The sequence below is a fragment of the Pontibacter sp. Tf4 genome (genome assembly GCF_014212495.1).
Classification (GTDB): domain Bacteria; phylum Bacteroidota; class Bacteroidia; order Cytophagales; family Hymenobacteraceae; genus Pontibacter.
This window is the reverse complement of the sequence record NZ_JACKZC010000004.1, coordinates 285,804-401,146: the sequence shown is the minus strand read 5'-3', so window position 1 is coordinate 401,146 and position 115,343 is coordinate 285,804. Positions and strand designations below refer to the sequence as shown.

At 48.3% G+C, this 115,343-nt stretch carries 106 protein-coding genes; 49 read left to right on the top strand and 57 right to left on the bottom strand.

Going from position 1 to position 115,343, the window contains the following annotated elements:
• Nucleotides 1–778: 778 nt before the first annotated feature.
• Complete coding sequence (dnaB, locus tag H7F15_RS09125) at nt 779–2,359, bottom strand: replicative DNA helicase (RefSeq protein WP_185196657.1); 1,581 nt, start codon at nt 2,357–2,359, stop codon at nt 779–781.
• Between the two features lie 216 nt (nt 2,360–2,575).
• On the opposite strand from dnaB, the gene murC reads away from it, so the two are divergent.
• Together murC and H7F15_RS09115 are read left to right on the top strand one after the other, a co-directional pair.
• A complete protein-coding gene (murC, locus tag H7F15_RS09120) occupies nt 2,576–3,961 on the top strand; it encodes a UDP-N-acetylmuramate--L-alanine ligase (RefSeq protein ID WP_185196656.1) in 1,386 nt (461 codons plus the stop codon).
• Nucleotides 3,962–3,965: 4 nt separating this feature from the next.
• Nucleotides 3,966–4,778, top strand: coding sequence for a 3'-5' exonuclease (locus H7F15_RS09115; RefSeq protein ID WP_185196655.1), 813 nt, complete (start codon nt 3,966–3,968; stop codon nt 4,776–4,778).
• Nucleotides 4,779–5,562: 784 nt separating this feature from the next.
• Here the strand turns inward: H7F15_RS09115 and H7F15_RS09110 are convergent.
• Nucleotides 5,563–6,216: a hypothetical protein gene (locus H7F15_RS09110; protein WP_185196654.1), complete on the bottom strand. Its 654-nt coding sequence runs from the start codon at nt 6,214–6,216 to the stop codon at nt 5,563–5,565.
• A 26-nt stretch (nt 6,217–6,242) separates the two neighbouring features.
• On the bottom strand, nt 6,243–7,037 hold the full coding sequence (locus H7F15_RS09105; RefSeq protein ID WP_185196653.1) for a M48 family metallopeptidase: 795 nt from the start codon (nt 7,035–7,037) through the stop codon (nt 6,243–6,245).
• 367 nt (nt 7,038–7,404) lie between these two features.
• On the opposite strand from H7F15_RS09105, the gene H7F15_RS09100 reads away from it, so the two are divergent.
• From H7F15_RS09100 to H7F15_RS09050, 11 genes are all read left to right on the top strand, one after another.
• Nucleotides 7,405–8,016 (top strand): fumarylacetoacetate hydrolase family protein, encoded by a 612-nt coding sequence (locus H7F15_RS09100; RefSeq protein WP_185196652.1) that lies wholly within the window; start codon nt 7,405–7,407, stop codon nt 8,014–8,016.
• On the top strand, nt 8,003–9,907 hold the full coding sequence (locus H7F15_RS09095) for a M23 family metallopeptidase (RefSeq protein ID WP_255481158.1): 1,905 nt from the start codon (nt 8,003–8,005) through the stop codon (nt 9,905–9,907). The genes H7F15_RS09100 and H7F15_RS09095 overlap by 14 nt, the downstream gene beginning before the upstream one ends.
• 80 nt (nt 9,908–9,987) lie before the next feature.
• Nucleotides 9,988–10,437, top strand: a complete 450-nt coding sequence (gene bcp, locus H7F15_RS09090) for a thioredoxin-dependent thiol peroxidase (RefSeq protein WP_185196651.1) — start codon at nt 9,988–9,990, stop codon at nt 10,435–10,437.
• A gap of 100 nt (nt 10,438–10,537) precedes the next feature.
• Nucleotides 10,538–11,395, top strand: a complete 858-nt coding sequence (locus tag H7F15_RS09085) for a transketolase (RefSeq protein ID WP_185196650.1) — start codon at nt 10,538–10,540, stop codon at nt 11,393–11,395.
• A gap of 33 nt (nt 11,396–11,428) precedes the next feature.
• Nucleotides 11,429–12,823, top strand: a complete 1,395-nt coding sequence (locus H7F15_RS09080; RefSeq protein WP_185196649.1) for a VWA domain-containing protein — start codon at nt 11,429–11,431, stop codon at nt 12,821–12,823.
• 53 nt (nt 12,824–12,876) lie between these two features.
• A complete protein-coding gene (locus H7F15_RS09075; protein ID WP_185196648.1) occupies nt 12,877–13,836 on the top strand; it encodes a transketolase family protein in 960 nt (319 codons plus the stop codon).
• 547 nt (nt 13,837–14,383) lie between these two features.
• Nucleotides 14,384–14,923: an RNA polymerase sigma factor gene (locus H7F15_RS09070; protein WP_185196647.1), complete on the top strand. Its 540-nt coding sequence runs from the start codon at nt 14,384–14,386 to the stop codon at nt 14,921–14,923.
• A gap of 36 nt (nt 14,924–14,959) precedes the next feature.
• Nucleotides 14,960–15,400 carry a hypothetical protein gene (locus H7F15_RS09065; RefSeq protein ID WP_185196646.1) on the top strand — a complete coding sequence of 147 codons (441 nt, stop codon included), beginning with the start codon at nt 14,960–14,962 and terminating at the stop codon, nt 15,398–15,400.
• An 11-nt stretch (nt 15,401–15,411) separates the two neighbouring features.
• On the top strand, nt 15,412–15,852 hold the full coding sequence (locus H7F15_RS09060) for a hypothetical protein (RefSeq protein ID WP_185196645.1): 441 nt from the start codon (nt 15,412–15,414) through the stop codon (nt 15,850–15,852).
• A 1,005-nt stretch (nt 15,853–16,857) separates the two neighbouring features.
• A complete protein-coding gene (locus H7F15_RS09055; RefSeq protein WP_185196644.1) occupies nt 16,858–17,466 on the top strand; it encodes a GNAT family N-acetyltransferase in 609 nt (202 codons plus the stop codon).
• A gap of 13 nt (nt 17,467–17,479) precedes the next feature.
• On the top strand, nt 17,480–18,151 hold the full coding sequence (locus tag H7F15_RS09050) for a pseudouridine synthase (protein WP_185196643.1): 672 nt from the start codon (nt 17,480–17,482) through the stop codon (nt 18,149–18,151).
• 537 nt (nt 18,152–18,688) lie between these two features.
• Here the strand turns inward: H7F15_RS09050 and H7F15_RS09045 are convergent.
• Nucleotides 18,689–19,657 (bottom strand): YpdA family putative bacillithiol disulfide reductase, encoded by a 969-nt coding sequence (locus H7F15_RS09045; protein ID WP_185196642.1) that lies wholly within the window; start codon nt 19,655–19,657, stop codon nt 18,689–18,691.
• A 221-nt stretch (nt 19,658–19,878) separates the two neighbouring features.
• Between H7F15_RS09045 and H7F15_RS09040 the strand changes: the two genes are divergently transcribed.
• Nucleotides 19,879–20,349, top strand: coding sequence for a hypothetical protein (locus H7F15_RS09040; protein WP_185196641.1), 471 nt, complete (start codon nt 19,879–19,881; stop codon nt 20,347–20,349).
• A complete protein-coding gene (locus tag H7F15_RS09035; RefSeq protein ID WP_185196640.1) occupies nt 20,346–20,546 on the top strand; it encodes a helix-turn-helix transcriptional regulator in 201 nt (66 codons plus the stop codon). The genes H7F15_RS09040 and H7F15_RS09035 overlap by 4 nt, the downstream gene beginning before the upstream one ends.
• Before the next feature lie 16 nt (nt 20,547–20,562).
• Here H7F15_RS09035 and H7F15_RS09030 read toward each other — a convergent pair whose 3' ends face one another.
• Complete coding sequence (locus tag H7F15_RS09030; RefSeq protein WP_185196639.1) at nt 20,563–21,171, bottom strand: porin family protein; 609 nt, start codon at nt 21,169–21,171, stop codon at nt 20,563–20,565.
• 132 nt (nt 21,172–21,303) lie between these two features.
• Here H7F15_RS09030 and H7F15_RS09025 point away from each other — a divergent pair, with 132 nt between their 5' ends.
• Complete coding sequence (locus H7F15_RS09025; protein ID WP_221627021.1) at nt 21,304–21,864, top strand: GNAT family N-acetyltransferase; 561 nt, start codon at nt 21,304–21,306, stop codon at nt 21,862–21,864.
• Here the strand turns inward: H7F15_RS09025 and H7F15_RS09020 are convergent.
• On the bottom strand, nt 21,861–22,916 hold the full coding sequence (locus tag H7F15_RS09020; protein WP_185196638.1) for an AI-2E family transporter: 1,056 nt from the start codon (nt 22,914–22,916) through the stop codon (nt 21,861–21,863). The genes H7F15_RS09025 and H7F15_RS09020 overlap by 4 nt on opposite strands.
• 92 nt (nt 22,917–23,008) lie before the next feature.
• On the opposite strand from H7F15_RS09020, the gene H7F15_RS09015 reads away from it, so the two are divergent.
• The 3 genes from H7F15_RS09015 (at nt 23,009) to H7F15_RS09005 (ending at nt 29,422) form a co-directional block, all read left to right on the top strand.
• Nucleotides 23,009–24,310 (top strand): M20/M25/M40 family metallo-hydrolase, encoded by a 1,302-nt coding sequence (locus tag H7F15_RS09015; protein WP_185196637.1) that lies wholly within the window; start codon nt 23,009–23,011, stop codon nt 24,308–24,310.
• A 214-nt stretch (nt 24,311–24,524) separates the two neighbouring features.
• On the top strand, nt 24,525–25,958 hold the full coding sequence (locus tag H7F15_RS09010; RefSeq protein WP_185196636.1) for a hypothetical protein: 1,434 nt from the start codon (nt 24,525–24,527) through the stop codon (nt 25,956–25,958).
• A 164-nt stretch (nt 25,959–26,122) separates the two neighbouring features.
• Entirely contained in the window at nt 26,123–29,422 is a 3,300-nt protein-coding gene (locus tag H7F15_RS09005) for an amidohydrolase family protein (protein ID WP_255481156.1), read from the top strand.
• A 172-nt stretch (nt 29,423–29,594) separates the two neighbouring features.
• Here the strand turns inward: H7F15_RS09005 and H7F15_RS09000 are convergent, their stop codons facing one another.
• A complete protein-coding gene (locus H7F15_RS09000; protein ID WP_185196635.1) occupies nt 29,595–29,972 on the bottom strand; it encodes an endonuclease domain-containing protein in 378 nt (125 codons plus the stop codon).
• A 299-nt stretch (nt 29,973–30,271) separates the two neighbouring features.
• On the opposite strand from H7F15_RS09000, the gene H7F15_RS08995 reads away from it, so the two are divergent.
• A complete protein-coding gene (locus tag H7F15_RS08995) occupies nt 30,272–31,129 on the top strand; it encodes a DUF4846 domain-containing protein (protein WP_185196634.1) in 858 nt (285 codons plus the stop codon).
• 54 nt (nt 31,130–31,183) lie between these two features.
• Here the strand turns inward: H7F15_RS08995 and H7F15_RS08990 are convergent, their stop codons facing one another.
• From H7F15_RS08990 to H7F15_RS08970, 5 genes are all read right to left on the bottom strand, one after another.
• The gene (locus H7F15_RS08990; protein WP_185196633.1) at nt 31,184–31,924 is read right to left on the bottom strand and encodes a metallophosphoesterase; all 741 of its coding nucleotides are present in this window, start codon (nt 31,922–31,924) and stop codon (nt 31,184–31,186) included.
• 3 nt (nt 31,925–31,927) lie between these two features.
• A complete protein-coding gene (locus tag H7F15_RS08985; RefSeq protein ID WP_185196632.1) occupies nt 31,928–32,722 on the bottom strand; it encodes a nucleotidyltransferase in 795 nt (264 codons plus the stop codon).
• 916 nt (nt 32,723–33,638) lie between these two features.
• Nucleotides 33,639–34,430: a TerB family tellurite resistance protein gene (locus H7F15_RS08980; RefSeq protein ID WP_185196631.1), complete on the bottom strand. Its 792-nt coding sequence runs from the start codon at nt 34,428–34,430 to the stop codon at nt 33,639–33,641.
• A gap of 183 nt (nt 34,431–34,613) precedes the next feature.
• Nucleotides 34,614–35,177, bottom strand: a complete 564-nt coding sequence (locus H7F15_RS08975; RefSeq protein ID WP_185196630.1) for an NUDIX hydrolase — start codon at nt 35,175–35,177, stop codon at nt 34,614–34,616.
• A gap of 238 nt (nt 35,178–35,415) precedes the next feature.
• Nucleotides 35,416–36,516: a glycosyltransferase gene (locus tag H7F15_RS08970; RefSeq protein ID WP_255481155.1), complete on the bottom strand. Its 1,101-nt coding sequence runs from the start codon at nt 36,514–36,516 to the stop codon at nt 35,416–35,418.
• A gap of 403 nt (nt 36,517–36,919) precedes the next feature.
• On the opposite strand from H7F15_RS08970, the gene H7F15_RS08965 reads away from it, so the two are divergent.
• The 7 genes from H7F15_RS08965 (at nt 36,920) to H7F15_RS08935 (ending at nt 43,109) form a co-directional block, all read left to right on the top strand.
• Nucleotides 36,920–37,516 (top strand): GNAT family N-acetyltransferase, encoded by a 597-nt coding sequence (locus tag H7F15_RS08965; RefSeq protein WP_185196629.1) that lies wholly within the window; start codon nt 36,920–36,922, stop codon nt 37,514–37,516.
• 39 nt (nt 37,517–37,555) lie between these two features.
• Complete coding sequence (locus tag H7F15_RS08960) at nt 37,556–38,134, top strand: histidine phosphatase family protein (protein WP_185196628.1); 579 nt, start codon at nt 37,556–37,558, stop codon at nt 38,132–38,134.
• An 82-nt stretch (nt 38,135–38,216) separates the two neighbouring features.
• The gene (locus tag H7F15_RS08955) at nt 38,217–38,924 is read left to right on the top strand and encodes an energy transducer TonB (RefSeq protein WP_185196627.1); all 708 of its coding nucleotides are present in this window, start codon (nt 38,217–38,219) and stop codon (nt 38,922–38,924) included.
• A gap of 335 nt (nt 38,925–39,259) precedes the next feature.
• Entirely contained in the window at nt 39,260–39,637 is a 378-nt protein-coding gene (locus H7F15_RS08950) for a BlaI/MecI/CopY family transcriptional regulator (protein ID WP_185196626.1), read from the top strand.
• Nucleotide 39,638: 1 nt separating this feature from the next.
• Nucleotides 39,639–41,072 carry a M56 family metallopeptidase gene (locus tag H7F15_RS08945; RefSeq protein WP_185196625.1) on the top strand — a complete coding sequence of 478 codons (1,434 nt, stop codon included), beginning with the start codon at nt 39,639–39,641 and terminating at the stop codon, nt 41,070–41,072.
• Between the two features lie 99 nt (nt 41,073–41,171).
• Nucleotides 41,172–42,458 (top strand): TonB family protein, encoded by a 1,287-nt coding sequence (locus H7F15_RS08940; protein ID WP_185196624.1) that lies wholly within the window; start codon nt 41,172–41,174, stop codon nt 42,456–42,458.
• Nucleotides 42,459–42,620: 162 nt separating this feature from the next.
• Complete coding sequence (locus H7F15_RS08935) at nt 42,621–43,109, top strand: energy transducer TonB (RefSeq protein WP_185196623.1); 489 nt, start codon at nt 42,621–42,623, stop codon at nt 43,107–43,109.
• Nucleotides 43,110–43,183: 74 nt separating this feature from the next.
• Here the strand turns inward: H7F15_RS08935 and surE are convergent, their stop codons facing one another.
• Nucleotides 43,184–43,960: a 5'/3'-nucleotidase SurE gene (gene surE / locus H7F15_RS08930; RefSeq protein ID WP_185196622.1), complete on the bottom strand. Its 777-nt coding sequence runs from the start codon at nt 43,958–43,960 to the stop codon at nt 43,184–43,186.
• Between the two features lie 123 nt (nt 43,961–44,083).
• Here surE and H7F15_RS08925 point away from each other — a divergent pair, with 123 nt between their 5' ends.
• From H7F15_RS08925 to H7F15_RS08900, 6 genes are all read left to right on the top strand, one after another.
• Nucleotides 44,084–44,701: a mechanosensitive ion channel protein MscS gene (locus tag H7F15_RS08925; RefSeq protein ID WP_185196621.1), complete on the top strand. Its 618-nt coding sequence runs from the start codon at nt 44,084–44,086 to the stop codon at nt 44,699–44,701.
• Nucleotides 44,702–44,740: 39 nt separating this feature from the next.
• Complete coding sequence (locus tag H7F15_RS08920; protein ID WP_185196620.1) at nt 44,741–45,181, top strand: DoxX family protein; 441 nt, start codon at nt 44,741–44,743, stop codon at nt 45,179–45,181.
• A gap of 157 nt (nt 45,182–45,338) precedes the next feature.
• Nucleotides 45,339–47,093: a M14 family metallopeptidase gene (locus tag H7F15_RS08915; protein ID WP_185196619.1), complete on the top strand. Its 1,755-nt coding sequence runs from the start codon at nt 45,339–45,341 to the stop codon at nt 47,091–47,093.
• 220 nt (nt 47,094–47,313) lie between these two features.
• Entirely contained in the window at nt 47,314–47,946 is a 633-nt protein-coding gene (locus tag H7F15_RS08910) for a nitroreductase family protein (RefSeq protein WP_185196618.1), read from the top strand.
• Between the two features lie 158 nt (nt 47,947–48,104).
• Nucleotides 48,105–48,608 (top strand): hypothetical protein, encoded by a 504-nt coding sequence (locus H7F15_RS08905; protein ID WP_185196617.1) that lies wholly within the window; start codon nt 48,105–48,107, stop codon nt 48,606–48,608.
• A 16-nt stretch (nt 48,609–48,624) separates the two neighbouring features.
• The gene (locus H7F15_RS08900) at nt 48,625–49,077 is read left to right on the top strand and encodes a DUF421 domain-containing protein (protein ID WP_185196616.1); all 453 of its coding nucleotides are present in this window, start codon (nt 48,625–48,627) and stop codon (nt 49,075–49,077) included.
• Between the two features lie 70 nt (nt 49,078–49,147).
• Here the strand turns inward: H7F15_RS08900 and H7F15_RS08895 are convergent, their stop codons facing one another.
• The 4 genes from H7F15_RS08895 to H7F15_RS08880 form a co-directional block, all read right to left on the bottom strand.
• Nucleotides 49,148–50,464, bottom strand: coding sequence for a hypothetical protein (locus tag H7F15_RS08895; RefSeq protein ID WP_255481154.1), 1,317 nt, complete (start codon nt 50,462–50,464; stop codon nt 49,148–49,150).
• A gap of 155 nt (nt 50,465–50,619) precedes the next feature.
• Nucleotides 50,620–51,408, bottom strand: coding sequence for a PhzF family phenazine biosynthesis protein (locus tag H7F15_RS08890; protein WP_185196615.1), 789 nt, complete (start codon nt 51,406–51,408; stop codon nt 50,620–50,622).
• A gap of 98 nt (nt 51,409–51,506) precedes the next feature.
• The gene (locus H7F15_RS08885) at nt 51,507–52,988 is read right to left on the bottom strand and encodes a S10 family peptidase (RefSeq protein ID WP_185196614.1); all 1,482 of its coding nucleotides are present in this window, start codon (nt 52,986–52,988) and stop codon (nt 51,507–51,509) included.
• A 111-nt stretch (nt 52,989–53,099) separates the two neighbouring features.
• On the bottom strand, nt 53,100–53,690 hold the full coding sequence (locus tag H7F15_RS08880) for a DUF3267 domain-containing protein (RefSeq protein ID WP_185196613.1): 591 nt from the start codon (nt 53,688–53,690) through the stop codon (nt 53,100–53,102).
• Between the two features lie 119 nt (nt 53,691–53,809).
• Between H7F15_RS08880 and H7F15_RS08875 the strand changes: the two genes are divergently transcribed.
• Complete coding sequence (locus H7F15_RS08875; protein WP_185196612.1) at nt 53,810–54,700, top strand: ATP-binding cassette domain-containing protein; 891 nt, start codon at nt 53,810–53,812, stop codon at nt 54,698–54,700.
• 5 nt (nt 54,701–54,705) lie between these two features.
• Nucleotides 54,706–55,476 (top strand): ABC transporter permease subunit, encoded by a 771-nt coding sequence (locus H7F15_RS08870; protein WP_185196611.1) that lies wholly within the window; start codon nt 54,706–54,708, stop codon nt 55,474–55,476.
• On the opposite strand, the gene H7F15_RS08865 is transcribed toward H7F15_RS08870, so the two are convergent.
• From H7F15_RS08865 to H7F15_RS08845, 5 genes are all read right to left on the bottom strand, one after another.
• Complete coding sequence (locus tag H7F15_RS08865) at nt 55,471–56,151, bottom strand: hypothetical protein (protein ID WP_185196610.1); 681 nt, start codon at nt 56,149–56,151, stop codon at nt 55,471–55,473. The two genes, H7F15_RS08870 and H7F15_RS08865, sit on opposite strands and share 6 nt — an antisense overlap.
• Before the next feature lie 213 nt (nt 56,152–56,364).
• Nucleotides 56,365–57,609, bottom strand: a complete 1,245-nt coding sequence (locus H7F15_RS08860) for a bifunctional 3,4-dihydroxy-2-butanone-4-phosphate synthase/GTP cyclohydrolase II (RefSeq protein ID WP_185196609.1) — start codon at nt 57,607–57,609, stop codon at nt 56,365–56,367.
• A gap of 251 nt (nt 57,610–57,860) precedes the next feature.
• Entirely contained in the window at nt 57,861–59,774 is a 1,914-nt protein-coding gene (dnaG, locus tag H7F15_RS08855) for a DNA primase (protein WP_185196608.1), read from the bottom strand.
• A 223-nt stretch (nt 59,775–59,997) separates the two neighbouring features.
• Complete coding sequence (locus H7F15_RS08850) at nt 59,998–60,528, bottom strand: O-acetyl-ADP-ribose deacetylase (protein WP_185196607.1); 531 nt, start codon at nt 60,526–60,528, stop codon at nt 59,998–60,000.
• 37 nt (nt 60,529–60,565) lie between these two features.
• On the bottom strand, nt 60,566–61,063 hold the full coding sequence (locus H7F15_RS08845) for a hypothetical protein (RefSeq protein ID WP_185196606.1): 498 nt from the start codon (nt 61,061–61,063) through the stop codon (nt 60,566–60,568).
• A 196-nt stretch (nt 61,064–61,259) separates the two neighbouring features.
• On the opposite strand from H7F15_RS08845, the gene H7F15_RS08840 reads away from it, so the two are divergent.
• The 4 genes from H7F15_RS08840 (at nt 61,260) to H7F15_RS08825 (ending at nt 66,211) form a co-directional block, all read left to right on the top strand.
• Nucleotides 61,260–62,363, top strand: coding sequence for an Mrp/NBP35 family ATP-binding protein (locus tag H7F15_RS08840; protein ID WP_185196605.1), 1,104 nt, complete (start codon nt 61,260–61,262; stop codon nt 62,361–62,363).
• Between the two features lie 6 nt (nt 62,364–62,369).
• Entirely contained in the window at nt 62,370–62,639 is a 270-nt protein-coding gene (locus H7F15_RS08835) for a NifU family protein (protein ID WP_185196604.1), read from the top strand.
• A 1,079-nt stretch (nt 62,640–63,718) separates the two neighbouring features.
• On the top strand, nt 63,719–64,990 hold the full coding sequence (gene fahA / locus H7F15_RS08830; RefSeq protein ID WP_185196603.1) for a fumarylacetoacetase: 1,272 nt from the start codon (nt 63,719–63,721) through the stop codon (nt 64,988–64,990).
• A gap of 318 nt (nt 64,991–65,308) precedes the next feature.
• Nucleotides 65,309–66,211, top strand: a complete 903-nt coding sequence (locus tag H7F15_RS08825; RefSeq protein WP_185196602.1) for a flavin reductase family protein — start codon at nt 65,309–65,311, stop codon at nt 66,209–66,211.
• Nucleotides 66,212–66,794: 583 nt separating this feature from the next.
• Here the strand turns inward: H7F15_RS08825 and H7F15_RS08820 are convergent.
• The 3 genes from H7F15_RS08820 to H7F15_RS08810 are packed head-to-tail and all read right to left on the bottom strand — an operon-like array spanning nt 66,795 to nt 70,027.
• Nucleotides 66,795–68,024, bottom strand: a complete 1,230-nt coding sequence (locus tag H7F15_RS08820; RefSeq protein WP_185196601.1) for an alanine dehydrogenase — start codon at nt 68,022–68,024, stop codon at nt 66,795–66,797.
• Between the two features lies 1 nt (nt 68,025).
• Nucleotides 68,026–68,472, bottom strand: a complete 447-nt coding sequence (gene tsaE / locus H7F15_RS08815; RefSeq protein ID WP_255481153.1) for a tRNA (adenosine(37)-N6)-threonylcarbamoyltransferase complex ATPase subunit type 1 TsaE — start codon at nt 68,470–68,472, stop codon at nt 68,026–68,028.
• Nucleotides 68,465–70,027, bottom strand: coding sequence for a response regulator (locus H7F15_RS08810; RefSeq protein ID WP_185196600.1), 1,563 nt, complete (start codon nt 70,025–70,027; stop codon nt 68,465–68,467). The genes tsaE and H7F15_RS08810 overlap by 8 nt, the downstream gene beginning before the upstream one ends.
• 271 nt (nt 70,028–70,298) lie before the next feature.
• Between H7F15_RS08810 and H7F15_RS08805 the strand changes: the two genes are divergently transcribed.
• On the top strand, nt 70,299–71,528 hold the full coding sequence (locus H7F15_RS08805) for an HD domain-containing protein (protein ID WP_185196599.1): 1,230 nt from the start codon (nt 70,299–70,301) through the stop codon (nt 71,526–71,528).
• Nucleotides 71,529–72,229: 701 nt separating this feature from the next.
• Here H7F15_RS08805 and H7F15_RS08800 read toward each other — a convergent pair.
• From H7F15_RS08800 to H7F15_RS08780, 5 genes are all read right to left on the bottom strand, one after another.
• Nucleotides 72,230–72,823: a hypothetical protein gene (locus H7F15_RS08800; protein WP_185196598.1), complete on the bottom strand. Its 594-nt coding sequence runs from the start codon at nt 72,821–72,823 to the stop codon at nt 72,230–72,232.
• Between the two features lie 46 nt (nt 72,824–72,869).
• Nucleotides 72,870–73,574 (bottom strand): SIMPL domain-containing protein, encoded by a 705-nt coding sequence (locus H7F15_RS08795; protein WP_185196597.1) that lies wholly within the window; start codon nt 73,572–73,574, stop codon nt 72,870–72,872.
• Between the two features lie 29 nt (nt 73,575–73,603).
• On the bottom strand, nt 73,604–74,119 hold the full coding sequence (locus H7F15_RS08790) for a hypothetical protein (protein WP_185196596.1): 516 nt from the start codon (nt 74,117–74,119) through the stop codon (nt 73,604–73,606).
• Nucleotides 74,120–74,487: 368 nt separating this feature from the next.
• Nucleotides 74,488–75,843 (bottom strand): dihydrolipoamide acetyltransferase family protein, encoded by a 1,356-nt coding sequence (locus tag H7F15_RS08785; RefSeq protein ID WP_185196595.1) that lies wholly within the window; start codon nt 75,841–75,843, stop codon nt 74,488–74,490.
• Between the two features lie 151 nt (nt 75,844–75,994).
• Nucleotides 75,995–77,254: a competence/damage-inducible protein A gene (locus tag H7F15_RS08780; protein ID WP_185196594.1), complete on the bottom strand. Its 1,260-nt coding sequence runs from the start codon at nt 77,252–77,254 to the stop codon at nt 75,995–75,997.
• Between the two features lie 194 nt (nt 77,255–77,448).
• Between H7F15_RS08780 and H7F15_RS08775 the strand changes: the two genes are divergently transcribed.
• Both H7F15_RS08775 and H7F15_RS08770 read left to right on the top strand, forming a co-directional pair.
• Nucleotides 77,449–78,180, top strand: a complete 732-nt coding sequence (locus tag H7F15_RS08775) for a DUF4197 domain-containing protein (protein ID WP_185196593.1) — start codon at nt 77,449–77,451, stop codon at nt 78,178–78,180.
• A gap of 142 nt (nt 78,181–78,322) precedes the next feature.
• Nucleotides 78,323–79,606: an erythromycin esterase family protein gene (locus H7F15_RS08770; RefSeq protein WP_185196592.1), complete on the top strand. Its 1,284-nt coding sequence runs from the start codon at nt 78,323–78,325 to the stop codon at nt 79,604–79,606.
• Nucleotides 79,607–80,188: 582 nt separating this feature from the next.
• On the opposite strand, the gene H7F15_RS08765 is transcribed toward H7F15_RS08770, so the two are convergent.
• The 5 genes from H7F15_RS08765 to lpxD all read right to left on the bottom strand — a co-directional run bounded on the left by H7F15_RS08765 (nt 80,189) and on the right by lpxD (nt 84,973).
• The gene (locus tag H7F15_RS08765) at nt 80,189–80,896 is read right to left on the bottom strand and encodes a YebC/PmpR family DNA-binding transcriptional regulator (RefSeq protein ID WP_185196591.1); all 708 of its coding nucleotides are present in this window, start codon (nt 80,894–80,896) and stop codon (nt 80,189–80,191) included.
• Between the two features lie 75 nt (nt 80,897–80,971).
• A complete protein-coding gene (locus tag H7F15_RS08760; protein ID WP_185196590.1) occupies nt 80,972–81,616 on the bottom strand; it encodes an ATP-binding cassette domain-containing protein in 645 nt (214 codons plus the stop codon).
• On the bottom strand, nt 81,606–82,397 hold the full coding sequence (gene lpxA / locus H7F15_RS08755) for an acyl-ACP--UDP-N-acetylglucosamine O-acyltransferase (protein ID WP_185196589.1): 792 nt from the start codon (nt 82,395–82,397) through the stop codon (nt 81,606–81,608). Before lpxA ends, H7F15_RS08760 begins: the two co-directional genes overlap by 11 nt.
• The gene (locus H7F15_RS08750) at nt 82,394–83,788 is read right to left on the bottom strand and encodes a bifunctional UDP-3-O-[3-hydroxymyristoyl] N-acetylglucosamine deacetylase/3-hydroxyacyl-ACP dehydratase (protein WP_185196588.1); all 1,395 of its coding nucleotides are present in this window, start codon (nt 83,786–83,788) and stop codon (nt 82,394–82,396) included. The genes lpxA and H7F15_RS08750 overlap by 4 nt, the downstream gene beginning before the upstream one ends.
• A 162-nt stretch (nt 83,789–83,950) precedes the next feature.
• Nucleotides 83,951–84,973 carry a UDP-3-O-(3-hydroxymyristoyl)glucosamine N-acyltransferase gene (lpxD, locus tag H7F15_RS08745; protein WP_185196587.1) on the bottom strand — a complete coding sequence of 341 codons (1,023 nt, stop codon included), beginning with the start codon at nt 84,971–84,973 and terminating at the stop codon, nt 83,951–83,953.
• A gap of 795 nt (nt 84,974–85,768) precedes the next feature.
• On the opposite strand from lpxD, the gene H7F15_RS08740 reads away from it, so the two are divergent.
• A complete protein-coding gene (locus H7F15_RS08740) occupies nt 85,769–85,906 on the top strand; it encodes a hypothetical protein (RefSeq protein WP_185196586.1) in 138 nt (45 codons plus the stop codon).
• A 218-nt stretch (nt 85,907–86,124) separates the two neighbouring features.
• Here H7F15_RS08740 and H7F15_RS08735 read toward each other — a convergent pair whose 3' ends face one another.
• From H7F15_RS08735 to H7F15_RS08725, 3 genes are all read right to left on the bottom strand, one after another.
• The gene (locus tag H7F15_RS08735; RefSeq protein ID WP_185196585.1) at nt 86,125–88,755 is read right to left on the bottom strand and encodes a valine--tRNA ligase; all 2,631 of its coding nucleotides are present in this window, start codon (nt 88,753–88,755) and stop codon (nt 86,125–86,127) included.
• Nucleotides 88,756–88,859: 104 nt separating this feature from the next.
• Nucleotides 88,860–89,432, bottom strand: a complete 573-nt coding sequence (locus H7F15_RS08730; RefSeq protein ID WP_185196584.1) for a pentapeptide repeat-containing protein — start codon at nt 89,430–89,432, stop codon at nt 88,860–88,862.
• Between the two features lie 83 nt (nt 89,433–89,515).
• A complete protein-coding gene (locus H7F15_RS08725; protein WP_185196583.1) occupies nt 89,516–89,866 on the bottom strand; it encodes a 4Fe-4S dicluster domain-containing protein in 351 nt (116 codons plus the stop codon).
• Nucleotides 89,867–89,979: 113 nt separating this feature from the next.
• On the opposite strand from H7F15_RS08725, the gene H7F15_RS08720 reads away from it, so the two are divergent.
• On the top strand, nt 89,980–90,990 hold the full coding sequence (locus H7F15_RS08720) for an acyl-CoA reductase (protein ID WP_185196582.1): 1,011 nt from the start codon (nt 89,980–89,982) through the stop codon (nt 90,988–90,990).
• A gap of 83 nt (nt 90,991–91,073) precedes the next feature.
• On the opposite strand, the gene H7F15_RS08715 is transcribed toward H7F15_RS08720, so the two are convergent.
• Nucleotides 91,074–91,931, bottom strand: a complete 858-nt coding sequence (locus H7F15_RS08715) for a nucleoside phosphorylase (RefSeq protein WP_185196581.1) — start codon at nt 91,929–91,931, stop codon at nt 91,074–91,076.
• A 236-nt stretch (nt 91,932–92,167) separates the two neighbouring features.
• Between H7F15_RS08715 and H7F15_RS08710 the strand changes: the two genes are divergently transcribed.
• The gene (locus H7F15_RS08710; RefSeq protein ID WP_185196580.1) at nt 92,168–93,001 is read left to right on the top strand and encodes an aminotransferase class IV; all 834 of its coding nucleotides are present in this window, start codon (nt 92,168–92,170) and stop codon (nt 92,999–93,001) included.
• Between the two features lie 282 nt (nt 93,002–93,283).
• Here H7F15_RS08710 and H7F15_RS08705 read toward each other — a convergent pair whose 3' ends face one another.
• From H7F15_RS08705 to pyrF, 11 genes are all read right to left on the bottom strand, one after another.
• Nucleotides 93,284–94,252, bottom strand: a complete 969-nt coding sequence (locus tag H7F15_RS08705; RefSeq protein ID WP_185196579.1) for a rhodanese-related sulfurtransferase — start codon at nt 94,250–94,252, stop codon at nt 93,284–93,286.
• Between the two features lie 322 nt (nt 94,253–94,574).
• Nucleotides 94,575–95,210, bottom strand: coding sequence for a NeuD/PglB/VioB family sugar acetyltransferase (locus tag H7F15_RS08700; protein WP_185196578.1), 636 nt, complete (start codon nt 95,208–95,210; stop codon nt 94,575–94,577).
• A gap of 151 nt (nt 95,211–95,361) precedes the next feature.
• Nucleotides 95,362–96,648 carry a hypothetical protein gene (locus H7F15_RS08695; protein ID WP_185196577.1) on the bottom strand — a complete coding sequence of 429 codons (1,287 nt, stop codon included), beginning with the start codon at nt 96,646–96,648 and terminating at the stop codon, nt 95,362–95,364.
• The gene (locus H7F15_RS08690; protein ID WP_185196576.1) at nt 96,645–97,934 is read right to left on the bottom strand and encodes a DUF2851 family protein; all 1,290 of its coding nucleotides are present in this window, start codon (nt 97,932–97,934) and stop codon (nt 96,645–96,647) included. Before H7F15_RS08690 ends, H7F15_RS08695 begins: the two co-directional genes overlap by 4 nt.
• A 56-nt stretch (nt 97,935–97,990) precedes the next feature.
• Nucleotides 97,991–98,557 carry a carboxypeptidase-like regulatory domain-containing protein gene (locus H7F15_RS08685; protein ID WP_185196575.1) on the bottom strand — a complete coding sequence of 189 codons (567 nt, stop codon included), beginning with the start codon at nt 98,555–98,557 and terminating at the stop codon, nt 97,991–97,993.
• A 39-nt stretch (nt 98,558–98,596) separates the two neighbouring features.
• Complete coding sequence (locus H7F15_RS08680) at nt 98,597–99,421, bottom strand: carboxypeptidase-like regulatory domain-containing protein (RefSeq protein ID WP_185196574.1); 825 nt, start codon at nt 99,419–99,421, stop codon at nt 98,597–98,599.
• Between the two features lie 132 nt (nt 99,422–99,553).
• Complete coding sequence (locus H7F15_RS08675) at nt 99,554–100,456, bottom strand: DUF5996 family protein (protein WP_185196573.1); 903 nt, start codon at nt 100,454–100,456, stop codon at nt 99,554–99,556.
• 324 nt (nt 100,457–100,780) lie between these two features.
• Nucleotides 100,781–101,251: a DUF1456 family protein gene (locus H7F15_RS08670; protein ID WP_185196572.1), complete on the bottom strand. Its 471-nt coding sequence runs from the start codon at nt 101,249–101,251 to the stop codon at nt 100,781–100,783.
• 2 nt (nt 101,252–101,253) lie between these two features.
• Nucleotides 101,254–101,709: a GNAT family N-acetyltransferase gene (locus H7F15_RS08665; protein WP_185196571.1), complete on the bottom strand. Its 456-nt coding sequence runs from the start codon at nt 101,707–101,709 to the stop codon at nt 101,254–101,256.
• 24 nt (nt 101,710–101,733) lie between these two features.
• Nucleotides 101,734–102,399 carry an HNH endonuclease signature motif containing protein gene (locus H7F15_RS08660; protein WP_185196570.1) on the bottom strand — a complete coding sequence of 222 codons (666 nt, stop codon included), beginning with the start codon at nt 102,397–102,399 and terminating at the stop codon, nt 101,734–101,736.
• 32 nt (nt 102,400–102,431) lie between these two features.
• Nucleotides 102,432–103,262 carry an orotidine-5'-phosphate decarboxylase gene (gene pyrF / locus H7F15_RS08655; protein ID WP_185196569.1) on the bottom strand — a complete coding sequence of 277 codons (831 nt, stop codon included), beginning with the start codon at nt 103,260–103,262 and terminating at the stop codon, nt 102,432–102,434.
• 177 nt (nt 103,263–103,439) lie between these two features.
• On the opposite strand from pyrF, the gene H7F15_RS08650 reads away from it, so the two are divergent.
• Nucleotides 103,440–103,850: a hypothetical protein gene (locus tag H7F15_RS08650; protein ID WP_185196568.1), complete on the top strand. Its 411-nt coding sequence runs from the start codon at nt 103,440–103,442 to the stop codon at nt 103,848–103,850.
• A 469-nt stretch (nt 103,851–104,319) separates the two neighbouring features.
• Here H7F15_RS08650 and H7F15_RS08645 read toward each other — a convergent pair whose 3' ends face one another.
• From H7F15_RS08645 to xerD, 7 genes are all read right to left on the bottom strand, one after another.
• Nucleotides 104,320–104,967, bottom strand: a complete 648-nt coding sequence (locus H7F15_RS08645) for an outer membrane lipoprotein carrier protein LolA (RefSeq protein ID WP_185196567.1) — start codon at nt 104,965–104,967, stop codon at nt 104,320–104,322.
• A gap of 24 nt (nt 104,968–104,991) precedes the next feature.
• Nucleotides 104,992–107,616 (bottom strand): DNA translocase FtsK, encoded by a 2,625-nt coding sequence (locus tag H7F15_RS08640; RefSeq protein WP_185196566.1) that lies wholly within the window; start codon nt 107,614–107,616, stop codon nt 104,992–104,994.
• A gap of 79 nt (nt 107,617–107,695) precedes the next feature.
• The gene (locus H7F15_RS08635) at nt 107,696–108,727 is read right to left on the bottom strand and encodes a quinone-dependent dihydroorotate dehydrogenase (protein ID WP_185196565.1); all 1,032 of its coding nucleotides are present in this window, start codon (nt 108,725–108,727) and stop codon (nt 107,696–107,698) included.
• Between the two features lie 401 nt (nt 108,728–109,128).
• Complete coding sequence (locus H7F15_RS08630; protein ID WP_185196564.1) at nt 109,129–110,154, bottom strand: M48 family metallopeptidase; 1,026 nt, start codon at nt 110,152–110,154, stop codon at nt 109,129–109,131.
• Between the two features lie 46 nt (nt 110,155–110,200).
• Nucleotides 110,201–111,184: a YjgN family protein gene (locus tag H7F15_RS08625; RefSeq protein WP_185196563.1), complete on the bottom strand. Its 984-nt coding sequence runs from the start codon at nt 111,182–111,184 to the stop codon at nt 110,201–110,203.
• A 255-nt stretch (nt 111,185–111,439) separates the two neighbouring features.
• Nucleotides 111,440–111,880 (bottom strand): DUF3592 domain-containing protein, encoded by a 441-nt coding sequence (locus tag H7F15_RS08620; RefSeq protein ID WP_185196562.1) that lies wholly within the window; start codon nt 111,878–111,880, stop codon nt 111,440–111,442.
• A gap of 16 nt (nt 111,881–111,896) precedes the next feature.
• Nucleotides 111,897–112,796, bottom strand: a complete 900-nt coding sequence (xerD, locus tag H7F15_RS08615) for a site-specific tyrosine recombinase XerD (RefSeq protein ID WP_185196561.1) — start codon at nt 112,794–112,796, stop codon at nt 111,897–111,899.
• A gap of 216 nt (nt 112,797–113,012) precedes the next feature.
• Here xerD and aroQ point away from each other — a divergent pair, with 216 nt between their 5' ends.
• From aroQ to H7F15_RS08600, 3 genes are all read left to right on the top strand, one after another.
• On the top strand, nt 113,013–113,462 hold the full coding sequence (gene aroQ, locus H7F15_RS08610) for a type II 3-dehydroquinate dehydratase (protein WP_185196560.1): 450 nt from the start codon (nt 113,013–113,015) through the stop codon (nt 113,460–113,462).
• A gap of 84 nt (nt 113,463–113,546) precedes the next feature.
• Entirely contained in the window at nt 113,547–114,611 is a 1,065-nt protein-coding gene (locus tag H7F15_RS08605) for an aminotransferase class V-fold PLP-dependent enzyme (protein ID WP_370523523.1), read from the top strand.
• Between the two features lie 117 nt (nt 114,612–114,728).
• Nucleotides 114,729–115,295, top strand: coding sequence for a MarC family protein (locus H7F15_RS08600; protein WP_185196559.1), 567 nt, complete (start codon nt 114,729–114,731; stop codon nt 115,293–115,295).
• Nucleotides 115,296–115,343 lie beyond the last annotated feature (48 nt).

Below are 115,343 nucleotides of genomic sequence, written 5' to 3'. Positions count from 1 at the left end.
TCTCACAAAGCTACTTAATTACCTCTATATATTAAAACACATTACAAACAATGCAATAAAAGTCACATTTTGATTTTTAGAAAAGGATAATCAAAACAGCTAACAACATTCATCAGAACTACTTTTTTATAAAGATTATCCTAACTATAGTGTTTATATTAACCTCAGATGTTTATAGAAAATTTAATATTTTTCCCCACCTCAAAAAAAGAAGAAAAAAGAATGTAAATATTATTGAATTCCAAGTAGCAGGAAGTGGCGAATGCCGTTGATATAAAATAGTAAAATATAAATTAGGTGCCTGAAGCTCACGTTATATCCAAACATCTAATATTATAATCTCTATTTAGTTTTGCCCCTTATTTAATAGCATAGAACCCTTGAGATAATTAGCACCTAAATAGCCATAGCTTGATTACTATTATATTCATGATAACTTAAAGACGCTTGTAGGAGCTGTGCACGCTACGAGGACTGTAGCAACTATACCTAGCAACCAACAGGAACTGCACACTATTAGGTCTTTAGTAAACTATGGTCTGAGATAAATTTCTCCCGCTGTCTGAAATGACAAACTATAGTACAAATAAGATGTCTCACAACTATGCTTGCTCTTTTGGACTCACGTCTCAAGAATGCTCGACATGACATAAAGGACTAACTATAAAAACGAAAAGCCGCTGGCTTTCGGCACAGCGGCTAATCTACCTTTGGCTATATCTTCATACTTTAACCAATGCAGCTTAAACGCTAACATGGGTTGTATATTGTTCTTTACTTAAAACGGTGGCTCTTCGTCGAATTTAGAACCCGGGAAACCTCCCCCGCTACTGCTGCCATCATTCATGCGGCTACCTAAACGGATGGAGCCTGGCGCTTCGGCATCGAAGGTGCTGTTTGGTAAGGCGTTAAAACCTCCACCAAATCCATCTCCCCCGAAATCACCATCCAAGTTAGTAAATTTCGTGTACTTGCCAATAAACTTCAGCTGTACGTTTTCCAGTGAGCCGTTACGGTGCTTTGCTATAATTACTTCACCCACACCGGCTGTAGGGTTACCCATTTCGTCTTCGGTAATGCCGTAGTACTCGGGACGGTACAGGAAGCAAACCATATCAGCATCCTGCTCAATCGAACCAGATTCACGAAGGTCTGATAGCTGCGGACGCTTATCGCCACCACGTGTTTCTACGGCACGGCTGAGCTGCGACAACGCAATTACCGGAACACTAAGTTCCTTGGCCAGCATTTTAAGTGCCCGCGAGATCGACGCAATTTCCTGTTCACGGTTACCACCACCTTTGCCATCAGCGTTTCCGCTCATCAGCTGAAGGTAGTCAATAATGATCATCTGGATGTCGTACTGCGCTTTTAAGCGGCGGCATTTGGTACGAAGCTCACGTATCGAAAGACCAGGTGTATCGTCGATAAAGATCGGGGCTTCGGTCAGCTTTGAAATTTTATGGTTCAGCTGCGCCCACTCGTATTCTTCCAGGCTGCCTTTTTTGATCTTTTCAGAATCAAGCTCGGCTTCCGAAGAAATAAGACGGTTAACCAGCTGCAACGACGACATCTCGAGAGAGAAAATGGCAACCGGTTTTTTAAAATCGACTGCCGCATTTCGCATTACCGAAAGAACGAAAGCGGTTTTACCCATCGCCGGACGAGCCGCCAGGATGATAAGGTCGGATGGCTGCCAGCCGGAAGTTACACGATCCAGCGCTGTGAGGCCGGTTGGTACACCTGTTAAGCCGTCGGTTTGCTTGCGCTTTTCTTCCAGTTCTTTAATGGCCTGGTGCATCAACGAGCGCATGTCGTCGAAGTTCTTACGGATGTTGGATTCCGAAACTTCGTATAGTTTGGCTTCGGTCTTATCCAGCAGCTCAAACACGTCGGTGGTATCTTCAAACGCGCTCGACAGTACTTCCGAAGAAATAGAGATCAGGTCGCGCTTAATGGAGTTCTCGGTAATGATACGCGCGTGGTACTCGATGTTGGCTGCCGAGTTTACGCGGGTGGTAAGCTGCGTTACATAGTAGGCACCACCGGCCAGTTCCAGTTCGCCCTGCTCACGCAGCTGGTGCGTTACCGTCAGGATATCGATCGGCTCTGACTTATCAAATAAAGCAAGTATCGCTTTAAAGATGCGTTGGTGTGCTTCTTTGTAAAAACTCTGCGGGCGCAGAATATCGATTACCGTGGTAAGGGCATCTTTTTCTAACATCAGAGCGCCTAACACGGCCTCTTCCAGGTCCAGCGCCTGCGGTGGCTTTTTGCCAAGCTCCGAAACAGCAGTTGTTTTCTTCTGCCATCCGTTGCGTTGTCCCGCCGGGCGCACATTCATTTGCATTTCCTCCATAAGCACAAATATATAGCTTCTTATATAGCCTCCGAAGCTAAATAGTTGTTAAAAATTGCGCACGCACCTATCAACAGTTTTAACCGGGGCTGTCAACAAGATAAGGAGTTTTCCATATATATATCCACAAAATATCCACATATTAGTGTATAGCTATTTTTATTTAGTCAAGGTCTTCTAACTTTGTCTGCTTACAATAGTATTTGCCCGGCATTTATGGAGAAGAAGGAACTACATCGCATACACCTGATAGCAACGGGTGGCAGCATTATGCACAACCTGGCACTGGCCCTGCACGACAAAGGCCTGCAGGTAACAGGATCGGACGACGAGATTTTTGAGCCTGCTAAAAGCAGACTGGCAGCAGCCGGTTTATTACCCGAACAGGAAGGCTGGTTCCCCGAGAAACTGGATGCAACTATAGATGCTGTTATACTTGGAATGCATGCCCGCCCTGATAACCCAGAATTACTACGTGCCCAGGAATTGGGGTTACCGATCTACTCTTTCCCGGAGTTTATTTACGAGCAGAGCCGCAACAAGCAACGCATTGTAATTGGTGGCAGCCATGGCAAAACGTCCATCACGTCTATCATCATGCATGTGCTGAAGGAAAATAACCGCAAGTTTGATTATGCTGTAGGCGCGCAGCTGGAAGGTTTTGATCGTATGGTAAAACTGACCGAAGATGCCCCGATCATTATCATAGAAGGCGACGAATACCTGTCCGACCCGATCAAGCGTGTTCCGAAATTCCATTTATACCACCACCACATTGGCGTGATCAGCGGCATCAGCTGGGATCATATCAACGTGTTTCCGGACCCGGAGATGTATCGCGACCAGTTCCGCATTTTTGCTGAGATGACGCCAAAAGCCGGTACCCTAATCTATAACAAAGATGACGAACAGGTTCAGTTAGTAGCGGTGCCGCGCAATCCTGCTGATATTAACTATATCGGCTATGGCGTGCACGACCATACTATAAAAAACGGCAGAACGATACTGCATACCAAAAAGGACGGCGATATAGAGATACAGCTGTTCGGGGAGCACAACCTGCGCAATATTAACGCTGCCAAGGAAGTGTGTAAGCAGATCGGTATCAAAGCGCATGACTTTTATAATGCCCTGAAAACCTTTAAAGGCGCAGCCAAACGATTGGAGAAATTAGGTGAGACTGACACAACGGTTATTTACCGCGATTTTGCCCATGCGCCATCTAAAGTAAAAGCGACTACCGAAGCCGTTAAAGCACAGTACCCGCAGCGCAAATTGGTAGCCGCCCTGGAGCTTCATACCTTCAGCAGCCTGAACAAGAACTTTATTCCGCAATATGCCGGTGCGCTGGATAAAGCCGATGAAGCTATAGTTTACTTCAACCCGAAGACGATAGAGCACAAACGCATGGAAATGCTTTCGGAAGATGAACTGAAGGTAGCTTTTAAAAACCCGAACCTTAAAGTTTACACCGACTCTGAAGCCTTGCAGCAACACCTGCTTAACTATAGCTGGCAAAACGCCAACCTGCTACTGATGAGCTCAGGCAATTATAACAACATTAACATGGAGGCGCTAACGCAGGCGGTTCTAAAAGCATAACCATATGAAACTGAACCTGAAACGCCCCATCGTTTTCTTTGACCTTGAAACCACCGGCACCGACATCTGCAAAGACCGTATCGTAGAAATCAGTGTGCTGAAAGTAAAACCCGACGGTGAAGAAATCCTGAAAACCCGCAAGATCAATCCTACTATTCCGATACCACTGGAGTCGAGTTTGATACACAAGATATACGACGAAGATGTAAAGGACTGCCCTACGTTCGCCCAGATCGCCAAAGACCTGGACCAGTTCATGAAGGGTTGTGATTTAGGTGGCTATAACCTGATCAGGTTTGATATTCCATTGCTGGCAGAAGAGTTTCTGCGTGCCGGTATTGACTTTGACCTGGATAACCGTAATGTGGTGGATGCCTGCCGTATTTTCCATATGATGGAGCAACGCACCTTGTCTGCAGCCTACAAATACTACTGCAACAAAACCCTGGACAACGCGCACAGCGCCGAAGCCGACACCGTTGCTACGTACCATATTTTAATGGCCCAGCTCGACCGTTACCAGAACACACCGGTAGAGATTACAGAAGGGATTGAAGAATATCCGGTACAGAACGACATGGCGCAGCTGCACAAATTTACGTTCCAGAAAACAGCAGACCTTGCCGGCCGCATAGTATACAACAATTCCGGACAGGAAGTATTTAACTTTGGCAAACACAAGAACATAGCTGTGGAAGAAGTGCTGCAACGCGAGCCAACTTACTACGACTGGATGATGAAAGGTGATTTTCCGCTGTATACCAAAAAGATCTTAACCCGCATCCGCCTACGCAGCATGCAGAGCAGTGTGTCTTAGGATTTATAGCTTGATGCATTGCAAAGGCTTTCCTGATGAAGGAGAGCCTTTTTTGTTTTTTCTGAATCAGGTTTTACAGGATTAGAGGATTTTCAGGATTGGGCCTTGGCTATAGTTGGAACAGCTATAGTTTTATTGTTAAGGATAGTCCAACCACCCCTGCCCCCTCTCAAGAGGGGAATTTCTGCTGTTGCTATAGTTTGATTATAGTTCTATAGTTGCAGTGGTTCAAACCACCCCTGCCCCTCCTTATCCAAGGAGGGGAACTCTGATACTGCTATAGTTTGACCTATAGTGCTATAGTTCCAGACCACGAACAGGACAGGTTTACCTGTCCCTACGGAATTGTAACCACGAGTAAAACCGATTTGCCCAAGCTAAGAGCATAAACAGCAACTATAGTTTAAGCATTGGCTATCGAGCTTGTTATCAGTCTTTGGGTTGAGCGCCTCGAGAGGTTCCGGTGCCGTCAGGCATGGCGACGCAGGAGCCAAGGAAGCGAAAGCAGCGCGATGCCCGAAGACGGGGCCTCCTGGCCTGGGAGGGAGCCAACGAAACTATAAAACTATAGGTTCTTAGAGCTCCCAGGAATAAAGGAAGTTTGGAAGTATAGCTTGTTTCCAGCAGTAGGCAAAGCAAATTATAGAACTCTAAGACACATAAGATGTCTCGGCTGCGCTCGACATGACAAAGGAAAAACAATAAGAAACATAAATTCATTTACTTTCACTCCATGCAGCCAACTATAAACAAACAGGGCATCGAAATCGATGCCCTGTTTTAGTTACCTTGATACTCTCAAAGGTTGTAAATCTTTTGTATTCCTGGTTTCATCGTCACGGGTATTCCGTAGCCTGGCATTTTTCAGCAATTGGTTTGAGTCACTGAACTTCTGCTCACAGAAGCTGCCGGCAGCACGGCTCTCGCATTCGCAACCTGTAATCTGGTTGCCTGAGAAAGTGAAGAAACAGAAACTACAGCCCGCTGTGGCGCCGCAGATAAACTTCTTGCTCTTACTGCTCAGGTATAGGCTGTTATCCGAAGCTACATCCAGTTGCAGGGCCATGGCGCGGTAAGAACCGTTCCGGATGCCCATGCCAACCAGGTAATACCCGGCTTTGTCCTGCTTAGCTTCCTGCACCTTGTGTATCATTACCTTATCTACCACAGTGCCATCGCCAAACTCTGTTATAAAAGGCTGCATCAGGTCCAGTGGCGGCACAATGTAATCAATACTATCAAACACCACCTGCGCCAGTAACTGCCCGTCGTAAGCTACAGAATCTGCATCTGCTTCAGCAATTTCGTCGCTTTCTTCCGGAAACGCTTCGCGGCGGGTACAAGCTCCGGTCATCAGAAGTACAAATGCCAGAACAGTTAGCAGACGTGCACCGGAAGGCAACTCTTGCCAAAGGCGCATAAGGGTGTTGTTAGACATAGAGGGTTTAACTATTGGTTAAGGCTTTATTTTCTGTAATATTTTTTTGCCTCAGGTATAAATTTTTGCAGGTTGCTCAGGCGCGTACCGGCACTTGGGTGAGTTGATAAAAACTCAGGTGGCGCCTGCCCGCCAGATTTTGCTTCCATACGCTCCCAGAACGGTATAGCTGCAGCAGGATCATACCCAGCCATGGCCATAAAGATCAGTCCTAAACGGTCGGCTTCTGTTTCCTGGGTGCGGCCATACTTTAATAAACCAAGCTGTGAGCCAACACCATAAACCGTCATTACTAAGTTCTGAGCTGTACCTGGCTGCGAACCGGCCAGGGCCTGCAATGTTACGCCGCCAAACTGCTGTGCCAGTTGCTGGCTCATACGTTCGTTACCATGTTTGGCTATAGCGTGCGCAATCTCATGCCCCATTACGACAGCAAGACCGGTTTCGTTTTGCGCAACTGGTAAAATTCCTGTATAAACTACGGTTTTTCCGCCAGCCATTGCCCAGGCGTTTACCTGGTCGTCCTGAATCAAATTAAATTCCCATTGAAAACCATCCAGTTCCTGCGATAAACCGTTTTGTGCCATATACTGTTCTACAGCACGTTGTATACGTTGCCCGGCACGTTTAACCATGGCCGTGGCCTGTGCATCTCTGGATAATTTATTTTCTTTCAGGAATTGATCGTAGGCATCGTAGCTAAGCGACTGCATCTGCGCATCCGATACCAGGTTCAGCTGTCGGCGGCCGGTTATTGGCACCGTGGTACAGGCTACCATCATCACCACAGCTGCTGTAAAAGCAATAATTTTCTTGTACATACTTTTTAAATTTTTAGTGGCTAAACACTTTTGTTCAAAATCTGAACCAAAAATAAAAATAGCCCTCGGATTCAACGATAAATGAATAGGTAAATTGCTATATACACAGCTAAAGCTTTTACTTACACAGTATCAGACACTCCTGCTAAAAGACAATTACCTGCACAATTATACGTTTCGGGGTTATACTATAGTTGTAAAACTAAGCACGGCCAACTACAGCTGATTTTGTGGATTACGGGTATGGTTTAGCAGTTTAAGCTGAAACTACAGGTCCGTTCACAATAAATCTCTTACTTTTTTCTGTGCAATTCGTTAGAAACCTTATTTTTGGAATACAGAACCCTTTACAAACATTCCGCACTACATGAAAATTTTAGCCATCGGGCGTAATTACGCCGAACATATAGCTGAACTAAAAAACGAAGTACCCGACGAACCTGTGATCTTCTTTAAGCCTGACACGGCCTTACTTCGCAACAACGAGCCGTTTTACTACCCGGACTATAGCAACGACATCCACCACGAGGTAGAACTTATTCTGCGCATAAGCCGCGAAGGCAAAAACATTGAGAAGAAGTTTGCACATAAATATTATGATGCCATTGGCCTAGGCATAGACTTTACAGCCCGCGACCTGCAAAGCAAAGCCAAAGCAAAAGGACTGCCCTGGACGCTGGCTAAAGGCTTTAACGGCTCTGCCCCGGTGTCTGAGTTCCTGCCTTTAGATCAGTTCCCGGATCTGCAGAACATTAACTTCAGGTTGGATGTGAACGGCGAAACAAAGCAAAAAGGCAACTCCCAGATGATGCTGAACAACTTCGACGACATCATTGCATACATTTCGCGCTTTATCACATTAAAAAAAGGCGACATTATATTTACAGGAACACCCGAGGGCGTAGGCCCGGTTAAAATTGGCGACAGATTAGAAGGCTATGTTGAAGACAGAAAACTGCTTGATTTTGAAGTTAAATAAGATATTACCGCTTTTTATAGTTGCCGTACTTACCACCTTTAACCTGGCAGCTCAGTACAACCCGCCGTATGCTCCTACGCCGGGCTATTTCCTGTTCCCGATTAAACCCGGCGAACGCAATTACCTGTCGGGTACGATGGGCGAGATACGCTCCAACCACTTCCATGGCGGGCTGGATATTAAAACCGACCAGCGCGAAGGCCTGAATGTGTATGCTGCTGCCGATGGCTACATTTCGAGGGTAAAGCAGTCTACGTACGGGTATGGCAATATTATTTACATCACGCACCCTAATGGGCTAACCACGACCTATGCGCACCTGCAAGCATTCGGAGACCCGCTGGGTAGTTATATTTTGCAGAAACAGTACGAGAAGCAAACGTTTGAACTGGAGCTGTTTTTAGACAAAGACCAGTTTCCGGTAAAACGTGGGCAGGTAATCGGTTTATCTGGTAACACGGGTGGCTCCGGTGGCCCGCACCTGCACTTCGAGATCCGTGATGCCCAGGACAGGCTATACAACCCGCTGCGCTACGAGTTTAAAGAAGTGATTGACACTACACCGCCGGATATCTATAGTCTGGCAGTTGTTCCGCTCAACATCCGCTCCAGGGTAAAAAACCAGTTTGCACGCGCTGAGTATGGGCCTAAAAAAGTGGGCTCCAACTATAGTTTACAGGATACGGTGTATGCCAACGGTTTAATTGGCCTTGAACTGCAAACAAACGACCGCCTGGATGGTGCCACGAATAAAAACGGTACGCAGGAAGTTACGCTGTATGTAAACGATAAACCGATCTATAACCATTACATAGAGCAGGTTCCGTTTGAGATTTCGCGCCAGGTGTCGCAGCACATTAACTATTACATGTACCGCCGCCATGGCCGCACCTTCCAGAAAGCGTTTGTAGACCACGGCAACGACCTGCCACTTTACAAAGCCAATGGCAATAAAGGCCGCTTTACAGTGCACCCGGATTCTACTTACATTGTAAAACTGGTTGCCCGCGATTCTTACAACAATGCATCAACCCTTAGCTTTATAGTAAAGGGTCAGAAACCGGTATTTACTCAAACGCTGGCCAAAAATGTAAAACAGCCGGAAATGGACTACGAAATACTGGGCAATGTGCTGAAAGTGAGCGCCACCGATACCAGCAAAACACCACGTAACGTAGAGCTTTTTGTAGCCGGCAAGCGTTTCGACCTCGTGCCAAGCTATATGCAGAACTCCGCATCGGTAGCCCTTTACGACCTGCGTGGCGGCATTCCGGACTCAATTGGTTTCTGCAATGTGGGCAAGCCTTTCTCTTACAGAACCATGATACCGCCTGCCCAGGAAGTAAACTATAAAAACGACTACCTGAACGTAACGTTTGACAAGGAAACGCTTTACGATACCCTGTACCTGCACGCCAGCAAAACAGGCGATGTGTTTACTATAGGTGATTACTTTACGCCGCTGCACAAAGCCATGAAAGTCACCATGACCGTAGATACCACTGGTATTGACAAGAGCAAAGCTGCGGTTTATTTCTTAGGGCTTGGTCGCGGACGTGGTTACACTGGTGGCAAATGGGATGGTAACACCATTACGTTCAGTACCAAAAACATGGGCAAGTTTAAAGTGATGGAAGACACTAAAGCCCCAACTATAAAACTGCTCGGCAAAAGCCCAACCCAGATCCGGTTTAAGATTGGCGATGATCTGTCGGGAATACACTCTTTTAACGCATGGGTGAATGGCCAGTGGATACTGATGAAGTACGAGCACAAAGAAGCGCTGATTTACTCTGAAAAGCTGGATAAAAGTGTACCTTTGTCGGGCGAAGTGGTAGTGAAGGTAAAAGACATTGCCGGCAACGAAGCTACTTTCACAACGAAGATTTAAATTCGAATCACGGCACACGTATCACGTAGCAAGACAAAATCGTGATACTTGATACGAGATACTTGATACCAAAAACAACTATGAATCTCAACATCGGCGATAAGGCTCCGGAGTTTGAAGGTAAGGACCAGAACGGAAATACGGTTAAACTGAGCGACTACCGCGGCAAAAAAGTAATCCTGTACTTCTACCCGAAAGACGACACCAGCGGCTGCACTGCCCAGGCCTGTAACCTGCGCGACAACTATAGCCACCTGCAAAAAGAAGGCTACGAAGTAATTGGCGTGAGCATCGACAGCGAGAAATCGCACCAGAAGTTTATCGGCAAATACGAACTGCCCTTTACCCTGATCGCCGACACCGAGAAACAAATAGTAGAGCAGTACGGCGTGTGGCAGGAAAAATCGATGTATGGGCGGAAGTATATGGGCACCATGCGCTACACCTTTGTGATAGACGAGAACGGTGTGATACAGGACATCATCACGAAAGTAAAAACCGCCGACCACACGGCTCAGATACTGAAGTAAACACAACGCGGGCGCAGCTACTAAAAAAGTGGCTGCGCTTTTTTGTATCTTTGATTACCAATTCATAATTCATCATTCTTAATTCATAATTAAATAAACCGTGAATCCACACAACAAGAGCATTGAAGAGCTGAAGGACATTGCCGCACAGGTACGCCGCGACATCGTGCGTATGGTGCATGCCGTAAACTCCGGCCACCCAGGCGGATCGCTTGGCTGTACTGATTACTTTGTATCGCTGTATTTCAAGATCATGAACTATAGCACCGACTTTAATATGGATGGCAAAGGTGAAGACCTGTTCTTCCTGTCAAACGGCCACATTTCTCCGGTTTGGTACAGCACACTGGCCCGCGCCGGTTTCTTTGATGTTGCTGAGCTTGCCACATTCCGCAAACTGAACTCGAGATTACAGGGCCACCCTGCCACCGAAGAAGGTTTGCCGGGTATCCGTGTAGCGTCAGGTTCGTTGGGCCAGGGCTTATCGGTTGCAACAGGTGCTGCGCAGATCAAGAAGCTGAACGGCGACAATAACCTGGTGTATGTGCTGATGGGTGACGGTGAAGTGGAAGAAGGCCAGGTTTGGGAAGCTGCCATGTATGCCGCACACCATAAAGTAGACAACCTGATCGCAACTATAGACCTGAACGGCCAGCAGATTGACGGCTCTACAGACGAAGTAATGAGCCTGGGAAGCCTGCGTGCTAAATTCGAAGCCTTTGGCTGGACTGTATTGGAAGCTGACGGTAATAACTTTGAGACCCTGATACCAGGACTGGAGCAGGCCAAAGCCGAGACTGGCAAAGGCAAACCGGTAATGCTGCTGATGCACACCGAAATGGGCTATGGCGTAGACTTTATGATGGGGTCGCACAAATGGCACGGTGTTGCGCCAAACGACGAGCAGCTGGAAATTGCGCTTCAGCAGCTGATGGTAAAACACGCTTCAGATTACTAAACTATAGTTTCAGGTAGATTGCTCAGGTCAGGCATGGGTTCGTGGTTAAAAAAGACAGGTTTGCTCCTGCTGTTGCTGGTTTTATCAGCAACTATAACCGCTATTGCCCAGGATAAAAAGCCGAAGCCTAAAACGCGCATCCTGTTTTTGCTGGATGCTTCAGGAAGTATGATGGCCAAATGGGAAAACAGCGACCGCATGAGCATCGCCAAAAACCTGCTGGCAGAACTGGTAGACTCGCTGGACCGCTTCGAGAACGTGGAAGTAGCCTTACGCGCTTACGGACACCAGTACGGTCGCGAACGCAACGACTGCAAGGATACCAAACTGGAAGTACCGTTTGCTGCTGATAACGCTGCTACTGTGAAAAGTAAGCTTAGCCAGATAGTACCGCGTGGCAATACGCCCATTACCTACTCGCTGGAGCAAACGGCAAAGGATTTTCCGGACGACCCGAAAGCCCGTAACATTGTCATTCTGATCACGGATGGCATTGAGTCATGTAACGGAGACCCTTGTGCGGTGTCGCTGGCTTTGCAGAAGAAGCGTATTTTCCTGCGCCCTTTTGTGATAGGTATTGGTATAGATGCCGAGTACGAAAAGCAGCTTAACTGCATAGGCCAGTATTTTAATGCCGCCGATGTAAAAACGTTTGAGAACGTGCTGACTGAGATTGTGACGCAGACGCTGAGCGAAACTACGGTTAGCGTAGAGTTGCAGGACGAGAACGGAAAGTCCGTGGAAACTAACGTGAACATGACCTTCCTGAACTCGCTGACAGGTTTGCCGGAGTACAACTTTGTGCATTACCTGAAAGACAATGGCAAGCCTGACATGCTGGAAATTGATGCGCTGATGCCCTACGACCTGGTTGTAAATACGACGCCTATAATTGTAGAGCGCAGCGTAACGATAAAACCGGGGCGCCACAACGTTATCAAAGTTAAAGCGCCGCAGGGCATTTTGTATCTGCGCCAGGATGGGCCATCGCCGTATGGGCAGCTGCAAACTATAGTTCGGCAAAACGGCGAAACCCGGACGCTGAACGTGCAGCCTTTCGGCGAGCGGCACAAGTACCTGAGCGGCACCTACGACCTGGAAATACTGACCACACCCCGCATTTACCTGAATGATGTGGAAGTAAAGCAGGGCCAGACCAAAACGGTAACGATCCCGATTCCGGGGCAGTTGGCCATTTCGTCGCAGATGCAGGGCTATGGCAGCGTCTATAGTGTGGATGAAAACGGTTCGCAGCGCTGGCTCCTGAACATACCTGAAAATAACAGTAAAGTAACCATACCGTTGCAGCCCGGTAAGTATAAACTGGTGTACCGCATGAAGACCGCACAATCGAGCAAGTTTACCGATGTGCAGGATTTTGAGATACGCTCCGGGGCTACAACCAACTTAAGGATTTTTAACAGATAATGAATAGTGGCGCAAGCCAACAACTTCTGACCTATAAGAGATAACAGTATAAAATGAAAGATTTTCCATACACAGAGAAAAAAGACACACGTTCTGGTTTCGGGGCTGGTTTGCTGGAGCTTGGCCGCACCAACCCAAATGTAGTTGGCCTTTGCGCCGACCTTACCGGCTCGCTTAAAATGGATGCCTTCCAGAAGGAATTCCCGGAGCGTTTCTTCCAGGTAGGTATTGCCGAAGCCAACATGATCGGTTTGGCTGCCGGTATGACTATTGGCGGTAAAATTCCGTTTACGGGTACGTTTGCCAACTTCTCTACAGGCCGCGTGTACGACCAGATCCGTCAGTCGGTGGCTTACTCTGGCAAAAACGTGAAAATATGCGCATCACACGCCGGCCTAACGCTGGGCGAAGACGGTGCCACCCACCAAATACTGGAAGATATTGGCATGATGCGCATGCTGCCACACATGACCGTCATCAACCCGTGCGACTTTAACCAGACCAAAGCGGCAACTATAGCTATAGCGGGGCACGAAGGCCCGGTTTACCTTCGTTTCGGTCGCCCAACGGTGCCTAACTTTACACCAGCCGATCAGAAGTTTGAGATTGGCAAAGCTGTGATGCTGAACGAAGGTACGGATGTAAGTATTTTTGCAACAGGCCACCTGGTTTGGAAAGCCATCCTTGCCGGCCACATCCTGGCTGAAAAAGGCATCAACGCTGAGATCATCAACATCCATACTATCAAGCCAATCGATGCAGAAGCTATCCTGAAGTCTGCTGCTAAAACTGGTTGCGTGGTAACTGCCGAAGAGCACAACCGTTTCGGTGGCCTTGGCGATGCAGTTGCGCAGGTGCTGGTTGCAAACAACCCTGTTCCGCAGGAGTTTGTAGCAGTGAACGACACCTTCGGTGAGTCTGGAACGCCAGATCAACTCATGGAGAAATACGGCCTGACAGAGAATGACATTGTAGCTGCCGTAGAGCGCGTGATCAGCAGAAAAAACAAGTAATAGTTTACAGTTAGCAGTTAACAATAATCAGTAAACAGGCTGTGCTTTTGTAGTACAGCCTGTTTTTTTTATAGGAGACTTGTTAACTGGTAACTGTTTACTGCTCACTGAAATAGCGTGAGGGATGGAGCAGTTGTTTGAGCTCTTTTGGTGAGGCACGAACCAAAAAGCGAGCCGCGAGAGCCCGACGGCTTGCCGGCACGCCCAGACTATAACTATAGCATTACTCATCACATCAATTCAAACTATAGCTTAACCTTACCATAGTTTGAACCCCAGCTGATCTACCAACTATAGTTCTCGTCCATACTACAAACTTCATTACTCCTACCCTTTCCAACAATCTGCACAGCCAACTCCCAAACTATAGTTTAAACTAAACTGCTACTTTACCATTAACTGCTTCCCTGCAATAATTCAATTCTAAAACCTTCCAGAAAATTGCACACCAACTATAAACTCTAACTGAAATCAGTTAATTTTAAAGCTACTGTAATAACAACACACAAAAGCCAGTAAAGCTTACTGTTCCCTGCTCCCTGTAAAAGTGGAAGACAAAGAGATATTAGAAAAGTTTGCGAACCCCGACAGCCGAAACCTGGCTTTTAACCAACTTGTGCGCAAGTACCAGCAAAAAGTGTACTGGCACATCCGCAAGATGGTAATTGACCACGACGACGCCGACGACCTTACCCAGGAAGTTTTCCTGAAGGTTTGGAAGAACCTGGAGAATTTCAGGCAGGATGCGCAGCTTTACACCTGGCTCTACCGTATTGCCACCAACGAGTGCCTTACCTTTCTCTCGAATAAAAAAAGGAAGTTCTTTTTACCCATAAACGACGTAGCTGCCGAGCTGACCGAGAAAATAGATTCATCGCCGTACATCTCCGGCGACGAAATACAACTGAAACTACAGAAAGCTTTGCTCAAACTGCCCGACAAGCAGCGCCTGGTATTTAACATGAAGTATTACGATGACCTGAAATACGAAGAGATTTCGGAGATACTGGGTACTTCGGTGGGGGCTTTAAAAGCGTCGTACCACCTGGCCGTAAAAAAAATTGAAGAATTTATAAAGCAGGATTAAACTTTCGGAGGGTAACTGCATCTAAACAGTATAAGCATGAAAGAAAATCATAAACATATTATCCTGAGCGACTTGCCTAAACACAATGTGTACGAGGTGCCCGATGATTACTTCGACCGGTTGCCGATGCGCATTATGGAGCGCACCGCGGCGGCTCCAAAATCTGGGTGGGTGTCGGTACAATTATGGCAGAACCTGCGTATGGCCATAGCGCCGCTGGTGCTGTTGTTGCTTTTTGTGGGCGTTTTCTTTTTCGGTCTGGAGTCGCAGCCCGAACAGGCAGCGTTTAACATTGCAGCCGTGTCGGATGCAGAAATTGTGGATTACCTGACCGCTTACAGCACTGTGGAAAGCAACGATCTGGCCGAACTTAATACCCTGCAAAAACAGGAATTAGCCTCTGAATTTATTAACGTAAGCGCCGCCGACGCTGAAGCCGAACTGGAGTATTACCACCTGAAAGATACTGAATACTAATTCACCCGAATATGAAACGATATTTTTTACTTTTGATTTTTTGCGTGCTAACCTTTGCCGGCACTCAGGCTGTGGCACAAGACCGTGCTTCCAAGGAACGTGTGGAAGCCGCCAAAGTAGCGTTCCTGACCGATAAAATGGAGCTTACCGCAGACCAGGCACAAAAATTCTGGCCCCTGTATAACGAATACGAAGCCAAGCGCCGCGAGCTGATAAAATCGTACCGCAGTGGCTACCGCCAGGATGTAGATGCCCTGACCGAGCAGGAAGCTAAAACCCGCATCGACGATATGTTTGTTACCCGCGAAAAAGAGCTTGCTCTGGAGCAGGAATATGCCACCCGTTATTTAAGAGTGATCTCCAACAAGCAGCTCATTAAACTCTACCGCGGCGAACGCGATTTCACAAAAATGTTACTGAAACGCCTGGACGATAACCGGGCTTCGAGATAAAGATTTGGCAAAGTTGAAAAGGCATCAGGCGTCGCTGTAATAGTGACGCCTTTTGTTCTTTAGTTTGGTTCTGTGTTCTATGCTGTCATGTCGAGCGCAGCCGAGACATCTTATATGTCCTATGGGTTCTGTTACTGTCATTTCGAACAGCGTGAGAAATCTATCTCAGACTATAGTTCGATCAGCTATAGTTCTATAGTTTACTTTGCTTAATACCCGAACCAAGCCGTTGTTCTATAGTTGCCTCTCATCCAGGGAGCTCTAAGAGCCTATAGTTCTATAGTTAGCTTGGCTCCCTCCTGGGCCGGGAGGCCCCGTCTTCGGGCATCGCGCGGTGTACATTTCCTTTGCTCGTACCTCGCAATGCCCTACAGGCACCGGAAATCTACAAGGCGCTCAACCCAAAGACTGAAATCATATTCGATAGTTTATGATTTAGCTATAGTTTGCTTACTGTCTCTTGGTTAGAGCAGATCTGTTTTACACGTGGTTGTAATTCTGTAGGGACAGGTCGGGACCTGTCCTGCTCGTGGTCTGTAACTATAGAACTAAAATTTAAACTATAGCAGTATCAGAGTTCCCCTCCTTGGATAAGGAGGGGTAGGGGTGGTTGGACCACGGCTACTATAAAACTATAGGAGAGCCAATCATAGCATCAGCAGAAAAGTCCCTCTTCGAAGGGGCAGGGGGATGACAAAACGTAACTATAAAACTATAATCTAAACTATAACTATAGCCAAAATTCCCCTCTCGGGAGGGGCAGGGGTGGGTTATTTCTCAACTATAGAACTATAACTCAAACTATAGCGAAGGTCCTATCTTGGAAATCCCAAAATCCTGAAAATCCTGATTCAGACACAATCACCCTCTCCTGCTTTTAAGAAAGGCTGGGGTGAGGCAAACCAGATAGAGTCAAAACCACCAACCATAAAACTATGCCCCATCCTAACAACTAGAGGAAAAAAACTCGTAATTCGTACTACCATTTTACCAACTACCTCACCTATGAAAAAACAACTACTTTTCCCCGGCCAAATATGCCTGGAAACTGACCGGCTGTACCTGCGCGAGCTGAGCCCCGAAGTGTACCAGCATCTGTTTACCGAGTTTAACAACTCCCGCATTGCCGAGTACCTTGGTTTTACAACAAGCAAAGAAGTGGATACAGAGCGCGAGAAATATGCGAAGGGGATGGTCACGTATTACGCTACTTTCAAGGCTTTTCATATACTGGATAAAGAAACCGGCCGCGTGCTGGGCAAATGCGGTTACCACACCTGGGTGCCAACGCACCGCCGCGCCGAAATCGGCTATGAGCTTTTTAATGATGCCGACAAAGGTAAAGGCTATATGAAAGAAGCGCTGGGAGTGGTGCTGACTTATGGCTTCGAGCACATGAACCTGTACCGCATCGAAGCTTATATTGCAGACTATAACATTCCGTCAGGTAAGCTACTGAAGCACTATGGCTTCACCGTAGAAGGTAATGCCCGTGGCCATTATGTGGTCGATGGCATCAACGAAGATTCCGTTTCTTTATCTTTGCTGCTCCCCGAATTTGAACAACTGAAACCAAACTGGGGAACAAAACAACAAGCCATCAATAATTTCTAATTTCTAATCCCCCTTGAAGTACATCATCTTAAATAAGCCGTACGAGGTGCTCACGCAGTTCACAGACGAGACCGGAAGAGCCACCTTGAAAGACTATGTAAAGGTTTCCGGCATTTACCCAGTCGGCCGCCTGGACTACGACAGCGAAGGGTTGGTACTGCTTACAGATGACAAAACCTTACAGCACCGCTTATCAGACCCGAAATTTAAGATCGAGAAAACCTATTGGGTGCAGGTAGATGGTGTACCTACCAACGAAGCGCTGGAAGAACTGCGACGTGGTGTAACTATAAAAGGCGTGAAAACTGCGCCAGCCAAGGCACGTATTTTAGAGCCGGAGCCACAGGTGTGGGAGCGCTCCACTCCTATCCGTTTCCGGAAGAACATACCGGCTACCTGGGTAGAAATAAAGATAACACAGGGCATGAACCGGCAGGTGCGCCGCATGACAGCAGCCGTAGGTTATCCTACTTTGCGCCTGATCAGACCAGCTATAGGCCCATTAACGATTGGCGATCTGCAACCCGGCGAGTACCGCGAGCTTACCCCCGAAGAAGTAACCAAACTCAAAAGCCTGACTGCCGGCAGCACATACACCAAACCAGCCCATAAAAAACCAACCGGTGGCCGCCACTACGACAGTCGCCAGAACTCCAGCCGGCCGTTCCGTAAGCCAGGAAAGTAGTTGTTGGTTGTTGGTTGTTAGTTGTTAGGTTTTACACTAATCATTTAATGGGTGGTTTGTGTCTTCTTTTCTGCGGGCCTATACTTGCCTTCTGGCTGGTGCGAGTTTGCAACTCGTGCCTAACGATGGTGTTGAGTTTGTAACTCAACTGGCCCGTTAAGGACAAGCATGGCAGCAGCGCTGACTATAGTTTTTAGTTGCCAATTAAATCTACCCCTCCTGAGAGCAGGGTCGTTTCATTCTGCTAAACCCTGCTTTTTATGCCCTCGCTCGCGTCCCGCGAGTGTGAGTTACCTGCGGCCTCTGGCCGCTTAAACCTGTGCCTAAGCACAAGTGGCGGGACGCCACTAAATAGCGCACACTCGCGGGACGCGAGCGAGGGCAAAATGAGAGAATGAAACGGCCAGTCCCAGGAGGGGAATTATACCATTACTATGGATGTGGCTCAATCTGCTCTTTCAGAATTCCTGATCCAGCACAGCGAAAGCAGCAAAACCACGAACTATAGTTTAGAAAAGCATCCATATTCACCTATAGTTACACAGTAGCTTCTGTAATGTGCTGCACAATTTTTTGGGCGTGAATTCGGGAGTTTTCGATGAACCAGACGCGCGTATCCATGCCACCACACACTACGCCGGCTAAATAAATGCGGGGCATGTTGGTTTCCATGGTGTCGGGGTTGTGGGTGGGGTGTTTCAGGGCGTCGTGGCTCAATGTTATGCCCAGTTTTTTCAGGAACGTGAAATTGGGTTGATAGCCGGTCATGGCCATTACAAAGTCGTTGGCTATCGTTATCACGCCATCCGGGGTCTGGATGTCCACTTCATTTTCCCGGATCTCGAGTAAGGTAGAGCTGAAATAGGCTGTGATCTCGCCTTCGGCAATGCGGTTTTCCAGGTCGGGTTTTGTCCAGTATTTAATGCTGCCGAGTTCCGGGTCGCGCACCACTATAGTTACCTCAGCACCTTTGCGGTATGTTTCCAGGGCCACGTCTGCAGAGGAGTTATTGGCACCAACTACCAGCACTTTTTGCTTATAGTAGTAATGCGGGTCGTAGTAATAATGGCGCACCTTGGGCAGCTCTTCGCCTTTAATGTTCAGCAGGTTCGGGATGTCGTAAAAGCCGGTGGCAACTATAATGTGTTTGGCGCAATAGTTGGCTTTGCTGGTGCTTACCAGGTATTGTTCATCATCCTGTGAGGTTACGGCCAGCACTTCTTCAAACAGGCGGGTGTTCAGTTGTCCGGTTTCGGCTACTTTGCGGTAATATTCCAGTGCTTCGGAGCGGTTTGGTTTTGCATGGATGCTTGGGAACGGATAGCCGCCAATTTCCAGCCGGTCGGCAGTGGAGAAAAAGGTCATGTTAAGCGGGTAATTGAACAGCGAATTAACCAGGCAGCCCTTCTCCACAATCACATACCGTAGTCCGGCTTTTTTTGCTTCCAGTCCGCAGGCTAGCCCGATGGGCCCTCCCCCGATGATCAGTATATCGTATGTTTCCAACTATAGATTTTTTTATCTCAACAACTATACGCGGTTAAGGTTTATACTTCCGGCTCCGGCAGCTACAAATTTCAACCTGCAACTATAGTTCTTCTGCCATGCCCCGCCATAAGTTTACCACATATTTGTAAAAATCATCAAACAAAAAGTAAAACAAGCTTTACTTTTGTAAAGTATTCTTTACTTTTGTAAAGAATACTTTACAAAATCAATAGAAAACCATGAAAACACGATTCCTTTTTCCGCACCGGTATAAGCTGCTGGGCTGGGTGCTGCTGGTGCCATCGCTTATAGTTGGCTTTCTGGCTATTATGGCTGATAACCCACTTTTTGAATTAAATACAACAGTTTTTGCCCTTTACGATGGCGGTATCTTTGAATCTGCCAAAGCTTTCAAGCTGGTAGAGAATAACATTTTTGACGAGCTGATTGCCGTGACAGCTATAGTTGGCGGGTTGCTGGCAGCTTTCTCCAGAGAGAAAGACGAAGACGAATACATCTCGCAGATCAGGCTGGAGTCGTTGTTATGGGCCACTTATATTAACTATGGCTTCCTGCTGTTTTCGGTGCTGTTTATTTATGGGCTGGCGTTTTACCAGGTGCTGCTGCTCAACATGCTTACGCTGCTCATCATCTTCCTGATAAGGTTTAACTTCATCCTTTACCGCACATCCAAAGCCGCCATTGCATGAAAAATACGTTAAAAGTGCAGCGGGCTATCCATAATTTAACCCAGGAAGAGCTGGCCAAAAAGATCGGGGTCAGCCGCCAGACCATAAACGCCATGGAGCTGAGCAAATACGTGCCCTCAACGGTACTGGCCTTAAAAATTGCGCGCATGTTCAACCAGAAAGTAGAAGATATCTTTACCCTGGAAGAGACAGATTAAGCTCAGCAACTATAGTTTAAAAAGCGATGCCAGCCGTTAGCGAGAAAGCTTTGGTTTTGCCTTCCGAATTATTGTTGTTAAAAACAGTGCTGATACCGTGGTGGTAGGTAACATCGAAGTTCAGGAAACGGATATCGAACCCGGCGCCGCCACTCAGGCTGAACTGCGCATTGCGTACATCTTTGCGCCGCACGTCCAGGTTATTGTCTTTTACGCCCACATTAAAAGCAAAGGCAGGCCCAACAAAGAACCGAAGATGCGAAAGCACGCTGCCTTCGTAGTTGGTGCGGTAACCGATCAGGGCTGGCACGCGCAGGTAGTTGGTTACAAATGCATCGCGCTCACCCGGCCGCGGCTGCACCGTCCGGATGATGTGTGTTTTGTAGGTTACAAAGTCGAGGCCGGGCTGTACGTAAAACCGGTCGCCGATGCGCCCGTAAATGCCGAATTCTGTTCCAAGTCCGGTGTCCATGTCCTGCAGGCCCGGGTCGTCTGATATCCGGGCGAGGTTTACGCCTACTTTGGCTCCCCAACGTAGCTCGGGGCCCTCGTTCTGGGAAAAAGCGGGCTGGCAAACTATAGTTAGCAGGGAAGCTATAAACCAAAAGTGTAAATATTTTCTCATATTCGTGCAGCAAAGGTTTGTACTTACTTAAACTATAAGCAAGTATAAATGTTTGGTTTCGGTCGCAGCATTTACACCTGCCAGCTTAGCGCACCGAAGTACCGGCTGGCTCCTACGCAACATTACCTGACTATGGAAAAAACAACAACACCCGCTATCCTTCCTATTGCCCCGGACCTGTACCTGCGCCCGGTTACTGTTGCCGACGCCGGGGCTCTGTACCGGATAATTGATACCCAACGGCCTTACCTGCGCCAGTGGCTCCCATTTGTAGACCTTACCAAACAGGGAACCGATACCGCGCTGTACCTGCAAACTATAGTTGGCAGCACCACCGATAAGGTTTTTGTGATTGTAGCGAATGAGGCTATTGTTGGGCTGATCGGGTTTAAGAGCATAGAGTATTTTAACCGCAAACTGGAGATTGGTTACTGGCTGAGTGAGCACGAGCAGGGAAAAGGGATCATGCGCCGTAGTTGCAGCCGTTTGGTGCAGCATGCTTTCGAGGACCTGCACATGAACCGTGTACAGCTGAAAGTAGCGCTTGGCAACCACCGCAGCAGCAACATCCCCCAGAAATTAGGCTTTACCAAAGAAGGCATCGAACGCGATGGCGAACTACTGAACGGCTACTTCCATGACCTGCAGGTGTATAGTTTACTAAAGCGGGAATGGCAGCCGGAGCAGCTTTAAGCATTCTTTCGGGTGTCGTTGGTGCCCAGAAGCAGCGATACAGGCTTTAGGCTTTCGTACTTATCAGCGATCAGTTTCAGGATGGCCAGGAACGGGATGAACAGGATCATGCCGGAAGCTCCCCACAGAATACCGCCAGCAACTATAGCCAGCAGCGTGAACAGCATATTTACCTGCAGTCTGTAACTCACTGCCCACGGAAAAATAAGGTTGGCTTCCAGGTACTGCACCACGGCAAACACGATCACTACCCCTGCCGGGTACCAGGCCGAATCATAGGTTATCCAGGCCACGGTCATGGGCAGCACAGCCCCGATGGTAATGCCCACATAAGGGATGAAGGTAAGAATAGAAGCCACCACTCCAAAAAACAGGGCATGCGGCACGCCGATCAACAGCAGGCCAATGGTATTAAGTGTACCAACTATAGCATACACTATAGCCATGCCTTTTATAAAGTTATAGTAGGTAGTTATCGTTTCGTGCAGAATGCTGCGGATGGTATAATGCCGGGCCTTCGGGAAAAGCGAAAAAAGGGCGCCTGCCAGTTGCTCGCGGTTGTACAGGATCAGGGCCACATACAACGGAATCAGCACGACCAGCACCACCGATACCGCCGAGGTATACACCACATCGCGCAGCATACCCAGCACATTTGCCCCTAAGGTATTGCCCATGTTCTCGAGCCAAACTGCCTGCCGCGCCACTTGTATACCCAGGTTATATTCCAGAAACAGGCTCAGGTCGTGGTAAGCTACCAGAAGCTTTTGCTGCAGGGTAGGCCATTCATCTATCAGGCGCAGTAACTGGTTGAACAACAGCCAGCCCAGTCCTACAAAAATAACCAGCAGCACCAGCAGGCATAGTGCAATGGCGCTCCAGCGTGGCCAGCCTTTGCTTTCGAGCCAGCGGCAGATCGGGTACAACACAAAACTGATGAGCAACGAAAAGCTGAGCGGTACAAACAACGGCTGCCCTACATACAGCACCACACCACCCAACACTACAAATTGCAGTAACTTTAGCCAGTTTACTTTAGTGCTTGTATCCATAAAACGCCTATCTTGTACAGCTAAATGCTGCTTAACATTGTAATACACGAATATAACAACCTTCTACAAGAAACTATAACCAACCTTTTACTATGAGAAAACATTTTGTAGCCCTGCCTGCCTTGTTGCTATGCCTTTCGGGCGGCGCCTTTGGCCAGAACCTGAAAACCATAACCCAGGAAAAAACTACCCGGCTGGTTAAAACCCTGAGCGCAGATGACATGCAGGGCCGTGCCTCCTTTACACCAGGCGCCCAGAAAGCTGCTGACTTTATTGCTGCCGAATTCAGGAAATCAAAACTAAAGCCGCTGCCTGGTGCCAACAGTTTTAAGCAGACATTTACCATGTACCGCCTGACGCCGCAGGAACTGGAAGTAAAACTGAATGGCGAACAGATAGCTGCCGAAAACATTTTTGCTACCACCAACTATAAAGAACTGGAGTGGGAAACCAGCGAAGAGCGCCGCATCATCCCTATCGGGGAGAACGAGAATGCCCGCGACGCCATGATGCATGTTTTCCGGATGCAGGATGATGCCCTGGTACTGGTGCACCCCAAACATGCCAGCACATTTGCCAACTACCAGCGCTACATGCGCCGCGGCAACATGGTACAGGAAATGGGCAAAGGCGCCAGCAAAGTGTTTATACTTACCGAGCAGGCACAGCCTCAGAACTATGAAGTAGAGGTTGAGAATAACGTAGAAGAACTGCAGCTGACCAACCTGGTGGGCATGATAGAGGGCAAGCGCAAAGATGAATTTGTGGTGTTTTCGGGCCACTACGACCACATTGGTATACAAAAGCCAGTAGATGGGGACTCTATCGCCAACGGCGCCGACGACAACGCCTCCGGTACCTCCGCTATGATGATGCTGGCCGATTTTTACCAGAAACAACGCAAACCGGAACGCACGATCCTTTTTGTTGCTTTCGCGGCCGAAGAAATGGGTGGCTTTGGCTCTAAATACTTCTCGGAGCAGCTCAACCCGGACCAGATCGTAGCCATGTTCAATATCGAGATGGTCGGAAAACCTTCCAGGTTCGGGCCGAACAGCGCCTACATGACCGGCTTCGACAAATCGGACCTGGGCAGCCTGATGCAGAAGCGCCTGGAAGGCACCGGCTATAGTATCCACCCGGATCCTTACCCAACCCAAAACCTGTTCTACCGCTCCGACAATGCCACACTGGCCCGCCTGGGTGTTCCGGCCCACACCATTTCGTCGGTGCAGATGGACCAGGACAAAACCTACCACACCGTAAACGACGAGTTTGAAATGCTCGACATGGCCCACCTGACCAGCATGATCAAAGGCATCGCGCTTGGCTCCTACGACATCGTTTTCGGCAAGACTACCCCTACCCGTGTAGATAAAGCGCAGGTACAATAAGATCAGTGATTAAAGGGAGAAGACTGATTTTTAAGAGATTGGTCCGAACTATAGATTAGTTTTGGTCCTTTAGATTGATCAGAAAAGAAAAGAGACGCAGCCTACGTTGCGTTTCTTTTCTTTTCTGCCTAAACCACAAACCTGTACAACTTTTGATCTCCTTATTGGCTGGTGCGTACAACTTAAGTTGGCATTAACATTTTGTGTTGGCTGTATGGTGAGATTTTTACGCTTCCTGGTACTCCTCCTCTTCACATTACCTGCCCTGGCACAGGAACCTGCCATCACCTGGGGGCCTGAAATTCCGCAACGAAACCGCAACCTGAACTACCTGCAGCTCATCGGGCCTGGCAATAACAACACATTTTACACGCGCTACACCCAGACCAGCCAGGTGACATTAGAACACTATTCCGGCAATGGCCAGCGCCTCTGGGCAGTTGCCATCGCACCCCTGGACCCCGCCGGCAACCGCGCCACCTTCGAGGATCTGATCCTGCTGAACCACCAGGTGTACCTGCTCTCCTCCCGGACAGAGAGATACAAAAAAGAAGTATACATCCAGCAAATAGACCTGCACGGGAATTACATGCCGGCCATCCATTTACTGGGCACCACCACCCCGGACGCAACCATCTATACCCAGACAAAAGACGGCAGACTGATACTTATACTGCAGCAACAGGCCGAGCCGCAGCAAACTATAGTTTCATCGTTTCAGGGATCTTTTACCCTGCGCTGGCAGGTATCGCTGCCTGTAAAGGGCGAGGTGCAGCAAACAGAAGTAACCGAAGCAGGCACAGCCTACATCCTGACCCGGCTGCCTGCCACCAATTCGCCGGAAGCCGCTTTTTTTCTGTACAGATTCGAGGGCCGTAACGGCAGCAACGCCATGCAGGCAATAGGCAGCACCGCGCAACGGCCCTTGCAAGCAAAGCTTGGCATCCTGAACGGCGATGTGATTGTAGCGGGCACTACGGCGCCGGCCCCTTTTGTGGCCAGCCTGCAACCCGAGCCTACCGGCACTTTCTTTTACCGAATCCCCAAAGGCCGCTTGCGAAGGTTAACTCTCAACTACAGCCCCATCGACAGCCTTTTTCTGCAAAACTATAAGGCGTATAAACCGGACCAGGACCACAGCCAGCGCCTGCGCCACCTGCAACTGCAGCAACTGCTTCCGCTTCCGGGCAACCGCACGGCCCTGCTCGGCGAGGTAACTACCACCTCTGCCAGCGACCGCCATACCGACGATATCCTCATCACCACGTTTGCAGCAAACGGCGCACCCCAGCTTACTACCAGCGTTAACAAACACCAGGCAGAGGCGGCGCGGGCTGTACAGCTCAGTTCGTACATAGCCACCACAGAAGCAGATACTATAAAACTTATCTACCTTGATTTTGAATACAACTATAACGAGCAGAACGAGATCATAATGGCCAGCCCGAGAGCTATACTGAAAACGCCTGTACTGGTTACCATAGCCCCCGATGGAAAGCAGCGCGTCAGGCCACTCCGCAGATCGCAGACCGGCCGCCATCAGGACTTCTACCTTGTTCCTTCCGCAGCTTACAAGCTCAGCCGGCAGGAGTTTATTGTGCTGGGTTCCGGTAAAGGCTACTATAAGTTCGGGAGGCTTAAATTTTAAACTATAGCTTTGCGCACCTTGCAGTAAGACTTACCCACTAAGTACGCGAAGGATCAGGCAAAGAACGTAAGGCTCAAAATCCTACTTAATCTGTAAAATCTCTTTAATCACTGGTCCTATTTAGTATCTTTGGTAAACGACTAATCAACCAATTTCACCCTACCATGAATAAACGTACTTATCTGAGTATGTTCCTGGCAGCGGCACTTGCTTTACCTATAAGCTCTGCCGTAGCACAGGACAAAAAAGATGACAAGAAATGGAAAGTGGACGCTGCCCACGGAACCGAAAAAGAAATTACCGTAACCACCGACGAAGGCACCTGGATGAGCCTGGACGTAAGTCCGGATGGCAAAGAGATCGTGTTCGACATGCTCGGCGATATCTACATCATGCCGATTTCGGGTGGCAAAGCGAAGCTTCTGCGTACCGGCCGCCCTTACGAAGTGCAGCCACGTTTCAGCCCAGATGGTAAGTTTATTTCCTTTACATCGGATGCCGGTGGTGGCGACAACATCTGGATCATGAAGCGCGACGGTTCGGATGCCAGACAGATCACCAACGAGAACTTCAGGTTATTGAATAATGCTGTCTGGACACCGGATGGCCAGTACATTGTTGCCCGTAAGCACTTTACCAATACCCGCTCGCTGGGTGCCGGCGAAATGTGGATGTACCACCGCACAGGCGGTGCTGGTATACAGCTGACCAAACGCAAAAACGACCAACAGGATGCCGGTGAGCCATTTGTATCGCCGGATGGTAAGTATGTGTATTTCTCTGAAGACATGAGCGGTGGCACTACGTTTGAGTACAACAAAGACCCGAACGGCCAGATCTACGTGATCCGCAGAGTAGACCGTAACACAGGAGAGATCGAAAACATCGTTACCGGTAACGGTGGCTCCGTGCGCCCAACTATATCAAGAGATGGCAAGCACATTGCGTTTGTGCGCCGCGTGCGTACCAAATCGGTGCTGTTTATTCAGAATCTGAAAACTGGTGAGCAGTGGCCTATAGTTGATAACCTGAGCAAAGACCAGCAGGAAGCATGGGCTATTTTCGGCCTGTACCCATCCTTCGCCTGGACACCAGACAACAAGAGCATCGTTTACTGGGCACAGGGCAAGATCAACAAAGTAGATGTAGCCAACCAGAAGATAACCAACATCCCGTTTGAGGCTACTGCCACACATTACATTGCCGATGCCGTTCGCCATGATTTCAGCAAGAACGGTGGCGTATCGCCGAAAGAGTTTACAGCTAAAGCTATCCGCCATGCGGTAACCTCCCCGGATGGTAAGATTCTGGTATTTAACGCTGCCGGCCACATCTACAAAAAGGAACTGCCAAACGGCAAGCCGGAGCGCATCACCAAAGGTGGTGATTTTGAGTTTTACCCTGCCTTCTCACCAGATGGTAAGTCTATAGTTTACTCCACCTGGAACGACGACAACTTCGGAGCGATCATGAAACTGGATATCCGCAAGAAAAATGCGAAGCCAACCAAACTGAGTGCTGAGAAAGGTTTCTACACTAATGCTTCGTTCTCGCCGAACGGTAAGTTTATAGTTTATAACAAAGAAGGCGGCAACAACCACATGGGTTATGCGCATGGCAACGAGCGTGGCATTTACTACATGTCTGCTGATGGTGGCAAATCTACTTTTGTACAGAAGAACGGATCTTCTCCACTATTCAACGCCACTTCTGATCGCATTTTCTTTACTGGGTATGAAGGTGGTAAATCAGCCTTTAAATCTGTAGACCTGAACGGAAAAGAAGAGCAAACGCACTATACATCCAAGTACACCGACCAGTTTTACCCAAGCCCGGACAACAAATGGCTGGCGTTTGTAGAGCTGTTTAACGGCTATGTGGTTCCGTTTACTGCAAACGGTTCTGGCATGGATCTGAGCGCTGAAACCAAAGCTGTTCCGGTTGCCCGTTTCACCCGCGATGCCGGCACCAGTATCCATTGGTCTGGCGACAGCAAAAAAGTGAACTGGGTACTGGGCGATGAGTATTTCTCAAACGACATCAAGAACCGTTTTGCTTTTGTTGATGGCGCGCCGGATAAACTTCCAGCTATTGATACGACCGGAACAAAGATCGGCCTGGTGCTGAAAACAGATACACCGGAAGGTAAAGTAGCTTTCACGAACGCCCGCATCATTACCATGAAGGGCGACGAGGTGATTGAAGGCGGAACTATAGTTGTAGATGGCAACCGCATTGTGGCTGTCGGCAAAAACGTAACTATACCGAAAGACGCGAAAGTGATAGACGCTGCCGGTAAAACCATTATGCCTGGTATAGTGGACGTACACGCGCACCTGGGTACTTTCCGTAACGGTATGAGCCCGCAGAAGCAGTGGTCGTACTACACCAACCTGGCATACGGCGTAACAACAACGCACGACCCGTCATCAACTACCGAAATGGTGTTCAGCCAGTCGGAAGCCGTGAAAGCTGGTAACATGATCGGACCGCGCATTTACTCTACCGGTACTATTCTTTACGGTGCTGATGGTAACTTTAAAGCCGTGATCAACAGCCTGGACGATGCCCGCTCGCATCTGCGTCGCATTAAAGCAGTAGGCGGTTTCTCGGTGAAGAGCTACAACCAGCCACGCCGTGAGCAGCGCCAGCAGGTAATTCAGGCTGCCCGCGAACTGAACATGACCGTGGTACCGGAAGGTGGTTCTACGTTCTTCCACAACATGAGCATGATCCTGGATGGTCACTCCGGTATTGAGCACAACATTCCGGTTGCCCCGCTTTACAAAGACGTGGTAGAAGTATGGAAAGCATCTGAAACTGGCTACACCCCTACCCTGATCGTGAACTATGCCGGTAACTCCGGTGAGTACTACTGGTACCAGAAAACCAATGCCTGGGAAAAAGAGCGCCTGCTGAAATTCACGCCTCGTTCTGTTATAGATGGTCGCTCGCGCCGCGTTACACTGGTGCCTGACGAAGAATACAAGAACGGCCACATCCTGACGTCAGAATCGGCAAAAAAATTATCCGATGCCGGTGTAAAAGTGAACCTGGGCGCGCATGGTCAGCTACAAGGCTTAGGCGCGCACTGGGAACTATGGATGCTGCAGCAAGGCGGCATGACCAACCTGGAAGCGCTTCGTGCTGCAACCCTGAACGGTGCCGAGTATATTGGCATGGGCAAGGAAATCGGCTCACTGGAAGAGGGTAAACTGGCCGACCTGATCGTGCTGGATGCTAACCCACTGGAGAATATCCAGAACACCGAGCACGTGAAATACACGATGGTGAATGGTCGCCTGTACGATGCTGCTACCATGGCAGAAATAGGCAACTATAAAAAGCAGCCAGGCAAATTCTGGTGGGAAAACAGCCGCACCGCCACCGCATTCGACTGGCACGAAGGCACCAACACCCGCTTCGAAGGCATTGCCGGTGAGCATTGTACCTGCCGTCACTAAGATTTACGTTTTAAACTATAGCAAACAGGCTGCCCGGATGGGGCAGCCTGTTTTTTTTGTACATGGCGCGAGCGTCCTCGCTCGTGACGAACTATAGCAGACGAGATTTTACAAGTAGACTGTCCCCTTGAGGGGACTACAGGGGTGTAATCGTGCATGAACAAAATTCTCCTCATTTAATTTGCGACTTATCTCTGATCCAGCTCTCCAATGTCCTTAGTACATTCTGCATATCCCTTTTCACTTCCATATCATCAAATCTTAGAAACTGCACACCATACTGCTCTATTTCAGCCTGCCGCTTTATATCATATTTATAGTTTTGGCTATGGCTATATCCATCAATTTCTATAGCTAACTGCAATTCATGTGAGTAGAAGTCAACTATAAAATCCAACATGGGCACTTGCCTGTGAAACTGATACCCAAAAAGCTTTCTCTCTTTTATTTCCTGCCACAGTAGGATTTCAGATAAAGTGCTGTTCCTTCTCAGCTCACGGGCCTTCGTCTTTAGGTCTGCTCTGTATGGAATGATTTTGTTTTTAGCCAAGGTCGATTACTTTCCGGTTTGATAGTTTGATAAATACTGAGGACTTAGATCGGGAACGATTACACCCCTGTAGTCCCCTCAAGGGGACAGTCAGCAACTGGTTTACGTTCTGTTCTCGCTTTTGTGTAACGTATACTTTCTTAGCAGTGCAAATCCAAATAGTTTGGTAAAACTGTCTGAAGTTTAAACAAGGCCAGAGGCCCCTGCTATAGTTCGTCACGAGCGTGGACGCTCGCGACATAGTTCGCTTATTGGTAATTATCAGGATTAAACATTATCTTCCATAAAAAGACAAACGTATGAAGCGCTGCCTTACCCCTCTCCTCTTAACACTATTTACAGCCTGCCATTCAAATGCTGAACAGATAAAAGAGAACCCTACTGAGGAAGTGAGAGCACATGAGGTAAAGGTCAACCCTGAAGGCAAAACGATAGCAGAGAGATATCCGGCTCCGGCAAGCTTTACACGTGTTAAACCACAGTCGAACTCTTTTGCGGCTTATCTGCAGAACTTTAAACTGAAGCCATATGGCGCGGTGGTGCATTACTACAATGGCAAAGTAAAACCCAACGATGGGGTGTATGATGCCGTGCTGGATATTGATGTTGGTAACTACGACCTGCAGCAGTGCGCCGATGCCGTAATGCGCTTGCGGGCCGAATACCTTTTCGAACAGAAACGCTACAATGCTATTCACTTTAATTTTACCAATGGCTTTACTGCAAACTATAGTAAGTGGCAGCAGGGCTACAGAATAAGTGTGAAAGGCAATGATGTGAACTGGGTTAAAAAAGCAACTCCGGCCACCAACTATAGTTCGTTCCGCGATTATCTGAAGGTTGTGTTCAGCTATGCCGGCACGCTCTCTTTGGAGAAAGAAATGAAGGCCGCAACTATAGCTGATATCCAGATCGGTGATGTATTTATAAAAGGCGGTAGTCCGGGGCATGCCGTTATCGTGATGGATATGGCCGTAAACACGCAGACCGGCGAAAAGCTTTTCTTACTGGCCCAAAGCTACATGCCCGCCCAGGAAATTCAGATTCTGCAAAACCCCATGAACCCGGAGCTTAGCCCCTGGTATAGCACAAAATTTAACGGGCCTTTACTGACCCCGGAATGGACTTTCCAGAAAAACCACCTGAAGCGTTTCTAAAACAAAACGGCCCCCTTAACACAGGCGGCCGTTTACATTATCTGAAACTATAGTTTATACCTCCAGCACGTAATAAGGCAACGGTTTATCAAGCTTTTGCAGCAGTGGTTTGGCCACATTAAATACCTTTACACCTTTGGCTGTCTGTCCTTCCAGGGTACCTACGTGCGCATGCCCATGGAAAGCAGCGAGTACCTGCCGGCGCTCCAATGGTTCGGCTAAGCGCGAGGAGCCCAGGAACGGGTAAATAGCTTCTGGCTCTCCTTCTATAGTTGCCGAAATAGGCGCATAATGCAGCACCGCAATTTTCGGAATGTCCGGGTGCTCGGTTTCGAGGCGCGACAAGGCGCCATCCAGTTTCAGCGATTCGTCCACGGCTTCCTGCACAAACTGCTTCATCATCGGTTCGCCGAACATGGCCAGCATGGCGCGGTTAAAACCTCCACCAAAGCCTTTCACCCCGGCAAACCCCACGCCTTCCAGCACAATCATATCGCCATCCAGCATCGTTACGCCGGCTTCCGCTAAGGTTTTCCGGATCTCATTATGTTCATTCTGGTCGTAATCGTGGTTGCCGAGCACCGCTACCACCGGTATAGAGCAAGCCCGTAGTTCCTGGCTCAACACTTCGGCCTCCGAGGCACGGCCATGGTCGGTCAGGTCGCCGCAGATCAGCAGCACATCCGCGTCTGCCGATACATCCTTAAAAAAATCTGTCCATTTGCCTTTGTCCGTTTCCCGAACGTGTATATCGCCAACCGCAGCAATGCGGGTCTTCTTTCTCTTTTTATCCATCCGTTAAATGGTTTTTATAGTTACCACCTTGTACTCCCATTCCGTAATATCGGTTTTGTACTGGGTCTGGTCTATAATAGGGCCGCGGCACACTTTCTCTACCGACGCTGGCAGCTCGTATTGGTGCTGTGCCCGCTGAATCAGCTCATCAAACAACCACTTCGGAATAATGTCGCGGTCGGCGGGATAAACGAACTGGAAGTTGATGACCTGGCTCAGAAGCAATTGCCAGTGGTGGTCCATGCGGCGGAACAGGCGTTTCCAGTCCAGCTTTTTACCGTACCGCAGAAACAGATGGTTCACGTCGGCACCGTCGTAGCGTTCGCGGTTCTGCACGTATATTTTACACCAGATAAGCTCTTCCGGCGCCAGGAATTTTACCGGTACCCCAAACACTTTGCCTTTCACGGCATACTCATACCAGCTGTCGTCTACGGTGCAGATGTTGTTTACTGTATCAAAAATAATGTCGATGTAATAGCCGTTTTGGAACACTTTGGCCAGCCAGCGGGCATCCGTAATTTCGGTCTGGTAGCCCTGGTCGTTCAGGTATTTCAGGTGGTACTGGTACTCGCTGGGCTTGCAGAAAATATCCAGGTCTTTCATGTCGCGCTCTATGCCGGTGTACTCGTACATTGCGTAGCCGCCCCCAAGCAGGTAAGGCGTCGGACTATCCTTCAGGAGTGTCAGGGTTTTCTTATAAAATTCGTTGGCAATATCCTGGCCGTTTGTAGCTTCTTTGGGCGTAGCTACGCTCTTGCCGTTTACCACCGCTTTCTCTTCTTTTATCTTTTTCATATAAATTCGATGCTATAAAATCAGGTCTTGTTGCATTCATTTTGCTTTGCAAGCGACGGGAAGGATCAACAAGGGGTTAATTATTTACTCATTTCCGGGAGAATAGTTGTTGGGTAATTACAAGAAAGCATCTGATTACCAGCTAAAAGAAGTGCAAAATTATGGGTTGTCATGCAGGTTAATATCGTTGTTGTGCTCGCTGGTTTAGGGTTTATTTTAAAAGAGGTGTTTATGGGATTTGTGAGGAAGTTGGGATTCTGGTACAAGTTGAGGCTATAGTTTCTCTTGTCATGCCGAGCTATAGCCGAGGGATTTTATATATCCTATAGCCAGTATTGTCATTTTGAGTGCAGCGAGAAATCTATCTAAGCCTATAGTTCGAAAAGCTATAGTTCTATAGTTGGCTTTGCCTACTACTCGATACAAGCCGTTGTTCCATCGCTTCCTCCAATCCTGGGAGCTCTACTCACCTACAGTTTCAATTTAGCCTTGGTGCCCTCACGGCCGGGAGGCCTCGTCTTCGGGCATCGCGCGGTGCCAGCTTCCTGCGCTCCTGACGTCGCGCTGCCTATCGGCACCGGAACCTGCCAAGGCGCTCAACCCAAAGACTGAAATCAAATTCGATAGCGGCTGCTTTAACTATAGTAGCTGTACTTGCTCTTCGTTAAGGCAGATCGGTTACTTTCTCGTGGCTATAGATACGAAAGGCCAGGTAAACCTGACCTCCTCATGGTCTGTAACTATAGCACTATAGTTTTTGAAATGTCAGTATCGGAGTTCCCCTCCTTGGCTAAGGAGGGGCAGGGGTGGTTGGACAAACCGTAACAATAAAACTATAACTCAAACTATAACGAAAGCACAATCCTGAAAATCCTTTAATCCTGTAAATCCTGATTCAGGCTGGCAAAATAACCAGTTACCAGCCCGTCTTGTGTTTGCCGCCGAGCAGACCTCCCAGCAAACCGCCAAGGCCACCGGAGCGCATGCTGCCGTAACCGCGTCGGCCGTTCAGTCCGCCCAATATGGAGATGATCGAACCTAATCCGCCGCCGTACCCGCGGCCACCGTACATGCCGCCTCCCATCATACTACCGCCCAGCAGACCACCTAACAAGCCTCCGCCCATTCCGCCCATCATACCGCCACCGCGCCTGCGCATCATACCCGACAACACAATAGGTGCCAGCACGCCTAAAATTCCGGTAACCATAGCCGGGGAAATACCTGCATTCTTAAACATATCGTCGAAACCGCTTTTGTTCAGGAAAGAGGGTGAAGTAGGGTCTTCGCCTTGCTGCTTGGCTTGTTCAGCTTTGTTCACGAACTGGTCTAATATGCTATACTGCTGCTGGTCAATGCCGAGGTACTCCGATACTTCTTTAATGCGCTGCTGCTCGTCAGGGGTGTACTGGCCATCGGCTTTTGCGAAACTGATGATATCGGTTACAAACGAAAACCGAAGCTGGCTTGTCTTCAGCACGTCCAGGCATTTTTCGAGACTTATGATAGACGGGTTTTTGGCGACTGCTGCTACTTCCTGCTGTACATTGGCTGGTAGCTCGGCTGCTTCGGCCATCATCTGCAGGAACTGCAGTTCTTCGTCGGTAGTCTTTCCGTCGGCAGAGGCCATAATAGCCAAAGCACCAAAATAAGCGCCTTTTTCTTCCTGCGAGTAGTCTTTCAGTAAAGTGGTAGGTTCCTGTTCCATAGCTGTTGTATTGTGTGGTTAGGTAATAACGGCTGCTATAGTTGCGGGGTTAACCTAAACTATAGTTTTACTTGTGGTCCGAAATAAAAAAAACCGGCCGTAAACTATAGCCGGGTGTTTTATCTTCTGTAAACTATAGCCTGAGTTTATAAAGCAACTATAGTTATGGAATAGCAATCAGATCTATAAGCCCAGTTTCTTCAGAGCCAGCAAACATAAGGCAACTGAGCCCGAAACGTGGATGCTGCCACTCAGCACCATCTGCTCCACTTCTTTTACAGGTACGTGCAGCACTTCAATGTTTTCTGTTTCATCAAGGTTTTGCTCTGCCACTTTGTAGGCATTGCGGGCCAGGTAAAAGTAGATTTTGTTCGTGTCTTTGGTGGGGTTGTCTATTACCTCCAGCAACAGTTCCATGTTATCAGAGGTGTAGCCGGTTTCTTCCAGCAGCTCGCGGCGGGCAGCTTCTGCAGGGTTTTGCTCATGGTCGTCTATCACGCCGCCGGGTAACTCTATAAACACATTGCCAGCCGCATGCTTGTACTGCCGCACAAAAATCACCTGCCCGTCATCCGTAACCGGAAACGTCAGCACCACATCCGGGCGCACGCTTACATAATAGTCATCCAGCACCACGCCGTTCGGCAGTTCCACTTCATCACGACGCAGTCTGTACCACTTCTCGTCCACCACCATTTCCGATTTCAGGGTCTTCCAGGGCTGTATTTTATCTTTTGTCTGGTTCATGTAAAAAGGCATTAAAAAGCCACGCCTGCAAGTATAGCAAACGCGGCCCGTATTTTATGATTGCTGATGGTTAAATGGTTAAATGGTTAAATGGTTAAATGGTTAAATGGTTAAATGGTTAAATGGTTAAATGGTTAAATGGTTAAATTATTTTTTTTCTGAATTCCACAAATACATCCATCCACACGCAACCCCAACAATTTAACCATCAACAATTTAACAATTCAACAACCAACAATTAAACAGTTACAGGTTGTTTTAACAGCTGTCGGTAGAAATGGTTATAGTCCTGTGCCATCTGGTCGGAGGTGTAGCCGTGCGAGCGCTTTACTGAACGGCAGGCCATGATGTTGCGGCAGAATTCGTCCTCAATCAAGTTGTTGATGGTATCGCGTAAGTCGTCGGCGCTGTTCGGGTCCGCATACTTGGCGGCATTGCCCCATACTTCGGCCTGGCTTTCGGTTTTGCCCACCACCAGCGCACAACCCGACATGGCGGCCTCCAGAATAGTTAAGCCAAACGGCTCGTACTTGGCAGGCAAGGCGTAAATAGATGCCCTCGACAGCCAGTCTGACACTTCTTTGTTAGTGAGGTGGCCCAGGAAGTGGACATTTTCCAGCTCAATGGTTTTACCGGTGGCCGGGTGTCTTCCTTCGCCGGCAATGTAAACCGGCCACTGCAGGTCTGATGCAATGTGCGCCAGCATCGAGATGTTCTTGGCTTCGTCCCACACACGCCCCAGGCTGAAAACGAACGGCTCTTTACGCCCGAACTGGAAATGGTGCTGCCCGCGGCCGTTGTAGATCACCGAGCTTTGTTTAAATGGTCCGTATAGTTCCTCGGCCTGGTGCATCATGGCTTGTGTGGGTGCTATCACCACGTCTGCTGCCTGAAGCCCTTTGGTCACCAGCTCTCTGTAGGTATTCCATTCTTTTGGCGCATCTTCCTCTTTCACTGCTTTCCACCAGCTCAACACACAGGAATGCACTACTACCAGCACCGGTTTTCCCCAGTCCAGGCTGCCGTGTACCATGCTGTTCAGGTGGATCAGGTCGGGCTGCACTTCGTCGCGCAGTTGCAGGAGCCATTCGCCGGCTTTTGCTACATCCTGCCAGGGTTGGTCCATCCACTCCAGCTTAAAGTTGCTTTCGTACAGTGTCAGGTTGTCTATTGTTTCCGTTTCGCGGCGCTGCTCGTCGTTCAGTGGTTCTCCCATCACGGCCAGGGCTACCTGGGTGCCATATGGGGCAAGTGCTCTTGTTAATTCCAGTGCGTAAGTCCAGACGCCGCCAGCGGTATCGGCGGTCATCAGTATTTTTGAAGGATGATGTGTTTCCATGAGTATTACTGCTGCATAAAGTTAAAAAAGCGGTAACCTGAAACAGGTCCACAGAGTTGGAGCGCGGTTACCGGGTTAATGGTTAATAAATGTATTCCTTGCAAATAATCAGAAGCTATCCGGGTAAGCCGGTGCTTAACTATTCAGGGTTGTGTTGTTTAGTTTGATGGCCTGGTTTTTCCGGAAAGGCTGTTGCTGCCGAAGGTGCCGCATCCTGGTGGCCGGGTGGGCCGCTGGTTTCCGGTGCCTCCTCTTACGCGTATTGTGCTCATTCTGTTAGTGTCTGGCGTGGTTTTAATCAATTTTTAATTTTCGGATAACAATAGCTGCCTGTTTTTGGCTGTACCGGCTTGTAAATACTGTGGGCAAACTATAGCTTGCAGACAGCCAACCAGCACTACCCATGAACTTTGAACAAGACCTGCACCTGCAAACCGAAAACGTACTGCTTCGCCCGCTGCAACCTCAGGACCTGGAACAGCTGCAAATTATAGCTACGGACCCGGACATCTGGCGCTACATGACCTTACGCGTAGAATCGGAACAGGACCTGCAACACTGGGCCACTACAGCCTTTACCGACCGCACAAAACAGCAGCGCTATACCTTTGTGATTGTAGATAAAGCAACAGGCCGGTTGGCTGGCAGCACGGCATACGGCAACATATCTATAGTTGACAAGCGCCTCGAAATTGGCTGGACATGGCTGGGCAAAGCTTACAGAGGGGCCGGCCTGAACCGGCATTGCAAATTCCTGCTGCTGCGCTATGCTTTTGAAACCCTGCAGTTTGAGCGGGTAGAGTTGAAAACCGATGTACTGAACCTGCGCTCGCGCCAGGCCATGCGTAAAATAGGCGCCACCGAAGAAGGCATCCTGCGCAGCCACACCCTGATGCAGGATGGCCGTCGCCGCGATACCATCTACTACAGCATCCTACGCGCGGAGTGGCCGGCAATCCAGCAACGCATCTTTACTGATCTGGCTAACATAAACCTGTAGCGCAACCGTATAGTTGAAGTAAACCAGTTCAGCTATCGTTTGGATACTCCTGCCCCACTCCGCATTTTTCTTATCCGGCATGCCCGGCCACTGGTCAGCAAAAAAGGGCTGTTCAATTCGGCTGCTGCCCGCCAGTATATTTCGGATTACGATGCTGCCCAGGTTGAGGAGTTTGTACTCGCCCACGAAGCTATTCCCTATAAACAGATCACTAAAGTGCACTGCAGCACCCTTGTGCGCGCGCAGCTTACAGCCAAAGCTATTTTCGGGGAAGAGGTGCAGCTCATTATCGACGGAAACTTCCGGGAGTTTGAACGGAAAGTGTTTTCGCTGCCCTGGCTGCGGCTGCCTATTAAACTATGGCTGGTGGCTGCCCGCATACTGTGGTTTTTAGGGTTTAACAGCCGCGGTATCGAAACCTTTAAACAGGCCCGCGCCAGGGCACGCACTGCCGCCAGCCAGCTGGCCACCGAAGCCAAAAAGGAAACTATAGCTGTGCTGGTAGCCCACGGCCTGCTCAACTATTTTATACTGAGAGAATTGAAACGCATGGGGTGGCAGCAAACCATAAAAGAAGGCAGCGGCTTTGTAAGTGTAAACGTAGTGGAGCGGCAGTAACAGCCCATAAATTGGAAACAGCAACTATAGGTAGTCTTTCAGAAAGTCTATATCTTTCCGTTTTTATACCTATCCCCCGCACATGAAATTTACGTTTACCGCTTTCTTTACCATAGTGCTGCTATTATGTTCAACAGCTACCGGGTTTTCTCAGACGTCAGCTGACCAGGCACCCAAAATTTACGAATACGTAGAGCAGCTCCCCACATACAAAGGCGGCCTGGAAGCCATGATCAAGTATCTCTCCAACAGCATACCGTATGCCAATGCGCAGGTACAGGGCCGGGTAGTGGTAGGTTTTATTGTTGAAACGGACGGCAGCATTCAGGATGTAAAAGTGGCAAGAGGGCTGGACCCGAAGCTCGATTCTGCCTGCGTGCAGTCGGTAAGGAACATGAGCGGGCACTGGAACCCGGGCGTACAGGATGGCAAGCCGGTACGGGTACGTTTTGCACTTCCTATCAGCTTCACCGCAAACTCCTCCAGACCTGCTTCTGAAAAAGTAAAGGAAGAAATGCCCGAGTACAAAGGTGGTACCGAAGCGTTCGTGAAATTTATGAAGAAGAATGCCCGGTACCCTCGTGAGGCTAAAAAGCGGGGCGTGGTGTATGTGGCCTTTGTAATAAACGAGGATGGCTCGCTGAGTAACTATGAAGTAAAGAAAAGCATTGAACCTGCCCTGGATGCCGAAGCGCTGCGACTGGCCAAACTGACGGAAGGCAACTGGATTCCCGGTGAACAGAACGGGCAGAAAGTGAAGATCCGCTACACCATGCCGGTTATCTTTTAATATTCCGTAAAGCCCAATTCCCAAACTATAGCAGTCCTGCTTCCGCCACGGAGCAGGACTTTTTTATTGTGGTGGTTCCGGCGCTAACTATATCTTTGCATCTCTCCTAATTAAAATCCCACAGCGCCCCTCACGTAAATCGTTGCGCTCTCTGCGTTTAAAAACAAAACCGCTGAGTACGCAAAGTCGCACGCCAAGGGCACGAAGAGTTCATTTCACTCCAACTACAAAATCACTCCTATCAGCCTCAATTCAAGCATTTTAAAAACAAACTAAACTTTTAGTTGTTAAACTAAGTATTTAGTTATATGTTTATTCCAGCAACCGAACACCCTATGAAAGAACTCACCAAAGCGGAAGAAGAGATCATGCAGATTCTCTGGAAAATTGAGAAAGGATTTGTAAAAGATATCATCGAGCAGATGCCCGAGCCGCGCCCTGCCTACAACACAGTCTCCACGATCGTGCGCATCCTCGAAAAGAAAGGCTTTGTGGGCTATACCGCTTTTGGTAAGTCGCATGAGTACTACCCCCTGATAGCCGAAGACAACTATAAAAGCTTCTTCCTGAAGAACTTTATGAGCGGTTACTTTGGCGGCTCTTTTGAGAAGCTGGTTTCCTTTTTTGCCAGGGACAACAACCTGAACGTAAAAGAACTGGACCAACTGATGCGGCACGTAAAAAACGACCTGAACGACGAAACCGAACAGTAACATGGAAACGATCTACAACTATATCCTGCAGTCGGGGTTGTGCCTGCTGCTGCTCTACGGGTTTTACCTGCTGGTGCTGCGCAGCTTTCCGAGGGTTGGCTTTAACCGTTTGTTCCTGCTGCTGGCACCGGTGCTGGCAGGCGTGCTTCCGCTGCTGGAGCTGCCCTTGCCCGTAGCCCGCCAATACTTAGGTGCCACCGGCCTCCCCGATTTCAGGATGGCCGAAGTACTGATCACCACCACGGCACCCGGACAGGCTATCGCCGCTGATAATAGCATCAGCCTCGAACATATACTGGCTATAGTTTACGCTGCAGCGGCTTTGGTATTGCTGATAAGGCTGGGCGTGCAACTATACAAACTGCGCGGTATCATCCGGTCGGCCACGCCACTGCCAAACTATAGTTCCGAGGCCACTGTGCTGCAAACTCAAAGCAACTACCCTACTTTCGCTTTTCTCAACTATATTTTCCTACATCCGCAGGGGCACCTTAGCAGCCAGGAGCAACAACAGGTACTGGCACACGAGCTGGCACATGTGCGGCTGGGCCATAGTTACGATGTGCTTTATTATGAGCTGCTGACGGCTGTGCTTTGGTTTAACCCGCTGGTGTGGCTGCTGAAGGCCGAGCTCCGCGATGTGCACGAGTATCAGGCCGATGCCGCTGTAGTTTCGGTTTACCAGCCGGAGGCGTATTCGTCGTTGCTGGCCAAAGAAGCGCTTTACAAAACAGGCATGCCGGTTGGCAGCTACTTTTACAGACCACAGGTATTTAAGCGCCTGCACATGCTCCGGAAACATAACCAGAAAACAACCCTGCTTCGCCCTTTGCTGGCTATCCCGATGCTGCTACTGCTGCTGTTCTTTTTCTCTACCAAAGATGTTACCGCCGATATGGTACAGGCACTGGCCCAGCCGGTTACAAAAGCAACTATAGCACAACAGCCTATTACACCAGCACCCGCAACTATAGCCGCACCTGAAATAACAGCACCTGAAGAACCAACTATAACCACACAACCCGAGACAAAACCACTTTCTGCAGAACCAGAGCCGGAAAAGAAGCCCGAAGTAAAAGAGCCGGAAGCAGTGTCTCAGCCGGAAGCAGCCAATCAGCCTTTTATGTATGTAGAGCAGATGCCGGTATTTGAAGGCGGCGAGGTGGAGCTGCAGAAATATATAGCTAAAAACCTGCGCTACCCCGAAACCACCCGGGAAGCAGGTAAAACAGGACTTGTGGTGGCTACATTTATAGTTGAACCGGATGGGCAGCTTTCTGATATAGGTATTTTGAAAGGCCTGGATGAAGCGGCCGATACAGAAGTGAAACGAATATTGGAAACGATGAGCGGTAAATGGCTACCGGGCAGGCAGAATGGCAAAGCCGTGCAGGTGCGCTATACCTTGCCGGTAAGGTTCTCCCTCACAAAATAACCTTGTCCTTCATATCACCCATGCTAACCTGGAAAATTGCTGGGGCAGGATAGCTATTGCCCTGTAAATCCTTAACACAAACTATAAACATACTCAACCATGAAACATGTACACCTTACCAAAACCCTGCTGGCCACGCCGCTGGTAGCTTTTGCCCTGACAGTTATGTTACCGGCACCAACTATAGCCCAGACCAAACAGGAAAACAAAACATTTACCTATGTAGAGCAGATGCCGGTTTACAAAGGCGGCGAAAAGGAAATGATGAAATTCCTGGCTGCCAACATCAGCTATCCCGCCGAGGCCAAAGCCAAAGGGGTGGAGGGTTTAACAGTGGTTAGCTTTGTAATTGATGAAACCGGCCATGTAAAAGATGCCAAAGTACTGAAAGGCCTGGGCCACGGCACCGACCAGGAAGCCCTGCGTGTCGTAAACCTGACCAACGGCAACTGGACCCCCGGAAAGCAGAATGGCAAAGTAGTATCAGTGCAATACACACTGCCCATCCGGTTCACACTAAACGAGTCTGACAGGGCCGCTTCTGCCAGTGTTGCCAACCAGCCTCCTAAGTTTAAAGGCGGCAACGAAGCTTTGTACACCACCATGCTGGCACATCTGCAACTGCCCGAAGAAGCCAAAAAAGAAAATCTGAATGCCCGTGTTATAGTTAAGTTCAATGTAGAGAAAGACGGTACCGTATCGAACATCCGCCTGCAGGAAACAAAACTGAAAAAGACAGTTGGCGCCGGCGCCGATATGGACTACATGGATGCCTCCACGTTTCAGGTGCAGAACAAAGCCGTACTTGCCAGGCTCGCAGAAGCAGCTACTGCCGCCGTAAAAGCCACTTCTGGCAAATGGGAACCAGCTTTACAGAACGGCCAGCCAACCGGCTCGGAACTGGTGTTGCCAATACAGTTTTTAGGCGAGGCTGCTGGCAACAACAAACAACTGGCAAGCCCCGAAATGAGCAAGTACACCAAAGATTACTATAAGTTAGAAGAAGTGAGTGTACAGCCAACCTTTAAAGAGGGCGCTGTAGAAAAGTTTATGGCCAAAAACCTGCGTTACCCGGCCGGCCTTCACTTTGAAGGCACCGTTGAAATGGGAATAGTGATAAAGGCCGATGGCGCTATAGTTGGGCCGATGTTTTACAGAGGAGAATCTACCTTGCCAAAATCAAAAGAGGAGAATGCTGCCCTGCACAACGAACTGATACGCGTTGTAAAACTGATGGAAGGCAAATGGGAGCCAGCCAAAGTAGATGGCAAACCGGTAACCGTTACCAGAAAACTGACCATACAGTTCGTGCTGAACGACGGCACCAAAAAAGCAGCCGACACCTCAGGCACAAAAGCCGATGTAATCGTTACAAAAATAAAATAAAGCGTTTTCAGAATTACACAGAAGCTTTACCTGACAGCCCGCAGCTAACCTATAGTTGTGGGCTGTTTCTTTTCAAAAGCGGCAATAATTATGCACAAGCTATAGTTTGTTAGCAGCTATCGTTTTATTTTGCAGGCTATACGCAACAACCAAACACCGAACATGAAAACCCTGCGACCACTTTTAACCCTGTTATTTCTTGCCTGTACCTTCGCTCTCTTGTCCCCTGCCGATGCCGCAGCACAAGGCACTCCTTTGCCCGAAGACGAGCGGCCGTACCAGTATGTAGAGCAGATGCCCGAATTTAATGGTGGCAGCGAGGCATTTACCAACTTTCTGTATGATAGCCTGACATACCCGCCTGAAGCTATAGTTGCCAAACAAACCGGCGTTGCCCGGGTGCGTTTCATAGTGCGTCCTGACGGCACCATCCGGGATGCCCAGACGCTTACAAAAATGGGTTACGGCCTTGATGAGGAAGCGGTAAGATTAGTAAAACTGACCAGCGGCCACTGGAAACCGGGCAGCCAGAACGGCAAACTGGTACATGTAGCAATGGATGTAACTATAGATTTCAGCAGAAAAGCGCCGTTTGAAGTGCCAAAGCAGGATCCAAAGCAAAACAGGAAAGCAAAAAAGCAGAAAAACTAAGCTACTGCATTATAAACAACAAGGCCCGCAACTATAGCTTAGCTGCGGGCCTTGTTGTTTTCGGACTATTGCTCTTAAATATCCCAGTCGTTATTCAGGGTCGAGATGGCGTGGTAAGCGGTCAAATCAAACTGGCAGGGCACTACCGATACATAGTTGTTCACGATCGCCCACTCGTCGGTGTCTTCGCCTTTGTCGTGGTTCACAAAGTTGCCGGTCATCCAGAAATAGCGACGGTTGCGTGGGTCCAGGCGCTCGTCAAACTCTTCCTGCCAGCGGGCACGTGCCTGCCTGCATATCTTCACCCCTTTTATAGGTTCTTCGCTTTTCTTCGGGAAGTTCACGTTCAGGGCAATATCCTCCGGTAACGGGTACTTAAGGGCCTGACGGATGATCTGCTCCACAAACGGGGCTGTGTGCGAAAAATCGGCTTCGTGGCCATAATCGCAAAGCGAGAAACCAATGGCAGGCAAGCCTTCGATAGCCGCCTCTATAGCCGCCGACATAGTGCCCGAATATAACACACTGATGCTGGAGTTGGAACCATGGTTGATGCCACTTACCACTAAGTCTGGTTTGCGGTCTTTCAGCACATGGAACTTAGCCAGTTTTACACAGTCCGCCGGCGTGCCCGAGCACTCGTATGCTTCCACGTCCAGGTCGCCAAAAGCAATGGATCTGTCCAAGCGCAGGGTGTTGCCAATGGTAATGGCGTGCCCCATGCCGGATTGCGGTCCGTCTGGTGCTACCACCACCACATCCCCAATCTTCATGGCAACTTCTACAAGTGTGCGAATGCCCGGCGCTGTTATGCCATCATCGTTCGAAATAAGGATCAGTGGTTTAGCCATACTACTATTTTTAGTTGATGTATAATAAAATAAACGAATTTCTTTTTCGTGCTAATATACAACAACCCGATGTTGCGCATCAAGGTTTAAGAATATTAAATTACATGTATGATCCAGACACCTATGCTCAAGAATATATTTTATGCAATACTGCTGGGAGTGGGCATGGCCGCCTGCCTTTCGCAGAACGACAGAAGCGGAGAAGATGAAACGGCCACATCCAGCACCGAAGAAGTATTGACCGACACCCCAGAAGAGCCGGCCAGCCCGTCGGCAGAACAGCTGCAGATAGTACCGGGCCGGGTAAGCTTTGTATCGATAGGCGACAACATAGAACAGATGCGCCAGAACATACCGGCCGGTTTTACCATTGCCGATACCGTGCTGCAGCAGGAAGGCATGCAGTCCACAGCCTACCTGATAAAGCCTGAGCAGCTAACCAAAGGCTTTTGGGTGGAGCAGCAATGCAGCCCTACCTGCACCGTATGGCGCCTGAAAGTAACCTCAGACAGTTTTGTGACGCCAAAAGGAATACGCGTAGGTGCCAACTATAGCCAGGCGCAGGAAGCCCACCCGGTAAGCACCGTAACGCTGGCCGATGGCGGACTGGTGGCAGTGGCCAAAGAAGGCGGCCTTACCTTTGTGCTCGATACCGGGAACATACCTCAAAACCAGCTGCATCGGCTAACCCCTGAAACAGTTCCTGCAGATACCCGCGTAAAGGCTATTCTTGTATATTAGGAATTTGTTATATTTAGAGCGAATTTGTATTATTGCTCTATGGCTCTATTTCGTTACCGCTACAAGTACAAAGATTTTGGCCTGCTGCTTCTGCGTGTTGGCATTGGTTTCATGTTCATACTGCATGGCTGGCCCAAGCTTATGGGTGGCCCCGAAAAATGGGAGCAGGTAGGAAATAACATGCAGCTGTTCGGGATTGACTTTATGCCCGTGTTCTGGGGATTTATGGCTGCCTTTGCTGAAGTAGTGGGCGGCGCGCTGGTAATGCTCGGGTTCTTTTTCAGGATTGCGTGTATACTACTGACAATCACCATGTTGGTTGCGGCTTATCGGCATGCAGCTGCCGGCGAAGGTTTTGGGGGCTATTCGCACGCTTTTGAAGCCGGTATCCTTTTCTTCTCGCTTATCTTTATCGGCCCCGGCAAATACAGCCTGGACAAAGCCATTTTTCCGGGTAAACGGGACCGCCGTTTGTATTAACCTATAGTTCAGAATAAAAAACGCCTGCCACGCAACAGCTCTGCTTTGTATGGCAGGCGTTTTTGTTTGTACTGTTTCGGGTTATAGTACTTCCTGTGGAATTCTCACCTGAAAAAGCTTAAATTACCGCATCAATACTTGCTAACTACACATACCTATGCTCACCACACTTCTTTTAGCGGCCCTGCTCAGCACCGGCGCCCCTGATAAAAAACCAGACCTGAAGACGCCCTACGAAAAAGGCAACGGCAACGTAACCGCCACCTACGACCAGGCCATTGACTGGTACAAGACCTTTGATAAGGCATACGACGAAGTAAAGATGGTACCTTATGGCTACACCGACTCCGGTCGTTTGCTGCACCTGGTCATCGTTTCTACCGACAAGGATTTCGATCCGGCATCTATCAAACAGAAAAACAAGCGCGTACTGCTCATTCAGAACGGCATACACCCGGGCGAGCCCGAAGGCATTGACGCGACCATGATGCTGGCCCGCGACTACCTGCAGGACAAAAACAAGCGCAAGCAGCTGGACAACGTGGTGCTGGCCATTATCCCGGTTTATAACATTGGCGGAGCCCTAAACCGCAACAGTCACACTCGCACCAACCAGAACGGCCCGGAAGAATACGGTTTCAGAGGCAATGCCCGCAACCTTGACCTGAACCGTGACTACATTAAAACCGACTCGCGCAACGCCAAACTGTTCCACCTCATTTTCCGCGACTGGGACCCGGATGTGTTCATGGATAACCACACCTCCAACGGCGCCGACTACCAGCACGTGATGACGCTGATCGCTACGCAGCACAACAAACTGAACCCGACGCTGGCCGAGTACCTGAACAAGAAAATGGTGCCAACACTTTACACCCAGATGAAACAGGACAAGTTTCCGATGGTGCCATACATGAACCACGCAGGCGATACGCCCGATGAAGGAATTATAGGATTTATGGAGTCGCCGCGCTATGCGACCGGGTACACTGCCCTGTATAACACTATTGGTTTTGTGCCGGAAACCCACATGCTGAAGCCCTTTGACCAACGCGTGAAAGCTACCTACAAGCTAATGGAGAACATGATAGAGACGGTACACCGCGATGCGGATGAGATCGGGAAGTTACGCGCCAAAGCAAAGCAGGAAACCCTGCAGCAACAGCAATACCCGCTTAACTGGCAACTCGACACCACAAAAGTAGACCAGATCCCGTTCCTGGGTTATGCGGCCAAATATAAACCAAGCGATGTGAGCGGACAGGAAAGATTGTACTACGACCGCAAAGCACCTTACAGCAAGAACATCAAATACTACAACACATTTACCCCGACAACTATAGTTGAGAAACCGGTAGCCTACATTATTCCGTTTGCCTGGCACGAAGTAATTGACCGCCTTAAAACCAACAAGGTAGAAATGCAGCAGCTTACCCGCGACACAACTATAAACGTTGATACCTATTACATTACCGACTACAAAACCAGTCCGCGCGCGTACGAAGGCCATTACATACACTCGGATGTAAAAGTGGAGAGACGGACCATGCCGCGCCAGTTCCTGAAAGGTGATTATGTGGTTTACCTGAACCAGGAAGCCAACCGCTTTTTAGTAGAGACCCTGGAACCTCAAGGCGTGGATTCTTACTTCGCCTGGAACTTCTTCGATTCTATCCTGATGCAGAAGGAATATTTTTCGAGCTATGTGTTTGAAGACCTGGCTGCTGAATACCTGAAGAAGGACCCGGAACTGCGCAAAAAACTGGAAGAGCGCCGGAAAGCTGATCCGGAGTTTGCTAAAAATGCCCGCGCCCAACTGGATTTTGTGTACCGCAATACGCCGCATTACGAGTTTACGCATAACATGTACCCGGTAGGCCGCCTGATGGAAAACGTAAAACTTCCGCTGTAAACTATAGCGCTGTAACTATAAAAAAGCTGCCCCAAAGGCAGTTTTTTTGCTTTATAATATCCCCCTGAAACATAACCACTTATATTAAATCTCCTACCCAGTGGAGTTTCTAACAATACATTTCTGCTAAAAGAATAAAACTTTTTAGGAACCAAAAACTGGATTTACGGCGTTATCTACATAAATTGCATGTACATACATTAAATATACTTACATATAAATGACACTTATTAATCATTTGAACTGGCGTTATGCTACCAAACGCATGACCGGTGAACAAGTACCACAGGAGAAAATAGACTACATCCTGGAAGCAACCCGTTTGTCAGCTTCTTCTATGGGCTTACAGCCATACACTGTGCTTGTTGTAGAAGATAAGGACCTGCGCACTCAGATTCAGAAAGTAGCTTATAACCAGCCTCAGATCGTGGAGGCATCGCACCTGTTAATATTTGCTGCCTGGGATAAGGTAACCGAAGCTGATGTAGATGCTTATATGCAGAACATTGCCGAGGTACGCCAGATACCGGTGGAGTCGCTTGCAGATTTTAAGAGCAGCCTGATGAACTCTGTGGTGAACCGCACGCAGGAGCAGCAATATGAGTGGGCCGCCCGCCAGACGTACATTGCCCTTGGCACTGCTCTGGCTGCCGCAGCCGAGCAGGGTGTGGATGCTACCCCGATGGAAGGTTTTGCCCCTGATGCGCTGGACGAACTGCTGAACCTGAAAGAAAAGGGACTGCGCAGCGTGACACTTATGCCAATTGGTTACCGCAACACCGAAGCCGATTTCCTGGCAACTGCCAAAAAAGTACGCCGTGAGAAAGAGCAGCTTTTCGTGAAGCTGGCTTAAGCACCGGTTTCTGTACTTATAGTTTGGAAAGCCACCTGCAAGGGTGACTTTTTCTTTTAACCCGCAGCCGTAAGCAGTTTATAGTTTGATGCCCCGACAATAATAATATCCTTCTCTCACTTCCTCCGTTTAACGGCATAGTACAATATTTTGAAACCATGAGAAAGCACAACGGAGAACTGGAGATAGATGAGGACCTGAAAATGGAGCGTCGCACCTGGACTGTACAACGGGTAAGCTGGGTAATTCTGATTCTTATTGTGATCGCAGCCTTACTTGGCTTTACAGGTCGGGGCGGTGTAAAAGGTATCAACAAATTAACAAAAAGCACCGCCTCGCAAGCAATGGAAGTGGAATACGACCGCTTTTTACGGGATGAGGTGGAAGGAGAAATGAAGATCACGCTGCATAACCTGAAATCAGCGAACCCTACCCTCTTTTTCAGCAAGGAATTTTACGACAAGGTGCGGGTAGAAGAAATTGTGCCGGAGCCGGAGCATACCGAGATCAGTCCGGATGGCATTACCTACACCTTCCGGGCAACAAAACCGGAGTTTATTATTCTATTCTATACCAAGCCCCTGCACATTGGCCCGCTGCAGATAACGGCCAAAGGCCCCGATAACGAAGCAGTTACGATGTCACAGTTTGTGTACCCTTAATCAGACCTGAAGAACGATGGATACTATTATAAAAGGCGCTGTCATTTATGTATTTCTGCTGCTGATCTTCCGGCTCAGTGGAAAGAGGACGATGTACGATGTAACCGTATTTGATTTTGTGTTGTTACTGATTATTGCCGAAACCACTCAGCAGGCACTTCTGGGCGACGATTTCTCGCTCACCAACGGTTTGCTGCTCATCATAACGCTGATCATCCTCGACATTATCATATCGCTCCTGAAGCAGAAATTTAAACCGATTGAGAAAATGGTAGACGGGGGCCCGCTGATAATTATGGACAAAGGCCAGCTGCTCCGCGACCGCATGCGAAAAGAACGGATAGATGAAGTAGATATACTGGAATCGGCAAGAGACCTGCACGGGCTGCAACGCCTGGACCAGATCAAATATGCCATTCTGGAGAAGAACGGAAAGATCACGATCATTCCGGAGGAAAAAGCCAGCTAAACTATAGCTAACTATAGTTATAACTATAAAAGCCGCCTGTAACAGTGGCTTTTATAGTTTGTGCTAAAATTTATTTCAGCATAGAGGCTGTATTCGGGTTCGAGAGCAGTTCGCCGAATAATTGCCAACGCTTTGCCGGGTTATCGTCGGTGCCGCCATTGCGCTCAATATAGTTGCGCACCAGTTGCTGGCCCAGGTTATAGTTGATCACATAGCTGCGGTATTTATCCATAAAGCGGGCTCGCTGAAGGGCTTTATCCGGGGCATACAGGTTATACTTTACCAGCATTTCGGCAGCCTGTTCTCTCGTGATTTTTCCGTTCAGGTATAGCCTTGCGGCTTCGTTTCCGGCAAAATCCAGCTGGCCAATCATTTCCAGTATAGCATAATAGCGGTCGGCTTCGGCAGCGTTCAAACCAGCCAACGGAAACAGCACTTCTTTCTCAAATGTAATGCGGTCCTGCGCCGGAAAAGCCACATCGATGCCATAGTTGGCGCTGCCTTCGGCTATTAAACTTTGTGGTGAGAACAGCGGGTAGATCGAGTACTCCTTCCAGCCTTTTTTATCTACCAGATTCTGCTCCAGCAGCACATTAAATACATGGTGGCCTGGGTAACCTTCGTGTGCAGCCAGGTCTATGGCACGCTCAATGTATATCGGAAAATCTGTGTTGATCTGGATTAAACTATAGCCTTTGCCTTTGTAGTAATTATAACCCGACCAGGCTTTATCTGTCACGAATTCCAGTTTAAAGTTTTCGTGCTCCGGCAGTTTATAGTGCTGTTTGGTGCGGTTGCGGGCTTCGGCAATGGCGGCTTTAAAAACGGTATCCAGTTTTGCTTTCGGTATCTCAAATCCGGCGCGGTAGGCATCCCAGCGTGCGGCTATCGTTCCTCTGCCGGGCAATTGCTTATCTATGGCCGTAAGTATCGAATCGAAATGCGCGAGCTCGTAATGCGGCGATTCGGCATCGTACAACAGTTTAGCTTCCTCATCGAAACTATAGTTTTTGCCCTGCATCATCTCTACTTTGGTAATAGCCGCCAGTATCTGCTTTTTAAACATAGCCAGCCGGCGCATTTCATCGGCAGCCATGTTAGTAGTATCCTGTAGCTGTAGTTGCGCTTGTATGGCTTTAAATTCTGCTAAAAATTCATCAGCTGGCAACGAATCGGCAGGTTTCCCGGTTGGTTTCCATGCTTCCGGGCCGTAGTAGGCATCCACCACATCGCTGTCGTACTGGCCCAGTTTAAGCAAGGCTTTCACGTAACGTTCGGCCAGTTGGTCCATGGTGGCTACTTCTGCGGTCTCGGTTTTGGTAGTGGTGCAGGCCCAGCAGGCAGCAAAGAGAAGGCTAAACAGAAATGCTTTTTTCAGAGTTTGCATATAGGTTGGGTATGGTTGTTCAGGGTTTAAGTTATAGTTGTTTGAGCATTATGAAAAACAAATGCCGGTAAGATATACTTAACCGGCATTTATATCTATAAGCGCAGGAGTTTGATCGGCATAAAAAGGACCTTACAAAACTATAGCTGGTTGATTTAAATTTCGATCTCGCCGGTCAAGTAGGTTACTGCTTTGCCTGTGATCTTCACGCGGTCGCCAAGGTACGAGCAGGTTAAATTGCCTTGCCTTTTGGATAATTGTCTGGCTGTCATTACCTGTTTGTTCAGGCGCTTGCTCCAGTAAGGTGTAAGTGTGGTGTGGGCCGAACCCGTTACCGGATCTTCCACAATCCCTACCTGCGGGCAGAAAAACCGCGACACAAAATCAACTTCCTTTCCCGGCGCCGAAACAATAACACCACGTGCCGCTACCGAATTTACCAGGTTGGTATCCGGGTTAAAACCAGCTACATCTTCTTCCGAACTATATATCAGCAGGTAATCGGTTTTGCCTTTGTAAGTTTCCTGTGGTGCTTTTCCAAAAGCTTCTACTAATGCTTCCGGCGTTTCAGCTGCTTCATACACATCCGTCGGGAAATCAAGCGTTAACTGGTCTCCATTCCGTTGTACTCGCAGCAAACCACTGCGCCGGGAGTTCAGGTTTATAGTTTGAGAGGGGTGGCTATAGTAGTTGAATAGCACATAAGCTGCTGCCAGCGTGGCGTGCCCGCATAGGTCTACTTCTACGGTTGGCGTAAACCAGCGGATCTCATAGTCATCGCCAGTTTTCACTACAAAAGCAGTTTCAGCCAGGTTATTTTCTGCGCTTATGTGCTGCATGGTTGCATCATCGAGCCACGCATCCAGCACGCACACTGCCGCCGGGTTGCCGCCAAATACTTTATCCGTAAAAGCGTCTATCTGGTATAGTTTTATTTTTGCCAAAGCTTTTTAATGAGTAATGAATAGTGAGTAATGATTAATTATTCCGGGTTTGGAGGTCAGACTCCTTAAAAAAACTGCTAACTGAACTATAGTTCCTGCTAATACTTTGCCGGCTGACCAGCTTTTGGCAGCGATTTTTTGATAAACTCGCGCAGGTCGTCGTTGCTTTTTACCAGATCTTCTTTGCGCAGATACATCATGTGCCCGCTGCGGTATCCTTTCCAGTCTAGGCGGTTTTTCAGTTTGCCGCTTGGGTCTAACTGCCACATGCTGTACTTGGAGTTGAAGTAATCGGTGGCACCATCGTAATAGCCGGCCTGAAACAGTACATGCAGGTATGGGTTTTGCGCCATTGCCTGCCGCAGGTTTTCGCCGGTGCGATCGTTGCTGCGGTTCCAGGGGTGCACCGGGCCGAACATGTTATACTTCACGTCGGTTTTATACTTCAGTTCGTTGCGCAGATACATGTTGATGGCCGGCGTAAAGGCGTGCAGCCAGGCAGTTAGTTCGGCATTAAAGTCTGGCCGGTCGCCAGCATCCTGTCGGTCTATGCCTTTGTAGCGTGAGTCGAGACGGCCAACCGTGTAGCCTTCATTACGGAGCAGTTCTTTCCAGAAAAAGTTGGTAGGTACATCTAGGTTATAGTTTAGTATGCTTTGCTCGGAGATGCCGGCATAACGGGCCATTTTCGCTACTATTTCTTTTTTGCGTGCTTCTTCTATAAAGCCACCCTGCACAATAGCCGGAATCAGTTGGTCGGTAGTAAAAGCCTCTACTTCCGGCAACAGAACTTCCAGGTCTTTTTGCTGCAGATCCTGTGGCAGTTTTTTATGATACCAGGCAGTTGCCGCAAAATACGGCAGGCGAAGAGCCGCATCAACCGGGCCGCTACGCTCAATGCCTAAATCCGTAGGCGATACCAGTATCACGCCGTTCAGGTACATCCAGTGCGAGTTTTGCAGTTCCAGCGCCAGACCCGAAACGCGGGTGGTTCCGTAGCTCTCCCCTATCAGGTATTTTGGTGATGCCCAGCGACCTTTGCGCGTTACAAACGTGTTGATCCACTCGGCCAGGTATTTTATATCAGCATTCACTCCAAAGAACTTCTCCTTTAGTTTATCTTTATCCACGCCTTCGGCCATGCGCGAGTAGCCTGTGTTCACCGGGTTTACATACACTATATCGGCCACATCCAGTATCGATTCCGGATTTTCGCGGTAACCGTATGGCTGCACCGGGTAGCCTTCGTCATCAATATTTAACAAACGCGGGCCGGTATAGGCAATGTGCATCCAAACCGAAGCAGACCCTGGACCTCCGTTAAACGAGATGACCAGCGGACGCGAAGCACGGTCTTTTACATCAGAGCGCTCATAATAGGTATAAAACAGGCCAGCGATGGTTTTGCCGTTCTCGTCCCAAACAGGCTGCATGCCGGTAGTAGCGTTGTACGGAATGCTTTTGCCTTTAACAGTTACCTGTTGCTTGGTAGTAACCGCCGAATCAGGGTTAAGGGGACGCTGGGCTATAGCCGGGTGAATAGCCACTGTCAGCAGCACAAGGAGTAAAAATTTTCTCATGTTAAGTTTTGTAGTACAGATGCAAAAACAACCCGCCACAGGCAGGTTAAGCAAACAATATAGCAAAAACCGGATAGATTTTAGTGTTGTGGAAAAGCAGACAGGTAAAACTTATAGTTTGTGGTAAACTATACAGCCAATCAGGTCCGGGTGGTCTTGTACAAGGTCTTCTTTTTTAGTTTTCCGAAGCATCCAGAGAATAAGTGCATCGCCTCCGGCAGCAAATGTAAACAGTAACCCAAAGGCAAACAGGTAGATGTTGCCTGTTGCAAGCCCGGCTATAGTTGGCAACACACCCATTACCAGCCCCGGCATCATGCCACCCAACACGTAGGGCCTGAGCGGCAGCACTTCTTTGCAGTGGCAGTAAGGAGTCAGCAGCTGCCAGTGAACACCGTATTTAATTGATTTCAGCCCGTTTTTGCAGAATAAGGCCCAGGTAAGGCCATGCAACAACTCGTGCACAATGGCGCCGGGTATAAAAAGCAGCAGTGGGTAAAGAAACACGTTCTCCCTGTTTTCCCGGAAAAAACTTTGCAGGGTGTGCAGTTCAAACTGTTCGGGCCACAGCCAGATGTAAGCCGGCACAAACAGGAACAGTACCGGAACTATAAAAACGATCGCCAGCGCGTTGGCCCGGGCAGCACTCACGGTCAGTTCTTCCTTGCTATAGTTTACTGTATCCAGCGGTATATTTTCCATTGTCTTTGCAAAGTAACTAATCGGGCAAACAAAACACAGGCTAAGGTGCTGCCCGACTATAAAACAAAAATACTATATTTGTTAAGCCTCCTACCTGGCTTTCACTAAAAAGTATACTTGTGGCTATCGTTTTAAGTATAGACAACCTCTCAAAAAAATATGGCAGCCTGAAAGCCGTAGACAACCTGAGTCTGCAGGTGGAAGAAGGCAGCATTTATGGCCTGCTTGGCCCGAATGGCAGTGGCAAAACCACCACGCTGGGCATGGTGCTGGATGTTATCAGGCCTACGGGCGGCAACTTTTCCTGGTTCGGCAATGGCATAAACAAAGCAACCAAGCAGCGTGTAGGTGCCATCCTGGAAACACCTAACTTCTACCCTTACCTCACCGCCAAACGTAACCTGCAGATCATAGCCGACACCAAAGGCGCAGACCATAGCAATATAGCTAAAATGCTGGACCTGGTTGGTTTGGGAACGCGCAGCAATACTATGTTTAAAGGATTTTCGCTGGGCATGAAGCAACGCCTGGCCTTAGCTGCCGCCATGCTGAACGACCCCGAAGTGCTGGTGCTGGATGAGCCAACCAATGGTCTGGACCCACAAGGCATAGCCGAAGTGCGCGACCTGATCCTGCGCATTGCGGACCAAGGCAAAACTATAATCCTGGCCAGCCACCTGCTGGATGAAGTAGAGAAAGTATGCACGCACGTAGCAGTTCTGCGCACCGGAAAACTGGTAACCAACGGCCCTGTCGGTACTATTTTATCTGCACAGGAGCAGCTTATAGTTAGCGCCGAAGAACTGGCGCCAGTGCTGCAACTGCTGGAGCGCCTGCCGTACATTACCCGGTTTGCCCGGGAGAAAGACTATGTGGTCGTAACCCTGCAGGAAGGCTATAGCAGTACCGACCTGAACCGCGATATGTTTGCGCAGGGCATTGTGCTGTCGCAGTTGGTGGCACGCCGCAAAAGCCTCGAAAAACAGTTTCTTGAGATTATCAAATCCTGATACAGATGAACTTACTCCGAACCGAGTTTCGCAAAATATTTCCTTACCGTACTTTCTGGATCATACTGGCCGTGTATGTGCTCCTGCTGTTGCTCATCCTTTACACAAGCTCCAGTATTGTAATAAATAACAAAGCCTTAGGAGACGAAACGTTTCAATTCCCGGGCCTGTGGAAGCGCCTAACCTATGTGGCCCACTTTTTTAATTTATTGCTGGGCATTCTGGTCATCGTGCTGGTTACAGATGAGTATAGTTTCCGGACGATACGGCAACAGGTAATTGACGGGCTCTCGCGTGCTGAAGTGGTTTTGGCCAAGTTTTATGTGGTACTGGCACTGGCAGTTTTCAGTACGGTGTTTTTGCTGATGCTGGGTTTCTATTTTGGCTTTGTCTATAGTTCAGACAAGTCGTTTCAGGCTATGTTCAGCCAGATAGACTACCTGCCTTATTACTTTGTGCAGGCGGTTGCCTATATGACACTTGCCATGCTGTTTGCTTTTATAGTCCGGAAAAGCGGGCTGGCCATTATTGCATTCATCGCTTACACCAAGATCGTAGAGCCTATCATCCACTACAACCTCCCCGACCAGATCGATAAATACTTCCCGATGAAGGCACTGGATAGCTTAACTCCGATGCCGGGCCAGGACCTGTTTGGCCAGCTTACATCGCCTATTGAGCAGCTTTCGCCTGCCATGGCTACCTTGCCGTCCCTTGTTTACACCGGGCTTTTCCTGTTACTGACCTATGGTATTCTAAAATTGCGCGACCTATAGCAGCGTGTTATAGTAGGTAACGATCGCTTTAAAATCCATCGGTGCATCAAAGCTCAGTTTCTGCTTGCGCGCAAAGCTTTTTACCTGGCTGGCCTTTTTACCGCAATAGTTCAGGAAATCCCGGCGGGCATGCTGTAACAGTATAATTTTACCATCGGGCTGCATCACAAAGAACTGGGGCTTTATCTGGTCTGCAAAAACGGCATCTATGGGGTAGCCCATGGGGTCGTACACGGTACCTTCTTTGTACTCTGTCAGGTAGGTATCGATGGTACGCTTATAGTAGCTTTCGCGCATCAGTAAGGTGACGTTTCCGTCTGTCAGCAGCTCAAAAAAAGTAGGTTTCTTGAAATCTGTATAGTCTTTGCCCTGGTTCCAGTAAATGGTTTTAAACAGATGGCGCCGGGTATCAAAATCATTTTTTACTTCAAACTGTTCCACGTTTACCGGCGAAAGCGAATGCAGCCTACCATTCTCGGGCAACACGGTTACGATATCCTGTGCCCGGTAATAAGTGATGACGCCCTCCAGCACTTCGCCTGTTGTTAGGGTGACGGTGCCAGCCGGCCATTCCTGCACATCAATGTCCTGCCTTACCTGGGCCTGCAGGGTACAGGCCATACCTAAGGCTGAAATGGTTAAAAATAAACTTCTGAAGTATGTATTGCGATTCATAGGCTTCCCGTCTTAAGATAATGTTACTACTAACTTAACCGCCTGCACAAGTCCTTGTCTGTGGGTGATTGGCTATAGTTCAGCCGCCTTATTTACAACGACTTAAGCCCTGTAATCGCACTAAACGGACGCCAAAATTTAGGGAACGCACCAAATACAAAAGCCAGTGCATAGCTGCACTGGCTTTAATTTATAATGGCTATAGTTTATTACTTATTTGTTAACTACAGCACTTTTCAGAATATCGTGTCCCAGTTTATCGCGCTTGGTGGTCAGGTATTTCTGGTTGTGTTCGTTCGGCACCACTTCAATCGGCACACGTTCTACTACTTCCAGGCCATAGCCCATCAGGCCGGTACGCTTGCGCGGGTTATTCGAGATCAGGCGCATTTTAGTAACGCCCAGGTCGCGCAGGATCTGTGCTCCTACACCATAGTCGCGCTCATCCATGCCAAAGCCCAGTTCCAGGTTGGCTTCTACGGTGTCGCGGCCCTGCTCCTGTAGTTTGTAGGCTTTCAGTTTGTTCAGTAAGCCAATGCCACGGCCTTCCTGGTTCATATACACAATAACGCCTCGGCCCTCACGCTCTATCATGCGCATGGCTTCGTGCAGCTGCGGACCGCAGTCGCAACGGCACGACCCGAAGATGTCGCCTGTTACACACGAGGAGTGTACACGCACCAGCACCGGCTCGTTCTCTTCCCAGGTACCTTTCACAAGCGCCAGATGCTTGGCTCCGTTGCTGCGTTGTGTGAAGGCATACAGGTCAAAATTACCATAGTCGGTCGGGAGCTCCACGGCAATCTCACGGTCTATCAGGCTTTCCTTTTTCAGGCGATACGCAATCAGGTCTTTTATAGAAATCAGTTTCAGGTTAAAGCGTTCGGCCACTTTTACCAGGTCCGGCAGGCGGGCCATGGTACCATCTTCGTTCATGATCTCGATCAACACACCAGCCGGTGCAAGACCAGCCAAACGGGCCAGGTCAACGGCCGCTTCGGTGTGGCCGGCGCGGCGCAGTACGCCTTCTTTTTTAGCCTTCAGCGGGAAAATATGGCCCGGCTTGCCCAGCGAGTGTGGGTCTGTGTTCGGGTCTACCAGTGCCTGTATCGTTTTGGCTCTGTCGGATGCCGAAATACCGGTAGTACAACCATGCCCGATCAGGTCAACGGATACGGTAAACGGTGTAGCGTGCAGGGCGGTGTTACGGCCTACCATTAGTTCCAGGCCCAGCTCTTCGCAACGTTCCTCGGTTAGCGGTGCGCAAATAAGGCCACGACCGTGGGTTGCCATAAAGTTGATGATCTCAGGCGTTACCATTTCGGCAGCGCAGATAAAATCGCCTTCGTTCTCGCGGTCATCGTCATCTACCACAATAATTACTTTACCCTGGCGGATGTCCTCGATCGCGTCTTCGATAGAATCGAGTTTTATAGGTTCTGTGTTCGTATTCTCCATAAGTGTTTTTAGGAACGGAAGCCAGCTTTAAACCTGCTCCTTTCCTGTTAAAAAGAAACATATTGCTTCTACTACATAACTATAAAATCCGGGGCATTGTTCAAAACAGCACCACATCCAGTTATAGCCAGGCAGCAGTAATTCGGAAAACTGAACAAAGGTAGAAAGTTAAAACCCTTCTCTAAAGGAAAGACCGTAATTTTTGTAGGGATATAAGACTTGAAGGTGAACTCTATAGTTGAACAGAGCTACTACCTACTGATAACAATACCCAGCAGGTCGCCCATTTGCTTGTGCAGCATTTTCAGGTTGATGATGTTGCGCAGCTGGTGGTCCTGTTCCTGCGGGTCAGTAACCAGTTTCAGTTTCAGTATCTCGTCATCTATCATCTTCTCCAGGTAGCGGTACTTCAGGCGAAGCACGGCGCGCTCCGAGCCATACAGCAGCAGGTCCGATTCGTGGGGAACAAAGATAGAGTGCGTGGCCCAGCCCGGGCTCAGCTCATGGGGGTCAGAGAGCAGGTCTATAGTTGCCGAGCGAATCTCCTGGTCCGGGTAGTTGATGTACTCGTCTGCAGATGGAAGCCTGCCGCCGGAAAGCCCCTCTTTTATCAGGTCGATAAACCGTGCGTAGATCGGGGTCTGCATTTCCACATCTTCCAGCTCATCCAGCATATACTGCACCGTTGTAATGCCTTCGTCCAGCAATTTATCGGGATAGTTGAGCAACATGCGTACTATTTCGCGCTCGTAGCGCTTGAGCTTGTCTGCCGCCGATACTTCCTTTTCAGGTTCCTGCTCCTGTGTAGGCTGTGTGGGTACAAAATCTGCAGCCGGGCTGCCAGTTTTGTGCTGCTGGCGCTCCTGCAGGTGTATTTTGTTGTACTCCGAGATCAGTACCTGCTCATCTATATCAAAAATGAGGCTGGTGCTCTGGAAGAAAACCGACCGTTTAATAGAGTCCGGAATCTTGGAGATAGTAGTTACGATCTCACGGATAGCTTCGGCTTTTTTTACAGGGTTGCCTTTTGCTTCCTCGGCATATAGGCTCGATTTATAGGAGATAAAATCCTGGGCGTGCTCCTTTACATAGGCTTTAAACGCTGTGTCGCCCACTTTCTGGATGTATGAGTCCGGGTCTTCGCCTTCCGGGAAGCTAACCACCTGCACGTTCAGCCCCTGTTCCAGAATAAGGTCGATACCGCGCATCGAAGCTTTTATACCGGCCGCGTCGCCATCGTACAGCACCGTAATGTTGTGCGTGTAGCGCGCTATCAGCTTTATCTGACCTTCGGTAAGCGATGTTCCCGACGAGGCCACCACGTTCTCGATACCTCCCTGGTGCAGCGAGATCACATCCAGGTAGCCCTCCACAAGGTAGCACATGTCCTGCATGCGCATGGCCTGCCGCGCCTGGTACAACCCATACAGCACATTGCTTTTATGGTAGATCTCCGACTCCGGCGAGTTAAGGTATTTCGGGCTTTTTTTGTCGTTGGATTTTAGGGTACGAGCCCCAAAGCCTACTACCCTGCCCGACACGTTGTGGATCGGGAACATGACGCGCGCCCGGAAACGGTCGTAGCGTTTATCTTCCTTAACTATAGTTAGCCCGGCTGCTTCTAGGTACTTTTGCTTGTAACCTTCTTTCAGGGCAGCATCGGTCAGGTCGCTCCAGGCTTCGATACTATAGCCCAGTTCAAACTTTTTTATAGTTGCCCCGCTAATGCCACGCTGTTTTAAGTAAGACTGGCCGATGTTACCTTCGTCGTGGTGATGCAGGTTGTGCTGGAAGTGCTTGTTCGCAAAATCAGAAACTATAAACAGGCTGTCGCGCTCGCTTTGCTCGTAGCTGTATTCGGCTGTTTCTTCTTCCGGAATCTCAATGCCGTACTTTTTGGCCAGGTATTTCAGTGCTTCCGGAAAGCTGGAGCCTTCCACATCCATAATAAACTGCACCGAGTTACCTGCCTTGCCACAACCAAAGCACTTGTAAATGCCTTTGGCCGGCGAAACCGAGAAAGAGGGTGATTTTTCGTGGTGGAAGGGGCAGCAGGCCCACATGTTCTGTCCCTTTTTCTTCAAAGAAACAAAATCACCTACCACCTCCACTATATCGGCCTGGGCAATGATCTGGTCAACGGTTTCTTTTGGAATAAGGGACATGGCAAAAACTATAAGCGGATAGCAAAGATAGCAGTTAGTCTCATATTTGATTTGAAGATTTGGAAATTTGAAGATGTGTAGATGATATTTTGATATTAACCAGATCTTAAAATTTAATTTATTTTTCAATTAAGAGATTAAGTATCCATAGATGTTCTGATTTCTAAACCGCCTGTTTCCCTCATCTCCAAATCTTCAAATTTCCAAATCTTCAAATCTTAGTTCACCTACTCACCAGTGCCTGGTATAGTTTATAGTTCTCGTCGTCGAAGCACACGAAAAGAACCTGGTCTATAGTTGAGCCTGTGTTTTCTTCGAAATATAGTTTAACAGCTTGCACAGCTATAGTTGCCGCTTTGTCTTTTGGGTAGCCATACACGCCCGTGCTGATATTCGGGAAAGCTATAGTTGTAAGCTGGTTTTCATCGGCCAGGCGCAGGCTGTTTTTGTAGCAGTTTGCAAGTAGTTGCGGCTCGCCACTGTTACCACCTTTCCAGACAGGGCCAACCGTGTGGATGACATATTTTGCGGGCAGATTGCCGGCAGTGGTTATTACGGCTTCGCCGGTAGGGCACTCGCCTTTTGTGGCCCGAATGGCTTTGCAGGCTTCCAGTATGGCTGGTCCGCCGGCCCGGTGAATAGCACCATCTACTCCGCCACCACCCAGCAGGCTGCTGTTGGCCGCATTAACTATAGCATCTGATTTTACTTTCGTGATATCGCCAAGAATAACTTCCAGTCGCAGGTTGTCCATGTTGTTTTTAGCTATTGTACGCAGTTGCCGGCTATAGTTATTTGCCTACCCAGGCGTAAACCAGGTTGGCATTGCCGTGCGAGGTAATGGTCAGTTTATCTTTCTCGATGCTGTAAGACCTGGCCCTTGCCAACAGTTGCAGGTAATAATCGTCGAAGTTCTTGTATCGCTCCAGCAGGATGTTTTCGTTTACCTGCAGCTCCTCTACATCCAGTACACCGCGCTTCTGCCTGCTACTCAGCTCAACAACACCTTTAAAATCACCTGAAAGAATATTTCCTGTCAGTACTTTATCGCTGTCTTTATTCGGATCCGTGAAATGCTGGTCTGCAAACTGTAGTTCTATTTGTACCACATTGGTTGGCGGTACTACTATCTTCATGGAGTCCTCGAGCCGGATGAGGCGCCACTTACCCGTTAATATTCCGGCAGCATGCTGCTCCTGGCTCCCCGACCGGATACAGAAAAGTACCAGCACAACGCAAACCAGCAGGCCCAGTAACTGTAAAAAAAGCAGTATATGACTCTGTTTCATAAGTAGCCAGCTTATTCCCTTACACTTAGAGAGTTATAAATTAATTAAAAGGTTGCAAACCATCAAAAAAACTATTGGCCGGCTGCAAAAACTTATCAGCGGCTTAGTTGTTTAAACAAAAAAGCCGGGTGCCTGCATCTCATAGATTTTGTTCGTATCTTTGCAGCATCATTAAAGCGCAAGCTTTTCAAATACTATGGCTATCACAAAAGAAGATATACTAAAAGCCCTCAGCTATGTGGAGGAGCCGGATCTGGGCAAAGACCTGGTGACGCTCAACATGGTGGAGGATGTGCAGGTAGATGGCAAAAACGTAAGCTTTACCGTTATACTTACCACACCGGCCTGCCCCCTGAAAGACATGATCCGTAACGCCTGCGTGCGTGCCATCCATACGATGGTGGATAAAGAGGCCGAAGTTACCGTGAACATGACCTCGCGCGTAACTACAGCCCGCACCGATAACGCTGCTGTAGTTGGTGGTGTGAAAAACATCATAGCGGTGGCGTCGGGTAAAGGTGGTGTAGGTAAATCTACGGTTACGTCTAACCTGGCTATTGCCCTGGCGGAGTCCGGTGCACGCGTAGGCCTGATTGATGCCGATATTTTTGGCCCGTCGATGCCTACCATGTTTGGTGTGGAGAATGAGCGTCCGCGCATGGTGCAGGGCGACCACGGCAAGAACTACATTGTGCCAGTCGAGAAGTACGGCGTTAAAATGATGTCCATCGGCTTCCTGACTCCTGCTGATGGCGCCGTGATCTGGCGTGGCCCGATGGCAAGCTCTGCCCTTAAGCAGTTTATTTCTGATGTTGACTGGGGCGACCTGGATTATCTGCTGATAGACCTGCCGCCGGGAACTTCTGATATACACTTAACCATGGTGCAGGCGCTTCCGGTAACAGGTGCGGTTATAGTTACAACACCACAAAAAGTAGCCCTTGCCGACGCCATGAAAGGCCTGCAGATGTTCCGCCAGCCACAGATAAACGTACCGGTATTAGGTGTGGTAGAGAACATGGCGTATTTTACGCCTGCCGAGCTACCGGCAAATAAATATTATATTTTCGGGGAAGGTGGCGGTAAAGCGCTGGCCGATAAGTACGAAGTGCCGCTTTTAGGCCAGATTCCTATCGTGCAGAGCATCCGTGAGAGCGGGGATGCCGGTACCCCGGTTATTTTACAGAACGATTCTCCGGCTTCCGGTGTTTTCAAAGAGTTGGCCCAGGCTGTCGCGCAGCAGGTATCTGTTCGCAACGCCACTATGGCCAAAACGCAACCCGTAGAAATTAAAAGCTAATACAATATGGCAGCCATTAACGTAGACCCAAACTTACTGACCCGCATTGAAGGCGCCCTGGACCAGATCAGGCCTTACCTGGAAGCTGACGGTGGCAACGTAAAAGTGCTGGAAGTGACCGAAGACATGGTTCTGAAACTGGAACTGTTAGGTGCCTGCGGCTCCTGCCCTATGTCCACTATGACGCTGAAAGCCGGTGTAGAGCAATCGGTGTTAAAAGCCATACCAGAAATTAAAGCCGTAGAAGCCATTAACCTGACTCCAATAGGCGGTTAAGACATACTGTTTATACTTTGGCAGCCCTGTTTTCATCAGAAAGCAGGGCTGTTTTTTTTGACCAGTGATTAAAGGGATTCCGCTGATTTTTATGATTTATGTCTGAACCACAGATTAAGTGGATTTGATGGATTTTCAGATTTTGATTTTGGCCTTTGCTATAGGTTCAGATATAATTCTGTAGTTGGTGTAAGCCCAACCACTTCTCAGTAGTTCAGGACCAGGAGCTTTCAATTGTTGCTATAGTTGAGGTTTGTTGCCTCATAGCCATGCCCCCTCCCAAGAGGGAGTTTGTCTAAATCAGGATTTACAGCATTTTAAGATTTTCAGGATAAGGGCTTTTGCTATAGTTTGAGTTATAGTTCTATGGTTAGCATTAATCCAACCACCCCTACCCCTCCTTATCCAAGGAGGGGAACTCTGATATTGCTATAGTTTGACCTATAGTTCTACAGATACAGTCCACGAACAGGCAGGCGCAGCCTGCCCAAAGGAATTACAACCACGGGAAAAGATGATCTGCTTTAACTAAGAATGAAAAAGGAAACTATAGTTAAGGCAGCAGCTATCGAATTGATATCAGTCTTTGGGTTGAGCGCCTTGTAGATTTCCGGTGCTGAAAGCATTGCGAGGCACGAGCAAAGGAAATGTACACCGCGCGATGCCCGAAGACGGGGCCTCCCGGCCCGGGAGGGAGCCAAAGAAGCTATAGCACGATAGGTAAGTAGAGCTCCCTGGAATAAAAGATGCTATGAAAGAAAGGCTTGGTTCAAGTGGTAGGCAAAGTGAACTATCGAACTATAGGACACATAAGATCCCTCGGCTAACGCTCGGGATGACAAAGAACCAATTATAGGCTGAGATAGATTTCTCACTTTGTTCGAAATGACAGAAGAGTAGAAATGAGCTATCAGACAAATATGATGTCTCGACTGACGCTCGACATGACAATACTTCTACAGTCTAAATAATACCACTGTTGGCACACAACACCACGGAAAACCAACAAATAACAATCAACTTTCCCTTACGTACCAAAATAACTATATTTGCCTGTATACTTTTTACAATACAGCATCATGTTAAAAGCAAACGACCCAGCCCTGCATTCCTGGATTGAAATTTCTCCTGGCAGCGATTTCCCGATCCAAAACCTGCCATTTGGTATTTTTGAGACCGACGACCGCGACCCGCGTGTAGGTGTTGCCATCGGTGAGTATGTGCTGGACCTGTGTGCTGTGGCTCGTCTTAACTTTTTCGAGCTGATTGACATTGACCCGAACGTTTTCCATAGGCCATACCTGAACGACTTTATCGCGCTTGGTAAGCCAACCTGGCGGGCAGTACGCAACCGTGTATCTGCTTTGCTGCGAAACGACAACGACGAAATAAGCGGCAGCAGTGACATGATTGACAAATGCCTGGTGAAGCAGAGCGATGTGCGCATGCTGATGCCGGTAAAAGTGGGCAACTATACCGATTTCTATTCCAGTATTGAACATGCCACCAACGTGGGTACCATGTTCCGCGATCCTAAAAATGCACTCTTACCAAACTGGAAACATATTCCGATCGGTTATCATGGACGTGCTTCGTCTATAGTTGTATCTGGCACCGATATCCGCAGGCCAAACGGGCAAACAAAGGCTCCTGATGCCGATGCGCCAACTTTCGGACCATCGCGCCTGCTCGATTTTGAACTGGAAGTAGCTTTTATAACCGGTAAGGAAACCAAGCTGGGCGAAACGATTACGCCAAACGAAGCCGACAACTATATTTTTGGGTTAGTGCTGTTTAACGACTGGTCGGCAAGGGATATACAGACCTGGGAGTATGTGCCGCTGGGGCCGTTCCTGGCAAAAAGCTTTGCTTCGTCTATTTCGCCGTGGGTTGTAACCTTGGATGCATTGGAGCCATTTAAAGTAAAAGGCCCTGTGCAAGATCCCAAACCGCTGCCTTACCTGGAGTTCTCGGGTAATCATAACTACGACATCAACCTGGAAGTGCTTATTCAGCCGGAAGGCGCTGCAGAAACCAGCATCTGCCATTCCAACTTTAAGTACATGTACTGGAACATGAACCAGCAACTGGCGCACCAGAGCAGCAACGGCTGTAACATTCAGGTGGGCGACATGTATGCGTCTGGAACTATAAGTGGCTCCGATAAAGGCTCTTACGGCTCTATGCTGGAACTAACCTGGCGCGGCACACAACCTATAAAACTGTCAGACGGTACCGAACGCAAATTCATAAACGATTATGATACCGTAATTATGCGCGGCTACGGCGAGCGCAACGGCATCCGTATCGGTTTTGGTGAAGTGAAAGGCAAAGTGCTGCCTGCGATTTAATTGTTGATTGTTAATTGTTGATTGCTAAATTGTTGATAGTTCGGCACGAGCTTGTAGCTCGTGCCGAACTATAGTTTGCAATACCGATTCAACTTTATATTTGGGCACGAGCTACAAGCTCGCGCCAGCAGAAGAATCATCTTGCGTAGCAAACTATAGATATCAAATTATAGCATCACCTATAAACTATAAAACCACTGCTGAGCCGGTGGTTTTATAGTTTAGAAGCAACCATTGCCGGCTTACCTCAGAAGCCGTATATTTGAAAGCAGGCCATACCGCGCTGCACCACAAACTATAGTTATACTTTACAAATTCATGGCCTATAAAACCATAGATCCGCAGGACGTTAAAACCGCTGAAGTACATGCGCTGTTATTAGGAGCCATTGCCCCGCGCCCCATCGCCTTTGCCAGCACTACCGACCTGGAAGGAAACGTAAACCTGAGCCCGTTCAGCTTTTTTAACGTGTTCAGTGCCAAGCCACCAATTTTAGTTTTTTCTCCTGCCCGCCGCGTGCGCGACAACACCAGCAAACATACCCTGGAAAATGTACTGGCTACTAAGGAAGTGGTGATCAACATTGCAAACTATGACATCGTAGAGCAAATGTCGCTGGCCAGCACAGAGTATGACCGCGGCATAAACGAATTTGTGAAATCTGGTTTAACGCCTGAGGCATCGGTATTGGTAGCGCCACCACGTGTACAGGAAGCGCCTGTTTCGTTTGAATGCAAGGTGAATGAAGTGATCAGTTTAGGTCCGGATGGTGGCGCGGGTAACCTGGTAATTTGCGAAGTGCTGCTGATGCACATAAACGAAAATATCCTGGACGAGAACGGTAAAATTGACCCATATAAGCTGGATGGCGTGGCTCGTATGGGTGGCGATTATTACCTGCGTGCCAACGGAGATTGCATCTTCGAACTTCCAAAACCAGTTAAAAACAAAGGGATCGGCATTGATCAGCTTCCTGCGCATATCCGCAACAGCACCATACTTACCGGCAACAACCTGGCCCGCTTAGGCAACTCCGAAACCATACCTACAATAGAGGAAGTGGAAGCCTACAAAGCCGAACCTATAGTTGCCTATACTATAAACAAGCACAAAGAAGACCCTGCCAAACTGCACCATGAGTTGGAACTGCTCGGCAAACAACTCCTGGAAAGCAACAGAGTGCAGGAAGCCTGGAAGGTATTACTCATGAACACGAACTAAGTCTGAACCGGGATTTAAAGGGGATTGCTTGGATTGACACGTTATATAGAGACGCAAAATATTGCGTCTCTTTTTTATGTCGCAAGTTTAACGGAGTGTAACTTGTGGCTGTGTATGGCAGCCAGTTTGTAACTGGCTTTGCTTTGCAAAAGCAAAACAAACTATAGCTGCAACTATAGAACTATAACTAAACTATAGTTCTCCCTACCGTTTGAACACGGCTCTGTCTTTTTAGTTTTTTCAACTATAGATTTACCATGCTGGCGCGGATCTGCGATCCGTGCCTTACTTATAACGTTGGATTTGCAATCCAACTGGGCCAGAGGCCCAAACTATAGTTCGACACGAGCGTGGACGCTCGCGCCATGGGAATTACCTTTACAACTATAGCTTTCCCAACTATAGTCTTCAGCTAAACTATAGTTTAAGCTCGGGCAGAAAGCCAGTTACAACCTGGATGAATAGTTGGACACAAATCGCACTAACGCTAAACCTACGATATAAAAAAGAGACGCAAGGTATTGCGTCTCTACATTTCAGAAAATCATATTAATCAGGAAAACCCCGGAAATCACTGGTCCTTTTAGTTACGCACAGCTATCATCAAGCCCAGTTCTTTATAACGCATCCCGAAGCGTTTGGCAATCTGGGCGTTGGTCAGGCTGCCTTTGTAAATGTACACACCGCTGCGGTAGTGCTCGTTGGTAAAAAGGGCCTCGCTGAAGCCTCCGAACTTAGAGATCTCGGTCAGGATGGGTGTGAAAATATTGCTTAAAGCGGATGTTGCCGTGCGTGGCACCCTTGATGGAATGTTGGGTACGCAGTAATGAATAATGTCGTATTTGCGATAGATCGGGCGGCTATGCGATGTTAATTCAGAAGTCTCGAAACAACCCCCATGGTCGATGCACACGTCGATGATAACAGAGCCGGGCTTCATTTGCGCTACCACGCTTTCCTCTACCATACACGGCATACGGCCATCTTCGGCAACAAGCGCCCCTATTACTACATCTGCTTCCTTAATCTCATGGTTCAGAACGGATTTATCTAACGTAGATGTAAAGAGCTGTGTACCGATGTTATGCTTCAGGCGGCGCAGTTTGTAGATGTGGTTATCAAAAACCTTTACTTCTGCACCTAAACCCAGGGCGGCACGGGCTGCATATTCGGCAACGGTGCCGGCACCTAATATAACGACTTTGCTTGGTGGTACACCGGTTATGCCACCTAAAATAATGCCTCGCCCGTCGTTGCTGATGCTTAAATATTCTGCGGCAATCAGCATAACAGTGCTTCCGGCAATTTCGCTCATAGCCCGCACTACTGGCTTCGAATCTGATTTATCGCGGAGCAACTCGAACGAGATGGCATTTATCTTTTTGCGCTGCAGGGCGTTGATGTACTCCGATGTTAAGCTACCAAACTGCAATGCCGAGATAAGCGTTTGACCCGGCCGCAGGTATTCAATCTCTTCGTAAGTAGGCGGTGCTACTTTCAGGATAATGTCGGCGTCGTAAACTTCTTTGGTTGAGTAAACTATTTTTGCTCCTGCTTCCGAAAATTCGTGATCAGAGTATTTGGACGGGCTTCCGGCACCAGCTTCTATCCAGATGCGGTGGCCGTAGTCGGTCAGCTGCTTTACGGCGTCTGGTGTTAGGCCAATGCGGTTTTCCTGAAATGATGATTCTTTGGGAATACCGATAAACAGGCTTCGTCTACGCTCTTCCACAGCCAGCATCGACTCCTTCGGGAAAAGGGCCTCGGCAGTGGCAATCTTTCCAAATTCTACGGCAAATCGCTCCGTCGTCATACTACACCTTGTTAATCGTCATGGTACGCACCTCGCTGTTTGCGTCGGGTTGCAGCGTTACAAGCAGATAATGTTCAGGCAATAAACCCGGTATCAATGAAGGCCATTCTATCAGGCAGATATTACCTGAATCGAAGTACTCCAGTGCACCGATGTTTAGTGCCTCACGCTCATCGCTTATTCTATAAAAATCGAAATGGTAAATTAGTTTCCCGTTTCCGGATTCATACTCGTTTACGAGGGCAAATGTTGGGCTGCTCACGTTCTCACGCACACCAAACTGTCGGCATAACTCCTTAATAAGGGTAGTTTTGCCAGCACCCATCGGTCCTTCAAATAAAATAACCGGCTCTTCGTTGGCTGCTTCCAGTAACAGGGCTGCTGCTTCAGGCAGATCATCAAGGGTGGCCATTACAAAGCGGGCCTGCTCAACTCCGGTGTTATACATTTTTAGGTGTAAGCGTTACAAAAGGTATGATGCATTCCTCCAACGATACTCCTCCGTGCTGGAACGTGTCCTTGTAATAATTCACGTAGTAGTTATAGTTGTTCGGGTACGCAAAAAAGTAATCTTCTATTGCGAACACAAACGTAGTGGAAACATTAGCCTTTGGCAAGAAAAATCGCTCTGGTTTGCGCACTGTAAATACATCTTTATCGGTATAGCCCAGGTTTTTACCATGCTTGTAGCGCAGGTTGGTATTGGTCTGGCGGTCGCCGATGATCTTGAATGGGCGCTTTACTCTGATAGTTCCGTGGTCGGTGGTAATGATCAGGCGGCCTTTTTTCTCAGCGATCAGTTTCAGTGTATCGAACAGCGGCGAGTGCAGGAACCACGAACGGGTAATCGAACGGTAAGCTGACTCGTCCGGAGCTAGTTCGCGCACCATGTTGCTATCGGTGCGGGCATGCGAGAGCATATCCACGAAGTTGTAAACTATAACATTCAGTTTGTTATTATCCAGGTTACTGAACTTGCTTAACAGGTCTTTTCCGGCCGAAACGTTGGTGATTTTGTGGTAACTATGCTTTTCGGTAATGCGGTTCTGTTGCAGCTGTATCTCTAAAAACTCCGGTTCGTTCAGGTTTTTGCCTTCTTCCTCATCATCGCTCACCCACAGGTTCGGGTATTTCTTCGCGATTTCGGTTGGCAGCATACCTGAGAAAATGGCGTTACGGGCGTAGGCCGTAGTAGTGGGCAGAATAGAATAGTACATCTCTTCCGAATCCACTGTAAAATAATCGTTAATAATCGGCTCCAGCACTTTCCACTGGTCGTAGCGCAGGTTATCGATCAGCACAAAATACACCGGCCTCTCCGACTCCTTCATCATCGGGAAAACACGCTCCTTAAACACCTGGTGCGACATCAGCGGGGCATCATCGCTTTCTTTGTTAATCCAGTCTTCGTAGTTATCCATGATAAACTTGGCAAAGTTCGAGTTAGCCTCGTCCTTCTGCATGTTTATCACGTCGGCCATGCTTTTGTTCTCGGTCTCGTCTATTTCCAACTCCCAGTAGGTCAGTTTTTTATAGATGTCGGCCCACTCGCCCGGGCTCAGGCGCTCGCCAAAGGCCATACCCAGTTGCCGGAAGTCGCGCTGGTAGCTTTGGTTGGTTCTTTCAGTTACAAGGCGTGATTTTTCAAGGGCTTTTTTAACCGAAAGCAGGATCTGGTTCGGGTTAAGCGGCTTTATCAGGTAATCGGTGATCTTCGCGCCGATGGCCTCTTCCATTATGTGCTCTTCCTCGCTCTTCGTGATCATGATCACGGGCATGGCCGGGCGAATGGTCTTGATCTCGTTCAGGGCTTCGAGGCCGCTGATGCCGGGCATGTTCTCGTCCAGGAAAACAACATCGTAAGGCTGTTCCTGCACTTTATCTATGGCATCGGCGCCGCTGTTTACAGGCGTAATGTCATAGCCTTTGTCTTCCAGGAACAGAATATGGGGTTTGAGCAGGTCGATCTCGTCATCGGCCCATAAAATCGTATATCTTTGCATAGTTTTATTTAGATAAATTGCTAAACTGTTTAATTGCTAAATGGTTGTTAGCATGTAATAACCCGTTTTGTAACCCAATTGCTTAAAGTTTACAACAGGCACTAAAACGGCTGCTATAGTTCAAGGTTCACTGCCCGCAACCCGGCCAAACTATACTTACGGATTATAGCTGCGTAAGAGTAGATTGCCTGCTTTTTAAGGCAATAGTAAACCAGTTAGCAGCACAGTAATTTAACCATTCAACCTTTAAACAATTAAACCATTGGTTTTTGTGAACAAGAAAAAAATCTTTAACGACCCGGTTTACGGCTTTATAACAGTTCCGTCTGAGCTCTTGTTCGACATCATCGACCATCCTTACTTTCAGCGCCTTCGCCGCATTAAGCAATTGGGCCTTACCGAGATGGTTTATCCCGGAGCGCTGCACACCCGTTTCCATCATGCGCTGGGTGCCATGCACCTGATGAACACGGCCTTACAAACTCTGAAAAGTAAAAATAACGAAATTTCTGATAGCGAGTTTGAAGCATCGTTAATTGCTATTCTGCTCCACGACATCGGTCATGGTCCGTTCTCGCACGCCCTTGAAACCGCTATTTTTAAAGAGGTACACCACGAGCATTTGTCGCTGCACATTATGCACATGCTTAACGAAGAGTTTAACGGAAGATTGAGCCTGGCCATCGATATTTTTACAGATAACTACGAGCGCAGGTTTTTTCATCAACTGGTTTCGAGCCAGCTGGACGTTGACCGCCTCGATTACCTGAACCGCGACAGCTTCTATACCGGCGTGTACGAAGGAAAGATCGGCGCGGACCGCATCATCAAAATGCTGGATGTAGCCAATGATAAACTGGTAGTTGAAGAAAAAGCGATCTATAGTATCGAGAACTTCCTGGTGAGCCGCCGCCTGATGTACTGGCAGGTATACCTGCACAAAACCGTAATCAGTGCCGAGAACATGGTGCTGCGTGCTGTGCAACGCGCGCGCGAATTGTTACAACAAGGCATTGACGTACCATCCAGCCCCTGCCTCAAGTTCTTCCTGTCCAGCGACCTGACGATGCAGGATTTTGTGCAGGACCCAACTATACTGGAGCGCTTTGTCAGCCTGGACGACCACGACATCTGGAGCGGCATCAAACAATGGGCCTCGCATTCTGATTCTATTTTATCTTATCTCTCAAAGTGTATTTTAAACCGCAAGCTTTTCAAAGTCATCATCTCCAGCAAACCGATCGACGAAGAAATGATGCTGGGCATCAGCGAACTGGTGCAAGAGCGTTTTAAAATCTCCGAAGAAGACGTTAAGTATCTGATGATAGCCGGTAAGATCAGCAACAATGCCTACCAGGTAGAAGGCCAGTCGATTGATGTGCTTACCAAATCCGGTTATGTCATCAACGCTGCAGATGCTTCAGATCTACCCAACATTCAGGCGTTGAGCAATAAGGTTGAGAAGTATTTTGTTTGTTATCCGAGGGAAGTAGCGCAGTAGGAGTTATATTTCATTTTCTGCCTTTTAAAGCTAAAAAACTATAGTTTCCCTTTTGTCATGTCGAGCATTCTTGCGGCGCGAGTCGGAAAGAGCCAGTGTAGCTGCGAGACATCTTATATGTCCTGCAGTTTCTATTTTGTCATGTCGAGCGCAGCCGAAACATCTTATACGCCTTATAGTTGATAAGCTATAGTTCTATAGCCTGCTTTGCCTACCACTTGAACCAAGCCGTTCATTTTATAGCCACTCTTCATCCTGGGAGCTCTATGAGCCTATAGTTTTATAGTTTGCTTGGCTCCCTCCCAGGCCGGGAGGCCCCGTCTTCGGGCATCGCGCTGCTGCCTTCTTGCTATCCTCGTCCCTCGGATTGCCTGACGGCACCGCAACAAGTCAAAGGCGCTCAACCCAAAGACTGAAATCAATTCGATAGCTACTGCTCTAACTATAGTTGCTGTACTTACTTTTAGTCAAAGCAGATTTGTTTTACACGTGGTTGTAATTCCGTGGGGGCAGGTAAACCTGTCCTGTTCGTGGTCTGTAACTATGAAACTATAGTTCAAGGTAAAATAAAGGCAGAGTTCCCCTCCTTGGATAAGGAGGGGCAGGGGTGGTTGGACCACGGTAACTATAAGACTATAGATCAAACTATAGCAGTAGCCCAAATCCTGAAAATCCTTTAATCCTGCAAATCCTGCTTCAGACTACTCCTGCATTACCGAGTTTAAAACCTTGCTTACCTGTTCTCCTACTTTCGGCAGTAGGTCGCTCAGGCCTTCTTTCTTTGCTGGGTAATTGATCTGTACCTGTCTTACACCAAGCCGGTATTCCAGCAATCCCTGGTCTGCTTCGGTAAAATAGTATAGCTGTACCGGATCCTCTGCTGTGGAGACGGCATAAGCGCGAAACGTAAAGGTATTCTGAATGCGGTGTTGTGTTGGTGCGCGGTTCTCGAGGTAACGTTGTGTTACGACCGTATCTAAAGCTAAAGTTGTCTCGAGCTGGTAAATGGCTTTAATGTTGCCTTCCGGAAACCGCCACTCCTGGACCTTATAGTTGCCCTGCGTGCTTTGGCTGTACTTGCTGTTGCTTACATCTATAGTTGCCACCACGCCAAACAGCTGCAGATCATGAACTATAGTTTGTACCGATGGGCTAGCCGAAGTGTTATCGCTGATGAAAACAGAAGAAGTACTAAGCTGCTTCAGGTCTTTTTCCAGATCCTGTTTAAGGCTACAGTTGCCGGCTATAGTTTGCAGCAAAAGCAGGAAAGGAAGTATAGTTTGTATGAGTAACATAGACATCGATTTAGAACGTATACTTCCTTCCCCAAATTTCGTGCTGTTATTTTAACTCGAAAACTACTTTTACCTGAGCCGAAACCGGAATAGTTTGCGGAAACTCCATTAGGTTATTCATTCCATAACCAGTTACTATCACTTCATTCAATTGCTGAGATTGTTTGTAATTAATGAGAAGAGGATCAGTATCGTCCGTATCAGCTACTTTTGAAATACGCTTTATCTGCCGGTTGGTAGCTTTAGCCATTACTTCGGCTTTGGCGCGGGCTACAGCAATTGCTTTCTCCATTACCTCTGTCTGCTTCTTTTCTATTTCTGTAGAGCCAAAATTACTTCTGAAACTCATAAAACCATCTTTAATCAAGCGGCTCTGCACCTCTGAAAACTTGCTTAAGTCATTCAGCACAAAATTTACAGTCTGATAGCCTGCAAAATAATTAGTGCGCTTCCGGTTATTATAATCCTGGCTTTGGCCTACCGTCAGCAGCGAGTAGTTTATATCCTTGGCTGGTATCTGTAGCTCTTTAAGTAATTTAACAAGCATATCTTCCTGCCGCTGGTGTTTCTGGTAGACTTTATCCACACTCGCCGAATCTGTTGATGTTAAGGTTACCTGAAACTTTACCTGATCAGCAGGTACATTTATAGTTGCGTGGCCAATTACCACAATGCGGTTATCAGGTGAAACAGATTGTGCTTTTGTAACAAAGCAAAGTAGCAGGAACAGGAATGTAAGTTTGATTTTCATGGGCTAAAAGTTTGGGTTTATAGTTTGATTTATAGTTTAGAACTATCCACCACGGTCCAGTTAATAGCGCCGTTGTTTACGGTGTACTTCAGCAGCATGTAGCCGCCGTTGTGGCCATCTTCATAGTAAGCAAGCGCATAGCGGTCGTTCAGGATGCGGCTGTCGCGGATGGTCATGGTGCCGCCCATGGTGCCCTTTTCTGGTATAAGCTGGTTTTGCTTACGGTTCAGGTCGTTCATCAGATCGGTTTCCGGACTTTTCAGGCCTTTGCGCTGTAGTTTCTGTATGTCGCTCTGGCTTAAGGTGCCCAATTCATCTACAAAGGCAGCGCCGCCCGGTGGCACCAGTTCCATGGTATCCGGTGGCAGCACCATCTCTTCCAGCGAGTCCGTTTCAGCCTGCTCCTGCTCTAGTTTTTCATCTATTTTCTCTACCTGGTTATCAGCAATGGCCAGGCGGCTTTCGGCTTCGTTCTTCTGCCAGTAAAAGTAGATAGCAGCAAACAGGAAAACAGCCGCTAAGATCCAGGGTAAAATGCTTCTCATAGTTTTATAGTTCGTTTATAGTTGCCGCTATTCTGCAGCCTGATTTTATACTTCTAATATTAGTAAAAAGATATGTTTTCCGCTACTATAAGCTTATTAGATTTGCTTGATGATGCCCCGCTCGCGTCCCGTGCGTGTGGGTTACAAGCGGGCTCTGGCCGCGTTAAACTATAGTTTTCTGTATTAAACTTGTTTAACTATAGTTGTGTATCAGCGTGGCGGGACGCCACATGATAGCTCACACTCGCGGGACGCGAGCGAGGGTAGCGAGAGTCTGACTCCAAAAAGAAAGCCTGCCACATTACTGCAGCAGGCTCCAAATCTATAGTTGTCCTTTGTCTTGGGTCAAAGAACTCCTTTGTCAAACATTAGATCGTCGTGTTTACGTCGAAGTTTTCTAAGTAATCGGCTACTCGGCGCACAAACATACCACCCAGCGAGCCATCTACCACGCGGTGGTCGTAAGAGTGCGACAGGAACATGAAGTGACGGATACCGATCAGATCGCCTTCCGGTGTTTCGATAACTGCCGGCTTCTTTTTGATTGCGCCAACGGCCATAATAGCAACCTGTGGCTGCATGATAATTGGCGTACCCATTACGTTACCGAAAGAACCTACGTTAGAAACCGTATACGTACCGCCAGCCAGGTCATCCGGCGTCAGTTTGTTCATACGGCCACGGTTTGCCAGGTCGTTCACCTTTTTGGTCAGGCCATTCAGGTTCAGTTGGTCAGCATTCTTAATGTTCGGAACGATCAGGTTACCGCTTGGCAGCGCCACGGCCATACCAATGTTGATGTCTTTGTGACGGATAATAGTACCTCCATCTACTGACACGTTGATCATCGGGAAATCTTTGATCGCCTTAGCAATCGCATCGATGAAGATCGGAGTGAATGTCAGGTTCTCGCCTTCGCGCTTCTTATACGCATCTTTCCACTTGTTTCTCCAGTTTACGATGTTAGTCACGTCGGCCTCAACAAATGAAGTTACGTGCGGAGAAATGCGCTTGCTGTCCACCATGCGGTCAGCGATCATCTTACGCATGCGGTCCATCTCGATCATCTCGACGTTGCCACCATACGAAGCTGCCGGTTTAACCTGCGGAGCGGCAGCCTGAGGCGCGGCAGCAGGAGCTGGGGCAGCGGCAGGAGCCGAAGCCTGTGGTTGTGCCTGAGGCGCAGGAGCAGCAGCCTGGGCAGGTGCACCTTTACGGCTCTCGAGGTAAGCTAAAATATCTTTTTTAGACACGCGGCCTTCGCTGCCGGTACCTGGCACATACTCCAGTTCCTGCATCGAAATGCCTTCTTCGCGGGCAATGTTAAGCACCAGCGGCGAGTAGAAACGGCCTGAAGCAGGCTGATCTAATTTAGCAACAGCGGCACCGTTTGTAGCAGCTGCTGGCTGTGCTGGGGCAGCCTGAGGCGCAGCGGCAGGAGCTTCGGCTGCAGCCGGAGCGGCAGGTGCAGCAGTATCGTCGCCGCCTGTAGAAATGATGGCAATAGGAGCACCAACGGCTACCACATCACCTTCTTTTACCAGTATTTCTTTCAGTACACCACCCTGAATAGCAGGTACTTCTGTATCTACTTTATCCGTAGCAACTTCCAGTACCGACTCGTCCTGCTCTATGGTATCACCCACATTTTTAAGCCATTTCAGAACGGTACCTTCCATGATACTCTCGCCCATTTTGGGCATAACCATTTCTACAAGTGCCATATTTTATAGTTGATTTCTAAGATATTAGATATTAGACGTTAGATTTTGAATAGAAATTTATGAGATAGTTTACACTCCTTTATTAAAAAGTCTATCATCTAACATCTATATACTATAAGTCTAATTTTGAAACAAAGTTAAGGATTTTACCCTATTCATCAACGGTTGTATGCAAACTTTGCCGGATCAGGTTCAGGGCTACCAAAGCGGTGTACTCTATATTGAGCAGACGGTTTTTGTTATAGTTCAGCTGTTTGGCAATTGTCTTCTCCGCATCGGCATAGGCAATCCAGATGGTGCCAACCGGCTTTTCTTCGGTTCCGCCGCCGGGTCCGGCAATGCCGCTGGTAGCTACGCCTATAGTTGTATTAAGTTTTCGGCGCACATTTTCGGCCATTTCGCGCACCGTGGCTTCGCTTACGGCCCCATGCTGCTGCAGGGTTTCAGGTTTTACATCCAGCAGCTGCATTTTCACCTCGTTGCTATAGGCTACTATACTTCCCATAAAGTATGCAGAGCTGCCGGCTATGCTGGTAAACTTATGCGCCAGGTAACCGCCTGTGCAGCTTTCGGCAGTAGCTATAGTTAAGCCGCGTTCTTTCAGCATGTTTCCTACAGCTTCTTCCAGGCTCACTTCGCCGTAAGCAAAAATATACTTCGGGATGATCTGGGATAGCTTTTTTACTTCGGCTTGTAGTTCCTGTTCCAGTATAGCTGCATCGTCTCCGCTGCCGGTCAGGCGCAGGCGCACGCCGGTTAAGTGTGGCAGATACGCCAGTTTTATGTGCGGCGGCAAAGCAAGCTCCCATTCCTCCAGTCTGTCAGCCAGTATCGATTCGGCAATGCCAGTGGTCTGAATTACTTTATGGATGATTTCCGGTGTTTTGAAGTGCACTTTAAGGTTGGGTAATACGATGTCGGTCATCATACGCTTCATCTCAAAGGGCACGCCCGGCATCGATACATATACTTTGCCCTCCTGCTCAAACCACATGCCCGGCGCGGTACCCAGCACATTGCGAACAGGCGTGCAGCTTTCCGGCAGAAATGCCTGCTGCCGGTTCAGTTCTGTCAGTTCAATGCCACGTTTCTCAAAAATAGCCGCAATATCAGCCAGCGAGGGTTCATGCAGTTTCAGTGTTGTATGGAAATAGGCAGTCAGCACATCTTTTGTCAGGTCATCTTTGGTCGGGCCAAGTCCACCGGTCATCAGAATAATGTCTGCACGGGTTTTAGCTTCATCCAGGGCCGCAACTATGTGCTCAGCGCTGTCCGAAACAGAGGTGATCTGCTTAACTTTTATACCTATTTTAGCCAGTTCCGTACCCATCCAGGCAGAGTTGGTGTCCACGATTTGGCCATATAAAATTTCATCGCCTATAGTTATGATTTCTGCGTTTACCGCTTGCATAGTATTTTTGGTCTGATTTGTGCGTTGAATAGAATCTAGATGTTAGATACTGGATTTTAGAATTGTGTGTAATGTACCTCAGAATTTAATGGTAAAACGAGTAAAGCTGTAACATAGCATTTATTATCTTGTTCATGATCATACTATAAAAGTCTACTATCTAACCTCTTAAATCTAACTTCTAAGTTAACGATATGAAAAAATTACTTTACACTTCTTTTATAGCGATAGCTATCGGTGCCAGCGCCTGTACTGCCGCGCAGGTGCAACAAACAGTGGACGGCGTGCTGGCAGGTACCACAGGCGCGCCGGTTACCCAATCGGAAGTAGCAGCCGGCTTAAAGCAGGCCCTTGAGATCGGCATTAAAAATGGTGCCGGGCAGGCTTCGCAAACCGATGGCTACTATAAGAACTCCCTTATCCGGATTCCTTTTCCGCAGGATGTGCAGCGCGTAGAGAACACCTTACGCAAAATTGGCCTGGGCAGCGAAGTAGATAAATTTGTAATGACCCTGAACCGTGGTGCCGAAGATGCGGCCAAAAGCGCTGTACCTATTTTTGTGAGTGCCATCAAACAGATGACCATACAGGATGCCTGGGGCATACTAAAAGGCGACCGCGACGCTGCCACCCAATACCTGAAACGTACCACCACTACCCAGCTGACCAATGCCTTTAAACCGGTTATCCGTCAATCGCTGGAGAAAACGAACGCCACCAGGTATTATGCCGACCTTGTGAACAAGTACAATCAGATACCTTTAGTGCAAAAAGTAAACCCGAACCTGGACGAATATGCCACCCAAAAGGCTATAGACGGGCTGTTTTTGCTGGTAGCACAGGAAGAAGAAAAGATACGTGAAAACCCGATTGCCCGCACCACCGAGCTGCTCCGCCGCGTTTTCACGAAAGAGAACCAATCATAACTATAGTTTAGCTGGCTATAGTGCTGGTAAGCCCGCCCTGCCCCTGGTAGCGCGGGCTTATTTTTTGGAACATAAAACCCTATAAGTTAGTACAATACAGCAACCCAATAAAAGCTACTACGCCCCAAACCTCTGCTGTACTATGGAAAACAAACAGATCAACTATACACCACTTACCAAAGAGAAAGATTTAGACAGACTGATAGAAGAAGTGGGCGATGCCCGTGTAGTGATGCTGGGTGAAGCCTCGCATGGCACATCAGAATACTATACCTGGCGCACGGCTATCTCCAGAAGGTTGATCGAAGAAAAAGGCTTTCAGTTTATAGCGGTAGAAGGCGACTGGCCGGAGTGCTATGCGGTGAACCGTTTTGTGAAAGGCTATCAGAACTCGGGTAGTAAGATTGCCGACGTGCTGCAGGTTTTCCGGAGATGGCCGACCTGGATGTGGGCCAACTGGGAAGTAGCCGCCCTGATGGAATGGATCCGCGACTATAACCACCTGCGTACCGTTAATGAAAAGATCGGTTTTTACGGACTGGATGTCTATAGTTTGTGGGAATCGCTGGAGCAGGTGCTGAAGTACCTGGAGCAGCACGACGGTCAGGCCATAGAAGCTGCCCGTGCGGCTATCAGCTGTTTTGAGCCTTACCACCGCGACCCGCAGGTATACGCCCAGGCAACAGCTTTTGTGCGCTCCGACTGCGAAGACGAGGTGATCAGTATGCTGCAGCGCATCATTAAATCGCCGGTACATACCGGCGACCTGGAGCATGACTTTAACTCGCAGCAAAATGCGCTGGTAGCCGTGAATGCCGAAAAATACTACAGAACGATGGTGAAAGGCGGCGCGGCCTCCTGGAACGTACGCGATGCCCACATGATGGAAACGCTGGACAGACTGCTGGAACTACACGGCCCAAATGCCAAAGCTATAGTCTGGGAACACAACACCCACATCGGCGATGCCCGCTTTACCGATATGGCCGACGACGGCATGTTCAACATTGGTCAGTTGGCCCGCGAAAGATATGGCAGGGAGCAGGTAAAATTAGTAGGATTCGGAAGTTACGAAGGCCACGTGATCGCCAGCAGATCGTGGGGAGCGCCCATGCAGAAAATGGAAGTACCGCCGGCCCAGAAAGGCAGCTGGGAAGAAATACTGCACAGCATCAGCGACGAAAACAAGCTACTGTTAAGCAAAGACCTGAGAACGATAGATGGCTTAGCCAACCGCCGCATCGGTCATCGCGCCATAGGTGTAGTGTACGACCCTAAGTACGAAGCCTTTGGCAACTATGTGCCTACTATCATCCCCGAGCGTTACGATGCCTTTATTTACTTCGACGAGACCGACGCCGTGCACCCGCTGCACATGAAAACCCGCGGCGCCAAAGAACCCGAACTATACCCGTGGAACTATTAGAAGTTTGGGAGTTAGAAAAGGATAAGTTAGAAAGGTGAAGGAGTTTGCAAAGGCGTAAAATTTTGCTACTTCATTTGTCTGAATCTTTAAATAGGGCCCCTACCCCAAGGATTTACAGGATTAAAGAATTTACAGGATTTAGGTTTGAATACATTCCGCAAGTTTAGCGATAGCGTAACTTGTGGTTACCCATGGCGCCAGTTTGTAACTGGCGTTTTGCGTGTGCAGAAGGATAGTACTGCTGATATCAAATTTGATGAATTTATAGTTATCACTACCCTATAAACTATAGTTCTATAGTTGTAGCTATAGCCATTCTTACTTTTGCAAAGCAAAGCCAGTTGAAAACTGGCTGCCATGTTCAGCCACAAGTTGGAAACTTGCGGCAGGAACCGTATCAAAACTATAGTTTCAAGATCAAGCTAAACTATAATTAAGCCCATCGTTTCATAGCGGAGACGCAAAATCTTGTGTCTCTACAATTCAAATCCTGAAAATCCTGATTCAGACAAGACGCTGACTACAAACAACAAAAGCTGCCTTCAGGGCAGCTTTTGCATGTATACCTATAGTTTGATGGGCTTAGGCCATGTTGTGGTAAACAGCCTGCACGTCATCATCTTCTTCAATTTTTTCGATCAGGTTTTCAATCTCTTCTGCCTGCTCGTCAGTCAGTTCGGTGCGGGTATTTGGAATACGCTGTAGTTCGGCACTGATCACGTTAATCTCTTTTTCTTCCAGAGCTTTCTGCATCTGTCCAAAGTCTGTAAAAGCTGTCTCAACTATAATTTCGCCTTCGTGCTCGTAAATATCTTCGGCACCAAAGTCGATCAGTTCCAGTTCCAGTTCTTCAATGTTAAGGCCTTCCGGGTTTATTTTGAAAATACCTTTGCGGGTAAAGATAAAATCCAGGGAGCCGGTTTTACCTACAGCACCACCTGCACGCGAAAAATATACGCGCATGTTGGCAATGGTACGGTTAATGTTATCGGTAGCGGTTTCTACAAGTATAGCAATGCCGTGCGGGCCGTAGCCTTCGTACACCACTTCTTCGTAATCTTTTTCTTCTTTAGAGGAGGCACGCTTAATGGCAGCTTCTACCCTGTCTTTGGGCATGTTAACGCCTTTGGCATTCTGTATGGCGGTGCGCAGGCGGGAGTTTGATTCAGGGTTTGGTCCGGCTTCTTTAACGGCCATTACAATCTCTTTTCCGAGGCGCGTAAAGGCCTTCGACATCTTGTCCCAACGCTTAAACTTGCGGGCTTTTCTAAATTCAAATGCTCTTCCCATGGTGTCTGCTTGTTATAGTTGCAAATTTAAGAAAGCTACCTTAAAAGTAATAGCTCATCTGTAATTTTGGAAAGTTTATAGTTTGCGTTTGGCCGACGGCGTGACATGATAATCCGAGATGCGCAGCTGCTGGTCGCAGAAACTATACTCATGCAGGATGTTGGAACCAACTATGATCAGGCGGCCCTGCTTATTCTGTGCTACATGTTCCTGGTACCACGTTACCCCTTCCTGGTCAAGGTTGGTAGTTGGCTCGTCCAGCAGCAGCAATTCAGATTCCGAGTAAATGGCCAGGCCCAGTTTCAGGCGCTGCTTCATCCCCGACGAAAAATCCTTTACAAACTTGTGCTTTGCTTTTTGCAGGCCCATGCGGTCGATGAGCTGCTGTGTAGTAAGCTGGTGGCGCAGGGGTTTGAACCGCACCTGGAAATCGATCATCTCCTGCAGGGTAAATTCTTCAACCAGCTCCAGGTAAGGCGCCGTCAGCGATAGCGAACTATAGATCTTTTCGGCAGGAATAGCTTTGCCGGCCACGTTGTAGGATATTTCGCCTTCGGAGTGCAGGTTGTGGCCGGATATAACAGTAAGAAGAGTGGATTTCCCGGACCCGTTATGCCCCAAAATGGCATAAGCAGTGCCTGACTCAAAAGTATAGGTCAGGTTCCGGAAAATCCACTCGTAATTGTATCGTTTACCTAAGTTGCTTAGGTTAATTTGCATCTTTGCCTAAGTAGCTTTTTATAATGCCACGTCCGGAGTTACGCACAAAATTCAGGATCTCGTCGCGCTCTTTGCTTGGCGCCATTTCCAGCTCAATCTTGTCCAGTGCTTCGGTATTGTTGTTACCGCTCATAAACAGGATACGGTATAGTTGCTGAATTTCGTTGATCTGGTCGCTGTTGAAGCCACGGCGGCGCAGACCAATAGAGTTAATACCGGCATAAGTAAGCGGCTCGCGGGCAGCTTTTACATAAGGCGGCACATCTTTACGAACCAGTGAACCACCCGAGATCATGGCGTGCGCCCCGATCTTCACGAACTGGTGCACCGCACTTGAGCCACCGATGATCGCATAATCGCCCATCTCTACGTGACCGGCCATCTGCACTGCATTCACCACAATACAGTTGTTACCAACTATACAGTCGTGGGCAATGTGCGCGTACGACATAATAAGGCAGTTATTGCCCACTACGGTACGCATTTTATCAATAGTTCCGCGGCTAACGGTCACGCACTCACGGATAACCGTATTGTCGCCGATAACAGCTATAGTTTCTTCGCCTGCAAATTTCAGGTCCTGTGGCACAGAAGAGATAACGGCACCCGGGAAAATCTTACAGTTTTTACCGATGCGCGCACCTTCCATAATGGTTACGTTCGGGCCAATCCAGGTTCCTTCTCCGATCTCTACATTCTTATAGATCGTAGAGAATGGCTCGATCACGACGTTATGCGCGATCTTTGCTTCCGGGTGGATGTATGCTAATGGCTGATTCATGCGTTTTTCTTAACTATACTTGCCGACATTTCTGCTTCCATTACCAGTTGGCCACCTACAAAGGCCTGACCAAACATTTTGGCAATTCCGCGTTTAATGGGAGCCAGCAGTTCACATTTAAAGATAATTGTATCGCCCGGAATCACTTTTCGCTTAAAGCGGCATTTATCTACGCCCAGGAAGTAAGTCCAGTAATCTTCAGGATTTTCGACTGTGTTTAACACCAGGATACCGCCTGTCTGTGCCATTGCCTCGATCTGGATAACGCCCGGAAGAATGGGGTTGCCCGGAAAGTGGCCCTGGAAGAAAGGCTCGTTCATGGTCACGTTCTTCACGCCGGTTACCGTGTTCTCATCCAGGTGAATGATCTTATCGATCAGCAGGAAAGGGTAGCGGTGCGGCAGTGTGGCCGTGATCTGGTTTATATCCATCACAGGAGGTTTCTTCTCGTCGTACACGGGTACGCTCTGGATAGAAGCTTCCTGAATGGCTCTTTTTACTTTTTTGGCAAATGCTACGTTGGCCGCGTGGCCTGGTCGTGCTGCCAGTATCTGTCCTTTTATTGGTCTGCCGATCAGGGCCAGGTCGCCCATCAGGTCCAGCAGTTTGTGGCGGGCCGGCTCGTTCTTGAAGCGCAGCTCGGTATTGTTCAGCGTACCTGTTTCTTTTACTTCTACCTTCGGCTTATTCAGCATGCTGGCAAGCTGGGTCAGTTCCTCGTCGTTCACCACACGGTCAACTATAACGATAGCGTTGTCCAGGTTACCGCCTTTTATCAGGTTTTGCTTGTGCAGGGCCTCCAGCTCGTGCAGGAAACAGAACGTGCGGCAAGGCGCGATCTCTTTCTCGAACTGGTTCATGTTGGTGATAGAAGCGTGCTGGCTGCCCAGTACCGGCGAGTTATAGTCTACCATCGCGGTCAGGCGGTAGTCGTTCAGCGGCAAACCAACTATCTCTACCCCACGGGCTTCATCTTTAAACGTAAGGCCTTCGGTTATCTCGAAATAGTTGCGCAGTGCATTCTGCTCCTGTAGGCCAACGCTTTGCAGCGCCTGTACAAACTCTATAGACGAGCCATCCATGATCGGCGGCTCCGGTCCATCCAGCTGTATCAGCACGTTGTCGATCTCCAGGCCAACCAAAGCTGCCAGCGTATGCTCCACCGTGTGCACGCGCGCACCGTTCTGTTCTATTGTTGTACCACGCGAAAGATCCACCACATTGTCTACATCGGCTGCCACAATGGGCTGGCCAGGCAAATCAATGCGCTGAAACTTGTAACCATGGTTAGCCGGCGCCGGGTTAAATGTCATGTTCGACACTACACCGGTGTGCAAGCCAATACCGGTAACTGTAACCGGTGCCTTAATGGTATGCTGTTTATAGTTCATTTACCAATATAATCAATTCAAAACCTGTTTTACACAGGAATAGCCACTGTACGGCAATAAAATACCTGCACAGGACGAATTTTCCTGCAAACTTAAGGTTTTATAACCGCCTTGCCAATATTATTTTTTCGTTTGCGCCCGGGAGTACTAAAATCGGGCTTTTTATGCTTTATCGCGCAGGGCTTCTACTTCGCGCTGTAACTCAGGCAACTTTCTGAATACGGTAAGCGCGCGCAGGTTCTGCTTGTAATCAAAAGCAGGAGACCCTTGTATAATTGTTCCGGTCTTTTTGATGGATTTGCCTACACCCGACTGTGCCCCGATCGTGGTTTTATCAGCTATAGTGATGTGACCTACAATACCCACCTGGCCAGCTATAACGCAGTGGCTTCCGATCTTGGCCGAGCCTGAAATGCCGGTCTGCGCTGCAATAACGGTATGTTCGCCTACTTCTACGTTGTGGGCTATCTGCACCAGGTTGTCGATTTTAGTGCCCTTTCGGATAACGGTAGAGCCCATAGTTGCGCAGTCGATCGTAGTATTAGCGCCGATCGATACATCATCTTCCAGCACCACGTTACCGATCTGGGGTACGATCTTGTAGCTGCCGTCGGCCTGCGGTGCGAAGCCAAAGCCATCGCTGCCCAGCACGGCGCCGGCATGTACAGTACAATTGTTGCCAACTACGGTGTTGGCGTATAGTTTCGCGCCGGCAAACAGCGTGGTATTGTCGCCTATAGTTACGTTATCGCCGATGTATACCTGTGGAAAAATGCGCACGTTCGCGCCTATTTTGCAGTTGTTGCCGATGTATGAAAAAGCACCACGGTAGTGGTTCTCGCCAATGGTGCTGGCGTTGCCCATAAAGGCAGGTTCTTCCACGCCTGTTTTTGAGGCAAGTAAAGCTGTCTGGTAATACTGTAGTAAAGTAGAGAAACTACTGTAAGGGTCGCTGACGCGGATCAGTGTTGCTGAAACAGGTTTCTTCAGTTCCAGTTTATCTGAAACTATAACTGCGCTGGCTCCGGTCGTATAAAGGAATGCCTCGTATTTCGGGTTAGCCAGAAATGCCAGTGCACCTGCCTGTGCTTCTTCAATTTTAGCTAAAGTCCTGACTTTAGCCAAGTTATCTCCTTCCACTTGCCCCTGCAGCAGGTCAGCTATCTGTTGAACAGTAAATTCCATGATGTAAAATTAGAGCAAATTCTCAAAAACGCTAATGGTTTGGGGGCGCAAACTTAACAAAAACTTAGCGTTAACCGGCCAGTTTTTACAGAATACTTAGTAGTGGGTAGTGCTCTTCAGGCAAGCTTTAGAGATTTTTAAACTATAGAATTCAGGCTTCAGTGGTGTTAGAGAAACACTTTTTATAGGTGAGACATGATGAAAGTTACGACTATAGTTTACTTCTCCACTCACCCCGACCCTCTCCTAAAAACAGGAGAGGGAGAATGTCTGAATCAGGATTTGCAGGATTAAAGGATTTTCAGGATTTGGGCTGTTGCTATAGTTTGAGTTATAGTTCTATAGTTACTGTAGGTCCAACCACCCCTACCCCTCCTTATCTAAGGAGGGGAACTCTGACATTACTATATATGGAGCTATAGTTCTATAGTTTCGGTTAGTCATCCCCCTACCCCCTTCAAAGGGGGACTTTGCTGCCTGTAACTATAGTCCAAACTATAGTTCTATAGTTACAGCTCACGAGCAGGCAGGCGCAGCCTGCCCCAAGGAACTATAGGCATGAGAAAATCAGATCTGCTTTGACTAAGAGCATGAACTGCAACTATAGTTTAAGCATTGGCTATCGAATTGAATTCAGTCTTTGGGTTGAGCGCCTTGTAGATTTGCGGTGCCTGTAGGGCATTGCGACGTTAGGAGCAAAGGAAATGTACACCGCGCGATGCCCGAAGACGGGGCCTCCCGGCCCAGGAGGGGGCCAACGAAACTATAGCACTATAGGCGCTTAGAGCTCCCAGGATGAAGAGTGGCTATGAAAGAAAAGGCCTGGTTCCAGCAGTAGGCAAAGTAAACTATAGAACTATAGCTTACCGAACTATAGGACATATAAGATCCTTCGGCTTCGCTCAGGATGACAAAGAAGCAACTATAGGCTGAGATAGATTTCTCACTGCGTTCGAAATGACAATAGTGGAAGAGAGCTATCAGACACATAAGATGTCTCGGCTGCGCTCGACATGACAAATAGGGTCACTAAAGCTAAATCAAAAACTATAGCCACGCACCTACTTTTAGAGAAAGGTTGAGTAGAGGTCAAAACAACAACGGCCGCTCTCTATATAAGAACGGCCGTTGTTTAATGTATAAACTATCGTTTAAAGCGATGCTAAACTTTGTTCAATGGCATTGATCTTTGCTTCGGCATCCGCTTGCTTCTTACGCTCGTTGGCGATGACCGCTTCAGGGGCACCACTCACAAAACGCTCGTTGCTCAGTTTCTTCGTAACTGATAGCAGGAATCCTTTTGTATATTCCAGCTCCTTCTGCAGACGCTCGCGCTCGGCGGCTACGTCAATATTTCCTTCCATCGGGATAAAGAACTCGTCGCCGGCCTCTACAAAGCTGATGGCGCCCTCCACGTTTTCCTGAACAAAGCTGATCTCGTTGATGTTAGCCAGCTTGCGGATGATGCTCAGGAAAGGCTCGTAACCGTCCTGGTTCATTACTTTAATAAACAGGTCGAGCTGCTTGGTCTGGGCGATGTTCTTTGAGTTACGGATGTTACGGATGGCTGCCACCACTTTCAGCACACTTTCCATGCGGGAGGTCAGTTGCTTATCAAACGTAGCTTTTTTAGGCCATGCAGCCACGATCAGGTACTCTTTCTCCTTGCGCTCCTTCAGGTCGTGCCAGATCTCCTCGGTAATGAACGGCATGAACGGATGCAGCACTTTCAGGACGCTTTCCAGGAAGCCAACAGTAGCATCTATAGTTTGCTTATCGATCGGTTGCTGGTAAGCCGGTTTGATCATCTCCAGGTAATTCGAGCAGAAATCATCCCACACCAGTTTATAAACTGCCAGCAGCGCATCCGAAATACGGAACTTCTCGAAATGGTCTTCGATCTGCACAAAAGCTTCGTTAAAGCGCGACTCAAACCACTTAATAGCTGTCTCGTTCGGGCATGGCAGGCTTTCGTCTACTTCCCACCCTTTTATCAATCGGAAGGCATTCCAGATCTTGTTGCTGAAGTTACGGCCTTGCTCTACCAGTTTCTCATCAAACAACAAGTCGTTACCGGCTGGTGAGCTGAACAACATACCAGCACGAACACCGTCGGCGCCATATTGATCGATCAGGTCCAGTGGGTCCGGGGAGTTACCCAGCGATTTCGACATTTTACGGCCCTGCGCGTCACGCACGATACCAGTGAGGTACACATTACGGAACGGCGGCTCGTTACGGAATTCGAAACCGGCCATGATCATACGCGCCACCCAGAAGAACAGAATCTCAGGGGCAGTTACCAGGTCATTGGTCGGGTAATAATATAGAATATCCTTGTTATCCGGGTCTTTAAAGCCGTCGAATACAGAGATTGGCCATAACCACGATGAGAACCAGGTATCCAGCACGTCCTCGTCCTGACGCAGGTCGGTTAATTGCAGCTCAGCGTTACCGCTTTGCTTGCGGGCAAGCTCAAGGGCTTCTTCTTTGGTCGTAGCTACTACAAAAGAACCATCAGGCAGGTAATAAGCTGGTATCTGCTGGCCCCACCACAACTGTCGGGAAACGCACCAGTCGCGCACGTTTTCCATCCACGAGCGGTACATGTTCTTGAACTTAGGCGGGTGCAAGCGTATCTGGTCTTCCATTACAGACTCCAGTGCCGGCTTGGCCATCTTATCCATTTTGCACCACCACTGCATCGAGAGGCGCGGTTCAATTACAGCACCTGTACGCTCCGATGTCTGCAGCACACTTGGATATTCATCTATTTTTACCAGCAGTTCTGCTTCCTGCAGGTCTTTAACTATGTTGCGGCGTGCAGCAAAGCGGTCCTGTCCAATGTATAGCTGTGCTTTTTCGTTCAGCGAGCCATCGTCGTTCAGGATATCAATCGTTGGTAGGTTGTGCTTCTGGCCCAGTTCATAGTCGTTTAGGTCGTGGGCAGGCGTTACTTTTAGCGCACCTGTACCAAACTCAATGCTTACGTACTCATCAACTATAACCGGAATCTCTTTACCCAGCAACGGAATACGAACAGACTTGCCATGCAAATGCGTGTAACGCTCGTCGTTCGGGTTTACAGCCACTGCTACGTCGGCCATAATTGTTTCAGGGCGCGAAGTAGCAACGGTAATGTATGTTTTCTCAGCGTTGTCTGATACCACTTCATATTTCAGGTGGTACATCTTCGCCATCGTTTCCTTCGGGATTACTTCTTCATCCGAGAGAGCGGTTTTGCCTTGCGGGTCCCAGTTAACCATGCGCACGCCGCGGTAGATCTGGCCTTTGCGGTATAGATCCACAAACACTTCGATAACGGCCGCGCTCAGGTCTTCTTCCATCGTGAAACGGGTACGGTCCCAGTCACATGAAGCGCCTAATTTTTTCAGCTGCTCCAGGATAATGCCACCATACTTCTCTTTCCACTCCCAGGCGTATTTCAGGAACTCGTCGCGGGTGAGGTCTTTTTTCTCGATGCCGCGCTCTTTCAGCATCGCTACTACTTTGGCTTCGGTAGCAATAGAAGCGTGGTCGGTGCCCGGCACCCAGCAAGCCTCTTTGCCCTGCATACGCGCACGGCGAATCAACACATCCTGAATGGTATTATTAAGCATGTGGCCCATGTGCAGCACACCGGTTACGTTTGGCGGCGGAATCACAATGGTGTAAGGCTCTTTTTTCGGGTTTGGCTTAGAGCGGAAGAAGCCACGCTCCATCCAGCTGCTGTACCACTTTTCTTCTACTTCTTTGGGACTATATTTCTTTGCTATCGACATCGTATACTTGTTTTTGCTGCTTGTTAGCGCTAAAAGGCAAAAATAGGGAAATTTGCTGATTGTTGATTGCTAATTGATGATTGTTGTTTGCCTGAACTACAAATTCAGACTATTTGCAAACTATACTTAGTAAGCAAACCCTGCAGCCCATATTGCGAGAACTTTGCTTTTTTGATGGTATTGATCTCGGGGTCAATATCAAAATTATAAGCTGTAGAAAGATCTGCGCCGGATAGGTTGCTATAGTTGAAAACGGCACGTTCCAGGTCAGTGTTATCAAACAGAGCACTTGCCAGGTTAGTACCGGAAAAATCCACGCCTTTCAGGGAGCACTTCACGAACCTGGTTTTGGCCATTTTCATTTTGGCAAAGGAGGCATAATCCAGCAGGCAATTTTCAAAGTATACCGTGAACAGGAAATCTTCGCATTCGCTATAGTTGATGCCGGTCAGCTTACATTCCTTAAACTCCACATGGTTTATAGTTGCGTGGCCTAACTTAACCATAGCCAGGTTACAACCAATAAAAGTACAGTCGGTAAAGCGCGAACCGGCAAAGTTACTGCCCGAGAAGCCGCAGTTCCGGAAAGTACAGTTCTCGAACTCGCGGCTCTTTACTTCTTTGTTCGGATAAACGATCTTCTCAAATACTTTATCTTCGTGTAGTTGCCCTTCCATAGTTTGCTATAGTTTGTAATCAAAAGTAAACAAAAAAACCTGCCCTTATAAGGCAGGTTTTTCTGGTAAACTATAGTTTATGCCTACGCTTCCTGGTGTAACCAGGCTTTTTTAGCAAGCAGTTCTTCTTCGGTCTCACGGTAATCCGGATCGTCCACGCAGCAGTCTACCGGGCAAACGGCAGCGCATTGCGGCTCTTCGTGGAAGCCCATGCACTCGGTGCACTTATCTGAAACGATGTAGTAAAACTCATCTGAAATCGGTGTTTGAGGTGCATCGCCGGCAATTACCTCGCCGCCGTCTATCTCCACTTCTTTCAGCGCAGTACCGCCACCCCAGGTCCACTCAGCACCGCCTTCGTAAATAGCAGTGTTAGGGCACTCCGGCTCGCAGGCTCCGCAGTTAATACACTCATCGGTTATCATTATAGCCATAATCGTATCTCCTGTATATTTTTTATACTTTTGTATATCGTGTTTCTAAACCGCAAAATTAGGAACATTAACCGTCCCTATCAAATAAAATTTATACGCGTACCATACTTATCATGACATTAGAGAACAGGATTGAAGCTTTTGTGGAACTGGGCAGGCAATTAAAAAACCTTACCCCCGAAGACCGACAGGTATGGGCGCGCATGGCGCAGTCGCGTAACCCGTGGTTTGATGAAGAAAACGTATCCTGTGCCCTGTATGGCATTACGCAGATGCTCGAAGAACAATACCTGCGCGAGTGGCTTTACCCCTATCATCTTAAACAGGTTACACCTAAAAAGGTTGGAGTGGTGATGGCTGGCAACATCCCGATGGTCGGTTTCCATGATTTTCTGTCGGTGCTGATGAGCGGGCACTACCTGCTGGCCAAGTTGAGTACCGATGACCAACCCCTGATGCGCCGCCTGGCCGATATGCTGGTAATGATAGAACCGGCTTTTGCCAACCAGTTTGAGTTTGTGGAGATTCTGAAAGATGCGGATGCCATTATTGCGACCGGTTCCGACAATACCGCCCGTTATTTTGAGTATTACTTTGCCAAGCGCCCGCACATTATCCGTAAAAACCGCACCAGCATTGGCATCCTTACCGGCCACGAAGAAGCCGACGACCTGAAAGCCCTGGGAGAAGATTTTTTCCGCTACTATGGCCTGGGTTGCCGCAACGTGTCTAAAGTGTTTGTGCCGGAAGGCTATACGTTTGATAAATTCTTTGAAGCGAACGAGTTCAGAAGCAAGGTGCTGGACCACCACAAATACCAGAACAATTACGATTACAACAAATCTATACTGCTGGTAAACAAAGTCCCTCACTACGACAATGGTTTTATGCTGGTGCAGGAAAGTGAGAACCTGGTCTCTCCTATTTCGGTGCTGTTCTACGAAACATTCAGTTCGCTGACAGACCTGCGCGAGAAACTAAATACCCTGAAAGACAAGACACAGGTAATTGTATCTGCACATGGCTGGCTGGAAGGCAGCATCCCGTTCGGCGAAGCACAATGCCCTATGGTGTGGGATTATGCCGACGGCGTAGATACCATGGCATTTTTGCAGAAGCTATAGTTTCATTCTTCTATAACTATAAAACAAAACAGCCTGACGAAGCAGATTCGTCAGGCTGTTTTGTTTTGAAAGTATTGATCGAATTATATTCTCTCCAGCGTTTTCCTTATCAGGCTATCCACTACTTCTTCTGAATTCTTGGCGAACTCCTGCGTAATACGGTTGGCAACTATAGCATTAAGTGACAGCATCTCATGCCCCAGCAGGCGGCCCATAGCGTAATAACCGGCGGTTTCCATTTCAAAGTTGGTCATCTGGAAATCGCAGACCTTAAAATTCTGGTACACCTGCAGCAAATTCTGGTTGCGCAGTCCACCTCGCAATACACGGCCCTGTGGCGCATAAAAGCCCGGACAGGTAAGCGTATTCCCCGGAATCATGTCAAAAGCAAGCTTATCGATCAGCATTTTGGAGCCGGGCACACAGTACGGCGTAAAGCCAACGCCTAATTCTTCTTTCAGGGCTTTGCCGATGCTTTGCTCATCTGCTGTCTGCTCCAGCGGGTAAAACTCCATCAGCGAATCAAGGCCTACGCCGAAATGCGAGGCCACATGGCTACCCAGCGGAACAGATTCCTGCAACGACCCCGACGTACCTACCCGCACAATCTTCAGTTTTATCTTTTCCTCGTTTGGCTCCCGGGTCTGGAAATCGATGTTCACCAGCGCGTCCAGTTCGTTCATCAGTATATCAATGTTATCTGTACCCATTCCTGTCGAGATCACGGTCAGGCGCTTGCCTTTGTAGTAGCCGGTATGGGTAATGAATTCGCGCTTAGTAACTTCTATTTCTATCTCATCAAAATACTTACTGACCATGGCCACACGATCCGGGTCACCAACGGTAATAATAGTGTCGGAGATGTGCTCGGGTAAAAGGTTAAGGTGGTAAACGGTGCCGTTCTTATTGATGATGAGTTCTGATTCGGGGATGGCTGCCATAATTTCTGTATTTATAGGTTGGCGGATAAGCTTATCCTGACGTATACTTGGCAGTTGTATTTATAGTTAGCTGCCTGCCCAAATGTATAAAGCATCAGGCATAAAAACACGGTTGTTGATCATTGTTTTTGTAATTTATTTATAACAGGCAGCGCTATAGTTTCACAGGTTTTCTGCAGTTTTAACTTATACTTTAAGTCCTGCTTCCTCTGGGAGGCACCTAACCTAAACCCAGCATGCAAACCTTACAGGCATATATTCACGGGCTGCTTCAGCCTTACAACCAGGCTACGCTCCACATCAGCGATCTGGCCATACAGCGTGGGTACGGCATTTTCGATTTCTTTAAGGTAACGGAAGGGAAACCGATGTTTTTAGATGATTACCTGGCCCGGTTCTACCGGTCGGCGGAGCGGATGGAAATGGTGGTGCCTATTGATGAAGCAGCGTTACGGGACACGATAGCGCAGCTGATAAAAGCCAACAACCTGCCACTTTCAGGCGTCAAGATCATCCTGACAGGAGGTTATTCCTCTAACGGCTACGACCCCGAAAAACCCAACCTCATCCTGACAGAGCAGCCACTCACGCTGCCCGACCAAACTATAGTTAATAATGGCATCAAGGTAATTACGCATAGCCATGTGCGCGAGCTGCCAACCATTAAAACGATAAACTATGCCATGGGAATCCGGCTCATTCGTGAGATTAGGGCAGCAGGTGCAGCAGATGCGTTGTATCACCAGAACGGCATCGTCAGTGAGTTTCCGCGCTGCAACTTTTTTATAGTTACCAAGGATGAAACTATAGTTACGCCAGCCGAGAATGTGCTCCCGGGAGTTACCCGCAAAAACGTACTGCAACTTGCCGCCCGCAAGTATAAAACCGAAGAACGAACTATAACTATAGCCGATATCGCCCAGGCCAGAGAAGCCTTCCTGACCAGCACTACCAAACGCATTCTGCCCATCGTTCAGGTGGATGATAAAATTATAGGAACAGGCAAGCCGGGCGAGATCACAAAAGAACTGCTTGCTGATCTGATTGAGCTGGAGAAACGGCAACTATAGTTACAAAAAACTAACTTGAGAATAGAACAGAACCGCTCTTCCGGACTTCTTTGTTCGGAAGTATTCTGAAGGGGACATCCGTGTCCCCGAATTTCAACTCACGGGGATGTGGACATCCCCAGCAGATTACATCCGGACAAGGATGTCCGAATGAGCGTTTCCTAAGCGAAGGCTACCTGAATTCCAAAAGTCTGCAACAACTATAGTTCAGGATCTAAACCAGCATAAAATAAGAAGAGCGTGCCCTGTTCAGAACACGCTCTTCTTTGCTTTAGAGAATACTTATATTTGTACGTCGTTTTTCTTTCTGCGGTTGAATCCTTTTAACGGATTGTAGCCGTTCATCTCTTTCTGGTAGTAGCCGGTTCCGTCGTAAGGGCGCTTTTCAGGGTGCTCTTTACACTCTGCAGAGCAGGCTCCTTCCAGTTCCCAGCCACACTTCTCGCAGATGGCCACGTGCAGGTTACACACCGGGTTGGCGCAGTTTACCATACGGTCGTCTTCGGTGCCGCACACGTAGCAGGTCGAGATCACTTTTGGGTTAACAGAGTTCACATCCACCGCCACACGGTTGTCAAAAACATAGCATTTACCTTCAAAGTCTTCGCCGCCGGCCTCTTTGCCATATTTTATGATACCGCCATGCAGCTGGTACACATCTTCAAAACCCTGCTCCAGCAAAAACGCACTGGCTTTTTCGCATTTAATGCCACCGGTGCAGTAGGTCAGTATTTTTTTGTCTTTATACTTCTCTTTCAGCTCGGCCACTTTCTCCGGAAACTCACGGAAATTCTCAATATCCAGCGTCACAGCATTCTTGAAACGGCCAATGTTGTATTCGTAATCAGAACGAACATCCAGCACCACCACATCATCGCGGTCTTTCATGTCGCGGAATTCCTTTGGCTCCAGGTGCTTGCCGGTGCGGGCATTCGGGTCGATGTGCAGCAGGCCGGAGTGTACGATCTCGGCTTTGGTACGCACGTGCAGTTTGGTAAACGCATGCGCATCCGACTCATCCACTTTAAAATCGATTTTGGCGAAGCGCGGATCAGCGTGCATGATCTCCATGTACTTGTCGCAATCCTCTTTCAGACCAGACACCGTTCCGTTCAGGCCTTCTTTTGAAACGATAATGCGGCCGAGCAGATTCAGCTCCAGGCAAAGCAGATGGTGTTGCTCACGAAATTCTTCCGGGTCTGCTATCGGTGTGTAGCAGTAATACAGTAAAATGCTGTAAGGTTTATTCATAACGGCTAAGATTCAGCTTAGTGTTAATTTTAATTGTTTAATTGTTAATGTTTAAATTGTTGAATCAGGATTTAAAAGATGAACGGGAATTTCTATTCACTTATCCACTCCATCACTCATTCAAAATTTATAGTTACACCTGACCACAGGCTCTTAAATGCAAAAAAATAGTTGGCGGTTAAATTGCTGCTTACGCTAACCGTACTACCAGTAACCAGCAATTTAACCTGTAACTATCTGGTATAAAAATACGCACCGGTTTGCTGGCAATAAATGACTTTCGTCAATTCGGGTAAATAACAGCAACTATAGCTATAAAAGTTTACTTTATGGCAGCAGCCGGATTACCGAAAACAGTTGCTTTGGCTGGCACATCGGCTACTACCACCGAACCAGCCCCAACGCGGGCATTCTTGCCAATCTTCACGCCACTCACGATCACCACACCCGAACCAATAAAAGCGCCTTCTTCCACTTTTACTTCGGAGTTGATGATAGCGCCAGCACCGATCTGCACAAAATCAGCGATCTCGGCATTGGTGTCAACCAAAGCTCTGGACTGGATGATGCAGTTGTCGCCGATTTTGGCGTTGTTGTTCACAATAGCACCAGCCGCCACCATGTTGCCATGGCCCAGCCACGCATACTCCGACACGGAGCTGAACTTGTGAATGGCATTAACCGGCACTACTTTGTACTCATCTTTCAGCATCTTGATCAGGCCTTTGCGGGCAGCCGAATCTTCTACAGCCACAAACACGTCGCACTTCTTACCGATCAGTTTCAGAAACTCACCGTCTTCCGTGCTGCTCATCACCGACACGTTGTTGATCTCCTGTTGCTGCAGGTCTTTTTTGTCGTCGAGGAAGCAGTACACTACCACGCTGTTGCTGTTAAAAATATCTAAAGCGGCGGTGCCTAATTGCTGGGCACCTAATATGATCACAGGATTCTGCATAGCTTATCTGAAATAAGGCGCAAAGGTACGAAGAAGTGATTGAGATTGAAAACCCCACCTGTGCGTAATGAGCTTTGCGTCCCTTGCGACTTCTTTATGTTCCTTGCGTTTAGTTTAACCGCAAAGGACGCAACGTTTTCCGCGAAGGTCGCTAAGGAGTCTTTACTAACCACCGCTGCGCAAACCTGTTTTGCAATAGTAAATACACCAGGAATGGCAGGAAAATAATGCGATACCGGCTGAGCGTACCAAAGTTTGGTGTACTGATACCGATAACGATGGCCGAAGCAACTATAAACAGCAACAGCATGATATGCCATAGTTGGATGTGCTGCTGCCACCCTTTCTTGGAAGCCGCAACTATACTTACCACTGTCAGCAACAGCAACAGCAAATTTTCCAGCCCAAGCAGCAAATACAATGGCTCCCACGACTCGCCTAAGAAAGGCCGGTAAATAGCACTAAAAAATGCTTTGGGTGCATTGGCAACTATAGACGGCAGGGTTGATTCCAGCGAACTATAGCTCAGGTGTGGCCCGCCCAACGACAGAGCCAGTAAGCCATCGTAAGTCTTTACAAGGTGATGCAGAATAAAATCAATGCTGAAAATACCGCTCATCTGCCAGACGGCAACTATAGCCATACCTATGAACCCGGCTAATACCAGCAACTGCATTTTTATAGTTTGCATCGGTTTTATAATTTGGGAAAGCAGTTTTATAACCAGGTAGCAACCCAGCAAACCCAGCAACAAACCCGCGAAAAAGACCTTGATCTTAACAAAAAGGTATAGTTGCACCGGCAGTAACAGCCACGAAACTATAGTTTGTTTTTGCCCGTGGGCCAGTTGCAGAACAAAGGCCATTACCCAGCACATGCTCCCCATCAATACCGCATCTTTCAGCAAGCCTGAGCTCCAGAAAACCACCGACGGAAAGAACAGCAGCGCAACTATAGCAGCCTTTTTTGTGTCCGGGAAAACAGTGGAGAGTGTGGCCGCCAGCTTTGCCATGCCCCAGAAACTGAACAGCGAAAAGTAAAGCCCGATGAGGTAATAACTGCTACCGGTGAGCAGGTTAAAAAGGCTGAGGATTTTGAGCAGGAAAAAGGAGTTGGAGAATTCGGCAAACTCGGTAAAAGGCACCGCTGCCCGGAAAGCCTCGCTCGGGAATTCGTTAAACAACAGCAAACGCCAGTAAGCATCCGCATCATCGTGGGCCAGTCGGGTTAGTTTCTGAGATGCGGTAAAGTACGTGATCGTATCGCCTTCGCCGTAGTAATGGAAATACAACAGCCCAAGCAAAACGCCCGAAATTAGTTTAACCCCAAGCCCGGGCAACAGATATGGATGCAACTTTTTAGCCCAGCTTTGCTTGTACAGCAGCCAGCCCAACCCAAGCAGCAACACCACATTCAACAAGTATAGCAGCGGCATCACGAGCGGGAAAGCAGGTTTTGTTTCAGGATCTTGTTACCAATGGCGCATTGCAGGCAGTTTACCGGCTGGCAGTAATTTTTGTACAAACTCAGGGCAGCCTGGTTGTCGGCAGCAGTGTTGGCTTTCCAGCCCAGTTCCTCATACAGGCGCGTAATTTTGTTCGATGCCTCTTTTACTTTCTCCAGTAATTCAATGGCTTTCTCTAAATGAGTGCGGTCTCCAGTAAACTGACTATAAGCAGCAAGCAAAGGCACTGCCACGTTTATGATCAGGTTATGTGCGCTGCCTTTGCCCATAGCTTTAGTAACGCTGCCCGGCTCCGACGTCAACGTAAAACGCGTTTGCCAGAACTCCGACACCGGAACCATAAACAGCGCTTCGTATTGTTTTATAGTTTGGGCTTCAACTATAGCTGCAAAAAAACTTTGCCGGTGTGCCAGCACCGCTGCTAATTGCGCCAGCCGTATCGTCGGGAAATTGGCAGGGCGCATGCGCATAAAATTCCAGTGGTGGCGCTGCATGGCTGTATCGCGCAAACTATACTTGTGGCTCAGGAAACTATACTCTTTTGCCAGCTTTTGCACATATTCTCCATCTGCATCCGCTAAAAAACCAGCCTGGCCAAACAGGAGCGCTTCCAGCTGAAAAACCTGCCGGTGTTTGCGAACTATAGTTGCTGGTAAGGCCTGCGCCAGGCGCTCTATGGGCTGCTGGTTTATCTTAAAGCCGAACCCTTTAAACAGTACATGATAAGCCGTGGCTTCCCAGTCGTGGTTATAGTTGGCGTGGGTTTGCAGCGCTTCGTGGCCTTTCTGTTCCAGGCGTTCGGTCAGGGTGCGGCCCAGCATCATCGTCTTGGTAATTTCGGGCACGGCCGGCCACACGTTGGCGCACGGAATGGTGGTGCGGGCTTCCTGCAGTTGTTTGTAGGTAAACAGCAGCGTGGTATCTACCCTGTTTTTCAGTTCCAACACCGGAATTATGGTCCCATCTGTCCTTACTATAGTTTGGTCCGCGTCCCACACCACATGCAGTACCACCTGGTCATATTTCTGGTCGGTCTGGTGGTTGTGGCGGCGCCAGTCTGAGGCACGCAAGTGAATCTCCACACTCCCCGACCACTCTACATCGCCAATTTTAACGATAGCTTCCCTGAAATCGGGGCCTGCATCGGTGTTATAGTAGCCGGTGCGTAGTACCTGTAGCGGCTCACCTTCCGTAGTGGCCAGGTCGGTTTTACGGTAGTATTGGTGCTGCCAGATGTAGTGCAGAAAATCTTCTCTCATGGTAAAGCCGGCCCATAGCAAGGCAGAGGTCTAAGATAAGCGCAAATCAGCAGAAATTAAAAAATACGGATCTGGGTAGGCAAAATGAACCGCCCCTGTTGCTGGTTAAGGTGGTGCTTCAGGCCCTGGCGGCCGTTATCCCTTGTATCCATTTGCGGGACACCAAAAATAGAAGTTGGCGTGAGCGGCCCAAGTTCTGTGGTTACCGTGCGCTCTTCCGGCAATTTCAGATCCCTGACAGCTACTTTCAGGTCCTGGCGTGTGGGCCAGGGTATAACGCGTACTTCCGGAAGCTGATTGACGAGCTGGGTGAGCATCACGCGGGTGGTAAAGTTCTCGGGCGTATCTGTTTTGGGGATGATGAGGAATTGTTTTTCGAAACCAAGCGCCTGAAACACCACACTATCGCCTGGCAGCACAGGAAGCGAAAAAAAGCCGCTTGCCCTGCTGAGCGTGCCCCGTTTTGTACCGGGCACATACACCGCAATACCGGCCAGCCCGGCAGCACTATCCGCCGACACCACCACCCCCGACAACTGCACCACAGGAGATTGCTGCGCCGCTGCCGTTTGCAGGCCAACTATAAACAAGGCTACCGTCAGCAGGCAGTATAGTGCTGGCATTTTCAGGGGGGTTGTTGGGTTGCAGGCTCAAACTATAGTTTATTGTCTTACGGTTACGTAGGCTGACAGCTTTCCTCCCACGCCTTTGTTCCATTCGCCTAAACTAACCTTGCGGGTAAAATAGCTCCCGCCAAAAACAGCACCAAAAGCAAATAAGTATTTCTCTTTATGGCTTGGGTCAGGCAAATATTCAAAGCCGATAAAAAAATCTTCATCAACTGTAATGTTATAGTCCTGCAGGTTAACGGTTACCCAGCCTTCTTTAAGTGGCAGGCGCTTTATAATACTTTTCTCCGCTATCCGCTCACCGGGCATCCCATCCACATTCCTGTAAAAATTAATGCGCATGTTAGCAGAATCTATCTTACTACTGGTCAGGTACAGTGACGTCGAAAGCACATCAGATGGCTTGTTGTTGATCTCTATCAACTTGGCAAATTCAGAAATATCGTTTGTGTCGCTGTTATGAGATACGCCATAAATGAAGGGGTGACGCAGGGTAGTTCCGAACTTTTTAATCTTTGCTGATTTGCTCTTAACCACCACTTCGCGCAAACTTGTGGTTTTCTCCGTCAGTTTAAACTCAGCTAATCTGTCGTTAACTATAGTTTTAATCGGAACGGATAATTCGTTGAACCCGACTGCCGAAAACGTCAGGGTATCGGTGAGGGAGGTTTGTGGCAGCGAGAGGGTAAAAGTGCCGTTTATAGTTGCTGCCGTGCCAATGCCCTTCTTTTTAATGCCGATATTTACATACGGAATCGGTTCTTTGCCGTGCAGCACGTTGCCTTTTAAAACTATAGTCTGGCCGAAAGCGGTGATGGCTGAAAGTGCAAAAGCAGCCGCCAGTATAAATCTGTTCATAGAAAAGTGCAGGAAGTTTGGGTGATAACGCAGCTTTCTCAAACTATAGTATAGCCATTCCCGAATATTTAACGATCCTCCTGAAAACTATAATTTCTTCCAAATCTTGACTGGATTACTTTGCCTATTGGTTCAGACTTCCAGTGCCTGCCGGTCCCATTTGGCAAGGTCGGTGGCGGCATTGTAGGTACTGTGAAAGAAATCTAACAGCGTTTTGTCCGGGTCTTCGGCGCTCCTGACAGCCTCGTACGGAAGAATAAACTCGCCTAATGTATCGTGGAAATAAGCTGCTTCGGGTTTGATGCTGGCTGTTCTGTAGCCTTCGGGTTCCGGGTAAATGTAACTATAGAACGCGGCCTCCGGCAGTGCTTCGTTGCCGGGCCAGAAACCGCAACTGCTCACCTCATGCGAATAAGCTTCCTGTGCTATCCAGTCTGGCAGGCCAGGCACGCCACCCGGATGCTTTGGAGCCGTGCGCCCCGAAAACCGTGAAACTGCCAGATCAAAGCTGCCCCAGAAAAAATGCACCGGACTACACTTTCCCCTGAACTCAGCCCTGAACTGCTTCATTACTTTCTGGGCCTGCAGCAAGGCGTGGTGCAAGGCGCTTGCCTGTTCCGGGTTGTAGGTTCTATGGGTTTGGTCCTTATCAAACGGAATAGGGTTTTCGAGCTCGCAGGGCACTTTATAGATCGGTACATGAATGTCTAAGTCCGCCAGGGCGTGCATCAGTTTCTTGTAAAACTCGGCCACCGTCATGTTTCCCAACGACAGCTTTCGCCTTTGTCCGTTACTGGTTTTTATGTTCAGCTGGTGCTGTATCAGGTTCAGGTCTACCTGAAAGTGCTGGTTCAGCGCCGGGAGGTCGCCGGTTGTTAGCCCCGTGGGTGTCACGACCAGCGTTACGTGCCAGGAATGGTTTACCCAGGGCTGTGTTTTTATCTTCAGTTTGCCGAGCATCTGCGACCAGAGGTGGAGCGTTTCGAGTGTGTTTTTTGATGCGGTGTAGTTTAGTTCAGGCCAGCCGGTTTTCATAGTTCTGCTATAGTTAATGGTGCGTTTTTACATTAACGGCAGACGCAATTTAAAGTGGCCTGCGCAGCAAAGTAAAACACTGAAAAACAGCAACTATAGCTTTAGCCCTCGCTCTCTCCCACGCATGCGCGCTATCAGGCGGACGCTGGCTGCGTTAAGCTATAGTCTATAGTTGCAAGCTATCGTTTAAAACCGGATTTTGACGTGGCGGGACGCCACATATAGCTCACACTCGCGGGGCGCGAGCGAGGACACAGCAATTATATCAGACCCCTGCTCCTGTAAATCAGAAAAATCTCTGTGAATCTGTGGTCAGACTATAGTTTACTTTCCTGAATCGGGACGGTACTTTAACTGCAGGCCCAGCAGGAAATTGCGCAGGATCTGGTCTTTTAGCGGGCGGTAATGCTGGTGGTCGGGTTTGCGGAAAAAGGCGCTGAGCTCGGATTTACTTAACCGGAATTTCACCAGGTCCAGTACATCCAGGATGTCATCGTCTTTATAGTTTAAGGCAATTTTTAGCTTGCGCAGAATGGTGTTGTTGTTCAGGCTTTTTTCTAGTTTAGGTTGCTCGCCTTCTTTTTTGCCGCGCTTTTCGTTAATAAAACCGTTCAGGAAAGCCGCCAGGTTAATGTCTACCAGTTTCTGAAATTCCGGGTCATCCTCGGGTTTCATCCAGTTGCTGATCTCGGCGCGGGTTACTTCTTTGCCACCAGATGCAAACAGATCGATCATTTTAAAATCGCTGATATCAAAGGTGTAACGCAGGCGGCGGAGTATGTCGTTATTGTTCATGTTTATAGTTGCTTTTGCATGCACACGCTGTTTTCAACGCCTGCATACTGGCCATAGTTCGGAATTACGGTATAGCCGCTGTTTTTGTAAAGTTCTATGGCATCGACCTGTTTCATACCAGTCTCTAAAATGGTAGAACTATAGTTCAGTTCCTTTGCCCATTCTTCCAGTGCAGTCAGTATTTGCTTGGCGATACCCTGCCTTCTGAAATCCGGGTGCACAAACATGCGCTTTACTTCGGCTATAGTTTCGGTGTAAGCTTTTATAGCGCCACAGCCAGCTGGTTCACCATTTTGGTACGCAACTATAACCTCTTTTATACTATCCACTTTATTGTACTGCGCATAAAAAGCATGGTCGTCGCCATCCTTTTCTTTCAGGTCCTGGTCAAGTAAAATTATAAGGCTTCGAAAGTCAGGGTTATCGGAAGTGGTGCGGGTTAGAGTTAGGGTTAGCATTGAAGTATAGTAGATTTTAGGAATCTATAGTTTCTTGTTTATCAACAGAATATTAACACCTGCGCCATGGCATGGAAAACAAACTCCACCTTGAACTTGATTATATTCTGGTATATATCCTGTTCCACCACATTTCCCACACTTCCCATAGTCCTTAATGTTGTTCCCGAGTTCGTCAAAGACAAGTATTTCTGTATTATCGTGTTCTTGTTTATGACAATAATTGCATAGAACAATTAAATCTTCATTATCATATTCCCAAGGCAACCTGTTCTGAACATACCTTTTATGGTGAACTTGTAAATTATAAGGCTTATCTGGCTTTCCTTCTGGGATGTTTAAAGTGCTGCTTCTTTTATTACCTGATAAATCAGTCCAATGTATAACCTTCGTATCCTTCCATAATAGGTGCTTGCTACTACTCTTCATTCCAAACACATCTACTATCTGCTTATTCTCAGTTTCGTATCCTCCACAACCTTGACATCTAAATGAATCCCTATCCAAAATTTCTAATCTTTTGGATTTCCAATTACAAGTTCTCAAGTATTGGGCATATGGAATGAACGTCTCATTTCGATAAAGCTCGTTGAGTTCATCTAAGCTGATTTTATGGAATCCATATTTATCTGCAAACAGCTTATCATGGCCATCAACCTTGCAGTAGTCTTTGTACTCTTCTAAATTCATATAACTACCTATTTATAGTAAGCTTGTCCCACCTACAAATGCTGCACGTACTGCTCCAGGTAACCTTCCATTTCGCGCTGTACTTCTAGGGCTGCTTCACGGGCTTTCTCGGCGAAGTCGCGGCCGGAAGAAGCGTAGATAATAGCGCGGGAAGAATTGACCAACAGGCCGCAACGCTGGTTCATGCCTAACCGTGAGATCTCTTCCAGGCTACCGCCCTGCGCACCGATGCCTGGCACCAGCAGGAAATGGTCCGGAACTATAGCTCGCACGCGCTGCACATACTCAGCCTGAGTAGCGCCCACTACAAACATCAGCTGGCCAGCTGTGCCCCAGGTAGAACTTTCGCGCAGCACCTGCTCCCACAGGTATTCTTCGCTACCATCAGCGAGGCGCAGCATCTGGAAATCCTGGCTGCCCGGGTTAGAGGTTAAGGCCAACAATATAACCCACTTGCCACCCTGCACCAGAAACGGCTTCACCGAGTCAGAACCCATGTAAGGCGCCACGGTAACAGAGTCAAAGTTCATGGTCTCGAAAAAGGCGCGGGCGTATAGTTCGGAAGTGTTGCCGATGTCGCCGCGTTTGGCGTCGGCTATCGTAAATATTTCCTGCGGTATGTAGTTAATGGTTTTCTCCAGGCTCACCCACCCTTTAGGCCCCTGCGCCTCATAAAAAGCAATGTTTGGTTTATAGGCCACACACAAATCGGCAGTTGCATCAATGATCTGGCGGTTAAACTCAAAAACTGGGTCCTCAAAATCCAGCAAATGCTCTGGTAACTTCTTCGGGTCGGTATCGAGGCCAACGCACAGGTAGGATTTCTTTTGCAGGATCTGTTCGAATAGTTTTTCTCTTGTCATGGCGGGTAGGTTTTGTCAGGTAGAGCAAAGCTACATTTTTAGCTGCATTGCTGAAAACCTTTTTCTGGTTTTGCTGACACAACTCCAAACTATAGTTTAAATTAGAGGTACCCAAACGCAGATGCAACCATTTTTTGGTAAACCGGCTCCTTTAAGTACAAGCTAACCTGATTTTATATGACCAGACTTGCCGCCATTTTCGCGTTTTTCCTGTTCTCGGCCTTTAGCTGCTCTAAAGAAGAGGAAGCCGCAGTAGAACCACTGGAAAAATTTCCTGCTTATATAGTTGATGTTGAAGCCCCTGAAACTGCTGTTGTAGGAAGCACTCTGCCTATAAAAGTATTTTTTCAGGTGAATAACAGCTGCGGCGAGTTTAACAGGTTTGAAGCAGACACCAAAGACAAAACCACACATATCCAGGTTTACCCGCACTACCGCGAAGGCCCCTGCCTGATGGCGCTGTTCACACGGGAAGTAGTATATGAATTTAAGCCAACTGAACCCGGCACCTATACTTTCAGATTCACACCAAAATATTCGGACCAGGAAATTGTAAAAACTATAGTTGTAGGCGAGACCGGTGATTAAAGGGATTTAGCTGATTTTTATGATTTTTGTCTGAATCAGATAAGAACGGGACTTAAGAGTTTAATCGGGATGTAGAGACGCAGGATGTTGCGTCTCCGCTATGAAACTATAAGCCTAACTATAGTTTAGCCTTGTTTTGAAACTATAGCCAGGCGAGTCTGGAGACTCGCACCTACTGCACGTCACCGGTCAGATACCGGCGCCAGACTTTTTATGTCGTGGCAACTATAGCTCTAACTATAGAACTATAGTTTAGCATCATTCTGGCAATAATCAACTAAATCTAAAATCCATCGCTTCGCAGCAAAGCCGCAACATCTTGCGTCTCTACATCCGGCCAATCCAATTAATCACCATTCATCCCGGTTTAGACAAAATCATAAAAATCAGTTTAATCCCTTTAATCACTGGTCAAAAAAAGAGGCTGCTCCGTTTCCGAAGCAGCCTCTCTCATCATATAAGGTTGGTTTTATCGTAAATCTACCACGCTCACACCTTTGTATTTGGCCTTGTTAAAGCTGAAGGTATCAGCAGCCAGTGTTGGGTTTGCCTGGAAGTTTTTGATCGTATAAGTGTAGCGGTTGCCGTTGTTACGGAACATCTTCCAGCTTTTCAGGGTCTTGTCTTTCTGGTTAATGTACAGGCGCACTTTAAAGATCGGGTTGTTGCGGTCTTCCGGTGCCAGCTCAATTACGTCATACGTCACGCCATCCTGCCCTTTCTCGGCACCGGCATACGCGTATTTGTAGCCTTTCTTATACATCTCAAAAATCTTGCTCGGCGACATCACTTCTGCTTCCGGGTCAGATTCTGTAATAGTTACCTCGTTCACATCTTTCAGGTACGTCCACAGCAACTTACCATCGCTGATCACTTCCTGGCCGCTTACTGCTAATCTATACTTCGGGCCGCTTACCAGCACCGTGCCTTCCACTGTTTCTTTAGACTTGGATGAGGTGTTCTCCATGGTTTGGGCAAATGTCGCCTTAAACGCTTTCATGGTCTTGTACTTGGCACTCATCTGGTCCAGTATCTTGCCTGCTTTAGGGTCCTGTTGTGCATTGGCCAGGTTTGCAACCAGTAGCAGGGCAAGTAGCAGAGAGAAAATCTTTTTCATTTTGTAAGGGTTCAATTGGTTTGCTTAACCCATTGTATTCAATAACTGTTCCAAACTGTATTCGTCCGGAATTAAAACCTCGCGGGCCTTGCTGCCTTCAAACGGGCCAACTATACCAGCCGACTCCAACTGGTCAATTAAACGGCCGGCGCGGTTGTAGCCCAGTTTCAGGCGACGCTGCAGCAACGAGGTACTTCCCTGCTGGTGCTGCACAATAATACGGGCTGCTTCTTCAAACAACGGATCTTTATTGCTTGGGTCGAAATCGGTTTTCTCAGCACCACTGTCGTCGCCCACAAATTCAGGTAACAGGTAGGCATCGCTGTAGCCTTGCTGCTCGCCAATATAATCGCAGATACGGTCTACTTCCGGCGTATCCACAAAGGCACACTGAATTCGGATGATGTCCGACCCGATAGAGAACAGCATGTCACCCTGACCGATCAGCTGGTCGGCACCGCCGGCATCCAGAATGGTGCGGGAGTCAATTTTGGATGTTACTTTAAAGGAAATACGCGCCGGGAAGTTGGCTTTAATAATACCTGTGATAACGTTTACTGACGGACGCTGTGTAGCCACTACCAGGTGTATACCAATGGCACGAGCCAGCTGTGCCAGTCGCGCAATCGGGGTTTCCACTTCCTTGCCCGCCGTCATCATTAAATCGGCCAACTCGTCAATAACCAGCACGATGTATGGCATAAAGCGGTGGCCTTTTTTCGGATTCAGGCGACGCTCAACAAACTTGCGGTTGTACTCTTTCAGGTTACGGCAGCCGGCATCTTTCAGCAGGTCGTAGCGCATATCCATTTCCATACACAGCGAGTTCAGCGTGTTTACCACCTTTTTGGTATCGGTAATAATGGCTTCTTCACTATCCGGCAGCTTGGCTAAAAAGTGGCGCTCAATTTTGTTGAAGAGAGACAATTCCACCTTCTTCGGGTCAACCAACACAAACTTAAGCTGCGATGGATGGCGCTTATACAGTAAGGATGTAAGAATAATGTTCAGACCAACCGACTTACCCTGACCCGTAGCACCCGCCATCAGCAAGTGGGGCATTTTGGCAAGGTCGGTGATAAATACTTCGTTGGTAATGGTCTTACCGAACGCGATCGGCAGGTCCATTTCAGACTTCAGAAACTTCTCTGTACTCAGGATCGACTTGATGGACACCATCTCTTTTTTGGTGTTCGGCACTTCAATACCGATCGTTCCTTTGCCCGGAATTGGTGCAATAATACGGATACCTAAGGCAGCTAAGCTCAGGGCAATATCATCCTCAAGGTTCTTGATCTTGGAGATACGCACACCGGCATCCGGCACAATTTCGTACAGCGTTACCGTCGGGCCTATAGTTGCTTTAATGCTAGCAATACCAATGTTATAGTTGCCCAGCGTCTCTACGATCTTGTCTTTATTGGCTTCCAGCTCCTCTTTGGTAACCGATACTTTGCTGGCGCCATACTCATTCAGTAATTCTATAGTTGGGTACTGGTAACGGGCAAGGTCCAAAGTTGGGTCATAGTTCTCGATGGCGTCACCTACTTCTTCTTCGGGGGCTTCTTCAATTACCAGGTCCAGTTCCTCCTCACCATCAGCGGTGTCAAATTCCAGTTCGGCTTCTTCCAGAATACTTTCGTCTTCAATGTCCAGTTCCAGGGGTGGAGCAGTTGGTTTGGGTGCCACGGTTGTAACAGGTGCTATCGAGCGAAGCTCCATTTCCAGCGCCTGGTTTATAGCATCTTCTTCCTCATCATCAAAGAGCTCTTCGTCCTCCTCTTCATAGTCCAGCGAAGCAGTCGGGTCGGCGTTGTGGTTGATGCCGCGGGCCGAGCCGTGCACCACTTCTCCGATACCTGACGCGGCTCTGTTATGCATGGCGGTGTTTTCAGTAGTCTCCGGTTCTGTTTTGCCGCTTCCCCAGCTCAGGCTTGTAATATCGAAGAAGAAAACCAGAAACACCAGGAACAGGAATGCCAGCACCAGCCCGGAACCCCAGCCAATCAGCGAGGTCATCCAGACAGCAGTTTCGATGCCGATGCCGCCACCTAAAAAGCCCAGGTCCTCCACTGCGCCGCTTACATATATAATGTAGCCCAGCGTTAAGCTCAGCCACAGCATACTGAAACTGCACAGCCCCAGCACATACGACAACGATATAGTTAATCTTCTGAAAACCAGGCGGGCACCTGTAAAGAACACGATCGGGATTACAAAGAAAGCGCCCAGCCCCAGCCACTTAAAGATGAACAGATGCGATAACCAGGCACCAAACAGGCCCAGCCAGTTTTCTGCTTCCTTGCCGCTTTCCTTCAGGCCGGTGCTGTTCACCGATTCCACCACACTCTGGTCGGCATGACCGGTGAAAAGGTACGACACGAACGCAATGATCATGCAGAACGACAGCAGCAGAAAGAAAAATCCGGTGAACAGACGAAAGCGCTTATCCTTCAGGAAACTGATCCTGAAGCCTGGCAGCTTTAGTTTAGGAAGAGAAAAATTAAACGATCTGCCGGATTTCTTTTTAGGTGCAGCCTGCCCTTTCGGTGTATTGGCAGCGGTACGTGGCTCGTTGCTGCGCCCCCTAAATTCGTTCGTTGCCCTGCTTCCGTTCAGCGGTTCGTTTCTGTACGTGTTCTTTGCCATACCCTTCGACTAATTAGAATTCCAAATTTACATTTTTTAGGATGGAATGCGAAGAGCAAACAGCAAGCCGCTAAAAAATTTATCTGGCCAACAGTTTCTTGTTAATCTGACTGATGAGCGCAGGTCCTTCGTAAATAAAACCGGTGTATAGTTGCACCAGGTCGGCGCCGGCGTCCAGTTTCTCTAAAGCGTCCTCAGCGGTCATAATGCCGCCCACGCCAATCAGTTTTATAGTTTGCGGCAGGTGCTGGCGCAGGTAACGGATAATTTCGGTAGAGCGTTTGGTGAGTGGTTTGCCACTAAGCCCACCGGCTCCAATATCCTGTACCTTTTGTGAGGAAGTGTGCAGCCCGTCTCGGCTTATGGTGGTGTTGGTGGCGATTATGCCGCTTAGCTTAGCCTCTTTGGCAATCTCGATGATGTCGTTTAGCTGTGGTTCGTTCAGGTCCGGGGCGATTTTTAACAGCAGTGGCTTTGGTTTGGGCATTTTGCTGTTTTGTTCCTGCAGGGCCAGCAACAGTTGCTGCAATGGCTCTTTTTCCTGCAATGCGCGCAGGTCCGGGGTGTTGGGCGAGCTTACGTTTACCACAAAATAATCTACCACCTCATACAGCGCCTTAAAACAATATAGGTAGTCGTTCAGGGCTTCCTCGTTGGGTGTAATTTTGTTCTTACCAATGTTGCCACCAACTATAATGTTGCTTTGGCGGGTTTTTAAACGGGCAACGGCTGCATCCACACCCTCATTGTTAAAGCCCATGCGGTTGATAATGGCTTGGTCTTCAGGCAATCTGAAAAGGCGAGGCTTCGGATTCCCCTCCTGCCCTTTCGGCGTCAGTGTCCCGATCTCGATAAAACCGAAGCCTAAATTTGCCAGTTCGTCTATCAGTTTGGCATCCTTGTCAAAACCTGCAGCCAGGCCAACCGGGTTCGGAAACGTTAATCCAAACAGGTTGCGCTCCAGTTTCGGGCTGTGCACGCCAAACATGCTGTTACTTATAGTTTGCGCAAAGGGCAATTTATAAATGGTACGCAGCGCATCGGTGGTCAGGTAGTGTACTTTCTCAGGGTCGAGTTTGAAGAGTAGCGGGCGAAGCAGGCTTTTATACACGGCAGCAGGGGTTTAGGGTTTGCTGCCCGCAAAGATAGGGATTGAAGTTAGAAAGTTAGAAAGTTTGGAAGTTTCTATAGTTTGAGAGTTTAAGAGTTAGTGAGTTTGAGAAGTTGCTATAGTTGGAAAGTGGAGAAGTTCTGGGAATGGATGGTTTTAAACTATAGTTCAGTTCGGGCAAACTATAGTTGCTTATTTGGACTTCCTTATCCGGAAGCAATATGCTGGGGATTTCTTTATTCCTGTGAAATAAAAGGCAGTTTACGAAAACCGAAACAGTAAACTATAGTTACAGACCGACCTCACAGTGTTTGCAAAACCTGTGAGTGTCTTGTTTGCAACGAAGCGTATGCTGCAAGTTCAAACACTCACAGGTCTTATAGATACTGTGAGGTTTGCTTCTATTCTGCTTTCAACTTTTTCCAGGCAGCTTCCAAGGCCGGGTTAGGAACCGGTTTATAGTTTGTTTCAGGAATGTGGCTCTCTATTTCGTTGATTCTGTCCTGTGTAGCGGGGTGGGTACTGATAAACTTCAGAAACTCCGGCGCATCGGATTGCAGGCGTTCCATCAGCCAGACCATGCCTTGCGGGTTCAGGTTGTTCTGTACCAGCAGTTCCAGTCCGGCTTTATCGGCATCTGTTTCAGCGCTGCGGCTGTACTCCAGGTTGGTTAAGGTCGAGGCGTTGTCTACTATAACAGCAGCAATACCGCTTACATCGCCAAAAAGGATAGAAAGCAGCATGTAATAAGATAAGCTACGGGCTAAGGCTTTGGTAGAATGGCGCATCTGCACGTGCCCTATCTCGTGGCCCAGCAAACCGGCCAGTTCTTCGTGGTGCTCCATCTCATCCAGAATGGCATCGTGCACCACCACAAATCCGCCCGGTATGGCAAATGCATTTACCTGATCGTTCTTCACAACCGTTACCTGCACCGGGAAGTCAGATTCTACGTGTAGGGCGGCTACATATTCCTGCAGGGCTGCGGTTTTAGCAGAGTCTACGGTATGGCCCATCATCATCTGGTGGTATAGTTGCTCGCCCATTGCCCGCTCATATTCTTCCGGAAAATGTGCTGCCGCTTTTTCGGCCAGTGCCGGTATGCCCCACACAAACAGAACTATAGCCAACACCAGCAAACTAACGCCGCCAATTACCAGCCCTTTCACTCCCGTTCTCTGAAACGAATCGTACTTCGACCGCAGAAAGCTGGCTCCGCTGAACTTCATTTCCAGCACTTCCCTGAAGCCCTGCTCAAACACCGCAATGCTCTGCCTCGGAAAGCCGCCATACTCCAGTACCGTGGTCGCGTCATTAAACTCCGATTTATGGATCTGATCCAGGTGCCATATCTCGGTTCCGCTGTCACCGTCGGCGCGCCAGCTGATGCGGATATAGTTGGGCTCCAGTGTAATAAAAGCGGGCATACCTTTAGAGGTACGCCCATTATAATATTTGCCTTCAAACATAAGTTTAGATGATACCGATGTCCATCATATCGGCCATGTCTTCAAAGGTAGCATTTTTATACTCTTCTTCGGTCTGGGCCAGCGCGTCCGGGTTAAACTCCCCTATTATCTCGCAGTTATTAACTATAGCATGCATGGTGCGCGTAACCACCCAGGCATAGCCCAGGCCAAGCGTAAATACCATAATCAGCAGGTTACCCACTGCCAGCACAAAATACTGACCACCGGTGAGAGAGGTATCCAAGCGACTGTACTTGCCATCTTGCTCTATAAAGATGTTGTTAATGTAGAAGTGCACCAGGTCTTTGGCCCACCAGAAAGAATAAATACCTAAGGTAAAAATGGTGAAGATGTAGCCTTTAATGTTCAGGATCAGCAGCTCGCCACCGTCGCCGGTATAGCTGAACTGAGCATTACCGAAGCGCAGGTTCTTAAAGATCTCTTTACGAATGTTGGTCGTAAACCAGGCGCTGTAAATACCAAATGTGATGATCGTTAAAAATAGATTCAGGTAGAAAACCTTGAACATGCTACCTAAGGTGCCACGGTAGCCCATGTGTATACCGCGCCAGCTGGTGCGTGAGGTACGGTAGCGCATCATGCCGTGTATGGCTAATGGTACCAGCACCGAAAGACCTCCCATAAAAACAAACAGGCAGAGAAAATACATACCCAGGTCTGTCTGGGCCTGCAGCGTTCCGTAGATCAGAATGCTGTAAAGCACTGCAAAAATGCCCAGGCCTTTTATAAACCCGATAAACATTTCTTTACCGGTGCCATGGAAAGTAAACGGACTGCCAGCCAGCTCGGTTTTGCGGTAAATGTACTGCAGGTTTTTGGCTTTGGCCCAGGGGTAATACAAGCCCAGTGTTACCAGCATCAGCGCAATGTTCACGATCTGGATGCTGAAGAGCTCGGTGCCTTGTCCGTTAAAAGCTAAAGTTGGTTTAGATACGATTGTTTCCTGTTGTGTAGAAGTTTCCTGCATAAGGTTTGTTTAAATAGTTTCCGGCTAAAAGAGAATACCATACACCTCTTTAAAATGCAGAATATTCCTCCCTAAATATAGGTAACAAGGGATGTACTTTCCAAACGAGGGCCGGAGATTTAGCTTAAATTCAGTAAAAACAACTATGCAGGAACTGGTTTCAACTCAAACACTTACCCAGATCTGATCTTCAACTTATACACTTCAAAGCAACTATAGCTATCTATAGTTCAGGTGTTTTTTTTCAGACGGAAGTTAAAAGATGAGTTGTATGATCTGCCAGCACCGGTCTATTGCTTGCAGAATGCCGGAATCGTGAATTAACAGGAGTTGGTAACTGAACACGCCGAATCCAGCCAGGGCAACTACCGCATAAAAGATCTTCCAGCCAATGCCTGCCGGGTGGATTTTACCATTATGGTAAGCGATCTTCACGCTTTGGCCTTTATAGAACAACGGAATACTGCCGCCTATGTCCAGCCTTTGTTCCAGAATAACGCCATCCTGATCCGAAAACTGTACTGTGGGGAAATACAGGTAGGTCAGTTTCCCGCTGGAAACACTCCATTTGCCTTTAACAGCAATTACTTTCCCGGTGGTGTGGTATCTGTATTTAGTTTGATAGTAGTCTGTGATAAGCCAGTACACCCCGACGCAGAAGAGAGCCAACCCAAATACTAACAGAAAAACATCCATCTACTATAGTCTTTACCTAACTCCTCGGATGGAAATCCTTTATCACCTGCTTCAGGTAGTCTCTGTCGAGGTGTGTGTAGATTTCGGTAGTAGTGATGGATTCGTGGCCCAGCATTTCCTGCACGGCACGCAGATCGGCGCCGCCTTCTATTAAGTGCGTGGCAAACGAATGGCGGAACGTGTGCGGGCTTACCTGTTTCTGGATGCCGGCTCTGGCTGCCAGGTCTTTGATGATGGTAAAAATCATAACGCGGGTTAGTTTGGCGCCGCGCCGGTTCAGGAACACAATGTCTTCGTGCCCTTTCTTGATCTTGAGATGACAGCGCACGCCTTCGCGGTATAGTTTAATGTGTTTCAGGGCATCCCTACCGATCGGCACCAGGCGTTCCTTATCGCCTTTACCTGCTACTTTTATAAAGCCCATGTCCTCGTACAGGTTGCTCAGTTTCAGGTCCAGTAGCTCCGATACGCGCAGGCCCGAACTATAGAGCGTTTCCAGCATGGCGCGGTTTCGCGTTCCTTCCGGCGTAGACAGGTCTATGGCTGCCAGCAGCTGCTCTATCTCATGGAAGTTCAGTGTATCGGGTAGTTTTCGGTCCAGTTTCGGGGCCTCAATTGTTTCGGTCGGGTCGGTGGTCATCAGGTCCTCCATGATCAGGAACTTGTAAAAAGCCCGGATGCCCGACAGCGTTCGGGCCTGCGAGTGCACCGTCATGCCCAGTTCATTCACCCACTCCAGGAAATCACGCAGTATGGCCGGCGTTATTTTATCGGGAGCAACCTGCAATCCGTTCAGTTCCAGGAAATCCGTCAGTTTGCGCACATCCCGCAGGTAAGCTTCCACGGAGTTGCCCGATAACGACTTCTCCAGCCGCAGGTATTGCTCAAATTGCTTTACAGTGATGTTCCAGGTCATGTAAGAAGTTTAGGAGTTAGAGAGTTTAGGAGTTAAAGAGTCTGATAGGCTGGAATTCAGGGAGTGTAGAGACGCAATATTTTGCGTCTTTTTACTTTATCTGAGCCAACAATTTAACCATCCAACAATTAAACAATTTAAAGTATAGCAAATATAGTTAATCCTTACCTTTGTGGCTTCCGTTTTATCCGGAAAACGAGCTAACACCCGAAGTCTATGAAAATACTGATCCTGAACGGCCCTAACCTGAACCTGCTGGGCATCCGTGAAAAAGCCGTATATGGCAGCCGCTCTTTCGAAGATTATTTTGAAGAGCTGAAGGAAGCATTTCCGGCGCTGGAGCTAAGCTATTTCCAGAGCAACACCGAAGGCGCCCTGATCGATAAGCTGCACGAAGTAGGTTTTACCTACAAAGGGATCGTATTTAATGCCGGGGCGTATACGCATACATCGGTAGCCCTTTCGGATGCTGTAAAAGCCATCGAAACGCCGGTAGTGGAAGTGCATATCTCCAATATTTATGCCCGCGAGGCTTTCCGGTACAAAAGCATGCTGGCCCCGTATTGCACCGGAACTATAGTTGGCTTCGGCTTAGAGAGTTACCGCATGGCCCTGCAGTATTTTGAGCGCCTGAAGCCGAAGCAAATTGGCTTTGGTGCCAAATAAAAGCAAGGGCGCTGCGTTAGGGTATTAAAATAAATTTCGACTTAAAAATATAGCTTTTACGCTATATTTTGTTTATATTTCCACATGATGCTTAACTTCTACCCAGGCCCGTCTAAAATCTATCCTGAAGTGCGCAGCTACCTTACGGCTGCCTACGACGAAGGCTTTCTGGGTACACCACACCGCGGAGAACAGTTTGTGCAGCTTTCCAGGGCTACGGTAGGCCTGCTGAAGCGCAAGATCAATATCCCCGAAGATTATTACATCTTCTTCACCTCCAGCGCCACCGAATGCTGGGAGATCCTGATCCAGAGCCTTACCCGCCACAAAAGCTACCACCTTTACAACGGCTCTTTCGGCGAGAAATGGCTGCAATATGCCCAGAAACTGCGCCCTAAATCCGAGGGGCTTGCCTTTGATATAAACGAACCCCTGCCGGTAGAGCAACTCCAGATCAGCTCCGACACCGAACTTATCTGCTTTACACAGAACGAGACTTCCAACGGCACACAGGTATCGCAGACCTCTATTCTGAACCTGCACAACCGCTACCGCGACACGCTGATCGCTGTAGATGCCACCTCCTCCATGGCCGGACTCAACCTGAAATTCATAAAAGCGGATATCTGGTTTGCATCGGTGCAGAAGTGTTTTGGTTTACCGGCCGGTCTGGGCGTGCTGGTCTGCTCGCCACGGGCTATTTTCCGGGCAAAGCAGATAGCCGAGCGCGGGCACTACAACAGCCTAGTAAGCATGTACGAGAAAATGCTGAACTACCAGACCACCCACACCCCCAACGTGCTGGGCATTTACCTGCTGCGCCGCGTGCTCGAAGACCGCCCATTCATTAAAACCCTGGACCAGGAACTGACCGACCGCTCACAGGACCTGTACGAATTCTTTTCGCAGTTTCAGGACATGCAGCTGCTGATCGAAAACGAGGAAGTTCGCTCTAAAACCGTAATAGCGCTGCAGGCTACCGAGCGGCTGGTAGATGATATGAAAAAACGCGCCCTGCACCACAACATACGGCTGGGCAACGGGTACGGGCCATGGCAGCGCAACACCTTCCGGATCGCCAATTTCCCGGCCATACTGGATGAGGAGTACGAAGAACTGAAACGCTTTTTTCTGCACTATTACGCCTGAGCTACCTGTCTGAATGGTTAAATTGTTAAATTGCTGCCTTATTTAAGCAGCTTTATAGTTGCTTTTGGGGTATAAGCACTTTAACAATTTAGAAATCAGCCATTCAATCAATAAAGAATGTTCAACTTAAAGGAAATCGTATCAGTTACGCTGATCCTGTTTGCGATCATCGATATTCTGGGCTCTATTCCCATTATCATTAACCTGCGCAAGCGCGAAGGCGTGATCCACTCCGAAAAAGCCACCATTATTTCCGGCATTCTGATGATCGCGTTCCTGTTTGTGGGCGATGGTATCCTGAAGCTGTTCGGTATTGATTTTCAATCGTTTGCCATGGCTGGGGCTATCATCATTTTCATTATCGGTCTGGAGATGATCCTGGGCAAAGACTTTTTTCACACTGATCCCGAAATAAAAAGCGGTTCTATTGTTCCGCTGGCGTTTCCGCTTATAGTTGGCGCCGGCACCATGACCACTCTGCTCTCCTTGCGGGCCGCTTACTCGCTGCCCAATGTACTGGTGGGCATTGTGGTGAACCTGGTTTTTGTATACATCGTGCTGAAATCATCGGGCTGGATAGAGAAACGCCTGGGCAAAGCCGGTGCCGACGTACTGCGTAAGGTATTCGGTGTCATCCTGCTGGCCATTGCCATTAAACTGTTCAAGAGCAACCTGCCTATTTAATTTTTACAATTTGAAGATTTGGAGATGTGAAGATGTGGAAATGAATTA

What these genes read in the sequence shown, in the direction of transcription:
- H7F15_RS08770 (WP_185196592.1), top strand. Translation starts at nt 78,323, where the DNA reads ATGGAAAACAAACAGATCAACTATACACCACTTACCAAAGAGAAAGAT.
- H7F15_RS08945 (WP_185196625.1), top strand. Translation starts at nt 39,639, where the DNA reads ATGGAAACGATCTACAACTATATCCTGCAGTCGGGGTTGTGCCTGCTG.
- H7F15_RS08925 (WP_185196621.1), top strand. Translation starts at nt 44,084, where the DNA reads ATGCTCAAGAATATATTTTATGCAATACTGCTGGGAGTGGGCATGGCC.
- H7F15_RS08915 (WP_185196619.1), top strand. Translation starts at nt 45,339, where the DNA reads ATGCTCACCACACTTCTTTTAGCGGCCCTGCTCAGCACCGGCGCCCCT.
- H7F15_RS08920 (WP_185196620.1), top strand. Translation starts at nt 44,741, where the DNA reads ATGGCTCTATTTCGTTACCGCTACAAGTACAAAGATTTTGGCCTGCTG.
- H7F15_RS08660 (WP_185196570.1), bottom strand. Translation starts at nt 102,399, where the DNA reads ATGAATTTAGAAGAGTACAAAGACTACTGCAAGGTTGATGGCCATGAT.
- H7F15_RS08965 (WP_185196629.1), top strand. Translation starts at nt 36,920, where the DNA reads ATGAACTTTGAACAAGACCTGCACCTGCAAACCGAAAACGTACTGCTT.
- H7F15_RS08955 (WP_185196627.1), top strand. Translation starts at nt 38,217, where the DNA reads ATGAAATTTACGTTTACCGCTTTCTTTACCATAGTGCTGCTATTATGT.
- dnaG (WP_185196608.1), bottom strand. Translation starts at nt 59,774, where the DNA reads ATGTCCCTTATTCCAAAAGAAACCGTTGACCAGATCATTGCCCAGGCC.
- xerD (WP_185196561.1), bottom strand. Translation starts at nt 112,796, where the DNA reads ATGACCTGGAACATCACTGTAAAGCAATTTGAGCAATACCTGCGGCTG.
- H7F15_RS08720 (WP_185196582.1), top strand. Translation starts at nt 89,980, where the DNA reads ATGACATTAGAGAACAGGATTGAAGCTTTTGTGGAACTGGGCAGGCAA.
- tsaE (WP_255481153.1), bottom strand. Translation starts at nt 68,472, where the DNA reads ATGTATAACACCGGAGTTGAGCAGGCCCGCTTTGTAATGGCCACCCTT.
- H7F15_RS09110 (WP_185196654.1), bottom strand. Translation starts at nt 6,216, where the DNA reads ATGTCTAACAACACCCTTATGCGCCTTTGGCAAGAGTTGCCTTCCGGT.
- H7F15_RS08670 (WP_185196572.1), bottom strand. Translation starts at nt 101,251, where the DNA reads ATGAACAATAACGACATACTCCGCCGCCTGCGTTACACCTTTGATATC.
- H7F15_RS08820 (WP_185196601.1), bottom strand. Translation starts at nt 68,024, where the DNA reads ATGACGACGGAGCGATTTGCCGTAGAATTTGGAAAGATTGCCACTGCC.
- H7F15_RS09055 (WP_185196644.1), top strand. Translation starts at nt 16,858, where the DNA reads ATGAAAAAACAACTACTTTTCCCCGGCCAAATATGCCTGGAAACTGAC.
- H7F15_RS08640 (WP_185196566.1), bottom strand. Translation starts at nt 107,616, where the DNA reads ATGGCAAAGAACACGTACAGAAACGAACCGCTGAACGGAAGCAGGGCA.
- pyrF (WP_185196569.1), bottom strand. Translation starts at nt 103,262, where the DNA reads ATGACAAGAGAAAAACTATTCGAACAGATCCTGCAAAAGAAATCCTAC.
- lpxA (WP_185196589.1), bottom strand. Translation starts at nt 82,397, where the DNA reads ATGAATCAGCCATTAGCATACATCCACCCGGAAGCAAAGATCGCGCAT.
- H7F15_RS08910 (WP_185196618.1), top strand. Translation starts at nt 47,314, where the DNA reads ATGACACTTATTAATCATTTGAACTGGCGTTATGCTACCAAACGCATG.
- H7F15_RS08950 (WP_185196626.1), top strand. Translation starts at nt 39,260, where the DNA reads ATGAAAGAACTCACCAAAGCGGAAGAAGAGATCATGCAGATTCTCTGG.
- H7F15_RS08750 (WP_185196588.1), bottom strand. Translation starts at nt 83,788, where the DNA reads ATGAACTATAAACAGCATACCATTAAGGCACCGGTTACAGTTACCGGT.
- H7F15_RS08685 (WP_185196575.1), bottom strand. Translation starts at nt 98,557, where the DNA reads ATGCCAGCACTATACTGCCTGCTGACGGTAGCCTTGTTTATAGTTGGC.
- H7F15_RS08650 (WP_185196568.1), top strand. Translation starts at nt 103,440, where the DNA reads ATGACCAGACTTGCCGCCATTTTCGCGTTTTTCCTGTTCTCGGCCTTT.
- H7F15_RS08740 (WP_185196586.1), top strand. Translation starts at nt 85,769, where the DNA reads ATGAAGAGTGGCTATGAAAGAAAAGGCCTGGTTCCAGCAGTAGGCAAA.
- H7F15_RS09015 (WP_185196637.1), top strand. Translation starts at nt 23,009, where the DNA reads ATGAGAAAACATTTTGTAGCCCTGCCTGCCTTGTTGCTATGCCTTTCG.
- H7F15_RS08840 (WP_185196605.1), top strand. Translation starts at nt 61,260, where the DNA reads ATGGCTATCACAAAAGAAGATATACTAAAAGCCCTCAGCTATGTGGAG.
- H7F15_RS08730 (WP_185196584.1), bottom strand. Translation starts at nt 89,432, where the DNA reads ATGGAAGGGCAACTACACGAAGATAAAGTATTTGAGAAGATCGTTTAT.
- H7F15_RS08905 (WP_185196617.1), top strand. Translation starts at nt 48,105, where the DNA reads ATGAGAAAGCACAACGGAGAACTGGAGATAGATGAGGACCTGAAAATG.
- H7F15_RS08785 (WP_185196595.1), bottom strand. Translation starts at nt 75,843, where the DNA reads ATGGCACTTGTAGAAATGGTTATGCCCAAAATGGGCGAGAGTATCATG.
- H7F15_RS08620 (WP_185196562.1), bottom strand. Translation starts at nt 111,880, where the DNA reads ATGGATGTTTTTCTGTTAGTATTTGGGTTGGCTCTCTTCTGCGTCGGG.
- H7F15_RS08780 (WP_185196594.1), bottom strand. Translation starts at nt 77,254, where the DNA reads ATGCAAGCGGTAAACGCAGAAATCATAACTATAGGCGATGAAATTTTA.
- H7F15_RS09065 (WP_185196646.1), top strand. Translation starts at nt 14,960, where the DNA reads ATGAAAGAAAATCATAAACATATTATCCTGAGCGACTTGCCTAAACAC.
- H7F15_RS08865 (WP_185196610.1), bottom strand. Translation starts at nt 56,151, where the DNA reads ATGAATCGCAATACATACTTCAGAAGTTTATTTTTAACCATTTCAGCC.
- H7F15_RS08795 (WP_185196597.1), bottom strand. Translation starts at nt 73,574, where the DNA reads ATGAAAATCAAACTTACATTCCTGTTCCTGCTACTTTGCTTTGTTACA.
- H7F15_RS08760 (WP_185196590.1), bottom strand. Translation starts at nt 81,616, where the DNA reads ATGCAAATTAACCTAAGCAACTTAGGTAAACGATACAATTACGAGTGG.
- H7F15_RS09005 (WP_255481156.1), top strand. Translation starts at nt 26,123, where the DNA reads ATGAATAAACGTACTTATCTGAGTATGTTCCTGGCAGCGGCACTTGCT.
- surE (WP_185196622.1), bottom strand. Translation starts at nt 43,960, where the DNA reads ATGGCTAAACCACTGATCCTTATTTCGAACGATGATGGCATAACAGCG.
- bcp (WP_185196651.1), top strand. Translation starts at nt 9,988, where the DNA reads ATGAATCTCAACATCGGCGATAAGGCTCCGGAGTTTGAAGGTAAGGAC.
- H7F15_RS08700 (WP_185196578.1), bottom strand. Translation starts at nt 95,210, where the DNA reads ATGCAGAATCCTGTGATCATATTAGGTGCCCAGCAATTAGGCACCGCC.
- H7F15_RS08975 (WP_185196630.1), bottom strand. Translation starts at nt 35,177, where the DNA reads ATGAACCAGACAAAAGATAAAATACAGCCCTGGAAGACCCTGAAATCG.
- lpxD (WP_185196587.1), bottom strand. Translation starts at nt 84,973, where the DNA reads ATGGAATTTACTGTTCAACAGATAGCTGACCTGCTGCAGGGGCAAGTG.
- H7F15_RS08605 (WP_370523523.1), top strand. Translation starts at nt 113,547, where the DNA reads ATGATGCTTAACTTCTACCCAGGCCCGTCTAAAATCTATCCTGAAGTG.
- H7F15_RS08665 (WP_185196571.1), bottom strand. Translation starts at nt 101,709, where the DNA reads ATGCTAACCCTAACTCTAACCCGCACCACTTCCGATAACCCTGACTTT.
- H7F15_RS08680 (WP_185196574.1), bottom strand. Translation starts at nt 99,421, where the DNA reads ATGAACAGATTTATACTGGCGGCTGCTTTTGCACTTTCAGCCATCACC.
- H7F15_RS08935 (WP_185196623.1), top strand. Translation starts at nt 42,621, where the DNA reads ATGAAAACCCTGCGACCACTTTTAACCCTGTTATTTCTTGCCTGTACC.
- murC (WP_185196656.1), top strand. Translation starts at nt 2,576, where the DNA reads ATGGAGAAGAAGGAACTACATCGCATACACCTGATAGCAACGGGTGGC.
- H7F15_RS09115 (WP_185196655.1), top strand. Translation starts at nt 3,966, where the DNA reads ATGAAACTGAACCTGAAACGCCCCATCGTTTTCTTTGACCTTGAAACC.
- H7F15_RS08970 (WP_255481155.1), bottom strand. Translation starts at nt 36,516, where the DNA reads ATGGAAACACATCATCCTTCAAAAATACTGATGACCGCCGATACCGCT.
- H7F15_RS08860 (WP_185196609.1), bottom strand. Translation starts at nt 57,609, where the DNA reads ATGGAGAATACGAACACAGAACCTATAAAACTCGATTCTATCGAAGAC.
- H7F15_RS08645 (WP_185196567.1), bottom strand. Translation starts at nt 104,967, where the DNA reads ATGAAAAAGATTTTCTCTCTGCTACTTGCCCTGCTACTGGTTGCAAAC.
- H7F15_RS08790 (WP_185196596.1), bottom strand. Translation starts at nt 74,119, where the DNA reads ATGAGAAGCATTTTACCCTGGATCTTAGCGGCTGTTTTCCTGTTTGCT.
- H7F15_RS08995 (WP_185196634.1), top strand. Translation starts at nt 30,272, where the DNA reads ATGAAGCGCTGCCTTACCCCTCTCCTCTTAACACTATTTACAGCCTGC.
- H7F15_RS09040 (WP_185196641.1), top strand. Translation starts at nt 19,879, where the DNA reads ATGAAAACACGATTCCTTTTTCCGCACCGGTATAAGCTGCTGGGCTGG.
- H7F15_RS08775 (WP_185196593.1), top strand. Translation starts at nt 77,449, where the DNA reads ATGAAAAAATTACTTTACACTTCTTTTATAGCGATAGCTATCGGTGCC.
- H7F15_RS08885 (WP_185196614.1), bottom strand. Translation starts at nt 52,988, where the DNA reads ATGAGAAAATTTTTACTCCTTGTGCTGCTGACAGTGGCTATTCACCCG.
- H7F15_RS08735 (WP_185196585.1), bottom strand. Translation starts at nt 88,755, where the DNA reads ATGTCGATAGCAAAGAAATATAGTCCCAAAGAAGTAGAAGAAAAGTGG.
- H7F15_RS08690 (WP_185196576.1), bottom strand. Translation starts at nt 97,934, where the DNA reads ATGAGAGAAGATTTTCTGCACTACATCTGGCAGCACCAATACTACCGT.
- aroQ (WP_185196560.1), top strand. Translation starts at nt 113,013, where the DNA reads ATGAAAATACTGATCCTGAACGGCCCTAACCTGAACCTGCTGGGCATC.
- H7F15_RS09105 (WP_185196653.1), bottom strand. Translation starts at nt 7,037, where the DNA reads ATGTACAAGAAAATTATTGCTTTTACAGCAGCTGTGGTGATGATGGTA.
- H7F15_RS08715 (WP_185196581.1), bottom strand. Translation starts at nt 91,931, where the DNA reads ATGGCAGCCATCCCCGAATCAGAACTCATCATCAATAAGAACGGCACC.
- H7F15_RS08675 (WP_185196573.1), bottom strand. Translation starts at nt 100,456, where the DNA reads ATGAAAACCGGCTGGCCTGAACTAAACTACACCGCATCAAAAAACACA.
- H7F15_RS09075 (WP_185196648.1), top strand. Translation starts at nt 12,877, where the DNA reads ATGAAAGATTTTCCATACACAGAGAAAAAAGACACACGTTCTGGTTTC.
- H7F15_RS09100 (WP_185196652.1), top strand. Translation starts at nt 7,405, where the DNA reads ATGAAAATTTTAGCCATCGGGCGTAATTACGCCGAACATATAGCTGAA.
- H7F15_RS09080 (WP_185196649.1), top strand. Translation starts at nt 11,429, where the DNA reads ATGGGTTCGTGGTTAAAAAAGACAGGTTTGCTCCTGCTGTTGCTGGTT.
- H7F15_RS08880 (WP_185196613.1), bottom strand. Translation starts at nt 53,690, where the DNA reads ATGGAAAATATACCGCTGGATACAGTAAACTATAGCAAGGAAGAACTG.
- H7F15_RS08765 (WP_185196591.1), bottom strand. Translation starts at nt 80,896, where the DNA reads ATGGGAAGAGCATTTGAATTTAGAAAAGCCCGCAAGTTTAAGCGTTGG.
- H7F15_RS08810 (WP_185196600.1), bottom strand. Translation starts at nt 70,027, where the DNA reads ATGCAAAGATATACGATTTTATGGGCCGATGACGAGATCGACCTGCTC.
- H7F15_RS09035 (WP_185196640.1), top strand. Translation starts at nt 20,346, where the DNA reads ATGAAAAATACGTTAAAAGTGCAGCGGGCTATCCATAATTTAACCCAG.
- H7F15_RS09025 (WP_221627021.1), top strand. Translation starts at nt 21,304, where the DNA reads ATGGAAAAAACAACAACACCCGCTATCCTTCCTATTGCCCCGGACCTG.
- H7F15_RS08850 (WP_185196607.1), bottom strand. Translation starts at nt 60,528, where the DNA reads ATGGACAACCTGCGACTGGAAGTTATTCTTGGCGATATCACGAAAGTA.
- H7F15_RS08985 (WP_185196632.1), bottom strand. Translation starts at nt 32,722, where the DNA reads ATGAAAAAGATAAAAGAAGAGAAAGCGGTGGTAAACGGCAAGAGCGTA.
- H7F15_RS08600 (WP_185196559.1), top strand. Translation starts at nt 114,729, where the DNA reads ATGTTCAACTTAAAGGAAATCGTATCAGTTACGCTGATCCTGTTTGCG.
- H7F15_RS09060 (WP_185196645.1), top strand. Translation starts at nt 15,412, where the DNA reads ATGAAACGATATTTTTTACTTTTGATTTTTTGCGTGCTAACCTTTGCC.
- H7F15_RS08705 (WP_185196579.1), bottom strand. Translation starts at nt 94,252, where the DNA reads ATGAATAAACCTTACAGCATTTTACTGTATTACTGCTACACACCGATA.
- H7F15_RS08900 (WP_185196616.1), top strand. Translation starts at nt 48,625, where the DNA reads ATGGATACTATTATAAAAGGCGCTGTCATTTATGTATTTCTGCTGCTG.
- H7F15_RS09030 (WP_185196639.1), bottom strand. Translation starts at nt 21,171, where the DNA reads ATGAGAAAATATTTACACTTTTGGTTTATAGCTTCCCTGCTAACTATA.
- H7F15_RS08895 (WP_255481154.1), bottom strand. Translation starts at nt 50,464, where the DNA reads ATGCAAACTCTGAAAAAAGCATTTCTGTTTAGCCTTCTCTTTGCTGCC.
- H7F15_RS08835 (WP_185196604.1), top strand. Translation starts at nt 62,370, where the DNA reads ATGGCAGCCATTAACGTAGACCCAAACTTACTGACCCGCATTGAAGGC.
- H7F15_RS08940 (WP_185196624.1), top strand. Translation starts at nt 41,172, where the DNA reads ATGAAACATGTACACCTTACCAAAACCCTGCTGGCCACGCCGCTGGTA.
- H7F15_RS09010 (WP_185196636.1), top strand. Translation starts at nt 24,525, where the DNA reads ATGGTGAGATTTTTACGCTTCCTGGTACTCCTCCTCTTCACATTACCT.
- H7F15_RS08845 (WP_185196606.1), bottom strand. Translation starts at nt 61,063, where the DNA reads ATGAAACAGAGTCATATACTGCTTTTTTTACAGTTACTGGGCCTGCTG.
- H7F15_RS08990 (WP_185196633.1), bottom strand. Translation starts at nt 31,924, where the DNA reads ATGGATAAAAAGAGAAAGAAGACCCGCATTGCTGCGGTTGGCGATATA.
- H7F15_RS08710 (WP_185196580.1), top strand. Translation starts at nt 92,168, where the DNA reads ATGCAAACCTTACAGGCATATATTCACGGGCTGCTTCAGCCTTACAAC.
- H7F15_RS08870 (WP_185196611.1), top strand. Translation starts at nt 54,706, where the DNA reads ATGAACTTACTCCGAACCGAGTTTCGCAAAATATTTCCTTACCGTACT.
- H7F15_RS08980 (WP_185196631.1), bottom strand. Translation starts at nt 34,430, where the DNA reads ATGGAACAGGAACCTACCACTTTACTGAAAGACTACTCGCAGGAAGAA.
- H7F15_RS08630 (WP_185196564.1), bottom strand. Translation starts at nt 110,154, where the DNA reads ATGCCCGCTTTTATTACACTGGAGCCCAACTATATCCGCATCAGCTGG.
- H7F15_RS09020 (WP_185196638.1), bottom strand. Translation starts at nt 22,916, where the DNA reads ATGGATACAAGCACTAAAGTAAACTGGCTAAAGTTACTGCAATTTGTA.
- H7F15_RS08800 (WP_185196598.1), bottom strand. Translation starts at nt 72,823, where the DNA reads ATGTTACTCATACAAACTATACTTCCTTTCCTGCTTTTGCTGCAAACT.
- dnaB (WP_185196657.1), bottom strand. Translation starts at nt 2,359, where the DNA reads ATGGAGGAAATGCAAATGAATGTGCGCCCGGCGGGACAACGCAACGGA.
- fahA (WP_185196603.1), top strand. Translation starts at nt 63,719, where the DNA reads ATGTTAAAAGCAAACGACCCAGCCCTGCATTCCTGGATTGAAATTTCT.
- H7F15_RS08725 (WP_185196583.1), bottom strand. Translation starts at nt 89,866, where the DNA reads ATGGCTATAATGATAACCGATGAGTGTATTAACTGCGGAGCCTGCGAG.
- H7F15_RS08825 (WP_185196602.1), top strand. Translation starts at nt 65,309, where the DNA reads ATGGCCTATAAAACCATAGATCCGCAGGACGTTAAAACCGCTGAAGTA.
- H7F15_RS08625 (WP_185196563.1), bottom strand. Translation starts at nt 111,184, where the DNA reads ATGCAGGAAACTTCTACACAACAGGAAACAATCGTATCTAAACCAACT.